Annotated in this window: 98 protein-coding genes and 1 riboswitch (1 of these 99 running past the window's edge); of the genes, 65 read left to right on the top strand and 33 right to left on the bottom strand. The window is 72.2% G+C overall.

Going from position 1 to position 115,077, the window contains the following annotated elements:
- The 5 genes from OG627_RS12590 to OG627_RS12570 form a co-directional block, all read left to right on the top strand.
- Window positions 1-1,383, top strand: partial view of a serine/threonine-protein kinase gene (locus OG627_RS12590; RefSeq protein ID WP_329064467.1) — the 3' portion only. It extends 516 nt beyond the left edge of the window; only the last 1,383 of its 1,899 coding nucleotides appear in the window; its start codon lies beyond the left edge, outside the window; it ends in the stop codon at window positions 1,381-1,383.
- Between the two features lie 244 nt (window positions 1,384-1,627).
- Entirely contained in the window at window positions 1,628-4,918 is a 3,291-nt protein-coding gene (locus OG627_RS12585) for a serine/threonine protein kinase (RefSeq protein WP_329064465.1), read from the top strand.
- 221 nt (window positions 4,919-5,139) lie between these two features.
- Window positions 5,140-7,110, top strand: coding sequence for a serine/threonine-protein kinase (locus tag OG627_RS12580; protein ID WP_329064464.1), 1,971 nt, complete (start codon window positions 5,140-5,142; stop codon window positions 7,108-7,110).
- A gap of 167 nt (window positions 7,111-7,277) precedes the next feature.
- Window positions 7,278-8,921 carry a succinic semialdehyde dehydrogenase gene (locus OG627_RS12575; RefSeq protein WP_329064462.1) on the top strand — a complete coding sequence of 548 codons (1,644 nt, stop codon included), beginning with the start codon at window positions 7,278-7,280 and terminating at the stop codon, window positions 8,919-8,921.
- Between the two features lie 86 nt (window positions 8,922-9,007).
- A complete protein-coding gene (locus tag OG627_RS12570; protein ID WP_443073463.1) occupies window positions 9,008-10,870 on the top strand; it encodes a GMC oxidoreductase in 1,863 nt (620 codons plus the stop codon).
- A gap of 127 nt (window positions 10,871-10,997) precedes the next feature.
- Here OG627_RS12570 and OG627_RS12565 read toward each other — a convergent pair whose 3' ends face one another.
- Both OG627_RS12565 and OG627_RS12560 read right to left on the bottom strand, forming a co-directional pair.
- Window positions 10,998-12,056, bottom strand: coding sequence for an LAETG motif-containing sortase-dependent surface protein (locus OG627_RS12565; RefSeq protein ID WP_329064460.1), 1,059 nt, complete (start codon window positions 12,054-12,056; stop codon window positions 10,998-11,000).
- Between the two features lie 464 nt (window positions 12,057-12,520).
- Window positions 12,521-12,838, bottom strand: a complete 318-nt coding sequence (locus OG627_RS12560) for a chorismate mutase (protein ID WP_329064458.1) — start codon at window positions 12,836-12,838, stop codon at window positions 12,521-12,523.
- A 363-nt stretch (window positions 12,839-13,201) separates the two neighbouring features.
- On the opposite strand from OG627_RS12560, the gene guaA reads away from it, so the two are divergent.
- The 3 genes from guaA (at window position 13,202) to OG627_RS12545 (ending at window position 17,019) form a co-directional block, all read left to right on the top strand.
- A complete protein-coding gene (gene guaA, locus OG627_RS12555) occupies window positions 13,202-14,785 on the top strand; it encodes a glutamine-hydrolyzing GMP synthase (protein ID WP_329064456.1) in 1,584 nt (527 codons plus the stop codon).
- A 266-nt stretch (window positions 14,786-15,051) separates the two neighbouring features.
- The gene (locus OG627_RS12550) at window positions 15,052-16,317 is read left to right on the top strand and encodes a hypothetical protein (RefSeq protein WP_329064455.1); all 1,266 of its coding nucleotides are present in this window, start codon (window positions 15,052-15,054) and stop codon (window positions 16,315-16,317) included.
- A gap of 177 nt (window positions 16,318-16,494) precedes the next feature.
- Window positions 16,495-17,019 (top strand): DoxX family protein, encoded by a 525-nt coding sequence (locus OG627_RS12545; protein WP_329064453.1) that lies wholly within the window; start codon window positions 16,495-16,497, stop codon window positions 17,017-17,019.
- Between the two features lie 156 nt (window positions 17,020-17,175).
- Here OG627_RS12545 and OG627_RS12540 read toward each other — a convergent pair whose 3' ends face one another.
- Window positions 17,176-18,591: a PspC domain-containing protein gene (locus OG627_RS12540; RefSeq protein ID WP_329064451.1), complete on the bottom strand. Its 1,416-nt coding sequence runs from the start codon at window positions 18,589-18,591 to the stop codon at window positions 17,176-17,178.
- A gap of 156 nt (window positions 18,592-18,747) precedes the next feature.
- On the opposite strand from OG627_RS12540, the gene OG627_RS12535 reads away from it, so the two are divergent.
- From OG627_RS12535 to OG627_RS12525, 3 genes are all read left to right on the top strand, one after another.
- Window positions 18,748-20,046, top strand: a complete 1,299-nt coding sequence (locus tag OG627_RS12535) for a PspC domain-containing protein (protein WP_329064449.1) — start codon at window positions 18,748-18,750, stop codon at window positions 20,044-20,046.
- Between the two features lie 196 nt (window positions 20,047-20,242).
- Window positions 20,243-20,965 carry a response regulator transcription factor gene (locus OG627_RS12530; protein ID WP_329064447.1) on the top strand — a complete coding sequence of 241 codons (723 nt, stop codon included), beginning with the start codon at window positions 20,243-20,245 and terminating at the stop codon, window positions 20,963-20,965.
- A gap of 151 nt (window positions 20,966-21,116) precedes the next feature.
- The gene (locus tag OG627_RS12525) at window positions 21,117-24,263 is read left to right on the top strand and encodes a glycoside hydrolase family 2 TIM barrel-domain containing protein (protein WP_329064445.1); all 3,147 of its coding nucleotides are present in this window, start codon (window positions 21,117-21,119) and stop codon (window positions 24,261-24,263) included.
- 23 nt (window positions 24,264-24,286) lie between these two features.
- Here OG627_RS12525 and OG627_RS12520 read toward each other — a convergent pair whose 3' ends face one another.
- On the bottom strand, window positions 24,287-24,667 hold the full coding sequence (locus OG627_RS12520) for a hypothetical protein (protein WP_329064443.1): 381 nt from the start codon (window positions 24,665-24,667) through the stop codon (window positions 24,287-24,289).
- Window positions 24,668-24,850: 183 nt separating this feature from the next.
- Window positions 24,851-25,909 carry a C40 family peptidase gene (locus OG627_RS12515; protein ID WP_329064441.1) on the bottom strand — a complete coding sequence of 353 codons (1,059 nt, stop codon included), beginning with the start codon at window positions 25,907-25,909 and terminating at the stop codon, window positions 24,851-24,853.
- Between the two features lie 233 nt (window positions 25,910-26,142).
- Here OG627_RS12515 and OG627_RS12510 point away from each other — a divergent pair, with 233 nt between their 5' ends.
- Complete coding sequence (locus tag OG627_RS12510) at window positions 26,143-26,496, top strand: hypothetical protein (protein ID WP_329064439.1); 354 nt, start codon at window positions 26,143-26,145, stop codon at window positions 26,494-26,496.
- A gap of 43 nt (window positions 26,497-26,539) precedes the next feature.
- On the opposite strand, the gene OG627_RS12505 is transcribed toward OG627_RS12510, so the two are convergent.
- A complete protein-coding gene (locus OG627_RS12505) occupies window positions 26,540-27,841 on the bottom strand; it encodes a C40 family peptidase (RefSeq protein WP_329064438.1) in 1,302 nt (433 codons plus the stop codon).
- Window positions 27,840-28,015, bottom strand: a riboswitch (cyclic di-AMP (ydaO/yuaA leader). (Overlaps the previous gene by 2 nt.)
- Window positions 28,016-28,320: 305 nt before the next feature.
- Here OG627_RS12505 and OG627_RS12500 point away from each other — a divergent pair.
- Window positions 28,321-30,858 (top strand): ATP-dependent DNA helicase, encoded by a 2,538-nt coding sequence (locus tag OG627_RS12500; RefSeq protein ID WP_329064436.1) that lies wholly within the window; start codon window positions 28,321-28,323, stop codon window positions 30,856-30,858.
- Window positions 30,859-30,994: 136 nt separating this feature from the next.
- Here OG627_RS12500 and OG627_RS12495 read toward each other — a convergent pair whose 3' ends face one another.
- Together OG627_RS12495 and OG627_RS12490 are read right to left on the bottom strand one after the other, a co-directional pair.
- The gene (locus tag OG627_RS12495) at window positions 30,995-32,791 is read right to left on the bottom strand and encodes a M23 family metallopeptidase (RefSeq protein ID WP_329064434.1); all 1,797 of its coding nucleotides are present in this window, start codon (window positions 32,789-32,791) and stop codon (window positions 30,995-30,997) included.
- A 253-nt stretch (window positions 32,792-33,044) separates the two neighbouring features.
- Window positions 33,045-33,971, bottom strand: a complete 927-nt coding sequence (locus OG627_RS12490) for an esterase/lipase family protein (RefSeq protein ID WP_329064432.1) — start codon at window positions 33,969-33,971, stop codon at window positions 33,045-33,047.
- A gap of 389 nt (window positions 33,972-34,360) precedes the next feature.
- Between OG627_RS12490 and OG627_RS12485 the strand changes: the two genes are divergently transcribed.
- Complete coding sequence (locus OG627_RS12485; RefSeq protein WP_329064430.1) at window positions 34,361-34,774, top strand: cobalamin B12-binding domain-containing protein; 414 nt, start codon at window positions 34,361-34,363, stop codon at window positions 34,772-34,774.
- 12 nt (window positions 34,775-34,786) lie between these two features.
- On the opposite strand, the gene OG627_RS12480 is transcribed toward OG627_RS12485, so the two are convergent.
- Window positions 34,787-36,496 carry a DUF5691 domain-containing protein gene (locus OG627_RS12480; RefSeq protein ID WP_329064428.1) on the bottom strand — a complete coding sequence of 570 codons (1,710 nt, stop codon included), beginning with the start codon at window positions 36,494-36,496 and terminating at the stop codon, window positions 34,787-34,789.
- A gap of 43 nt (window positions 36,497-36,539) precedes the next feature.
- Window positions 36,540-37,898 (bottom strand): SWIM zinc finger family protein, encoded by a 1,359-nt coding sequence (locus OG627_RS12475; RefSeq protein WP_329064427.1) that lies wholly within the window; start codon window positions 37,896-37,898, stop codon window positions 36,540-36,542.
- A 163-nt stretch (window positions 37,899-38,061) separates the two neighbouring features.
- Between OG627_RS12475 and OG627_RS12470 the strand changes: the two genes are divergently transcribed.
- The 5 genes from OG627_RS12470 (at window position 38,062) to sucD (ending at window position 45,220) form a co-directional block, all read left to right on the top strand.
- Window positions 38,062-39,207, top strand: coding sequence for an ATP-binding protein (locus OG627_RS12470; RefSeq protein ID WP_329064425.1), 1,146 nt, complete (start codon window positions 38,062-38,064; stop codon window positions 39,205-39,207).
- Window positions 39,204-41,687, top strand: a complete 2,484-nt coding sequence (locus OG627_RS12465) for a DUF5682 family protein (protein ID WP_329064424.1) — start codon at window positions 39,204-39,206, stop codon at window positions 41,685-41,687. Before OG627_RS12470 ends, OG627_RS12465 begins: the two co-directional genes overlap by 4 nt.
- On the top strand, window positions 41,684-42,874 hold the full coding sequence (locus OG627_RS12460) for a VWA domain-containing protein (protein WP_329064421.1): 1,191 nt from the start codon (window positions 41,684-41,686) through the stop codon (window positions 42,872-42,874). Before OG627_RS12465 ends, OG627_RS12460 begins: the two co-directional genes overlap by 4 nt.
- A 264-nt stretch (window positions 42,875-43,138) precedes the next feature.
- Window positions 43,139-44,314: an ADP-forming succinate--CoA ligase subunit beta gene (gene sucC / locus OG627_RS12455; RefSeq protein WP_329064418.1), complete on the top strand. Its 1,176-nt coding sequence runs from the start codon at window positions 43,139-43,141 to the stop codon at window positions 44,312-44,314.
- A 21-nt stretch (window positions 44,315-44,335) separates the two neighbouring features.
- Window positions 44,336-45,220, top strand: coding sequence for a succinate--CoA ligase subunit alpha (sucD, locus tag OG627_RS12450; RefSeq protein ID WP_329064416.1), 885 nt, complete (start codon window positions 44,336-44,338; stop codon window positions 45,218-45,220).
- An 85-nt stretch (window positions 45,221-45,305) separates the two neighbouring features.
- Here the strand turns inward: sucD and OG627_RS12445 are convergent, their stop codons facing one another.
- A complete protein-coding gene (locus OG627_RS12445; RefSeq protein ID WP_329064414.1) occupies window positions 45,306-46,724 on the bottom strand; it encodes a helix-turn-helix domain-containing protein in 1,419 nt (472 codons plus the stop codon).
- Window positions 46,725-46,843: 119 nt separating this feature from the next.
- On the opposite strand from OG627_RS12445, the gene OG627_RS12440 reads away from it, so the two are divergent.
- Entirely contained in the window at window positions 46,844-48,637 is a 1,794-nt protein-coding gene (locus OG627_RS12440) for a cell division protein PerM (protein ID WP_329064413.1), read from the top strand.
- Between the two features lie 33 nt (window positions 48,638-48,670).
- Here OG627_RS12440 and OG627_RS12435 read toward each other — a convergent pair whose 3' ends face one another.
- Window positions 48,671-49,660 carry a hypothetical protein gene (locus OG627_RS12435; protein ID WP_329064411.1) on the bottom strand — a complete coding sequence of 330 codons (990 nt, stop codon included), beginning with the start codon at window positions 49,658-49,660 and terminating at the stop codon, window positions 48,671-48,673.
- Between the two features lie 355 nt (window positions 49,661-50,015).
- Between OG627_RS12435 and purN the strand changes: the two genes are divergently transcribed.
- Both purN and purH read left to right on the top strand, forming a co-directional pair.
- Complete coding sequence (gene purN, locus OG627_RS12430) at window positions 50,016-50,672, top strand: phosphoribosylglycinamide formyltransferase (protein ID WP_329064409.1); 657 nt, start codon at window positions 50,016-50,018, stop codon at window positions 50,670-50,672.
- On the top strand, window positions 50,669-52,225 hold the full coding sequence (gene purH, locus OG627_RS12425) for a bifunctional phosphoribosylaminoimidazolecarboxamide formyltransferase/IMP cyclohydrolase (protein WP_329064407.1): 1,557 nt from the start codon (window positions 50,669-50,671) through the stop codon (window positions 52,223-52,225). The genes purN and purH overlap by 4 nt, the downstream gene beginning before the upstream one ends.
- A 116-nt stretch (window positions 52,226-52,341) precedes the next feature.
- On the opposite strand, the gene OG627_RS12420 is transcribed toward purH, so the two are convergent.
- Entirely contained in the window at window positions 52,342-52,962 is a 621-nt protein-coding gene (locus OG627_RS12420; protein ID WP_329064405.1) for an RDD family protein, read from the bottom strand.
- A gap of 298 nt (window positions 52,963-53,260) precedes the next feature.
- On the opposite strand from OG627_RS12420, the gene OG627_RS12415 reads away from it, so the two are divergent.
- From OG627_RS12415 to OG627_RS12365, 11 genes are all read left to right on the top strand, one after another.
- Window positions 53,261-54,127, top strand: coding sequence for a bifunctional methylenetetrahydrofolate dehydrogenase/methenyltetrahydrofolate cyclohydrolase (locus OG627_RS12415; protein ID WP_329064403.1), 867 nt, complete (start codon window positions 53,261-53,263; stop codon window positions 54,125-54,127).
- 32 nt (window positions 54,128-54,159) lie between these two features.
- Complete coding sequence (locus OG627_RS12410) at window positions 54,160-54,870, top strand: DUF3017 domain-containing protein (RefSeq protein ID WP_329064401.1); 711 nt, start codon at window positions 54,160-54,162, stop codon at window positions 54,868-54,870.
- Window positions 54,871-55,327: 457 nt separating this feature from the next.
- The gene (locus tag OG627_RS12405; RefSeq protein ID WP_329064400.1) at window positions 55,328-56,545 is read left to right on the top strand and encodes a helix-turn-helix domain-containing protein; all 1,218 of its coding nucleotides are present in this window, start codon (window positions 55,328-55,330) and stop codon (window positions 56,543-56,545) included.
- A gap of 258 nt (window positions 56,546-56,803) precedes the next feature.
- Window positions 56,804-57,793, top strand: a complete 990-nt coding sequence (locus tag OG627_RS12400) for a malate dehydrogenase (protein ID WP_329064397.1) — start codon at window positions 56,804-56,806, stop codon at window positions 57,791-57,793.
- Between the two features lie 124 nt (window positions 57,794-57,917).
- Window positions 57,918-58,166 carry a helix-turn-helix transcriptional regulator gene (locus OG627_RS12395; protein WP_329064394.1) on the top strand — a complete coding sequence of 83 codons (249 nt, stop codon included), beginning with the start codon at window positions 57,918-57,920 and terminating at the stop codon, window positions 58,164-58,166.
- Complete coding sequence (locus OG627_RS12390; protein ID WP_329064392.1) at window positions 58,163-58,705, top strand: hypothetical protein; 543 nt, start codon at window positions 58,163-58,165, stop codon at window positions 58,703-58,705. Before OG627_RS12395 ends, OG627_RS12390 begins: the two co-directional genes overlap by 4 nt.
- Before the next feature lie 148 nt (window positions 58,706-58,853).
- A complete protein-coding gene (locus tag OG627_RS12385) occupies window positions 58,854-60,356 on the top strand; it encodes an aldehyde dehydrogenase family protein (protein ID WP_329064390.1) in 1,503 nt (500 codons plus the stop codon).
- 58 nt (window positions 60,357-60,414) lie between these two features.
- Window positions 60,415-61,974: a GMC family oxidoreductase gene (locus tag OG627_RS12380; RefSeq protein ID WP_329064388.1), complete on the top strand. Its 1,560-nt coding sequence runs from the start codon at window positions 60,415-60,417 to the stop codon at window positions 61,972-61,974.
- The gene (locus tag OG627_RS12375) at window positions 61,971-63,242 is read left to right on the top strand and encodes a quaternary amine ABC transporter ATP-binding protein (protein ID WP_329064387.1); all 1,272 of its coding nucleotides are present in this window, start codon (window positions 61,971-61,973) and stop codon (window positions 63,240-63,242) included. The genes OG627_RS12380 and OG627_RS12375 overlap by 4 nt, the downstream gene beginning before the upstream one ends.
- Window positions 63,239-65,206 (top strand): ABC transporter permease subunit, encoded by a 1,968-nt coding sequence (locus tag OG627_RS12370; RefSeq protein WP_329064385.1) that lies wholly within the window; start codon window positions 63,239-63,241, stop codon window positions 65,204-65,206. Before OG627_RS12375 ends, OG627_RS12370 begins: the two co-directional genes overlap by 4 nt.
- Window position 65,207: 1 nt before the next feature.
- Complete coding sequence (locus tag OG627_RS12365; protein WP_329064383.1) at window positions 65,208-66,173, top strand: ABC transporter substrate-binding protein; 966 nt, start codon at window positions 65,208-65,210, stop codon at window positions 66,171-66,173.
- Between the two features lie 49 nt (window positions 66,174-66,222).
- Here OG627_RS12365 and OG627_RS12360 read toward each other — a convergent pair whose 3' ends face one another.
- On the bottom strand, window positions 66,223-66,711 hold the full coding sequence (locus tag OG627_RS12360; protein WP_329064381.1) for a carboxymuconolactone decarboxylase family protein: 489 nt from the start codon (window positions 66,709-66,711) through the stop codon (window positions 66,223-66,225).
- Between the two features lie 47 nt (window positions 66,712-66,758).
- Between OG627_RS12360 and pdxR the strand changes: the two genes are divergently transcribed.
- Window positions 66,759-68,195 carry a MocR-like pyridoxine biosynthesis transcription factor PdxR gene (gene pdxR, locus OG627_RS12355; protein ID WP_329064379.1) on the top strand — a complete coding sequence of 479 codons (1,437 nt, stop codon included), beginning with the start codon at window positions 66,759-66,761 and terminating at the stop codon, window positions 68,193-68,195.
- Between the two features lie 110 nt (window positions 68,196-68,305).
- A complete protein-coding gene (locus OG627_RS12350; RefSeq protein ID WP_329064377.1) occupies window positions 68,306-68,689 on the top strand; it encodes a VOC family protein in 384 nt (127 codons plus the stop codon).
- 74 nt (window positions 68,690-68,763) lie between these two features.
- Here the strand turns inward: OG627_RS12350 and OG627_RS12345 are convergent, their stop codons facing one another.
- Window positions 68,764-69,594, bottom strand: coding sequence for a hypothetical protein (locus tag OG627_RS12345; RefSeq protein WP_329072606.1), 831 nt, complete (start codon window positions 69,592-69,594; stop codon window positions 68,764-68,766).
- Window positions 69,595-69,756: 162 nt separating this feature from the next.
- Here OG627_RS12345 and trpS point away from each other — a divergent pair, with 162 nt between their 5' ends.
- Together trpS and OG627_RS12335 are read left to right on the top strand one after the other, a co-directional pair.
- Window positions 69,757-70,770 (top strand): tryptophan--tRNA ligase, encoded by a 1,014-nt coding sequence (gene trpS / locus OG627_RS12340; protein WP_329064375.1) that lies wholly within the window; start codon window positions 69,757-69,759, stop codon window positions 70,768-70,770.
- A gap of 103 nt (window positions 70,771-70,873) precedes the next feature.
- A complete protein-coding gene (locus tag OG627_RS12335; protein ID WP_329064373.1) occupies window positions 70,874-71,473 on the top strand; it encodes a 2'-5' RNA ligase family protein in 600 nt (199 codons plus the stop codon).
- Between the two features lie 68 nt (window positions 71,474-71,541).
- Here the strand turns inward: OG627_RS12335 and OG627_RS12330 are convergent, their stop codons facing one another.
- Together OG627_RS12330 and OG627_RS12325 are read right to left on the bottom strand one after the other, a co-directional pair.
- Entirely contained in the window at window positions 71,542-72,297 is a 756-nt protein-coding gene (locus OG627_RS12330; RefSeq protein ID WP_329064371.1) for a decaprenylphospho-beta-D-erythro-pentofuranosid-2-ulose 2-reductase, read from the bottom strand.
- A gap of 41 nt (window positions 72,298-72,338) precedes the next feature.
- On the bottom strand, window positions 72,339-73,850 hold the full coding sequence (locus OG627_RS12325) for an FAD-binding oxidoreductase (RefSeq protein WP_329064369.1): 1,512 nt from the start codon (window positions 73,848-73,850) through the stop codon (window positions 72,339-72,341).
- A 164-nt stretch (window positions 73,851-74,014) separates the two neighbouring features.
- On the opposite strand from OG627_RS12325, the gene OG627_RS12320 reads away from it, so the two are divergent.
- A complete protein-coding gene (locus tag OG627_RS12320) occupies window positions 74,015-74,968 on the top strand; it encodes a YihY/virulence factor BrkB family protein (protein WP_329064367.1) in 954 nt (317 codons plus the stop codon).
- Here the strand turns inward: OG627_RS12320 and OG627_RS12315 are convergent.
- Window positions 74,916-76,157, bottom strand: coding sequence for a D-alanyl-D-alanine carboxypeptidase family protein (locus OG627_RS12315; RefSeq protein ID WP_329064365.1), 1,242 nt, complete (start codon window positions 76,155-76,157; stop codon window positions 74,916-74,918). The two genes, OG627_RS12320 and OG627_RS12315, sit on opposite strands and share 53 nt — an antisense overlap.
- Before the next feature lie 85 nt (window positions 76,158-76,242).
- On the opposite strand from OG627_RS12315, the gene OG627_RS12310 reads away from it, so the two are divergent.
- Both OG627_RS12310 and OG627_RS12305 read left to right on the top strand, forming a co-directional pair.
- Window positions 76,243-76,491: an SCO4848 family membrane protein gene (locus OG627_RS12310; RefSeq protein ID WP_329064363.1), complete on the top strand. Its 249-nt coding sequence runs from the start codon at window positions 76,243-76,245 to the stop codon at window positions 76,489-76,491.
- 39 nt (window positions 76,492-76,530) lie between these two features.
- The gene (locus tag OG627_RS12305; RefSeq protein ID WP_329064361.1) at window positions 76,531-77,913 is read left to right on the top strand and encodes a metallophosphoesterase; all 1,383 of its coding nucleotides are present in this window, start codon (window positions 76,531-76,533) and stop codon (window positions 77,911-77,913) included.
- Window positions 77,914-77,959: 46 nt separating this feature from the next.
- Here OG627_RS12305 and OG627_RS12300 read toward each other — a convergent pair whose 3' ends face one another.
- From OG627_RS12300 to OG627_RS12290, 3 genes are all read right to left on the bottom strand, one after another.
- A complete protein-coding gene (locus OG627_RS12300; RefSeq protein WP_443073462.1) occupies window positions 77,960-78,715 on the bottom strand; it encodes a TetR/AcrR family transcriptional regulator in 756 nt (251 codons plus the stop codon).
- Between the two features lie 11 nt (window positions 78,716-78,726).
- Entirely contained in the window at window positions 78,727-79,113 is a 387-nt protein-coding gene (locus OG627_RS12295; protein WP_443073618.1) for a thiol-disulfide oxidoreductase DCC family protein, read from the bottom strand.
- A gap of 185 nt (window positions 79,114-79,298) precedes the next feature.
- The gene (locus tag OG627_RS12290; RefSeq protein WP_329064359.1) at window positions 79,299-79,739 is read right to left on the bottom strand and encodes a hypothetical protein; all 441 of its coding nucleotides are present in this window, start codon (window positions 79,737-79,739) and stop codon (window positions 79,299-79,301) included.
- A 499-nt stretch (window positions 79,740-80,238) separates the two neighbouring features.
- On the opposite strand from OG627_RS12290, the gene OG627_RS12285 reads away from it, so the two are divergent.
- A complete protein-coding gene (locus OG627_RS12285) occupies window positions 80,239-80,958 on the top strand; it encodes an NUDIX hydrolase (RefSeq protein ID WP_329064357.1) in 720 nt (239 codons plus the stop codon).
- Window positions 80,959-80,960: 2 nt separating this feature from the next.
- Here the strand turns inward: OG627_RS12285 and OG627_RS12280 are convergent, their stop codons facing one another.
- On the bottom strand, window positions 80,961-82,334 hold the full coding sequence (locus tag OG627_RS12280) for a hypothetical protein (RefSeq protein ID WP_329064355.1): 1,374 nt from the start codon (window positions 82,332-82,334) through the stop codon (window positions 80,961-80,963).
- A 191-nt stretch (window positions 82,335-82,525) separates the two neighbouring features.
- On the opposite strand from OG627_RS12280, the gene OG627_RS12275 reads away from it, so the two are divergent.
- The 8 genes from OG627_RS12275 to OG627_RS12240 all read left to right on the top strand — a co-directional run bounded on the left by OG627_RS12275 (window position 82,526) and on the right by OG627_RS12240 (window position 89,065).
- Window positions 82,526-83,317, top strand: coding sequence for a 2-keto-4-pentenoate hydratase (locus OG627_RS12275; RefSeq protein ID WP_329064353.1), 792 nt, complete (start codon window positions 82,526-82,528; stop codon window positions 83,315-83,317).
- A gap of 65 nt (window positions 83,318-83,382) precedes the next feature.
- Window positions 83,383-84,240, top strand: a complete 858-nt coding sequence (locus tag OG627_RS12270; protein ID WP_329064351.1) for an acetaldehyde dehydrogenase (acetylating) — start codon at window positions 83,383-83,385, stop codon at window positions 84,238-84,240.
- 14 nt (window positions 84,241-84,254) lie between these two features.
- Entirely contained in the window at window positions 84,255-85,280 is a 1,026-nt protein-coding gene (gene dmpG, locus OG627_RS12265; protein WP_329064349.1) for a 4-hydroxy-2-oxovalerate aldolase, read from the top strand.
- Entirely contained in the window at window positions 85,277-86,278 is a 1,002-nt protein-coding gene (locus tag OG627_RS12260; protein WP_329064347.1) for a beta-ketoacyl-ACP synthase III, read from the top strand. The genes dmpG and OG627_RS12260 overlap by 4 nt, the downstream gene beginning before the upstream one ends.
- A complete protein-coding gene (locus OG627_RS12255) occupies window positions 86,275-86,505 on the top strand; it encodes an acyl carrier protein (protein WP_329064343.1) in 231 nt (76 codons plus the stop codon). The genes OG627_RS12260 and OG627_RS12255 overlap by 4 nt, the downstream gene beginning before the upstream one ends.
- A gap of 8 nt (window positions 86,506-86,513) precedes the next feature.
- Window positions 86,514-87,359 (top strand): HpcH/HpaI aldolase/citrate lyase family protein, encoded by an 846-nt coding sequence (locus OG627_RS12250; RefSeq protein WP_329064341.1) that lies wholly within the window; start codon window positions 86,514-86,516, stop codon window positions 87,357-87,359.
- Complete coding sequence (locus OG627_RS12245) at window positions 87,356-87,886, top strand: MaoC family dehydratase (protein ID WP_329064339.1); 531 nt, start codon at window positions 87,356-87,358, stop codon at window positions 87,884-87,886. The genes OG627_RS12250 and OG627_RS12245 overlap by 4 nt, the downstream gene beginning before the upstream one ends.
- Before the next feature lie 9 nt (window positions 87,887-87,895).
- The gene (locus OG627_RS12240) at window positions 87,896-89,065 is read left to right on the top strand and encodes a GNAT family N-acetyltransferase (protein WP_329064337.1); all 1,170 of its coding nucleotides are present in this window, start codon (window positions 87,896-87,898) and stop codon (window positions 89,063-89,065) included.
- A gap of 276 nt (window positions 89,066-89,341) precedes the next feature.
- Here OG627_RS12240 and OG627_RS12235 read toward each other — a convergent pair whose 3' ends face one another.
- A complete protein-coding gene (locus OG627_RS12235; RefSeq protein WP_329064335.1) occupies window positions 89,342-89,776 on the bottom strand; it encodes a hypothetical protein in 435 nt (144 codons plus the stop codon).
- Between the two features lie 409 nt (window positions 89,777-90,185).
- Window positions 90,186-91,106, bottom strand: a complete 921-nt coding sequence (locus OG627_RS12230; RefSeq protein ID WP_329064333.1) for a transposase — start codon at window positions 91,104-91,106, stop codon at window positions 90,186-90,188.
- A 171-nt stretch (window positions 91,107-91,277) separates the two neighbouring features.
- On the opposite strand from OG627_RS12230, the gene OG627_RS12225 reads away from it, so the two are divergent.
- The 12 genes from OG627_RS12225 (at window position 91,278) to OG627_RS12170 (ending at window position 103,406) form a co-directional block, all read left to right on the top strand.
- The gene (locus OG627_RS12225) at window positions 91,278-92,570 is read left to right on the top strand and encodes a peptide ABC transporter substrate-binding protein (protein ID WP_329064331.1); all 1,293 of its coding nucleotides are present in this window, start codon (window positions 91,278-91,280) and stop codon (window positions 92,568-92,570) included.
- 18 nt (window positions 92,571-92,588) lie between these two features.
- The gene (locus OG627_RS12220) at window positions 92,589-92,873 is read left to right on the top strand and encodes a hypothetical protein (protein WP_329064329.1); all 285 of its coding nucleotides are present in this window, start codon (window positions 92,589-92,591) and stop codon (window positions 92,871-92,873) included.
- A 121-nt stretch (window positions 92,874-92,994) separates the two neighbouring features.
- Window positions 92,995-94,506, top strand: a complete 1,512-nt coding sequence (locus OG627_RS12215; protein WP_329064327.1) for a M14 family zinc carboxypeptidase — start codon at window positions 92,995-92,997, stop codon at window positions 94,504-94,506.
- Window positions 94,503-95,429: an ABC transporter permease gene (locus OG627_RS12210; RefSeq protein ID WP_329064325.1), complete on the top strand. Its 927-nt coding sequence runs from the start codon at window positions 94,503-94,505 to the stop codon at window positions 95,427-95,429. Before OG627_RS12215 ends, OG627_RS12210 begins: the two co-directional genes overlap by 4 nt.
- The gene (locus OG627_RS12205) at window positions 95,422-96,357 is read left to right on the top strand and encodes an ABC transporter permease (protein ID WP_329064323.1); all 936 of its coding nucleotides are present in this window, start codon (window positions 95,422-95,424) and stop codon (window positions 96,355-96,357) included. Before OG627_RS12210 ends, OG627_RS12205 begins: the two co-directional genes overlap by 8 nt.
- A 4-nt stretch (window positions 96,358-96,361) precedes the next feature.
- Window positions 96,362-97,369 carry an ABC transporter ATP-binding protein gene (locus OG627_RS12200; protein ID WP_329064320.1) on the top strand — a complete coding sequence of 336 codons (1,008 nt, stop codon included), beginning with the start codon at window positions 96,362-96,364 and terminating at the stop codon, window positions 97,367-97,369.
- The gene (locus OG627_RS12195) at window positions 97,362-98,369 is read left to right on the top strand and encodes an ABC transporter ATP-binding protein (RefSeq protein WP_329064318.1); all 1,008 of its coding nucleotides are present in this window, start codon (window positions 97,362-97,364) and stop codon (window positions 98,367-98,369) included. Before OG627_RS12200 ends, OG627_RS12195 begins: the two co-directional genes overlap by 8 nt.
- 17 nt (window positions 98,370-98,386) lie before the next feature.
- Window positions 98,387-99,025: an FMN-binding negative transcriptional regulator gene (locus OG627_RS12190; protein WP_329064316.1), complete on the top strand. Its 639-nt coding sequence runs from the start codon at window positions 98,387-98,389 to the stop codon at window positions 99,023-99,025.
- Window positions 99,022-100,524 carry an amidohydrolase gene (locus tag OG627_RS12185; protein ID WP_329064314.1) on the top strand — a complete coding sequence of 501 codons (1,503 nt, stop codon included), beginning with the start codon at window positions 99,022-99,024 and terminating at the stop codon, window positions 100,522-100,524. The genes OG627_RS12190 and OG627_RS12185 overlap by 4 nt, the downstream gene beginning before the upstream one ends.
- Before the next feature lie 230 nt (window positions 100,525-100,754).
- Window positions 100,755-101,861, top strand: coding sequence for a hypothetical protein (locus OG627_RS12180; protein ID WP_329064311.1), 1,107 nt, complete (start codon window positions 100,755-100,757; stop codon window positions 101,859-101,861).
- Between the two features lie 23 nt (window positions 101,862-101,884).
- The gene (locus OG627_RS12175) at window positions 101,885-102,772 is read left to right on the top strand and encodes a DUF3592 domain-containing protein (protein ID WP_329064309.1); all 888 of its coding nucleotides are present in this window, start codon (window positions 101,885-101,887) and stop codon (window positions 102,770-102,772) included.
- A gap of 136 nt (window positions 102,773-102,908) precedes the next feature.
- On the top strand, window positions 102,909-103,406 hold the full coding sequence (locus tag OG627_RS12170) for a peptidylprolyl isomerase (RefSeq protein ID WP_329064307.1): 498 nt from the start codon (window positions 102,909-102,911) through the stop codon (window positions 103,404-103,406).
- 103 nt (window positions 103,407-103,509) lie between these two features.
- On the opposite strand, the gene OG627_RS12165 is transcribed toward OG627_RS12170, so the two are convergent.
- Both OG627_RS12165 and OG627_RS12160 read right to left on the bottom strand, forming a co-directional pair.
- Window positions 103,510-103,719: a DUF397 domain-containing protein gene (locus tag OG627_RS12165; RefSeq protein WP_329064305.1), complete on the bottom strand. Its 210-nt coding sequence runs from the start codon at window positions 103,717-103,719 to the stop codon at window positions 103,510-103,512.
- Window positions 103,716-104,534, bottom strand: a complete 819-nt coding sequence (locus OG627_RS12160; protein WP_329064303.1) for a helix-turn-helix domain-containing protein — start codon at window positions 104,532-104,534, stop codon at window positions 103,716-103,718. Before OG627_RS12160 ends, OG627_RS12165 begins: the two co-directional genes overlap by 4 nt.
- Before the next feature lie 224 nt (window positions 104,535-104,758).
- Between OG627_RS12160 and OG627_RS12155 the strand changes: the two genes are divergently transcribed.
- Window positions 104,759-105,085 carry a hypothetical protein gene (locus OG627_RS12155; protein ID WP_329064301.1) on the top strand — a complete coding sequence of 109 codons (327 nt, stop codon included), beginning with the start codon at window positions 104,759-104,761 and terminating at the stop codon, window positions 105,083-105,085.
- A gap of 249 nt (window positions 105,086-105,334) precedes the next feature.
- Here the strand turns inward: OG627_RS12155 and OG627_RS12150 are convergent, their stop codons facing one another.
- The 7 genes from OG627_RS12150 to OG627_RS35475 all read right to left on the bottom strand — a co-directional run bounded on the left by OG627_RS12150 (window position 105,335) and on the right by OG627_RS35475 (window position 111,573).
- Complete coding sequence (locus OG627_RS12150; protein ID WP_329064299.1) at window positions 105,335-106,186, bottom strand: SDR family oxidoreductase; 852 nt, start codon at window positions 106,184-106,186, stop codon at window positions 105,335-105,337.
- Between the two features lie 144 nt (window positions 106,187-106,330).
- Window positions 106,331-106,960, bottom strand: a complete 630-nt coding sequence (locus tag OG627_RS12145) for a hypothetical protein (protein WP_329064297.1) — start codon at window positions 106,958-106,960, stop codon at window positions 106,331-106,333.
- Between the two features lie 103 nt (window positions 106,961-107,063).
- Window positions 107,064-107,852: a succinate dehydrogenase iron-sulfur subunit gene (locus OG627_RS12140; RefSeq protein WP_329064295.1), complete on the bottom strand. Its 789-nt coding sequence runs from the start codon at window positions 107,850-107,852 to the stop codon at window positions 107,064-107,066.
- On the bottom strand, window positions 107,852-109,606 hold the full coding sequence (gene sdhA / locus OG627_RS12135; protein ID WP_329064294.1) for a succinate dehydrogenase flavoprotein subunit: 1,755 nt from the start codon (window positions 109,604-109,606) through the stop codon (window positions 107,852-107,854). Before sdhA ends, OG627_RS12140 begins: the two co-directional genes overlap by 1 nt.
- 21 nt (window positions 109,607-109,627) lie before the next feature.
- On the bottom strand, window positions 109,628-110,107 hold the full coding sequence (locus OG627_RS12130) for a succinate dehydrogenase hydrophobic membrane anchor subunit (protein WP_114626871.1): 480 nt from the start codon (window positions 110,105-110,107) through the stop codon (window positions 109,628-109,630).
- A gap of 8 nt (window positions 110,108-110,115) precedes the next feature.
- A complete protein-coding gene (gene sdhC / locus OG627_RS12125; protein ID WP_329064289.1) occupies window positions 110,116-110,496 on the bottom strand; it encodes a succinate dehydrogenase, cytochrome b556 subunit in 381 nt (126 codons plus the stop codon).
- 168 nt (window positions 110,497-110,664) lie between these two features.
- The gene (locus OG627_RS35475) at window positions 110,665-111,573 is read right to left on the bottom strand and encodes a 2-oxo-4-hydroxy-4-carboxy-5-ureidoimidazoline decarboxylase (RefSeq protein ID WP_443073461.1); all 909 of its coding nucleotides are present in this window, start codon (window positions 111,571-111,573) and stop codon (window positions 110,665-110,667) included.
- A gap of 114 nt (window positions 111,574-111,687) precedes the next feature.
- Here OG627_RS35475 and OG627_RS12115 point away from each other — a divergent pair, with 114 nt between their 5' ends.
- From OG627_RS12115 to OG627_RS12105, 3 genes are all read left to right on the top strand, one after another.
- The gene (locus OG627_RS12115; protein ID WP_443073460.1) at window positions 111,688-113,340 is read left to right on the top strand and encodes a beta-N-acetylhexosaminidase; all 1,653 of its coding nucleotides are present in this window, start codon (window positions 111,688-111,690) and stop codon (window positions 113,338-113,340) included.
- Window positions 113,341-113,543: 203 nt separating this feature from the next.
- Window positions 113,544-114,098, top strand: a complete 555-nt coding sequence (locus OG627_RS12110; protein WP_329064286.1) for a hypothetical protein — start codon at window positions 113,544-113,546, stop codon at window positions 114,096-114,098.
- 182 nt (window positions 114,099-114,280) lie between these two features.
- Entirely contained in the window at window positions 114,281-114,931 is a 651-nt protein-coding gene (locus OG627_RS12105; RefSeq protein WP_329064284.1) for a hypothetical protein, read from the top strand.
- The last annotated feature ends 146 nt before the right edge of the window (window positions 114,932-115,077 follow it).

The following is a 115,077-nucleotide window of genomic DNA, read 5'->3' as shown; positions in this document are numbered from 1 at the left end:
GACGGCCGCGTCGTGCTCACGGACTTCGGCATCGCCCAGGTCGAGGGCGACCCGTCGGTCACCTCGACCGGGATGCTCGTCGGCGCCCCCTCCTACATCTCGCCCGAGCGCGCCCGCGGCCACAAGCCGGGCCCGGCCGCCGACCTCTGGTCGCTCGGCGGGCTGCTGTACGCGTCGGTGGAGGGCTCGCCCCCGTACGACAAGGGCTCCGCCATCGCCACGCTGACGGCGGTCATGACCGAGCCGCTCGACCCGCCGAAGAACGCGGGCGCGCTGGAAGAGGTCATCTACGGGCTGCTGGCCAAGGACCCCGACCAGCGGCTCGACGACGCGGGCGCGCGGGCGCTCCTCGAAGACATCATCCAGGCGCCCGACCGTGAGCCCGAGCCCGCGCTCGACGCCACCCGGGCGATTCCGATGCCGTCGCCGCCCCCCGAGCTCCGGTCGGCGCCGCGTCCCGCGCGAGGCGCCGCCGGCTACCAGCAGCCGCCCGTCCAGGCGGCCGCTCCGGCCCGGCCGGCCACGCCGCGTGCCTCGCTCACCGATGTGGTGCCCCGGCGCACGCTGGTGGTGATCGCGGTCGTCGCCGCGCTGGCCATCATCGCCACGGTGCTGATCGTCGCGCTGAACGGTGACGGGAGTTCTGACGACACGTCCGGTTCCGGCAAGGGGGACACGACGGCCTCCGCCGGGGCCGTCACCGACTCCGCGGGCAACGGCGACAAGGAGAGCCCGGCGCCGGGCAAGAGCCCTGCGGGGGACGGCAAGGGCGATGCCGCTGCCGCCGCCGGACAGGATTCCGGAAGTTCCGGTTCCGATTCGGCCGCAGGCTCCGACACGTCGGACGACACCGACGACAAGGCCGACGACGCCGGAAAAGACGACGAGGACAAGGCCGGCAAGGGCAAGACGGACAACGACGGGGTGCCCGACGGGTACACCACGGTCAGTGACACCCAGTTCCGCTTCTCCATGGCGATGCCCGAAGGGTTCCGCAAGACGGGCATAGCCGGGAGCAACTCCGGCGGCATATACAGCAAGAGCGGCGGATTCCCCCGGGTCCAGGGTGACTTCACCAGCACCCCGACCGGCGACGCCGTGCTCGCCTGGCGGCAGCAGGAGCCGAGCGTCAGCCGGAGCAGCTCCAACTACAAGCGCATCAGCCTCAAGGAAGCCGACTACAACGGCTATCCGACCGTCGCCGACTGGGAGTTCGAGCGCGACCAGAGCGGCGAGCGGATCAGGGTCCTCAACCGCGGCTTCAAGGTCGACGGCTCCCGCGGGTACTCGATCATGGTGAGCTGCAAGGCGAGCGAGTGGGACGAGTCGGAGTGCGAGACGCTGCGGGAGACCGCCTTCGCCACCTTCGAGCCGAAGGGCTGAGCGCGCGGGCGGGACGGGGCGGGGGCCCGGCGGTTACGGGCGGAGCGGTTACGGGCAGGAGTGGAGTGTTACGGATGCGAACGTTCCGCACCGGGTTGCCGCGACCCGGCGGCACGTTCGGCCGCGGCCACGTATCGTGAGTCTCGCGAACCGTACGCATCCACAATGAGCCGGTAAACGACCGGAATTGGCGGTTTCGTGGGTCTCCGGGACCGGAAGACCGCCTGTTTGTCGGGGAGGCGTCGTGGACGAATACGCGGGACGGGTGCTCGCCGACCGCTATCGCCTGCCCCTGCCGCCGTCCGACGAGTACGAACTCGCCGAGACCCGTGCGTTCGACACGTACAGCGGCCAGGAAGTCCTCGTCCGGCAGGTGCCGTTGCCGGAGGTCGTGGAGGCCGAGGTCATCGACGCCGACGGCGCCGCCGCACCCCGGCGGGCCCCCGGACGTACTCCCCGCAGACATACCGACCCGGCCGTCCGGCGCGCCATCGAGGCGGCGCAGAGCGCCGCCCAGATCCCGGACCACCCCAGGCTCGACCAGGTCTTCGACGTCTTCGCGGAGTCCGGCTCGCTGTGGATAGTGAGCGAACTCGTCGCGGCCAGGCCGCTCGCCGCGCTGCTCGCCGAGAAGCCGCTCAACCCGTTCCGCGCGGCCGAGATCGCGTCCGACGTGCTCACCGCCGTCCGCGTGGTGCACGCGCACGGCTGGACGCACCGGAACATCACCGTCCGTACGGTGCTCGTCTGCGACGACGGACGGGTCGTGCTGACCGGGCTCGCTGCGGGCGCGGCCGAGGAGGCGCTGTGCGGATACGCGCCGGTCCCTGAGCCCCCCGACGAGCCGGAACCGTACGAGCCCGGACCGCCGCCGCCCGCACTCGACGACTCCGGCGCCCACGAACAGCTCGGCACCGGCGGCCACCCCGGTCCGCCCGCCGGGACACCCGAGGCCGGGACGCCGGGCCTGGGTTACGCGCCGGGGCCCACGGCAGGCGTGCCCGGCGCACAGAACAGGGCCGCGCTGGAGACGGGCCAGGCCGCGCAGAGCCCGTACGGCGAGGGCACCTCGTCCGGCACGTCCGGCGCGATGCCCCGCCCGCACCACGGCACACCCGGCGTCCCCGCACCGTACGGAGGCCAGCCCGCGCTGCCCGGCGGCAGCGGCTCCGGTGACATCCGCGCCGCGCGCGCCGGTGCCATCGCCGCCTACCGCGCCGGAGCCCGCGCCGCCGCGCGGGCCAGTGAGGACCGGGCGTCCGACACGGGCGCTCTGCCCCCGCTGCCGGAGCCCGGCACCGGCGAAGAGCCCCGGGACCCGGCGTACGAGGCGCGGCGGGACCCGGAGCGCGACGAGACGCTGACACCGCCCCGAGGCACCTCGCAGGGGCCGTCCCAGGGTCCGTCGCAGGGCGCCTCTCCGGGGCCGTCCCAGGCCGGCGGTGATCCGGACTGGTGGGCCCAGCCGCGCGCCTTCGAGGAGACGGACGCCGACGAGGACGACGACCCGCCCGCGCCGCCCTACCGCGCCCGGCTCGCCGGCGTCTGGAACGACGGCCCGGCGCCCTGGAACGACGCCTCGGGCTCGCTGCCCGCGGGCGGCAGCCCGTACGGACCGGACTCGGCGGGCCCGTTCGGCGGCGGCACATCGGGGATCCCCGTACCCGGACGGCGTCCCGCGGGCACGGCCCGCCGGGGGAGGCCCGCGCTGCCGCCCGCCGGGCACGACTCCGCCGGGCACGACTCCACGGAAAACGGGGCCACCGGGGCCACCGGAGCCATCGAGGCGCGTGGCGGCGGCAGCCCGTACTCCGGCTCCGGCAACGGACCGTACGGCAGTGGCCACACCGGCGGCGGGCAGTCCGGCGGCGGGCAGTCCGGCGGTGGACACGGCGGCAGCGGTCAGTTCGGCAGCGGACAGGCCGGTACCGGACAGGCCGGAGGTTCGCGTGACGCGCTGCGCGCCGACTCGCAGCGGCACGCCACGCAGGTGCCCGCCGCCGCGGGCCGGGGCGCCGGGGCCGGCCGCTGGGACGAGATCGTGGCGAACGGCCCCGTTCCCGCCTACCGGGGACCCGCCACCCCCCTCGCGGCCGAGCGCGCCCGGCAGGCGCGCATCGCGGTCGTCGGCGCGGTCACCGAGCGCTGGGCGCCCGAACAGGCCGGGCCCGTCCACGAGAACTGGCAGCTGGCACCGCCCATCGGACCGGCCACCGACCTGTGGGCGCTGGGCGCGCTGCTGTACCGCGCGGTCCAGGGCCACGCCCCGTATCCGGAGGAGAGCGCGATCGAGCTGGTGCAGCTCGTCTGCGCCGAACCGCCCGCGTTCGCCGAGGAGTGCGGGCCGCTGCGCCCCGTCGTCGAGTCGCTGCTGCGTCAGGACCCGACCGAGCGACCGGACTTCGAGGAGCTGCGCGGCTGGCTGCGTTCGCTCGTACGGTCCGCTCCCGAGCCGGAGGCCGGTCTGGATGTCGTACCGGTACCGTCCGACGAGACGCGGCTGCCGATCGTGCGCCGCCGGGGCGAGCTGGTGCGCAGGCGGCGCATCTGGGGCCGTGGGCGCGACGCGGAGCACGGACGCCACCGCCACAAGAAGGGCAAGGAGCGCAAGGACGCGGGCGGCGGCAGAAGCGCCGGTGGCGGCGAGTACGTCGAGCAGTCCTACGGCCGCGCCGAGGCCGAGGAGACCTACGAGCGCCCCGAGATCTTCGAGAGCCTCGGCCGTCCTGAGCCGTCGTCCGGTTCCTACGGCCCGTCCGATCCGGCGGACCGGGACGACCGCGCCGTAGGCCGCTCCGAGCGGGGGCGCGCGCCGAACGCCCTGGGCCGTACGTTGCTGCTGCTGATACTGCTCCTCCTGGTGGCGGTCGTCGTGTACGCGGTGAAGTTCATGCCCAGGACGGATACGGGTCAGCAGGGCCAGAGCGTCGGCGAGGCGAGCCCCGGCACGTCCGCCGCGCCGCAGGAACCGGGCGTACAGCCGCCCGGGGAGGGGGCCTCCGACACCGGGCCTTCCGCGTCCGGCAGCCGGGACAACCCCAACACCTCGGCCCCCCAGACCTCCGGACCCGCCGTCGACGTCGCCAAGGGGTACGCCCTGCGCGAGGACACGGAGGGATTCCGTATCGCGGTCGACAAGACCTGGCAGCGGCGGCCCATCAACGACAGCGGGCAAGTCCGCTACGTGGGCGGAGACTTCACGCTGATAGTCGTCCCGGGCCGGGACACCGTCGCGCAGAACGGCTCCGACCCGATGGACTACCAGCGCGACAAGGAGCGTGAGATACAGCCGTTCCGTGACTCCAGTTGGGCCACCGCTTCGGGGCTGCGCCGCATCGACGTGGGGCAACAGGCCATGGCGGAGGGGCAGTACACCTGGCAGGACAGCAGCGGCCGCGACGTCTTCGTCCGGAACCTCGCGATGATCATCGCCGGCCGGTACCACGTCATCCAGGTCATCGGCCCCGAGGACGAGCGCGACAAGGTCGGCGAGATCTACGAACAGGCCACCGGGGCCTACCGCGTTACCGGCTGACGGACCGTAGTGGGATCGCGGAGCGGCCCGGACCCGGGTCCCGGATCCTGACCCTGATCCGCCCCGGTTCCCGACCCGGATCCGCCCCGAACTCCGGTTCCTTGCAACGGCGGTGACCCCGCGCCGCTCCGGTCGCGGGCATCACGGTGCGGTTTCCGTGACCGACCCGAGGTTTCGTGTCCCCGTGCCGCTCCGTAATCTGTGAGCCCAAGGAACGGGGCATGGACGTGGAGCATTCGCAGGGGACGGGTTTGGGCTCGGGGACTGGAAGCACCGGAAGTGCGGCGGGAGCGGGTGGCGCGGGCAGCGGAACCGACACCCCCGACGGGCTGTTGCTGGCCGGGCGGTACCGGCTCGGCGCGAGCATCGGCAGCGGTGGCATGGGCCGGGTGTGGCGCGCGCACGACGAGGTGCTGCACCGGGTGGTCGCCATCAAGGAGCTGACGGCGGGACGGTACGTCTCCGAGGCCGACCGGGCCGTACTCCACGAGCGGACCCGGAAAGAAGCCCGCGCCGCCGCCCGCATCACCCATCCGGCGGTCGTCACCGTCCATGACGTCCTCGACCATGACGGCCGCCCGTGGATCGTCATGCAGTACGTCGACGGCCCCTCCCTCGCCGACGCGGCGAAGGAATCCGGTCCGATGGACATCCGCGAGACGGCCAGGATCGGGCTCGCGGTCCTGGAGGCGCTGAGCGCCGCGCACGCCGCGGGAGTGCTGCACCGCGATGTGAAGCCCGGCAACGTCCTGCTCGCCCGCGATGGCCACGTCCTGCTCACCGACTTCGGTATCGCGGCCATAGAGGGCGACAGCACCATCACCAGGACCGGCGAAATCGTCGGCTCCATCGACTATCTGGCGCCCGAGCGGGTACGGGGCCACGATCCCGGCCCCGCCTCCGATCTCTGGTCGCTGGGCGTCACGCTCTACACCGCCGTCCAGGGGACCTCGCCGTTCCGCCGCGCCTCCCCGCTCTCCACGATGCAGGCCGTCGTCGCCGACGAACCGGACCACCCCGACCAGGCGGGGCCGCTCGCTCCGGTGATCGCCGCGCTGCTGCGCAAGGACCCGGACACGCGCTCCGGCGCCGGCGAGACCGAACGCCTGCTGCGCGAGGTGGCGGAGGGGCGGGCACCGGCCGGAGCGTGGTCGCACGATCCGACCGTATCCGTACGGAACGACGACCGGGGCGCTTCCGGCACCGCGCGGCTGCCCACCGAGGGGTCCACCGAGAGGTCCACGCAGCAGTCCACGCAGCAGTCCACCGAGAGGTCCACGCGGGGATCCACGCAGCGGTCCACGCAGGGCGTCGCGTTCAACGGGGCGGATCCCACGTCACCGGCGGCGTCGTCCATACCGGGGCAGTCGTCCATACCGGGGCGGGGGACGGCGAGCGGCACCGCGTCCGCGTCCGTACCCTCGCCCATACCGTCGCCGGGCTCCGACACCGGCTCCGGTTCCGGCTCCGACTTCGGCTCTGGTTCCGGTTCCGGTTCTGTGGCCGCGCCCGAGCGGGCCGGGCGCCGCCGGAGCCGGTTGCGTACGACGGCCGTGGCCATCGCCGTCGCGGCGGTCCTCGGCGGTGGAGTCGGCTTCGCCGCCCTGAAGTTCTCGGGCGACGGCGGCGACACCAACGCCGGGCATTCGACGACCGGTACCAGCGAGGGGACCGGCGCCGGGAACAGCGCCGAGCCCGGCAACGGCACCGAGGAACCCACGGACGACACGTCGGCCGACAGCGACTGGGAGCGGGTCGAGGCGCCCGAGGGCTTCACCCTCAACATCCCCCAGGGCTGGGAGCGCCAGTCAGGCGACCAGATCGACTACAGCCCCGACAACGGGGCTCATCTGCTCCGGATCAGCATCGCGTCGCCCGACTTCGAGGATCCGTACACGCACATGCAGAACATGGAGAAGCAGCTGCAACGGCTGCCGAACTACGAGCGCGTCGAGATGGCTCCCAACGCCTTCCGTGACAAGGAGCGTTCCGCGCGCTGGGAGTTCACCTGGAGCGAGAAGACGGACGGCGCGGACCGGCGGCACGCCATCGACCAGATCTACTACTCGGACGACGACAACACCGAGTACGCGATCTACATGTCAGGACCGGAGGAGGACTGGGCGAACACGCGCAAACAGTTCGACGCCATACTGCGCAGCTGGCAGCCGCCGCCGCAGGACGCGAGCTGACGGTCCATCCCGCACCCCCCGATCCAGCCACAACCCGCTGATCAGGGGTTATGTGGCCAGTGATCACTGGCGTGATGCACGCGGCCCTTCAATACCCGGCCCGCGCCTGGCGGAAAGGTGTTACCGCCGGGTATCCAAAGCCTCCGATGCGTCATACCCTCGGCCCCATGACGGACTCGAAGCCAGCCACCGCCGCCCCGGGAACCCTCGCCGCCACCGCCGCCCCGGGGACCAACCCCGTGGCCGCCTCCCCGGCCGGCGCGCGTACCGCCGCCGATGTGGTCACCCCCGAGGTGGTCGCCCGGCTCGTACGCGGTCTCGTCGGGTCCGGCCGTACCGCCAATCACTCCCCCTTCACCGGCGGGAAACTGGCCGACCTGCCCGAGTCCACCCCCGAGGACGTGGCGAGCGCCTTCGAGCGGGCGCGCGCCGCCCAGCCCGGATGGGCCGGGCTCCCCGTGCGGCAGCGGGCGGCCGTGCTGCTCCGCTTCCACGATCTCGTACTGGAGCGGCAGGCCGAGGTGCTCGACCTGATCCAGCTGGAGACCGGCAAGGCCAGGCTGCACGCCCACGAAGAGGTGCAGGCCGTCGCCGTCGTGGCCCGGCACTACGGGCTGAAGGCCCCCGCGTATCTGCGGCCGAAGCGGCACCTCGGCGCGGTGCCGGTGCTCACGAAGGCCACCGAGCTGCGCCAGCCGCGCGGAGTCGTCGGGCAGATCTCGCCGTGGAACTATCCCTTCGAACTGTCCGTCGGTGACGCGCTGCCCGGCCTCGTCGCGGGCAACGCCCTGGTGATGAAACCCGACACGGAGACCGCGCTCACCGCGCTGTGGGGGCGTGACCTGCTGATCGAGGCGGGTCTGCCGGCCGAGGTCTTCCAGGTCGTCCTGGGCGAGGGGCCGGTCGTGGGGCCCGAGATCGTCGCACACGCCGACTACGTCTCGTTCACCGGATCGACCCGCACCGGACGGGAGGTCGCGCGGGGCGCGGCGGACCGGCTCGTCGGTGTCACCCTCGAACTCGGCGGCAAGAACGCCATGCTGGTGCTGGCCGACGCCGATGTGGAGAAGGCGGCGGAGGGCGCCGTACGCGCGTGCTTCTCCTCGGCGGGACAGCTCTGCGTCTCCATCGAGCGGCTGTACGTCCACGAGTCGGTCGCCGACGCGTTCACGGAGCGGTTCGTCGCCCGTACGAAGGCCATGCGGCTCGGCAACTCCCTCGCGTACGGGGCCGAGATGGGCTCCCTCGCGGGCGAGCGCCAGCTCGAAGCGGTCACCCGTCATGTCGAGGAGGCCGTCGAGAAGGGCGCCACGGTCCTCGCGGGCGGTGTCGCCCGCCCCGACATCGGACCGCTCTTCTACGAGCCGACCATCCTCGAAGGCGTCGAGGCGCCGATGGCCGTCTGCGCGGAAGAGACCTTCGGCCCGGTCGTCTCCCTCTACCGGTTCGGCTCCGAGGACGAGGCGATCGACCTGGCCAACGCGCTGCCGTACGGACTCAACGCGAGCGTCTGGACCACGGACGCGGCGCGCGGCCACCGGGTCGCCGCCCGGCTCCGCAGCGGCACGGTCAACATCAACGAGGGATACGCGTCGGCGTACGGCAGCGTGCGGGCGCCGATGGGCGGAATGAAGGATTCAGGTCTCGGCCGACGGCACGGGTCCGAGGGCATCCTCAAATTCACCGAGGCCCAGACGGTCGCGCACCAGCGTCTCCTGCCGATGGCGCCCTCGATGGGGCTGGACGACGAGCGGTACGCGGCGCTGATGAGCCGGAGCCTGCGGGTGATGAAGATCCTCCGGCTCCGTTAGTACATCCCCCCTCAGTACGCCCGGCCAGTACGCCCGGCCAGTACGTCCGGCCAGTACGTCCCGCCAGTTCTCAACGAGGAGAGCCAGTGTCACAGGACAGCCATGCCCGGAAGGGGCGGGACCCCAACGGCCGCGACCGTGACCGCGATCCGGACCGTGCCAACGACTACGACTACGACGTGATCGTGGTCGGCTCCGGCTTCGGCGGGGCCGTATCCGCGCTGCGGCTGACGGAGAAGGGCTATCGCGTCGGCGTCCTGGAGGCGGGCCGCCGCTTCACCCGCGAGACCCTCCCCAAGAACTCCTGGGACCTCAGGAACTATCTGTGGGCCCCCGCCCTCGGTCTCTACGGCATCCAGCGCGTCCATCTGCTCGGCAACGTGATGGTGCTGGCGGGTGCCGGGGTCGGCGGCGGCTCCCTCAACTACGCCAACACGCTCTACGTTCCGCCCGCCGCGTTCTTCAACGACCCGCAGTGGGCGGGCATCACCGACTGGGAACAGGAGCTGAAGCCCTACTACGACCAGGCCGCCCGGATGCTCGGCGTACGCCTCAACCCCACCATGACCCCCTCCGACGTCCATCTGAAGGCCGCCGCCGAGGAGATGGGCGTCGGCGACACCTTCCATCCCGCCCCGGTCGGCGTCTTCTTCGGAGACGGCAAGGACGCGGACGGCGCCGCCAGGGCCCGGCCGGGTGCCCCGGCGTCCGACCCGTACTTCGGCGGCACCGGCCCCGCCCGCCGGGCCTGCACCGAATGCGGCGAGTGCATGACGGGCTGCCGGCACGGCGCGAAGAACACCCTCACCGAGAACTACCTGTACCTGGCGGAGCGGGCCGGGGCGGTCATCCACCCCATGACGTCGGTGATCGCCCTCACGGACGGCGGCGAGGACGGCCTTCGCGTCACCACCGTGCCGACGGACCAACGGCGCAAGGGCCGTACACAAGTCTTCCGCGCCCCACGGGTCGTGATCGCGGCCGGCACGTACGGCACCCAGACCCTTCTGCACACCATGCGTGACCGGGGTCTGCTGCCCCGGCTCTCGGCGCGGCTCGGGGAGCTGACCCGGACCAACTCCGAGGCGCTGGTCGGCGCGCAGACCGACGACCGGCGCTACCGCGCACGCCACGGCGCGCCGAAGGCGGACTTCACCCGGGGCGTCGCCATCACCTCCTCGATCCATCCGAACGGCACCACCCACGTCGAACCGGTGCGGTACGGCAGGGGATCCAACGCGATGGGCGCCCTGTCCATCCTCCAGGTCCCCTACGGCGAACGGCGGCTGCGGGCCTGGCTGACGAACGCCGCCCGGCATCCGCGGCTGCTGCTGCGCTCGTTCTCCAACCGCAAATGGTCGGAGCGCACGATCATCGGACTGGTCATGCAGTCGCTGGACAACTCCCTGACGACCTACCGCAAACCGGGCGGCGTCGGAAAGGGCCTGCTCACCGCCCGCCAGGGCCATGGCGCGCCCAACCCGAAGCAGATACCCGAGGCGACCCGGGCCGCCACCCTCATCGCGGCGGAGATCAACGGCTTCGCCGGCAGCAACGTCGGCGAGCTGATGGGCACGCCGCTGACCGCCCACTTCCTGGGCGGCTGCGTCATCGGCGCCTCGGCGGACGAGGGCGTCATCGACCCGTACCACCGGCTGTACGGGCATCCCGCCGTCTCGGTCGTCGACGGCTCGGCGGTCTCGGCGAACCTCGGGGTCAACCCGTCCCTGACGATCACGGCCCAGGCCGAGCGCGCCATGTCCTTCTGGCCGAACAAGGGCGAGACCGACCCCCGGCCCGAGCAGAGCGCGGACACGCCCTATATACGGCTGCCCCCGGTCGAACCGCTCGCCCCCGCGGTCCCGGCGGAGGCGTTCGGCGCGCTGCGACTGCCGTTCCTGGCGGTGCCGAAGGTACCGCCGCGCGACGCCCCGCCGAAGAGTTCATGAAGTCGAAAAGCGCATGAGCGCATGAGAGAGGCGCTGCACCCCCCTCCGAGTGCAGCGCCTCTCTGCTTCGCGCGCGTGACGCGAGCCGCGCCGGGCGGCCCTACGCGTCACGTCGTACGTGTACGGGTCACGCCGTGGCGTCACCGTCGCGGCGGCGCTTCATGGCGAACATCACTCCGGCACCGGCGAGGACGGCGATCCCGCCGACCGTGCCGATGACGGGCATCATCGAGGAGGATCCGGTCTCGGCGAGGCTGCCGGTGACGGGCAGCGGGTTGGCGCCACCCTGCGGCTTCGTGTCGCTGGGCTTGGTGGTGGAGCCGGGGGTGGGCTTGCCCGGGGTCTCGTTGCTCTGGCCGGCCGGCAGGACTTCGAACGTCCAGTCGGTGAAGGAGCTGAACTCGCAGTCGGTGTCGCTGTCCGTGTACCAGGCGATGCCGACGGCGTAGCTGTCGTCCGTCGGGGCCTTGGCGCCGATGTTCAGCCGCAGCTTGAGATCCACGTACGACTTGGCCTTCAGAGTGGTGTCACCGATGTAGACGCCGCTCATGATGTCCTGCGTGGCCTCGAGCCACTTGCCGTTCTTGTCCTGGAACTGGATCGTGGTGTACGTGCCGAGCTGGTCCTTGTCCTTCATGGACTCGGTCTCGTTGACGACGAACAGCGCCCAGTCGATCCTGCCGAGAGCCTTGTCGGACGTGTTGGTCGCCCGCAGGGTGAAGGGGTGCCAACCACTGCCGGCCACGATCTTGCCCGGCAGACCGCTGATCCCCAGCTCCAGCGCCGAATCGAAGTAGTCCTCGTCCTCGTCCTGGCACTCCTCGGGAGCGGACGGCTTGCCACTCGGCTCCGTCGGCGCGCTGCTCTGCGTGCTCGGCGCGCTGGGGCTGGGCGCCCCGTCGGTCGGGCTCGTGGCGCCCCCGGTCGGCTCGGTGGCCCCGTCGGTCGGCTCGGTGGCCTCGCCGCCGGGCTCCGTGGTCTCCTCGCCGGGCTCCGTGGTGCCGTCGGAGGGGGCCGGGTCGCTCTCCGACTCCTCGGGGGCCGGGCTCGACGCGCTGGGCGAGGGAGACTCGGTCGTCGTCGCGTTCTCCTCACCGGTCGCGAACGCGGCCGGAGCGGAGAAGAAGGCGGCGGGGGCTATGACAGCGGTCGCGGCAGCGACGGCCATAGCGCGGCGGAGCTTCATGGAGACCTCAGCGAAGTTCGGCGCACCACCGGTCATCGGCGGTGCGGAGTCGTTGGGCCCTCCCAGGTGGGGGTCACAGGTGAGGCCGTTGGTTTCGCATGCAAGACCTGCGACCTGTGGGAATGGTTGCACCCGTCTTCACAGAATCTTTAAGTGGTGTGCGTCACGTGCGCGGCCGGCGAGGAAAAGCCGGACGGCCGGCCCCGGGCGTCCCCGGAGCCGGCCGTTCGTCGTGTGACCGGGCTGCTGTCCCCTGCCTACCGGTCACGTTCGCCGGGACGAGGTCCCACGGCGCACTTGCGAAGTGCGTCGCACGTCCCGGCGGAGCCACGCTGGTTCCTCTGTGTCCGCGCGCCCGGACAGTTCAACGAAGGCGGGGTGCGGGCGGTCACGCGCCGTACGGGTGAGAGCGGGTTCCGAACGTGTCTGCGGGTGTCCGGCCCGCCGCCCGTCCGTGCGCGGTCCTAGACGCGGCCGCGGCTCAGTTCCAGCAGCGTCATCGCCAGCGCCGTGCCCGGCTTGCCGAGGGCGCCGCTGTAGTGGCCGAGGATCTCCATCTCGCGGGAGAGGTTGACGCGGCGGCCACCGGAGGCGATCCGGGCGTCCTGGATGACGGCCGAGATCGCGATCCGTTCCTGGACGAGTCCGATGATCCGGTCGTCGAGCGCGTCGATGCGGTCGCGCGCGCCGCCGATGAGCGCGGCGGCCTCTTCGGTGCGGGCGCCGGTGTCGGGGGTGGTGGCCGGGGCGGTGCTGGTCGTGTTGTTCCGCGTGACGGTCATGTCGGTGTCCTTCGGTTCGGGGGCGGGGGAGCCGCGGGCCCCGAACGCGACAGACGCCCCGGGCCTTGTCGGCCCGGGGCGCCTGGGAAGTCGCTTGTCAGCTCAAGCAGCACGACCATGGCAGCCGGACGGGCCGGTGCCATAGGTAAAGACGTAGGTCAGGTGCTCGCGCATGGGGACAGTATGGACCCGATGTCCTCGCGCCCGGCAACGCGGGTTCGGATGGTGAGACGAAAGCGCCGCCCCCGCGGCGTCGTACGAAGGTCCGTACCGGGGACCGGGCGCTGTCCCCGGGCCGTGGCGGGGCCCCGTTAGAATCGAGGCATCAGCACCCCTCTCACTTCACCGCCGGAAGGCCGCCCCGTGCCAGCAGCACCCCCCGCCGCCCCCGACGTCGTTCTCGTCGTCGACTTCGGCGCGCAGTACGCCCAGCTCATCGCCCGTCGTGTCCGCGAGGCCCGGGTCTACAGCGAGATCGTCCCGTCCACGATGCCCGTGGCCGAGATGCTGGCCAAGAACCCCAAGGCGATCATCCTCTCCGGCGGCCCGTCCTCCGTCTACGCGGAGCAGGCCCCGACCGTGGACCGCGCGCTGTTCGAGGCCGGGGTGCCCGTCTTCGGCATGTGCTACGGCTTCCAGCTGATGGCGACCGTGCTCGGCGGGACCGTCGACAACACGGGCGCGCGCGAGTACGGCCGCACCGAGCTGCGCGTCTCCCGGACCGACTCCACGCTCTTCGAGGGCACCCCGGCCGAGCAGGCCGTATGGATGTCGCACGGCGACGCCTGCTCCGCCGCGCCCGCCGGGTTCACCGTCACCGCGTCCACGGACGTCGTACCGGTCGCCGCCTTCGAGGACGACGAGAAGAAGCTGTACGGGGTCCAGCACCACCCCGAGGTGCTGCACTCCACCCACGGGCAGCAGGTCCTGGAGCACTTCCTCTACCGGGGCGCCGGCATCGAGCCGAACTGGACCACCGCGAACGTGGTGGACGAGCAGGTCGCCCTCGTCCGCGAGCAGGTCGGCACGAAGCGCGCCATCTGCGGGCTGTCCGGCGGCGTCGACTCGGCCGTGGCCGCCGCCCTCGTCCAGAAGGCCATCGGATCCCAGCTGACCTGCGTGTACGTCGACCACGGTCTGATGCGCAAGGGCGAGACCGAGCAGGTCGAGAAGGACTTCGTCGCCGCGACGGGCGTGCAGCTCAGGGTGGTCGACGCGCAGGACCGTTTCCTGGACGCGCTGGCCGGGGTCTCCGACCCCGAGCAGAAGCGGAAGATCATCGGCCGTGAGTTCATCCGGGTCTTCGAGCAGGCCCAGGCCGAGATCGTCGCCGAGGCGGGCGCGGAGGGCGAGGACGTCGCGTTCCTCGTCCAGGGCACGCTCTACCCCGACGTGGTCGAGTCCGGCGGCGGCACCGGCACGGCCAACATCAAGTCGCACCACAATGTCGGCGGGCTCCCCGACGACATCGAGTTCGAACTCGTCGAGCCGCTGCGCAAGCTGTTCAAGGACGAGGTCCGGATGGTCGGCCAGCAGCTCGGCCTGCCGGACGAGATCGTCCAGCGCCAGCCCTTCCCCGGCCCCGGCCTCGGTATCCGTATCGTCGGCGAGGTCACGCGCGAGCGCCTCGACCTGCTGCGCGAGGCCGACGCGATCGCCCGCGAGGAGCTGACAGCGGCCGGTCTCGACCGGGAGATCTGGCAGTGCCCGGTCGTCCTGCTCGCGGACGTGCGGTCCGTGGGCGTCCAGGGCGACGGACGGACGTACGGCCACCCGATCGTGCTGCGGCCGGTCTCGTCCGAGGACGCGATGACGGCCGACTGGACGCGCATGCCGTACGACGTCCTGGCGAAGATCTCCACCCGCATCACCAACGAGGTCGCGGACGTCAACCGCGTGGTCCTCGATGTGACGAGCAAGCCGCCGGGGACGATCGAGTGGGAGTAACCCGACCGGCGTCCACCGCGAGCGACGTGAGTGACGTGAGCCGAACCTGAGTGACGTGAGCCGAAAGAGCCATTTCCGGTCGGGATCGATCTGCTGGCGATCAACTGGCGTCGTTCCGCGGAGGACTGAGCCCGTCGGGTCAACACCGTAACGATGTTGTCACCCGTTACGACCGGGCAAACTTCGCGTACCCCCCTCTCCGTGCGGGACAATTCCCTTGCGTTGCAAGGAAGTTCACTCACGGGGCGGGAAGGGCGGCAATCGGCGTGGCGGTGCAGGAGGCGAGGCAGGGCGCGCACGGCGGTGGCTGTACGTGTGGGGGCTGTCCGCACGGGGCCCGGGAGGGACATCGGCGGGCGGTCGCCGCGTTCCTGCTGAAGCGGGACGAGCTGGCCGCCGGGCAGGGGTTGCCGGGGGCGGTCGCGCACTCGGTGGGGGCCTCCCGGCAGTGGGTGTCCGACGAACTCACCGAGTCCGCGCGCGCCGTGGCCGATCGCGGCCGGGAGGCGGGCGACGCCTGGCTGCATTCCGTATGGCGGCACACCCTGCTGGTCGTCTGGGGCGGCGTGCTCGTGCTCGCCCTCGCGCAGGCGATCACCGCGATAGGGGTGGGCTGGTCGGTCGCGCGTACGGCGGGACTGGGCGCCGCGCTGGTCGTCGCCGCGCTGCTGACCGTCGCCGCCCGGCTGCACCGGGCGCGTGGCGGACTCCTCGCGCCGCTGGTCGGTGAGGACAACCGGCTGTCGACCTCGCGGACCGTCGCCTCCGCCTGGGTGTCGCTCGTGGTGTTCGCGGTGCTCGTGCTCGCCCTTCAGCTCGCGGGCGCCTCCGGGCACGACCGGCGCGACGCGCTGATCGCCGGACTCGATCTGGCCCGGGGCGCGGGCATGGTGACCGTGCTGGCCGTGGTGTGCGCCATCGCCGTGGTCGTACGCCGCGTGGTGTCCGACCGGGTGCTGGCGCAGCGGCTCCAGAAGGTACGGGCCGAGCGGCCCCGGCTCGCGGATCTGCTCTGTGACGACGGCGGCCGCGGCAGCTTCACCGATGTGCAGTACGTCCTGGTCAACGGCGTCGCGGTGCTCTTCGCCGCAGTCCGGCTGGCCCGACGGCCCGAGCAACTGCCCGATCTGCCCTGGTCGCTGGCGCTTCTGGTCGTCGTCTCCGCCGCCACCTACTTCGCCGGGAAGTACGCGGAGGGCGGGCGGCCCGTCATCCTGTCCGTGGTGCGGGTCAGGGAGGCCGGCGATCTGGACGCTCCCGTCCGTACCGGCGACGACATCGAGATCCGGGGCGCCGGTTTCGTACCGCCCGGGGCCGCGACGCCGGACCGGCTGGCGCGGATGGTCGTGCGGATCGGCGCGGTCCACGTCCATGTCCCGTTGGTGCCCGTCCCCGGCGGCTTCGCCAACCCGGCGGACAACTGCCTCACCGTGCCCGTCCCGGTGGAGGTGGAGCCGGGAGCGGTCGAGGTGCAGGTCGTGACGGCGGCCGGGGTGGAGACCAACCGGGTGATCGTCGAAGTGCTGGACTGAGGGGGAGAGCGCCGCACGGGTCAGTACCGGCGCACGGGTCAGCACGGCACGAGACCGAGCTGAATACAACTGAACGAATTCGGCCGGTTGTTATTCGACTTTGACGCGGACTGGTTCACTGGGGTCCTGAAGTGTTCGCGCGCAGGTGCGGACGGACAGGGGAGAGGCGGACCAGCGATGACGTTTGGCTACCGGACGGACACCTACGGGCTGGGCGTCGGCGGCGGTGACCGGGGCGGCCTGCGCGAGAGCGCCGCACGCTACGCCCTGCTTCCGCTGCGGCTCTTCCTCGGTGTCACCTTCATCTACGCGGGCATCGACAAGCTCACCCAGAGCGGATTCTTCGCCGCCACCGGCACCGGCTCCATCGGGGAGCTGATGCGCGGCGTCCGGGACAGCTCCGCCATCCCCGCCCTGGTGGACCTGGCCCTCAAGAGCCCCTCCGGGTTCGGATACGCCATCGCCCTGGGCGAACTGGCCGTCGGCCTCGGCACCCTCTTCGGAGTCTTCGCCCGGCTCGCGGCGGTCGGCGGCGTCCTGATCTCGCTCAGCCTCTGGCTGACGGTGAGCTGGCAGAGCACCCCCTACTACTACGGCAACGACCTGCCCTATCTCATGGCCTGGCTACCGCTCGTACTCGCCGGCGCCCCGGTGTTCTCACTGGATGCCTTGCTGGCCGGGCGACGGCGTCGTATGCGGTAGTTCACCCAGGTCGCGAGCGCCGCGAGACACAGACCGTCCCAGACCACGACCAGGGCCAGATACCACGGCGCGTGCCAGACGCCCGCGGCGTCACCCAGATACGGCACGGCCGCGCCCAGGGCCGTCAGCCCCACGATCAGCCGGCCCGGCTTGAATTCATGACGCGGCACGGGCCACCTCCACCTGGCCGAAGCCCACTTCGAGGTTCAGCCTCAGCGTGCCCGCCCGTGTCTCACTCGTGTCCTTGCCCGTGCCCGTGCCCGTGCCCGCGTCCGTGCCCGTACTGGTGCTCGTGCTCGGTGGCAGCGTGAGCCGCCGTGTCTGGTTCGCGGAGACGTTCGCTTCATCGGCGCGCTCTCCCGGGAACCGCACATTCCCGAAGTCCGCCTTGGCGTTCACCCGCACGGTCACTCCTTCCGGGATGACAACTCTCAGCTGCCCCGCGGCCACCCTGGCGGAGGTGCTGACGGTCTGCCCCTCGGGCACCTTGAGCCCCCGCAGGTCCAGGGTGCCCCTGCCCGAACTCAGCTCGTAGCGGGGCTGGACGGCGGCGGCCGAGGCCGCCGTCCACTGCTGGTCGCTCCACCGCGTGGAGATGTCCTTCGGTATCACCGACGCACCGGACAGCAGCCCGGCCGTGAGCACCACGAGCAGGATCGTGCCCATGCCCGTACGCCCCAGGAAGCTGCTGACGACGAGACCGATCCCGAACACGGCGAGCGCGGCGGCGAGGCCGATCTGCACGCTCGTGCCCAGCGGGTGGTCCTCCCACGAAAGACCCGTGCCCAGCCCCGCGGCCAGCAGGGCGAGGAGGAAGAACAGCCCCGCTATCGCGCGCGGTCCCCGTGGGCGGGGCGGGCGCGGCGGGGCGACCCGGTGCCACCCCCACGGCTGCGCCTGGGTCTGCGCCCCGGTGCCGTCGGGGCCCCACAGATAGTCCGTCCCGGGCGGACCGAAACCGCCGGGGCCGCCACGGCCGTCCTTGGAGATCGGATCCCGCCACCACGAAGGGCTGCCGGGTGTCGGTGGCGCCATCGTCTCCGGCGGAGCCTCCGCCGCCGCGTGCGCCGAGGAAGGATCCGACGGCGCGCGGTCCGCCGGGGCGCCGCGCCTGCGCTGGGACCAGACGGCGGCCCCCACGACCGCGATCGACAGCAGCCCGGCGAAGCTCAGCGTCTCCCGGTTACCCAGCATCGACAGGAACAGCCCGCAGCCGATCAGCGCGAGCAGCACGGCGATCAGCGAGGCGCCGTCCACCCGCCCCGACAGCAGCCTGCGCCCCTCGTTCTCCTCCTCGCCCTCGAGCGGGATCAGCAGCCAGGCGAAACCGTAGAAGATCAGCCCGACGCCCCCCGTCACCGTGAGCACGCCGATCACGATCCGGAAGACGACCGGGTCGATGTCGCAGTGCTTGCCCAGCCCGCCGCACACCCCGGCGAACACCTTCTGCCGCTGGCTGCGCCGCAGCTGCGAGAGCGCGGGCGGCGGGGTGGCTGAAGGAGACGCGGAGCCCGAAGCGGAACCCGGCGCCGAAGGCGGCGCGGGCGGCGGTGGAGACGGCGGCTGGGTCATACGTCCATGGTGCGGGCGCGGGCGCCGCGGCTCTACCGGCACCGACCCCGGACTGTCCCTGATATTGATCCCGGGCATCCCGGGGCCGGGATCAGGGTCGCGTCAGGGGTCCGCCCCTGATGCCCCGGCCCGGTCCGCCGTGTGACCATCGTTGACATGCCAGCCGCCCCGCCACGTGCCGCCGCGTCCTCCGCCTCCCGTGCGCCCGCGCCCGAGGAGCAGCCGGTGCGCAAGCTGTACCGCAGCGCGGACGGCAGGCTGCTCGGCGGGGTGGCGCGCGGGCTCGCCGGCCATCTCGGACTGCCGGTGGTCTGGGTGCGGATGGTCTTCCTCATCCTCTTCTTCGCGCAGGGCCTCGGCGCCCTGCTCTATGCCGTCTTCTGGATCGTCGTCCCGCTCGGCATCGGCGGCACCGCCGCCGAGCCGCGCTCGCTCTTCGAGATCAGCCCGGACGGCCGGCGCCGTCTGCGCAAGCCCGACAAGGGACAGATCTTCGCGCTGATCGCGCTGGTGATCAGCGCCGGTACGTTCATCGGCAACGTCAGCCTGGGCCGCAACGAGGCCGACCGCTACATCTGGCCGACGCTCCTGATAGGCGCGGGAGTCGTCCTGGTCTGGCGCCAGGCGGACAACGCGCGCCGTGCCCGCTGGGCCGAGGCGGGCAGGAACCGCCGGGCGCTCCAGCTCGCGCGCGGTGTCGCGGGCGTCGCCCTGGTCGGTCTCGGGCTGGCCGTCTTCATGGTGGTGCGCGGCTCGGCGGCCCAGTTCGGAAACGTGCTGACCGGAGCGATCGCCGTCGTGGCCGGGGTGGCGCTGCTCGCCGGGCCCTGGCTCGTCCGGATGACGCAGGACCTCTCCGAGGAGCGGCTGATGCGCATCCGCGCGCAGGAGCGGGCCGAGGTCGCCGCCCATGTCCATGACTCCGTGCTGCACACCCTCACCCTCATCCAGCGCAACGCCGACGAGGCGGGCGAGGTCCGCCGGCTCGCCCGCGCCCAGGAGCGTGAGCTGCGTGCCTGGCTCTACCGGCCGGAGGGCACGGGCAAGGACGAGGAGGACGAGCCCAGCACTCTCGCCGAGGCCGTCAAGCGGACGGCGGCCGAGGTGGAGGACTACCACGGGGTGCCGATCGAGGTCGTGGTCGTCGGGGACTGCCCGCTCGACGAGAAGCTGGCCGCGCAGATACAGGCGGCGCGCGAGGCGATGGTCAATGCCGCCAAGTACGGGGGCGAGGGCGGCGCGGTGCAGGTCTTCGCCGAGGTGGAGGGGCGCACGGTCTTCATCTCCGTACGGGACCGGGGGCCCGGCTTCGACCCGGACGCGGTGCCCGCCGACCGGATGGGCGTCCGCGAGTCGATCATCGGCCGTATGCAGCGCAACGGCGGCACGGCCCGGCTGAGCGCGGCGCCCGGCGGCGGCACGGAAGTCGAGTTGGAGATGGAGCGGGCCGAATGACACCGAGGCGAATGACACCGGGCCGAATGACGCCGAGGCCGAATGGCATCCCGTTTGCGCAGGCCCCGGCCCTGGGTGACTTCCGGTCGAATGAGCCGGGACCGTACGGTAATAGTGCCGCGACGGGGCGGAGCCGACCGGGAGAGACACTGGTGCCGCACGGGCGGCGCAGCGACGAGGGCGAGGGGCAGTGACCATGAGCGAGGGCGTACAGGCCGAGGGCACGGGGGCGCGGGGCGCGGACCGGGCCGGGGACGGCCGGCGGGCGCGGGTCGTGCTCGTCGACGACCACCGGATGTTCCGCACCGGCGTCCAGGCCGAGATCGGCCGTACGGAGCTGACGGGCGTCGAGGTCGTGGGTGAGGCGGCCGACGTCGACCAGGCGGTCACGGTGATCAACGCGACCCGTCCCGAGGTCGTGCTGCTCGATGTCCATCTGCCGGGTGGCGGCGGTGTGGAGGTGCTGCGCCGCTGCGCGCCGCTGATGGGCGCCGTGGAGAACCCGGTGCGGTTCCTGGCGCTGTCGGTCTCCGACGCCGCCGAGGACGTCATCGGGGTCATCAGGGGCGGCGCCCGGGGCTACGTCACCAAAACGATCACCGGCACCGACCTGGTCGACTCGGTCTTCCGGGTCCAGGAGGGCGACGCGGTCTTCTCACCGAGGCTGGCCGGCTTCGTCCTGGACGCGTTCGCGTCGACGGACGCGCCGCCGGTGGACGAGGACCTGGACCGGCTCACCCAGCGGGAGCGCGAGGTGCTGCGGCTGATCGCGCGGGGCTACGCGTACAAGGAGATCGCCAAGCAGCTGTTCATCTCGGTGAAGACCGTGGAATCGCATGTCTCGGCGGTGCTGCGCAAGCTCCAGCTCTCCAACCGCCATGAACTCACCCGCTGGGCGACGGCCCGCAGGCTGGTCTGAGGCGGCCGGTCCGCGGAGGTCGGTCCGCGGAGGCCGGTCCGAGGAGGCGTGCTTGGCGTGTTCATGGTGAAAGGTGGTGCGTGCCTCTTGACCCCGGTCGGCACCGGTTGATGCCCTGTGTGGTGTCGCGCGCCTACCGAGGGAGAACGCTTTGACGGTCCCACGCAGGACACTCCTGATCGCCGGCACCGCCGCACCTCTGGCCGGCGCGCTCGCCCAGGGCACCGCGAACGCCGCGGGCACCGTACCCGCGCCGGACACCCGTACTGCCCCGGCCAGGACCATCGAACTCACCGACGGCTGGCGCTTCGCCCTCGTCAATCCCGCCGGCATCACCGATCCGACCGGCGCCTACGCCACCGCCGCGCAGCCCGGCCACGACGACTCCGGCTGGCGCGAGGTCCGGGTACCCCACGACTGGAGCATCGAACTCACCCCCACCGCCGACTCCGGCACCACCTCCGGCACCGGCTTCTTCCCCGGCGGCCTCGGCTGGTACCGGAACACCTTCACCCTGCCGCCCGCGCTCGCCGGCCGCCGGATCTCCGTCGAGTTCGACGGCGTCTACATGGACGCGTACGTCCACTGCAACGGCACACTCGTCGGCAACCACCCCTACGGCTACACCGGGTTCGCCCTCGACCTCACCGACCTGCTGCACACCGACGGCACCACCCCCAACGTCATCGCCGTCGAAGTACGCAACCGGCTGCCCAGCAGCCGCTGGTACTCGGGCAGCGGCATCCACCGCAGCGCCCGGCTGGTCGTCACCGACCCCGTACACGTGCGGCGCTGGGGCACGTACGTGACGACGCCCGGCCTCGCCGACACGATCGGCTCCGGCCGCGCCACCGTCCGCGCGCGGATCGAGATCGGGAACGAGTCCGGCGCCGCCCGGCCGGTCACCGTCGTCACCACCGTCCGCGATCCCGACGGCCGGGCCGTGGCGCGGGAGACCTCGAAGCTCGACGTACCGGCGGAATCACCGGCCACCGCGGATCTGGAGATGACCGTCGCCCGGCCCCTGCTGTGGTCCTTCGACACCCCGCGGCTGTACACCCTGGACACCGAGTTACGGTCCGGCGGCGCCACGCTCGACACGTACCGCACCACCTTCGGCTTCCGCTACGTCACCATCGGCTCCGAGACCGGACTCTCCCTCAACGGCGAACACACCAAGGTCCGCGGCGTCAACCTCCACCACGACCTGGGCGCGCTGGGCTCCGCCACCCACGAGGACGCCATCGTCCGCCAGCTCACCCTCATGAAGTCCATGGGCGTCAACGCGTACCGCTCCTCGCACAACCCGCCCTCCCCCGAGCTGATCCGGGCCTGCGAGCGGCTCGGCGTCATCATGATGGTCGAGGCGTTCGACTGCTGGCAGACCCGCAAGACCAGCTACGACTACGCCCGCTTCTTCGACGCCCACAGCGACGCCGACATCGCCGAGATGGTGCGCGCCGCCCGCAATTCGCCCGCCGTCGTCATGTGGTCCATCGGCAACGAGATCCCCGACTCCACCGGCGCCACCGGCCCGGCCACGGCCCGGCGCCTCATCGACGGCGTCCGCGCCCTCGACGACACCCGGCCCGTCGTGATCGGCTCGGACAAGTACCGCTCCCTGCCCGCCGTGGGCTCACCGGCGGACCTCATGCTCGCCGAACTCGACGGACTCGGCCTGAACTACAACACGGCCGCCTCGGTCGACGCCCTGCACGCGCGCTACCCGCACCTGTTCCTCTTCGAGTCCGAATCCTCCTCCCAGACCTCCACCCGCTCCACCTACCAGGAGCCCGAACACCTCAACACCGGCGAGAACCACACCCCCGGCAGACGCGCGACCTCCAGTTACGACAACAACCTCGCCCCCTGGACGATGAGCGGCGAGTACGGGCTGAAGAAGGACCGGGACCGCCGCTTCTTCGCCGGACAGTTCCTCTGGACCGGCATCGACTACATCGGCGAGCCCACCCCGTACGACGTGTTTCCCGTGAAGGCGTCGTTCTTCGGCGCGATGGACACGGCCGGCTTCCCCAAGGACATGTACTACCTGTTCCGGAGCCAGTGGAGCGAGCTGCCCATGGTCCACCTGCTGCCCATGGACTGGACCGGCCACCGGCGCGGCGAGAACGTCGAGGTCTGGGCCTACTCCAACGCGGACACGGTGGAGCTGTTCCTCAACGGCACGTCCCTGGGCGTGCGGAGCTTCGACATCAAGAGGACCACCGACGGCCGGACCTACCGCGAGACCACGGAGGCCACCGGCGACGACAGGACCGTCACCTCGGGCCCGTACCCCGGCAGTTACACCAGCCCCAACGGCAGCGCGGGCAAACTGCACCTCAGCTGGCGCGTCCCCTTCGCGCCGGGCGTGCTCAAGGCCGTCGCCCGGCGCGCAGGCCGTACGGTGGCGACCGACGTGCTGCGCACCGCCGGGCGGCCGTACACCGTACGGCTCACCCCGGACCGCACCCGGGTCGACGCGGACGGCCGCGCGCTCTGCTTCGTCACCGCCGAGGTCATCGACGACCACGGCGTGGTGGTGCCCGACGCCGGCCACCGCATCGCCTTCACGGCCACCGGCGGCTCGCTGGCCGGCCTGGACAACGGGCGCCAGGAGAGCGCCGAGCGCTACCAGGCATCCACCCGGACCGCCTTCCACGGCAAGGCCCTCGCCGTGGTCCGCGCCGGTACCACCGCCGGTACGCTCACGCTCACCGCCCGCGCGGACGGGCTGCGCACCGCCACGACCACGGTGCGCGCCACGGCCGTACGCGACGCGTCGACGACCCCGCCCCGGACCTTCGCACCCGACCCCGGGCCGGCAGCGCCGGGCGGTCCGACGGCCGACGCGAGCTACTCCGGGGCGCCGGACACTCTGCCCGCCGCCATGCTCGACGGCTCCCCGGACACCGGCTGGTCGAACGCCTTCGCCAAGCCGGCCACCGCGCTGCTGCCCGCCTTCAGCGGCGCCCGCCCGGCCGACTGGATATCCGTGGCCTGGCCCGGCCCCCGCACCTTCGGCTCGGTCGAGGTCTCCTTCACCGTCGGCGCGCGGCACACCCTGCCCGCCTCGATCACCGTCTCCTACTGGGACGGGGACCGGTACGCCGCCGTACGGCACCAGAGCGTCGACTGGGCCACCGCCTCCGACGAGCCGACGGTCATCACCTTCGACCGGGTCACCGGCTCCCGGATCAGGCTGGAGCTGACCAGCGCGCACCCGGGGACCGCCCAGGGCGCGCAACGCGTCACCACGATCCAGGTGCCGGACGCCAGGAGCAGTGCCACCGGGTGACACGGCAGTACGTCACCCGGACGCTACGAGCAGTGCCACCGGGTGACGTACAGCCGGCCCCCGCGGTCCTCCAGCACGCCACGGACGCACTCACCCGGCTCGGTGTCGATCACGCCGGACAGCTCCGCGTGGCCGTGCCGGGTCGTCCGCGTGCCGAACCAGCCGGGAAACGCGGTGATCCGGCTGTCCTTGCGCTGATAACCGAGCCGTACGGCGACCTCGGACCGGCCCGGGTGCCGGGTGTAACGCGTGGTGAAGGCGCCCGTGCCGCCGATCGGGCCCTCGACGCAGAGCCGGCCGCCGGAGAGGTCGCCGCAGCCCCGGGGGGTGACGCCGACGGGTGCCAGGACGAAGAGCGAGCCCACGAGGAGCCCGGTCGCGCGGACCGCGGTGGCACGTCTCACAGCTTCCCTCTTTCGCCCGCCCCCTCGGTTCCGTACCGCTCCGTACTGTTCCGCTGCTCATCGTGGATCAGCGGAGGGCACGGGGCACCCCGGCGGGACCCAAGCGGGGCGGGCCGGGGGCCCGGGTGGGCGAGCCCGGGGCCCGGGTGGCCCCCTGGACGGCGCTACTTTCGCAACACGCCCCTAGGCAGGGCGCGCGGCGCCCGCGAAGGGCATCTGGTCGATCGGCGCGAGCCGGACCGCCGAGCCGGGGCGCGGGGCGTGGATCATCTGCCCGCCGCCGACATAGATCCCGACATGGCTGACACCGGAGAAGAAGAAGACCAGGTCACCCGGGGCGAGCTGATCGCGGCCCACCCGCCGGCCCGCGTTGATCTGGGTGTACGTGGTGCGCGGCAGCGAGACCCCGGCCGAGCGCCAGGCGGCCTGGGTCAGCCCCGAGCAGTCGAAGGAACCGGGCCCGGTGGCGCCCCACACGTACGGCTTGCCGATGGCCCCGTAGGCGAAGGAGACGGCCGCCGAGGCGCGGGAGTTCGGCGCGGGCACGGCGCCCGCCCGCTGCCCCCGGCCCTGCCCCTGCTGCCCGTCGGAATCCGGAGCGTTCCGCTGGTCGTACCGGGCGCGCTGCGCGGTGGTGAGCCGGTCCAGCAGCCGCTGGGCCGAGTCCAGCTTGGCCCGGACGTCGGACTTGTGCCGGGCCAGTTCGGACTGACGGGCCCTGAGATCCGCCACCCGGCTGTCGGCCCGCGCGCGCAGCCCGGCGATCTGCCCGAGTTCCCGGCGGATCGACGCGATCATCGCGGCCTGCCGGGCGCCGGTCCGTTCGGCCAGCGCCGCGCCTTCGAGGAATTCCTCGGGCTTGGAGCTGAGACCGAGCTGTACGGCGGGATCGAGGCCGCCGGAGCGGTACTGCGCGGCGGCGATCGAACCGAGCGCGTCGCGCGAGGTGTTGAGCCCCTCCGCCCTGCGGGCGGCCTCGTCGCGCAGCAGGGTGAGCGAGGCACGGGCGTCGTCCGCCTTCACCTTCGCGCCGTTGTACCGCTCGGTGGCGCTCTCCGCCTGCTCGTACAGCCGGTCCACCTTGGCCTTGACCTGCGCGGCCGTCAGCCGGGGCTCGGCGTGCGCGGGGGAGGGGGCGACCGCGGTGGTGGCGGTCGCGGCTCCGGCGAGCGCGAGAGTGGCGGCCGTCCGGCCGGCCTGGCCGGAGAGCGGGCGCTGTTTACGTTTGCGGTGCGCAGCCACGGGGGCGTCCACGTCCTTCTGTCCGTCTGCTGTCTCTGGAGAAGGACGCTAAGGCTCCAGATCACGATCCGGCCTCGGCAGGACGGTATTGCCCGGAGCCGACCAATCCCGAGCGCTTTGCGATCGGGACGCTACGGGGGTTACGTCACTCTGCGGCCGTGCTGTGACCGGAATCGCGACTGAGGGGTGCCTTACCGAAGAGTGCTGATATGGGCGCCACTAGGCTCCGAATCATGGACGTACTGATCAATCTCTTTGTCGCCCTGCACATCATCGGCATAGCCTCGCTGCTCGGCGGCTTCCTCACCCAGATGAAGTCGATGAGCGCGGGAACGGCCCGGTTCAGCCCGGCGATGCTGCACGGCGCGCTGACGATGCTGATCACCGGGATGGCGCTGGTGGGCCTCAACCAGGCCGACGGCCACACGCTGAACAACATCAAGATCGGCGTCAAGATGGCCGTCCTGATCGTGATCCTCGGCATCGTCTATGTGAAGCGCGACGAGGAGACCGCCCCGAAGCCGCTGTTCGGCGCGGTGGGCGGGCTGACCGTGGCCAACATCCTCATCGCGACGCTCTGGACCTGACCCACGCGCGTTCCGTCGGCCAGGTCCTCGCGGGAGCGGCCGGTCAGGCCGGGCGGACGCTGCCGTGGATCGGCATGTAGTAGATCGATTCCTCGCGGACGTTCGCGCCCGGCTTGGGAGCGTGGATCATCATGCCGTCGCCGATGTAGATGCCCACGTGGCTGACGTCGTCGTAGAAAAAGACCAGATCGCCAGGGAGAAGGCCGTCGGTCGCGACGCGGGTGCCGGTGTTCGCCTGGTCCCAGGTGGTGCGCGGCAGCTCCACGCCGGCCACCTTCCACGCGGCCTGCGTCAGCCCCGAGCAGTCGTACGAGCTGGGGCCCGAGGCGCCCCAGACGTACGGCTTGCCGATCTGCGCGCGGGCGAAGGCGAGCACCTTCGCGGCCTTGGTGGCGTACGCGCTGCCCGCCGAGGAGGGCGTGCCTCCCGCGGCGCCTCCCGCGGCGCCGCCCGCGGTGCTGCCCGTAGCGCCTGCCGTACCGGCGCCGGCGTCCGTGCCCGTCGTACCCGTGCCCGTCGTACCCGCGCCCGTGGCGGCCGGGGACTCGGGCCCGGCGGCGGAGGGCTGCTCCTGCCGCTCGCGCCGTTCCTGGCGCTCCTGCCGCTCGCGCTCGGCTGCCCGCGCCGCGGCGTGGGCAGCCGCCTTGGACTTGGCCTCGGCCTCGCGCCGCGCCTCGTCCTCCTTCTTGCGCTCCAGGGCGGCCAGCCGGGCCCGCTCCTCGGAGGTCAGCCTTGTCAGCAGCGTGCGCGCCTCGGCCAGCTTCTTCTGGACGGTCTCCTTGCTGGTGCGCAGCGAGGTCTGCGAGTCGGCGAGCGACTCCAGGCTCTCGGTGGCCCGCTCGCGCTGCCGCGCCAGGTCGGCCTGCTGGGACTGGAAGTCCGCGACGGCGCCCTGCCGGCGCTCGGCCAGCCGGTCCGTCACCTCTTTCTGCTCCAGGAACGACTGCGGGCTGTCCGCGAAGATCAGGGCGGCGGTCGGCGCGACGGTGCCCTCGCGGTACTGCGTGGCGGCGTACGAACCGAGCGTGCGGCGGGCCTCGTTCAGCTTGTCGGCGCTCTTGGCGACGTTGTCGCGTACCCGGTCGACCGTGCTCTTCTGCTTCGCCGTGGCCGTCTTCGCCTTGTTGTACTGCTGCGTCGCGCTCCCGGCCTGGCGGTACAGGTCGTCGACCTTCTTCTGTACCTCTTCGACCGAGGGGTTCGGCTCGGCGGGCGCGGCGGCCGCGCCCTGCGTCGACAGCAGCGTGACCGAGGCGATGGCGGCCGTGGTGACCCCGACGGCAGGGGAGTTGGTGCCTACGCCGCTACGGGTGCGCGACTTGCGATGCGACGCCAAGGTCGGCATCTCCTTCCGTGGACCGCCTACCGGGTTAGCTGTCGGGTTCGGGCGGAACGGAAGGCTGCCCTACGGGCCTTGTGCGTACGGGGAAGCGTACGGCCCGATTCACCCCGGTGGTGCAGAGTGGGTCCCCGGTTTCGAACTTCCCTGCGGGAAGGCCGAATTCGGCGCGGGCCGCCCGCTTGGCGTGGGTCGCCTGGGGGATACGGGCTGCCTGATCGAGCACGCTAGCCAAATTGTGCTGCTGATGTGAAGGTGGATGGTCGATATGCCCGAAACATTTTCGTGACCATTTGCGGGAGTGAGGTGCGAGGCGGGCCAAGGGAGGGTATAGCGTCACGCTCGGTAATTCCTTGATCGCTTGATCGTAGGTGCGGCGGGGGTGCGGAGTCCACCGCTCGGCGGGGTCGCGCAACTCACACGGGCGCGGAGACTTCGGGAGGCGGGCGCGGACTGTCAGTGCGGCGGCCTAGACTCGGAAGGCGATGAGCAGCCTCTTTGACGACAGTTTCCTGGCGGACCTCCAGCCCTCCGGTGACGGGCACCCGCCGCCGCCCGAGGAGCCGGACGACCACGCCCCGGAGCAGGTGCCCGACGACCTCTTCGGGGGCGCGTTCGACGCGCCGCCGACACGGGACCCGTACCACCGCGACGGCGCCCCGCGCTCGGTCGTCGATCCCGCCGCGCTGCTCGACGGGCTGAACGACGAGCAGCGCGCCGCCGTCGTGCACACCGGATCGCCCCTGCTCATCGTGGCCGGGGCCGGATCCGGCAAGACGCGCGTGCTGACCCACCGGATCGCGCATCTGCTGGGGACCCGCAGCGTCCACCCCGGGCAGATACTGGCGATCACCTTCACCAACAAGGCCGCCGGTGAGATGAAGGAGCGCGTCGGGCAACTCGTCGGCCCGCGCGCCAACGCCATGTGGGTCATGACCTTCCACAGCGCCTGCGTGCGGATCCTGCGCCGGGAGTCGAAGAGGCTCGGCTTCACCTCGTCCTTCTCGATCTACGACGCGGCCGACTCCAAGCGCCTGATGGCCCTGGTCTGCCGCGATCTGGACCTCGACCCCAAGCGCTACCCGCCCAAGTCCTTCAGCGCCAAGATCTCGAACCTGAAGAACGAGCTGATCGACGAGGAGACCTTCGCCGGTCAGGCGGCCGACGGCTTCGAGAAGATGCTCGCCGAGGCGTACCGGATGTACCAGGGGCGGCTGCGCGAGGCCAACGCCCTGGACTTCGACGACATCATCATGACCACCGTCCATCTGCTCCAGGCGTTCCCCGACGTCGCCGAGCACTACCGGCTGCGCTTCCGGCATGTCCTGGTGGACGAGTACCAGGACACCAACCACGCGCAGTACACGCTCGTACGCGAGCTGGTGGGCCCCTCGGGCGAGGGACACCACCCGGCCGAGCTGTGCGTGGTCGGGGACGCCGACCAGTCGATCTACGCCTTCCGGGGCGCCACGATCCGCAACATCCTCCAGTTCGAGGAGGACTACCCCGACGCGACCACGATCCTCCTGGAGCAGAACTACCGCTCCACGCAGACGATCCTCAGCGCCGCCAACGCGGTCATCGAGCGCAACGAGAGCCGCCGCCCGAAGAACCTGTGGACGAACGCCGGAGCCGGCGCCCGGATCACCGGCTATGTCGCGGACACGGAGCACGACGAGGCGCAGTTCGTCGCGGACGAGATCGACCGGCTGACGGACTCGGGCGAGGCCAGGGCGGGCGACGTAGCGGTCTTCTACCGGACGAACGCGCAGTCGCGTGTCTTCGAGGAGATCTTCATCCGGGTCGGCCTGCCGTACAAGGTCGTCGGCGGCGTGCGCTTCTACGAGCGCAAGGAGGTCCGCGACGTCCTGGCCTACCTGCGGGTGCTGGCCAATCCGGAGGACAACGTACCGCTGCGCAGGATCCTCAACGTGCCCAAGCGCGGCATCGGGGACCGCGCGGAGGCGATGATCGACGCCCTCGCCCTCCGGGAGAAGATCACCTTCCCGCAGGCGCTGCGGCGCGTGGACGAGGCGTACGGGATGGCGGCGCGCTCCGCCAACGCCGTCAAGCGCTTCAACACGCTGATGGAGGACCTGCGCACGATCGTGGAGTCGGGAGCGGGCCCCGCGACGGTCCTGGAGGCCGTGTTCGAACGGACCGGCTATCTGGCGGAGCTTCAGGCGTCGACGGACCCGCAGGACGAGACGCGGATCGAGAACCTCCAGGAACTGGCGGCGGTGGCGCTGGAGTTCGAGCAGGAGCGCGGCCAGGCGGCGGGACGGAACGAGGGGCAGGACGACGAAGGACAGGACGGGGGAGAGGGACAGACCGAGGGCGACGGCGCCGCCGTCGTGCCCGCCGGGCCTCCCACTCTCGCCGAGTTCCTGGAGAAGGTGGCCCTCGTGGCCGACTCCGACCAGATCCCCGACGAGGACGAGGACGGCTCCGGGGTCATCACGCTGATGACGCTGCACACCGCCAAGGGCCTGGAGTTCCCGGTGGTGTTCCTGTCGGGCATGGAGGACGGCGTCTTCCCGCACATGCGTTCCCTGGGCCAGACGAAGGAGCTGGAGGAGGAGCGGCGGCTCGCGTACGTCGGCATCACGCGCGCCCGTGAACGGCTCTATCTGACGCGGTCGTCGATGCGCAGCGCCTGGGGGCAGCCCGCTTACAACCCGCCGTCGCGGTTCCTGGAGGAGATTCCGGGCGAGCATCTGGAGTGGAAGCGGACCGGCGCGCAGATCCCGGCGGGCCCGGTGTCCGGGATCACGTCCTCGCTGTCGTCCTCGGCCGCCGCGCGGTCTCGCTCCGGCGGTCCCACGGGGTTCGCCACCCGGCGTGCGACCGACAAGCCGGTGATCTCCCTGGCCATCGGGGACCGCGTCACACACGACCAGTTCGGCCTCGGCACGGTGATGGCGGTGACGGGTACGGGCGCGGACGCGCAGGTGACGGTCGACTTCGGGGACACCAAGCCCAAGCGGCTGCTGCTGCGGTACGCGCCGGTCGAGAAGCTGTAGGCGCGGGCGCGCGCGGCCGAGAACGGACCGGGGCCCGCTCCTGAGAGGGGGCCTCGGTCCGATCGTACGTATATGGGTGCGGCGGATAGCGGACGGGAACGGCGGCGGCCGTCGCTCCCGTCGGGCCGGGTTCCCGTCAGGTCGGGTCGACGCCGTGGCTGCGCAGCCACGGCAGCGGGTCGATCGCGGAGCCGCCGCCGGGCCGTACCTCGAAGTGCAGGTGCGGTCCGGTGGAGTTGCCCGAGCTTCCCGAGTAGGCGATCACGTCACCGGCCTTGACCGAGCCGGACCGGATCTTGGTGCTGCTGAGATGGCAGTACCAGGTCTCGGTGCCGTCGGGCGAGGTCACGATGGCCATGTTGCCGTAGGCGCTGTTGTACTGCGTGCGTACGGTGCCGTCCGTCGCGGCCATCACCGGCGTCCCGTACGAGACCGGGAAGTCGATTCCGGTGTGCACGGACATCCAGTTGACGCCGGCCTGGCCGTAGTAGGCGCTGAGCCCGTGCTGCGAGACGGGAAGCACGAACTTGGGGCGTTCCGCTTCCTTGCGGGCCGCCTCCGCCTCGCGCTTCTTGCGGTCCGCCTCCTGGCGGGCCTGGAGGTCGATGCGCTCCTGCGTACGGCTGGCGCGGTCGCCGAAGTCGCGGGCTCCCGCGCTGAGGGTGGCGAGCTGGGTGTCCAGCTTCTTGTTGGCCGCGGCGGCGGCCGCGGGCTTCTGACTGGCGGTGTCGGCCGCGGAGGCCGTGGTGGCCTTGTCGTCCTTGCTGTCCTCGCCGCCGCTGAGGCCGCTGACCGAGGCCGCCGCGACACCGGCGACGCCCATCACACAGGCGGACGGGACGGCGATCGTGAGGAGTGCGGAGCGCTTGGCGGGGGTGCGGCGGCGGCCTCGGCCACCGCTTCCGCTGCCGCCGGCCCGGCCCACCGGGCGGGGGGTGACGCTGACGGCGGGGACCGTCATGGTCGCCGCCATGTGCAGTGATTCGGGTTCGTGCGTGTCCTCGGCCCCGGAGTCGGAGCCGGATCCTGATCCGAAGCCGGAGTCGGGACCATGGGCGGAGTCGGCCGCTGACGCCTGTTCGGCGTCGGCTTCCGTGTCGTACGCCCGTTCAGGCTCGGGGCCCGGCGCGCCGAAGTCGGCCCCCGGGCTGTACTGCTGGGCGGGATCCGCCTCGTACGAGGAGTCCGCGCCGTACTGCTCCGGTACGACTGCCGCCACGAGGACCGTGTCCTGGTGGGACTCGTGCGTCGTCCCGGGCGTGTTCCAGGCGGCTTCGTACGCGCCGGTGTCGAACGAGGGAGCCGTCCACTGGGCGGTGGCCTCGTACTCGAAGGGGCCGTTGCCGAACCGCTCGGCGTCGAGACCCTGGCCCAGGTCCTGCGCCTGATGCGCGGTGTCGTAGCCGTACGCGGGGTTCTCGAACGACGAGTTCTCCAACGGCGTGTTGTCGAACGTGGCGTTCTGGAACCGCTGGGCGTCGAACTGTCCGCTCTCGAACTGCCCGTTGTCGAAGGGGGCGTTCTCGAACTGCCCGGCCGCGCCCGACCCGTTCGGCTGATGCGCCTCGGGTGCGGTGTTCCACGCGGTCGCGTCCCACTTGCCCGAGGTGTCGGCGCTGACGGTGGCCCACTGGCCGCTGGTGTCGTACTGAGGCGTGCCGTAGGTGTCGTACCCCACGGTCGCGTGGGCGCCGGTGCTCCACTGCGTGGAGTCGTACTGGCCGGTGTCGTACGGAGCGGAGGGGGCCGTGGAGGTTTCGTAGCCGGACGTCTCGTAAGGCTTCTCGTAACCGGAGTGGCCCGGCTGGTCGGTGTGTCCCCCCGAACCGGCCGAGCCGTCCGGAAGGTTGCCGAAGAGCGGATCCGTCGCGAAGCTGCCGTTCTGGTAACCGTCATGTGCGGCGTACCCGGCGTGGGCGTGCTGGTCGTTCACCAACTTCTCTCTCGCCTCGGCAGCAGAACCAGGGTGTCCGGGGTCCCTTCGTGATCGGATCGATCGGAAGGGTCCCGGAAGGAAAGCAGTGGCCGCGACTGTACCCGGCGGTATGCGACGGCGACAATCTTCCGTGGGTTTCGTGGTTCACGGAAACGGTCATTCGGCCGTGTTTCGGGGAACTGTGGGCGCAGCTTTGGCCTTACGTTCGATAAATGTTCGAGCAACTGCCGTCGGGGCGAGGGCTGTCGGGTCAGGCGACCGATATGGATCCGTCGGCGGATGCGGAGCCGGAGGCGGTGTGCGCGTCGGGCGTGGGGTCCGTCTCCAGGGCGTGCCGGATGCCGGCGGCGACCGCCGGATGGACCGGCAGGCCGAGATGGCCGACCCCGCTGACCTTCACGTTCTCGGCGCACAGGTCGGGATGTTCGATGCGGGCCGTCCCGACGGGGGCCATCAGCTGGTCGAGATCGCTCCAGAAACTCACGAATCGCGTACGGCAGCCGGGCGCGGGCAGCCGCAACTCCTCGATCACCGCCGATCCGGGCCGCATCTGCCGGACGACCGGATGGGCGTTCGCGAGCGGGACGACGGTCGTGCCCTCGTGGGGCGTGCCGAGGGTGACGAGGGTCCGTACCCGGAGGTCACCGCCCAGGCGCTGCACGTAATAGCGGGCGATCAGGCCGCCGAGGCTGTGCCCGACGATGTCGACCCGCTGGTGTCCTGTGCGCGCGCTGATCTCCTCGATGTGCCGGCCGAGCAGCTCGGCCGCCGTGCGGACATCGCAGGTCAGCGGCGAGTAGTTGAGGGATACGAGGTGACGCCAGCCGTGCCGGGCGAGGGAGCGGCGCAGCAGGACGAAGACCGAGCGGTTGTCGACGAAGCCGTGGAGCAGGACGACGGGAGGGCGGGCGCGGCCCTCGGTGGGCAGTGCGGAGGCTTCCGGCGGCAGGGCGGCGGCGCGGCGCTCCTGGGCGATCCCGGCCGGATAGAGGAGGGCGTGGCCGGTGAGGATCGCCAGATCGAGTGCGGTGGCGCGGAGCAGGGCGACGGGAAGCCGGGCGTGTCGCACGCGGCTCAGGAAGGGGAGGGAGACGGCTGGGAGGGGGAGGCGGGGGAGGGAGACGGAGAGAAGGGGCGGAAGTGAGGGGAGTGGGGGTTGGAACGGCAAGACCTTCATGGCCGACCTCCGGCGCGGCGCCCGGGTGACGGCTCTGTCCCCCGCGCGCCCTCAAGGGGCGCCGCCAGGTCCTGTCCGGCAGGAGGTGGCCGCACGGAGCCGGTCCACCGTGCCGCGCGGCTGGCGGCGCGGTGGAACGGCCGCCCGTGCGGCGACTTCCGCTGCGGCTCCCCTTGCGGCCCTCCTGCCCGGCCGGGTGTGCCGAGTGGTAACGGAACGCCGCAAAGCGAACATGTCCCACATGTGATTTCCCCCTCGCCGACCTTCGCGAAACGACGAGTTGCGGGATGCTGTGGATAACGTTCGTTCACTACTCCGTGCCCGGGGCCCACCCGGCGCCGGGCGTGGAGGCACGTGCCGATGACGGCATCTCGTATGTGGAGGCAGTGATGGGTGTGGCTGGTCCGATTCGTGTGGTGGTGGCCAAGCCGGGGCTCGACGGCCACGATCGAGGGGCGAAGGTGATCGCGCGGGCGCTGCGCGACGCCGGCATGGAGGTCATCTACACCGGCCTGCACCAGACTCCGGAGCAGATCGTGGACACCGCGATCCAGGAGGACGCCGACGCGATCGGCCTGTCCATCCTCTCGGGCGCCCACAACACGCTCTTCGCCAAGGTGATCGCGCTTCTGAAGGAGCGCGACGCACAGGACATCAAGGTCTTCGGCGGCGGCATCATCCCCGAGGACGACATCGTCCCGCTGAAGGAGCTGGGGGTGGCCGAGATCTTCACCCCGGGCGCCACGACCACGGCGATCGTCGCCTGGGTCAACGCCCATGTCCGCCAGCCGGCCGGTGCGTGAAGCGGCTTCCCCCTACGGCGCCCCCGATGGCGCCCCCAACGGCTCGCCCCGCCGCTCCCCGTACGGCGTCCCGGGGCCGGTCAGCTCCGCCAGCATGGCGGCGCGCAGCCGCAGCGTGGAGACCAGGCGCTGGAACGCCTCCGACCAGTACCCGCCCGCGCCGGGCGACGCGCCTTCCGGCTCGTCGGGGGTGGCCGTGAGGAGTTCCAGCCGGGCCGCTTCCGCCGGGTCGAGGCACCGCTCGGCGAGGCCCATGACCCCGCTGAAGCTCCAGGGATAGCTGCCCGCGTCCCTGGCTATGTCCAGGGCGTCCACGACCGCGCGGCCCACGGGCTCCGCCCAGGGCACCGCGCAGACGCCGAGCAGCTGGAACGCCTCCGACAGGCCGTGCGCGGAGATGAACGAGGCGATCCACGCCGACCGTTCGGCGGCGGGCAGGGTGGCCAGGAGCTGGGCCCGTTCGGCCAGGGACGAGGTGCCGGGACCGGTGCCGGGACCGCCGGCCGGGGAGGCCGAGGGCGGGCCGAGCAGCGCGGCGGACCAGCGCGCGTCCCGCTGTCTGACGGCCGCCCTGCACCACGCGGCGTGCAGCTCGTCCGCCCACTCGTCCAGGACGGGCAGCGCGACGATCTCCTCCGGCGTCCGGCCGCCGAGCCTGGCAGGCCAGGTGCCCAGCGGCGCGGCCTCCACCAACTGGCCCAGCCACCAGGAACGTTCGCCGCGGCCGGTGGGCGGGGCCGGGAGCACGCCGTCGCGCTGCATGTCCGTATCGCATTCGTGCGGTGCCTCGACCACGACGACCTGTCCGCCGCCCGTACGGTCCATGCTCACGCAGGTCGCCGCGCGGGCGGCCATCCGCTGGGCGAACGCGGAGCCGGGCAGCGCGGACAGCAACTCGGCGGCGGTGGAGCGGACATTGCGGCTGCGGTCCGACAGCGCCTGTTCCAGAAAAGGCTCGTCGGCGGCCGAGAGACCGGTCCGCAGGGAGTCGAGGAACATCAGCCGGTCCTCGGCGCGCTCGGTGCCCCAGGTCGTGGCCAGCAGCGCCCGCGCGGTCTCAGGGTCCTCGGCGCGTACGGCGGAGAGCAGCGCGATCCGCTCGGCGAACAGGCCCTCCTCCCAGAGACGCCCGACCGCCTCGGCGTCCCGTGCCCGGGGCAGCGCCGAACTGCCCGGCGCCCCGCGCAGGGCGAATTTCCACTCGGGGTTGAGCCCGGCGAGCCAGAGTCCGCGCGGTCCGGTGAACATCAGGGTCTGGGGCCGTAGATCGGTACGCGCGCGTGCGGCGTCCAGCAGCGCGGGCAGGGCGGCGGCGGGCGCGCGGTAACCCTGCTGATTGGCGGCGGCCAGCCACTGCGGGAGCAGCTCGCCGAGATCCGGCGCCGCGCCCCGGCGGCCGCCGCCGGAGGGCGCCGACCGGTCGGCGAGCAGCAGTGCGAGCCGCCTGCCGGCCGCTTCCGGCAGCGGCCGCCGGCCGTCGTGCGGCGCTGCCTCGGGCCGGTGCCCGGCGCGCGCGGGAAGCAGGCCCGCCCTGCGCCGCACGGTGTGGAGCGCGGCGGCGTCCAGCAGGGCCACGGGCGCGTCCTTGCCGCCGCCCGTGAGGTCCGTGGGCGGCGTGCGGCGGTCCGTGCCGAGCAGGGCGGAGACGACGAGCTTCTCCCAGGGAGTCGTGGCGTCGTTCGTGCTGGTGCTGGTGGCGTTTGTGCTCGTGGTGCTGGTCATCGGGTCCTCCGTGCGGGTGTCGGGTCCTCCGAAGGGGGCGTGGTCAGGTGAGCGGGACCGTCCCCGCCAGGTCCTCGGCCCAGGCCGCCAGCGGCTGGAAGCCGCGATGGCCGAACTCGCCGAAGACCGTGAGCGGGCCGCCGCCGGACAGCGCGGCGAGCTTCCACAGCCCGGAGCGGGACAGGCCGGTGGACGCCAGGGGCAGCGCGGACTCGCCGTCCGCGTCGGCCAGCTGCCAGCCGCCGCCGCCCCTCTGCACGGGCACGACCTGACGCAGTGTCACCGGCACGGAGTCCAGCCACGGGTCGGCCCGCAGCGCCGAGCCGTACGCCTCGATCGCCGCCCCGGTGGATCCGCCGGGCGGCGGCCCCTCGATCGGGCCCGGCGGGCCGAACTGCCGTCCCCAGTCGGCCCGCAGCTGCCCGGCGCCCGGATGCGGCAGGATCTCCGCCTCGATCATCAGGCCCACCGGCAGCCCCAGCTGCGGAGACCGCCCCGCAGCGCCGAAGGAGAGCACCAGCGCCGAACGCCCCGAATCCCGCCCGTACAGCCGGATCCGGCGCGTGATGAGCTTGCCGTCCGAGGAGTCGGACTGCGCCAGCACCAGCCAGTGGTCCCGGACCGGCGCGCTCCCTGCGGCCGACGGCAGCCCGACCCGGGTGCGGACCGTGGCCGCCAGGGGCTCGGGCAGCCGGTCGCGCCCCAGCCACGCCGTACTCAGCAGATGCAGGAGCGCGGACTCCTCCAGCAGCCGCACCGGCCAGCCGGGGCCCGATCCGGGTATGGCCCCCAACTCCCGCACCCGGCCCGCCAGCCCCGGGGCCTGCGCGTCCACCATCCGGGCCGCCGTCTCCTCCCACAGCCCGTATCCCGACTGCTCGGCCGCCGCCAGTCCGCCGCGCAGCAGGTCCGTCAGCCGCTGCTCCAGCTCCGTGGCCCCCGCCGTGATCCGCGCGGCCCGCCGCTCGGCCCTGCGCAGGACCGCCTCCGGGTCGGCGGGCTTGCCCGGCGCCGCCTCCGCCGGACTCCCCGTGCCCCTCTCCCCGGCGCGTTCACGGCGCTTGGCGAGCCACTCCTCGGCCCAGCCGGGCGCCGGAGCCGTCCCGTCGACGGCCTGTTCGTCCGACGCCAGGAGCAGCAGCAGGCCCAGCGCGTGCTTGCACGGAAACTTCCGGCTCGGACAACTGCACGTGTAGGCGGGCCCGGTGATGTCCACCACGGTCCGGTACGGCTTGCCGCCGCTGCCCGCGCACAGCCCCCACACCGCCCCCTCGGCGCCGCCACCGCCCGTGTCCGACCACGGTCCCGCCGTGCCCAGCTTGGTCCCCGCCTTGCGCGACGCGGCGTCAGGTGCCAGAGCCAGCACCTGTTCCGCCGTCGGGCGCACCCCCGTCTCATCCATGTCCAAGACCGTAGAACCCGCCACTGACAATCGCTCTGACCTGCGAACACCGGCGGAACAACGACGGTCGCCCCGCCTTCCCCGGCCTGCGGCGAAGACCGATTGTCAGTGGCGTGGTGCACCGTGGAACGCACATCAGGTCCATCGATCTGGAGGGGGATCCATGACCGTGCCCGAAACCACCGCGTCGCAGACCAGCGAGGCCAGCGAGGCTACCGAGGCCGCCGGAGGCGCGCTGCTGCGCCCGCACGCCGAGGACGCGTTCGCCGACGAACTGACGGCCCTGGCCGCGTCCGACGACCGGCAGCGGCCCGTCGGATGGCGGCTGTCGCCCTGGGCCGTGGCCACCTATCTGCTCGGCGGGACACTGCCCGACGGGACGGTGATCACGCCGAAGTACGTCGGGCCGCGCCGGATCGTGGAAGTCGCGGTCACCACCCTCGCCACCGACCGGGCACTGCTGCTCCTCGGCGTGCCCGGCACCGCGAAGACCTGGGTCTCCGAACACCTCGCGGCGGCCGTCAGCGGTGACTCCACCCTGCTGGTGCAGGGCACGGCGGGCACCCCCGAGGAGGCGATCCGCTACGGATGGAACTACGCGCAGCTCCTCGCCCACGGCCCCAGCCGCGACGCGCTCGTACCCAGCCCGGTGATGCGCGCCATGTCCGACGGCATGACGGCCCGGGTCGAGGAACTCACCCGTATCCCCGCCGATGTGCAGGACTCGCTCATCACGATCCTGTCGGAGAAGACCCTGCCGGTGCCCGAGCTGGGACAGGAGGTGCAGGCCGTCCGCGGGTTCAACCTGATCGCCACGGCCAACGACCGGGACCGCGGGGTCAACGACCTCTCCAGCGCGCTGCGCCGCCGGTTCAACACCGTCGTCCTGCCGCTGCCCGCGACCCCGGAGGCGGAGGTCGGCATCGTCTCCCGCCGCGTCGACCAGCTGGGCCGCTCGCTCGACCTGCCGGGCGGTCCCGAGGGCATCGACGAGATCCGCCGGGTCGTCACGGTCTTCCGCGAGCTGCGCGACGGCGTCACGACCGACGGCCGTACGAAGCTCAAGTCCCCCTCGGGGACGCTCTCCACCGCCGAGGCGATCTCCGTCGTCACCAACGGCCTGGCCCTCGCCGCCCACTTCGGGGACGGTGTGCTGCGGCCTGCCGACGTGGCGGCGGGCATCCTGGGCGCGGTCGTCCGCGACCCGGCGGCGGACCGGGTGATCTGGCAGGAGTACGTGGAGACGGTCGTGCGGGAGCGCGACGGCTGGAAGGACTTCTACCGCGCCTGCCGCGAGGTGAGCGCATGACCACCGCACACACCCCGCAGGCGCCCCCGGACGCACACCCGGAGGTGCGTCCGGAGGCACATCAGGGATCGCGGGCACCGGACGCGGCACCCGCGCCCCGCGCGGGCGGGCCGCTGCTGCTCGGGATCCGCCACCACGGCCCCGGCTCCGCCCGGGCGGTGCGCGAGGCGCTCGACGCGGGCGCGCCGAAGGTCGTGCTGATCGAGGGGCCGCCCGAGGGCGACGCGCTGCTGGCGCTCGCCGCCGACGAGGCGATGCGGCCCCCCGTCGCGCTCCTCGCGCACGCGGTGGACGATCCCGGCCGCGCCGCGTTCTGGCCGCTGGCCGCCTTCTCCCCGGAGTGGGTCGCGATCCGCTGGGCCCTGGAGCACGGCGTACCGGCGCGGTTCATCGATCTGCCGGCGGCGCACTCCCTGGCACTCGCCCAGGAGGACGAGGCGCGCGACGGGCTGCCGGCTCCCGGAGCGCCACCCGGAGCGCCGCCCGCCCCCGACGGCGCCGCGCTGCGCGTCGATCCGCTCGCCGTACTCGCCGAAGCCGCCGGTTACGACGACCCCGAGCGCTGGTGGGAGGACGTCGTCGAACACCGGACCCCCGGAGCCGAGGCCGACCCCTTCGCCCCGTTCGAGGGCGTCGCCGAGGCCATGGGCGCGCTGCGCGAGGAGTACGGCGACGGCGGACACCGGCGCGACCGCGTCCGCGAGGCCCACATGCGGCTCCAGCTGCGCGCGGCGCGCCGGGAGTTCAAGGAGCACGGCGACGAGGCGGTCGCCGTCGTCTGCGGCGCCTGGCACGTGCCCGCGCTGCGCGAGAAGACCACCGTCACCGCCGACCGCGCCCTGCTCAAGGGACTGCCCAAGCTCAAGGCCGACATCACCTGGGTGCCCTGGACCCATCGCCGGCTCGCCCGGTACAGCGGCTACGGCGCGGGCATCGACTCACCCGGCTGGTACGGGCATCTCTTCGAGGCGGCCGACCGGCCCGTGGAGCGCTGGCTCACCAAGGTCGCCGGGCTGCTCAGAGAGGAGGACCGGCCCGTCTCCTCCGCGCATGTCATCGAGGCGGTCCGGCTCGCCGAGACGCTCGCCACCGTGCGCGGCAGACCCCTGGCCGGGCTCACCGAGACCATCGACGCGGTCCGCGCCGTCATGTGCGAGGGCTCCGAGATACCGCTCGGGCTCATCAGGGACCGGCTCATCGTCGGTGACGTGCTCGGCGAGGTCCCCGACGAGGCGCCCGCCGTGCCCCTCCAGCGCGACCTCACCCGGCTCCAGCGCACCCTGCGCCTCAAGCCGCAGGCCCTGGAGCGCGAAGTGGACCTCGACCTCCGTAAGGAGACCGACGCCGCGAAGAGCGCGCTGCTGCACCGGCTGCGGCTGCTCGGCATCGGCTGGGGCGAGCCCGCCGCGGGCCGGACGAGCACCGGCACGTTCCGGGAGACCTGGCGGCTGTGCTGGGAGCCCGAGCTGTCCGTACGGGTCGCGGAAGCCGGTATCTGGGGCACCACCGTGCTCTCCGCAGCCACCGCCAACGCCGAGTCCCGCGCCCGCTCCGCCACCACGCTCGCCGAGGTCACCGAACTGGCCGAGCGCTGCCTCCCGGCCGGACTGCCCGACGCCCTGCCCGCCGTGCTGCGGGCCCTCGCCGACCGCGCCGCCCTCGACACCGACGTGGGCCGGCTGGCCGGGGCGCTGCCCGCCCTGGCCCGCTCCCTGCGCTACGGCGACGTACGGTCCACCGACACCGGGGCCCTCGGGGACGTCGCGGCCGGGCTCGTCGAGCGCATCTGCGTGGGGCTGCCGCCCGCGTGCTCCGGGCTCGACGCGGACGGCGCCGCCGAGATGCGGCGCCACCTCGACCACGTCCACACCGCCGTCGGCCTCCTGACCGACGGCAGGGCCCCGGAGCCGGCCGAGCGCTGGGAGGCCGTCCTGCGCAAGCTCGCGGAGCGCGACACCGTGCCCGGGGTGATCCGGGGGCGGGCGGCCAGGCTCCTGCTGGACGACGGACGGCTCACCCAGGAGCGGGCCGCGCTCCTCATGGGGCTCGCGCTCTCGCCCGGCACCCCGCCGCCCGACGCCGCCGCCTGGATCGAGGGCTTCGTGGGCGGCGCGTCCGGGGGCGGCATGCTCCTGGTCCACGACGAACGGCTCCTCGGCCTGATCGACGCCTGGCTGACCGGAGTGGAGCCGGGCTCCTTCACTGACGTACTGCCGCTGCTGCGCCGGACGTTCTCCGGCTACGAGCCGGGCGTACGCCGCACGCTGGGCGAACTCGTGCGGCGCGGGTCCGGCGGGAGCGGCGCCGACGCGGACGGGGGACCCGCGCCGGCGGAGGCTTCCGTACCCGGCTTCGGCCCCGGACTGGACACGGCCCGCGCCGACGCCGTCCTGCCGGTCCTGAGGCTCATCCTCGGCTCGGACGAACACCGGCACCCCACAGCCCAGGACCATGGCGAACTCGCGGAGGTGACGGCATGACCGCAGACATCGACATCGACAACGAGAGCGACACCGGCGGCGGCGAGCGGCTGCGCCGCTGGCGGATGGTGCTCGGCGGGGCGGGCGCCGACGGTACGGGGCACACGCTCTCCGGCACGGACGCGGCGATGGACTCCGCGCTCGCCGCGCTGTACGGAGCCGACCGCGGCGGCGGCCGGGACGGCCGGCGGACGGCGGGGCTCGGCGCCTCCGCGCCGTCCGTGGCGCGCTGGCTCGGCGACATCCGTACGTACTTCCCGAGCTCCGTCGTCCAGGTCATGCAGCGTGACGCGATCGACCGGCTCGGACTCGCCTCGCTGCTGCTGGAGCCGGAGATGCTGGAGGCGGTGGAGCCCGACGTCCATCTCGTCTCCACCCTGCTCTCGCTCAACAAGGCGATGCCCGAGACGACCAGGGAGACCGCCCGCGCCGTCGTGCGCAAGGTCGTCCAGGACATCGAGAAGCACCTCGCCACCCGCACCAGGGCCACCCTCACCGGCGCCCTCGACCGGTCCGCGCGGGTCAGCAGACCGCGCCACCGGGACATCGACTGGGACCGCACGATCCGGGCCAACCTCAAGAACTATCTGCCCGAGCGGCGCACGGTCGTCCCCGAGCGGCTGATCGGATACGGCAGGGCCGCGCAGTCCGTGAAGAAGGAAGTCGTCCTCTGCATCGACCAGTCGGGGTCGATGGCCGCCTCGGTCGTCTACGCCTCCGTCTTCGGCGCCGTCCTGGCGTCCATGCGGTCCCTCGCGACCCGGCTGGTCGTCTTCGACACGGCCGTGGCCGACCTGACCGACCAGCTGGACGACCCGGTCGACGTCCTGTTCGGCACGCAGCTCGGCGGCGGTACCGACATCAACCGGGCGCTCGCGTACTGCCAGTCGAAGATCACCCGGCCGGCCGACACCGTCGTCGTCCTCATCAGCGACCTCTACGAGGGAGGGATACGGGACGAGATGCTCAAGCGGGTCGCCGCGATGAAGGCGTCCGGCGTCGGGTTCGTGGCGCTGCTCGCGCTGTCGGACGAGGGCGCGCCCGCGTACGACCGTGAGCACGCGGCGGCCCTCGCCGCCCTCGGCGCACCCGCGTTCGCCTGCACCCCGGACCTCTTCCCCGAGGTGATGGCGGCGGCGATCGAGAGGCGCCCGATACCCGTCCCCGACCCGGAGCTGCCGAGGTGACAGCCGAGGTGACAAGGGGTGCGTCAGTGCGAGATGTGACAGGTATCACCGCTCTGTGACCGGTATCACCGCTCATCTGTGATCTGCGATTTACGGACCCACGGCCCACGGGGATAACCTGCGAGGCGGACATGCCGCGTACCGGACCGTGTGTACGCCTTCCTCAGTGACAGCGCAGTCACGTTGCCCTCCGCGGCACGCCCACGCAGACAACGAACCCGCGATCACCAGGCTGCGGTTTTTAAAGACAAGGGACGGACGCGCGTGGACCTGTTCGAGTATCAGGCGAGGGACCTCTTCGCCAAGCACGGTGTACCGGTGCTGGCCGGTGAAGTCATCGAGACGCCTGAAGCGGCGCGCGAGGTGACGGAGCGTCTCGGCGGCAAGGCCGTCGTCAAGGCGCAGGTCAAGGTCGGTGGCCGTGGCAAGGCCGGTGGCGTGAAGCTGGCCTCCGACGCCGCCGACGCGGTGGAGAAGGCCGGTCAGATCCTGGGCATGGACATCAAGGGCCACACGGTCCACAAGGTGATGCTCGCCCAGACCGCGGACATCGCGGAGGAGTACTACGTCTCCTTCCTGCTGGACCGCACCAACCGCACCTTCCTCGCCATGGCCTCCGTCGAGGGCGGCGTGGAGATCGAGGTCGTCGCGGAGGAGAACCCCGACGCGCTGGCCAAGATCCCGGTCGACGCCAACGAGGGCTGCACCCCCGAGAAGGCCGCCGAGATCGTCGCCGCCGCGAAGTTCCCGGCCGAGATCGCCGACCAGGTCGCGGACGTGCTCCAGAAGCTGTGGACCGTCTTCATCAAGGAGGACGCCCTCCTCGTCGAGGTCAACCCGCTGATCAAGTCCGGCGACGGCAAGATCATCGCGCTCGACGGCAAGGTCTCGCTCGACGAGAACGCCGAGTTCCGCCAGCCCGAGCACGACGCGCTGGAGGACAAGGCCGCGGCCAACCCGCTGGAGGCCGCCGCCAAGGCCAAGAACCTCAACTACGTCAAGCTCGACGGCGAGGTCGGCATCATCGGCAACGGCGCGGGTCTGGTCATGTCGACCCTCGACGTCGTCGCGTACGCCGGTGAGGCCCACGGCGGCGTGAAGCCCGCCAACTTCCTCGACATCGGCGGCGGCGCCTCGGCCGAGGTCATGGCGAACGGCCTGGAGATCATCCTCGGCGACCCGGACGTCAAGTCCGTGTTCGTCAACGTCTTCGGTGGTATCACCGCGTGCGACGAGGTCGCCAACGGCATCGTCCAGGCGCTGGAGCTGCTCAGGACCAAGGGCGAGAAGGTCGAGAAGCCGCTGGTCGTGCGTCTTGACGGCAACAACGCGGAGCTGGGTCGCAAGATCCTGTCCGACGCGAACCACCCGCTCGTGCAGCGCGTGGACACCATGGACGGCGCGGCCGACAAGGCCGCCGAGCTGGCCGCGGCCAAGTAAAAGGACAGGGACTCCAACACCATGGCTATTTTCCTGACCAAGGAAAGCAAGGTCATCGTCCAGGGGATGACCGGCGCCACCGGCATGAAGCACACCAAGCTCATGCTCGCCGACGGCACCAACATCGTCGGCGGCGTGAACCCCCGTAAGGCCGGTACGTCCGTCGACTTCGACGGCACCTCCGTACCCGTCTTCGGCTCCGTGGCCGAGGCCATCGAGAAGACCGGCGCCGACGTCTCCGTCGTCTTCGTGCCGCCGGCCTTCGCCAAGGCCGCCGTCGTCGAGGCCATCGACGCCGAGATCGGTCTCGCCGTCGTGATCACCGAGGGCATCGCGGTCCACGACTCCGCCGCCTTCTGGGCGTACGCGGGCAGCAAGGGCAACAAGACCCGCATCATCGGTCCGAACTGTCCCGGCCTGATCACCCCCGGTCAGTCCAACGCCGGCATCATCCCGGGCGACATCACCAAGCCCGGCCGCATCGGTCTCGTGTCCAAGTCCGGCACGCTGACCTACCAGATGATGTACGAGCTGCGGGACATCGGCTTCTCCTCGGCCGTCGGCATCGGTGGCGACCCGGTCATCGGTACGACGCACATCGACGCGCTCGCCGCGTTCGAGGCCGACCCCGAGACCGACCTCATCGTGATGATCGGCGAGATCGGCGGCGACGCCGAGGAGCGCGCGGCCGACTACATCGCGAAGAACGTCACCAAGCCGGTCGTCGGCTACGTCGCGGGCTTCACCGCGCCCGAGGGCAAGACCATGGGCCACGCCGGCGCCATCGTCTCCGGTTCCTCCGGCACGGCCCAGGCGAAGAAGGAGGCCCTGGAGGCCGCCGGTGTGAAGGTCGGCAAGACGCCGACCGAGACGGCCGGGCTCGCCCGCGCCATCCTCGCCGGCTGACACCTGGACCCTGCACCACGCGCGTGGGCCCGCACCCTGACAGGGGTGCGGGCCCACGCGCGTTCCGGCCGTGCCCGGACCGTTCTCAGACCGGGCGCGGTACGAGGCGGTACGGGCCCTTCATCGGTTCGGCGCGCAGCCGGTCGCGCAGCTTCAGGTCCTGCGGGCTCAGCCGCTGCGGACCCGCCGCGACCGGCACCCCGCCGACCGGCTGCCCCGCCGCGAGCCGGGGCTCGTAGTGCGTCGGGGCGGTGGCCAGCGTGAACGACGTGGCCCCCAGGATCAGCGCCGTGAAGGCGATGGCGGCCCGGGTCCAGAGCCGGATCCGCCGCTCGCTGCGCGACCTCACGGTGAGGGGCGGAGCGAGCTTCGGCGGCGTCACCGTACGCGCGAGCGCGCCGAGACGCTCGTGCAGCACATCCGGGTCGGCCAGCTCGGGCAGCCGCGCGGCGACCGCGTCGCGGGCGTGCGTCAGCCGGTTGACGGTGGCCGGGGTGCTCGCCTCGGTCTCGGCCGCGGTCTCCGGCAGGTTCAGCCCCAGTCCGTCGTAGAGCAGCAGCGTGCGGCGGTACGAGGGCGGCAGGGCCAGCAGCGCCTCGTGCAGCGCCTTCGCGCCGGGCCCCTGACCCTCGCCGGGCCCCGCCCGGTCGGGACGCCGGTGGGCGCGGCGCATCTTGTGCCAGGGCGACATGGCGTACTCGTACGCGGCGACCCGTACCCACCCCGCCGGGTCCCGGTCGACGGCGACCTCCGGCCAGCGCTGCCAGGCGAGATGGAACGCCTGCTCGACGGATTCCTTGGACAGCGCACGCCGCCCGGTGAGCAGGAACGTCTGGCGGGCGAGGGACGGCGCGGAGTGCGTGTAGAGCACGTCGAACGCCTGGTCGGGTGTGGTCGGTACGGGCAGGGGCGTGGCGGGCGTGTCGGGCGTGGCCTCGGGCTCGGCCTCGGCCTCGGGCTCGGGCCGGGTCCCGCTCCCGTGGGCGGCCGCGCGGCCGGCATCCGGCTGGGGCGCGGCGGCCGCCCCTGTTTCCGTCTCCGTTTCGGTTCCGGTATCGGGCGTGGCGGAGACAAGGACCGGGGCCGGGACCGGGGGACCGGCCTCGGTATCGGTACGCGTCTCCGGGCCATCCGGCGGCGGGCTCCCGGCCTGGGAGCCGTGGGTGCTGTGCAGACGCGCCGCCGAGCGCGCCTGGGCCGCCTTCACCGCCTCCCGTTCGGCCTTCCTCGCCTGCGCCGCCCTCTCCCGCAGCTCCGCCTCGATCCCGGCGAGCAGCTTCGCGTACGTCTCCCCCTTGCGCCCCCGGGGAGTCGTACGGCCGGTCTCCCAGGACCGGATCGTGGACCGGGTGACACCCACCGCCGTCGCGACCTGCTTCTCGGTCATCGACTTCGCCTCACGCAGTCTGCGGCGCTCCGTGGGGGAGGGCAGCGAGGCGTCGGGAGCGCCGGGGATGGCGGTGGCGGCCGGTTCGGCGGCTTTCCGCGTGGTGTTCTGCGTCATGTGGGACTCCCCGCAGCACTGCTGTCCTCGGCATAAAAGCACATAAACGTATATTGAGCGACACGGCGAGTAATCGCCTGTTACGTGGATAAAGCGCGTGTCGTGGGCAGCATGGCGGCGTGACCCAATTGACCGATCGCGGCACGGCGTTGTCCTCGGCCTCGGCCGTGGAGCGCGGCCGGGCCGCCGCGCTGACCACCTCTTTTCTCCGTGGAGTCCTCGCCGCGGGCCTCGGACTCGGGGCCCTCGCCGTGCTCGTGATGGCGATGTGGATCATCTCGCCGTACCCGGACAGCGGAGCCGGCCCCGGCCTGCGGGTCGCCGCCGCGCTGTGGCTGCTGGCGCACGGAGTCGAGCTGGTGCGCCCCGACACCCTCTCCGGGGCCCCCGCGCCGCTCGGCGTCATGCCCCTGCTGCTCACCGTCCTGCCGGTCTGGCTGGTGTACCGGGCGGCGCGGGACACGCTCGAACCCGACGAGGGGCGTCCGCAGCTCACCGCGATCGGCGCCGTGTGCACGGTGTCCGGCGGATACCTGCTGGTAGGCGGGGCGGCCGTGCTCTGGGCGGCGGGCGGGCCGCTCATCGCGCCCCCGGCGCGCGCCGCTCTCGCGCTGCCCGCGGTGACGCTGCTCTCGGCTGCGGCCGGGGCCTGGCGTGCGGGCGACGGCCGGGCGCGCGGTCCGCTGCCGCTGTGGCTGCCGGGGGCGGTACGGGCGGCACTGGTCCGTACGGTGTGGGCGCCCGAGGCGCGGCGGCGGACGGCGGCGGCGGTGCGGGCCGGGGCCGCGGCCGCCCTGCTGCTGCTGGGCGGCGGCGCGCTGCTGGTCGGGGCCTCCCTGTGCTGGCACGCTGACCCGGCCCACGCGTCGTTCGCGCGGCTCGCGGGGGACTGGTCGGGGCGGTTCGCCCTGTTGCTGCTGGGGCTCGCCCTGGTGCCGAACGCGGCGGTCTGGGGCGCGGCGTACGGGCTGGGGCCGGGATTCGCGCTCGGTACGGCCGCGACCGCCACCCCGCTCGGGGTCGTCGGCAGCCCCGCGCTGCCGTCCTTCCCGCTGCTCGCGGCGGTGCCGTCCGGCACCGGGACGGCTCTGAACTGGGCGGCGGGCGCGGTGCCGGCCGTCGCCGGGCTGGCGGTCGGCTGGTTCACGGTCCGTGCCGCGGCGCCGCCGTACTCCGTACGGGAGGAGGCGTGGGGCGTCCGGGCCACCGCGTCGACGGCGGCCCTCGGGGGTGTGGTCTGCGCCGTCCTGACGGCGCTGCTGGCCGCGCTGGCGGGCGGCCCGCTCGGCACGGGCGAGCTGGCGGTCTTCGGCCCGGTGTGGTGGCTGACGGGCGCCGCCGCCCTGGTGTGGACGGTGCCCCTGGGGGTGCCGACGGCGCTGCTGGTGCGGGCCTGGCGGCTGCGGGAGCGGCGGTCGGGACGGTTGCGGGCGGCGCGGCGGGAGAATCCGGAGACGGTGGGCGGCGCCGTCGTCGGCGGGCACACTGCCGGGGCTGCCGAGGACGGCGCCGTGGCGGCCGGGGGCCGGCTGCGGGCGCCCTGGCGACGGCGCGCACGCACCGAAGCGGCATCGGCCGCCGGTGGTGCCGGTGCCGGTGCGGGTGCTGGTGCGGCGGGTGGGGTGGGTGTGCTGGACGATCCGGACGCCGAGCCGTACGACTTCCTGCCGGCCGACGCCTGGCACGAGCGCGGGGCCCGCGAGGCGCGCTGGGCGTCGTTCAAGGAGGCGTCGGGCGGCCTGATGGCCGACTTCCCGGCGGCGGCCCCGGCCACCCCGGCCCCGGATCCCGCACCGGCCCCGACCTCGGTCCCGGAGACGACTCCGCCGGAACCGTCCTCCGGCAAGGAGGGCGATTCCGGCGGGAGCGAGAGGCCGAGCGGCGGAGCCGGTGGTGGTGCTGGTGACGCGTGACCGGTCGCCTCTGGCGGCCGTGAACGAAAGCCGCTACTCCTTCACGCCGAACACCGGCTCCAGCGAACGCGGCAGCAGCTCGTTGCACGAGAGCTGGCCCGTCTTCGTCAGGGCGTCGTTCACGCAGGAGTAGTAGTCGCGGTAGACCAGCTGCACGGTGAAGGTCGTCGCCACGAACACCAGAGCGATACCGGCCGCCACCAGACCGCTGATCGCGGCCGTCGTCTGCGGCCGGGTGGACGTCTGGGACGCGCCCTGGTCCGTGCTGTCCGGTCCGGACCACGGGTCGGTCCGCGCCCCTGACCGCGGGGTCTTCTCCATCCGTACCGGAGCCGGGGAGGATCCGTCGGTGACCGCCTTCTCCCCCTCTTCCCGTGTCTTCTTCGACTTGTCACGGAGCGAGCTGGCGCCCCAGTACACGGCCAGGGAGCCGAGGAGCAGCGCGATCTCCGGGAAGTCGAAGAGCACGAAGAACAGGGCCCACATACCGGCGAGCAGCGCGTAACGGGCCCGGCGCTGGGACACGTCCGTCGGGTCCCAGCGCAGCCCGCCGCGACCGCCCTCGGGGCCGTCCTTGCCGCCCCCCTGGCCGTTCTGCCCGTTCTGTCCGTTCTGGTTCCCGGGGCGGCTGCCGAAGCCGCCCGAGGAGCGGCCGGGCTGGCGGCTGCTCCACTGGCTGCCCCAGCCACCCCGACCGGAGCCGGAGCCGGAGCCGGAACCCGAGCCCGAGTCCGAGCCGGAGTCGCCGTCGGGCGAGTCCCCGTTCGCGGGGTGGCGCGGCTGCCAGGGCTGGTCGGGCGTGCCCTCGGGCGGCGGTGCGAACGGATTGTCGTCGGAGGACCCCGTCGGACCCGGGCCCCCCGTGGAACCGGAGGATCCCGTGGCACCCGGGGAATCGGAGGACCCCGGAGTGCCCGAGGTGCCCGTTGCTCCGGTGGAAGAGGACTGGCGTTCCCGTGGCAGCAGCACCGGCCCAAAGGGCGGCGGGAGGTGGAGCGCCGTGCGGCGGCGTCGGTCCGGCATCTGGTGAACGTCTTCCCCTCAGACCCTGCGCGCGGGGGTCTTCTCTCGTCATGGTCCGTCCGGGAGACAGACCCTGTCCCCAGACGCTACCTCCCGGCCCAGGACTTGTCGTCAAGGGGCGTCGGGCCATGATCGTCGCCCGGTGGACGACGGCAGGGCCCGGCCCCCGTCCCGTGGGGGGCAGCTCGAAGTGCCGGTATCGTTGCTGACGGTCGGCTCCTTCGTAGAGTTCCCCGTATCCGGGAACGTGACTCGTTCGTACGACCGTACAAAGTCGTACGGTCACGCCAAGTCGCCGTCCACACAACGCCGCACGCCCCGAGAGGCCGTGCTCGCTCCAAGAAAGGCGCCCGCCTTGGCCTCCCCGCCCTCCCCGTCCTCCTCGGTCGGCCCGCCCGCCCGGCAGGCCCGCCTGGTGGTCCTCGTCTCCGGTTCCGGTACGAACCTCCAGGCCCTGCTGGACGCCATCGGCGACGACCCCGCGGCCTTCGGGGCGCGGATCGTCGCGGTCGGCGCGGACCGCGGCGCGATCGCCGGTCTGGAGCGCGCCGAGCGCGCCGGGCTGCCGACGTTCGTCCGGCGCGTGAAGGACTACGGAACGCGGGACGAGTGGGACGCGGCGCTCGCCGAGGCGGTCGCGGCGTACGAGCCGGACCTCGTGGTCTCGGCCGGCTTCATGAAGATCGTGGGGAAAGAGTTCCTCGCGCGCTTCGGCGGGCGGACCGTCAACACCCACCCCGCCCTGCTCCCCAGCTTTCCCGGTGCCCACGGCGTGCGCGAGGCGCTCGCCTACGGAGCGAAGGTCACCGGCTGCACCGTCCACTTCGTCGACGACGGCGTCGACACCGGCCCGATCATCGCGCAGGGCGTGGTCGAGGTGCGGGACGAGGACGATGAAGACGCTCTCCACGAGCGCATCAAGGAAGTCGAGCGACGCCTGCTCGTCGAGGTCGTGGGGCGTCTGGCCCGGCACGGCTACCGCATTGAGGGACGAAAGGTAACGATCCAGTGACCGCCGAAGGTACGAAGCGGCCCATCCGTAGGGCCCTGGTCAGCGTCTACGACAAGACAGGTCTGGAAGAGCTGGCGCGCGGGCTGCACGAGGCGGGCGTCACCCTGGTCTCGACCGGCTCCACCGCCGCCAGGATCGCCGCCGCCGGCGTGCCGGTCACCAAGGTCGAGGAGCTGACCGGCTTCCCCGAGTGCCTGGACGGCCGGGTCAAGACGCTGCACCCGCGCGTCCACGCCGGCATCCTCGCCGACCTGCGGCTCGACGCGCACCGCGCGCAGCTCGCCGAGCTGGACATCGAGCCGTTCGACCTCGTCGTCGTGAACCTCTACCCGTTCCGCGAGACGGTCGCCTCCGGCGCCTCGCCCGACGAGTGCGTCGAGCAGATCGACATCGGCGGCCCCTCGATGGTCCGCGCAGCCGCCAAGAACCACCCCTCGGTCGCGGTCGTCACCAGCCCCGAGCGGTACGCGGACGTCCTCGGCGCCGTCCGGGCCGGCGGGTTCGACCTCACCACCCGCAAGCGCCTCGCGGCGGAGGCCTTCCAGCACACCGCCGCGTACGACGTGGCCGTCGCCTCCTGGTTCGCCGACGACTACGCCGAGGGCGAAGGCTTCCCGGACTTCCTGGGCGCCACGTACACCCGTAAGAACGTGCTCCGTTACGGCGAGAACCCGCACCAGCCCGCCGCGCTCTACACCAGCGCCGAGGGCGGGCTCGCCGAGGCCGAGCAGCTGCACGGCAAGGAGATGTCGTACAACAACTACACCGACACGGACGCCGCGCACCGTGCCGCCTACGACCACGCCGAGCCGTGCGTCGCGATCATCAAGCACGCCAACCCGTGCGGGATCGCCATCGGTGACGATGTCGCCGAGGCGCACCGCAAGGCGCACGAGTGCGACCCGCTGTCCGCGTTCGGCGGCGTGATCGCCGTCAACCGTCCGGTGTCCGTCGCCATGGCCGAGCAGGTCGCGGAGATCTTCACCGAGGTCATCATCGCGCCCGGCTACGAGGACGGCGCCGTCGAGGTGCTGGCCCGCAAGAAGAACATCCGCGTGCTGCGCTGCCCCGACGCCCCTTCGGCGCGCGTCGAGGTCAAGCCGATCGACGGCGGCGCGCTGCTCCAGGTCACCGACCGGCTCCAGGCCGACGGCGACGACCCGGCCAACTGGACGCTCGCCACCGGCGAACCGCTCTCGGAAGCCGAGCTGCGCGAGCTGGCCTTCGCCTGGAAGGCGTCCCGCGCGGTCAAGTCCAACGCGATCCTGCTCGCCAAGGGCGGTGCCTCGGTGGGCGTCGGCATGGGGCAGGTCAACCGCGTCGACTCCGCGAAGCTCGCGGTCGAGCGCGCGGGCGAGGAGCGGGCGCGCGGCGCGTACGCGGCCTCCGACGCGTTCTTCCCGTTCCCCGACGGCCTGGAGATCCTGCTGGCCGCGGGCGTCAAGGCCGTGGTGCAGCCGGGCGGTTCGGTCCGTGACGAGCTGGTCGTCGAGGCGGCGCGCGCCGCGGGCGCCACGATGTACTTCACGGGGACGCGCCACTTCTTCCACTGAGCGGCCCCACCGACGGCGAAGGCCGCGTTCCCGTCCGGGAACGCGGCCTTCGGGTTTCGGCCCCGCTGAGGAGCCGTCACATCCGCCTCGTCGAGGAGCCGTTGAGCAGGCTTCGCTCACTGGGACCTGATGACCACCGTCGAGCAGACCTTGTCCGCGAACGTCTGCTTCTTCTGGTCCCACAGCGGCCACAGCCAGCCGAGGTAGCAGGCGATGTTGTCCAGGAAGTGGGCGAGCGTGCGGACGAACGCCATGCCGCCGCCGATCGGCTGGCCGTCGCTCTCGCGCAGCAGCTTGATGCCCACGACCTTCTTGCCGACCGTCTGACCGGTCGAACCCTCCTGGATCAGCTGCCAGATGAAGACGCCGAGCATGCCCAGGAGGCCGATGATGACGAAGAGCGTGCCCGCGGAGTCACCGAGGCCGCCACCGATGACGACCAGGATGTACGGGACCATCATGATCAGCCCGTCGATGAGCTTGCCGCCCACCCGCAGTCCCCAGTGCGCGAGTTCCGGCATGCCGCCGCCGTATCCGGGCTGGCCCTGCGGGTACGCGCCGTACGGCTGACCCGGCTGCTGCTGGGGGTATCCGTACCCCTGCGGCGGTACGCCCTGAGGGGCCTGCTGGGGGTAGCCGTAACCCGGCTGCTGGCCCTGGGGCGGGCCGTATCCGGGCTGCTGCTGACCCGGCTGGCCCTGCTGGCCGTAAGGGTTGTTCGGGTCGCCGAAGCTCATGGGGAATTCCTCCGTTGGGTGGTGCGGGGACGACACGGCCCGCGTGGAGGAACTTCTCAGAACTGAGCGGACTGCCCCCCGTTACGCCGACCGCGCTGCGCGGTAATCGTGGTATTAACCTCTCATTTTTGTCCAGTCGCTTTCCGTGGCTGTTGTGCAAGCGCAACCTCCTCCCGCCGCCGGTCGGCCCGCTCCGCGCCGCGACCCCGCGTGACCAGCGGTGACAGGAAGGACCGTACGAGCGCCGCGGGGCGACCGGATTGGAACAGCGGAGGGGTCATCCGCGAGGATGGGGGGCATGAGCGCCCAGATTCTCGATGGCAAGGCCACCGCAGCCGCGATCAAGTCCGATCTGACCGTCCGCGTGGCGGCCCTCAAGGAGCGCGGGATCACACCCGGTCTCGGAACCCTGCTCGTCGGGGACGACCCGGGCAGCCGCTGGTACGTGAACGGCAAGCACCGCGACTGCGCCCAGGTGGGCATCGCCTCGATCCAGCGTGAACTGCCCGACACGGCCTCCCAGGAGGAGATCGAGGCGGTCGTGGCGGAGCTGAACGCCAACCCCGAGTGCACCGGGTACATCGTCCAGCTCCCGCTGCCCAAGGGCATCGACACCAACCGCGTACTGGAGCTGATGGACCCGCTCAAGGACGCCGACGGGCTGCACCCGATGAGCCTGGGCCGCCTGGTGCTCAACGAGGAGGGGCCGCTGCCGTGCACCCCGTACGGCATCATCCAGCTGCTGCGCCACCACGGCGTCGAGATCAACGGCGCGCATGTGGTGGTCGTGGGCCGGGGCATCACCGTCGGCCGGTCGATCCCGCTGCTGCTGACCCGCAAGTCGGAGAACGCGACGGTCACCCAGTGCCACACCGGCACCCGTGACCTGCCGGCGCTCCTCAAGCAGGCCGACATCATCGTGGCGGCGGCCGGGGTGCCGCACATCATCAATCCCGAGGACGTCAAGGAGGGCGCTGCGGTCCTCGACGTCGGTGTCAGCCGGGACGGGAACGGCAAGATCGTCGGCGATGTCCACCCGGGCGTCGCTGACGTGGCCGCCTGGATCTCGCCCAACCCGGGCGGCGTCGGCCCGATGACCCGCGCCCAGCTGCTGGTCAATGTCGTCGAGGCGGCCGAACGCGCCGCCGTCACGGACGCGGGCTGAGCGCGAGCCGAACCGGAAAGGGGCACCACCTCATGGGTGCTGGTACGAGCGCCGCTGGTACGGGCGCGGACGGCGCGGCGCGGGCGCGGTCGAGGCAGAGCGAAGGGAAGCCGGAGACGGTGGATACGCCGGTCGCCCCGGCCACGGAGCCGGCACCGGCCGCAGAGTCGGCCGCGGAGTCGGGCCGGGAGCCGGAGCCGGAGTCGAAGCAGACGTCGGCAGCGGAGCCTGAGTCGGCCGGTGCCGGGGACGCCGCTCCTTCCGGGCCCGAGGATTCCGCGGACTCGGCGGCCACGACGGCTGCGGCGGACTCCGCGACGGCCGGGAGCGACGCCCCTGAGCCACCCGAGCCCGGCAGCCGGTTCTCACTCACCCAGGACACGGCGCGTCCCGAGGGCGGCGGCCGTGCCGCTCCGCGCGACGCGCCCGCGCCGGCCCGCCAGTGGCCGCTGCTCAGCGTGCTCGGGACGATCGGTCTGGGGCTGCTGATCGTCGGACTGCACCCCTTCGCCGAGGCGTTCCGGATCGGCACGATACTGATCGGCATCGCCCTGATCGGCGGCGCGGCCCTCCGGCGCGTGATGCCGTCCGTGGGCATGCTCGCGGTCCGTTCGCGCTTCACCGACATGCTGACGTACGGCCTGCTGGGCGTGGCGATCGTCATGCTCTCGCTGATGACCCAGCCCCGGCCGTGGCTGGAGATCCCGTTCCTGGAGGACATCGTCCACTCGACCGTGCCTTAGAGCCTGTCGGTTGACCTCTGACCTCTGACCGCGCATCCGCGGACGGCGCCCGTCCCTCCCCTCCGAGGAAGGACGGGCGCCGTCCGTTCGTGGCGGTGAGATCAGCGTCACGGACCGTTCGTGGTGATTCGGGCCCGGTATGTGGCCCGCGGTACGGAACTCACCATTCCGCCATGGTGTGATCATCGGGTGACGGATGCGAGACTGAGGCGGGAAATCGGGCCGGGGCGTGCGACGGCGCGTCGTGACGGCTCTGATTGCTCCCATGCGCTGCCGCTGGGGGAACTGGCATCCTGACTCGGTACATCCCTGTGGGTAGTCCGCGACGCGGCTCGTCCGCTACACGGCTGCCGGGGGAGCGCCGTGGGGTCGTGGCCGGGGAGGCCGCGACGGGCGTGGGGATGAAAGGCGCGGGGCGGTACATCGGGCACGTGCGGGGGGACAAGGGGGAGGCGGAATGCCTCGTTGGAAGGCGCTTCCGGAAGAGCTGGATCCGGAAGTCAGTGAGTTCACCAGCCAGTTGCGCGCGCTGGTCGACCGCAGCGGTCTGAGCATCGCCGCGGTGGCGGACAGAACCGGTTACAGCAAGACGTCGTGGGAGCGTTATCTCAACGGCCGGATGCTCGCGCCCAAGGGCGCGATCGTCGCCCTGGCCGACGTCACCGGCACGCATCAGGGGCATCTGACCACGATGTGGGAGCTGGCGGAGCGGGCCTGGAGCCGCTCGGAGATGCGCCACGACATGACGATGGAAGCGATACGCATCTCCCAGGCCAGGATGGCGCTGGGCGAGTTCAGCCCGGGGGCGGCGGGCAGCACCGGCGCCGCGGGCGGTCCCGGTACGGCGGCCGCCCCCGGCAAGACGGGCAAGGGGGGCCCCGGTACGGCGGCCGGGTCCGGAGCCCGGGTGCCGGGCGCGACCGTCGACTTCGGCGCCGGACCGGCGGCCCGGCGCGGCGCGGCGGGCGTCCCGCAGCAGCGCGGACCCGGCACGCGCGCCGGTCTCGGTGGCGCCGGCGGTCCCGGTGGTCAGGGAGGTCCCAGCGGTCCGGGAGGGTACTCGGCGCCGGGTTACGGCCCCACCGCCGCGCCCGGCCAGGGCCAGGGACAGGGACAGGGACCGGGCCAAGGACCGGGCCAGGGGTCCGCGGGGAAGCCGAAGAGCGGACGGGGCCGGATGATGGTCTTCGCCGCGGGAGTCGTCGGCGCGCTGCTGGTCATAGGGGCCGCGCTGCTGCTGACCGACATCGGCGGTGACGGCAGGAGCGGCAAGGCCGTGGCGCAGTCCCCGTCCGCCTCACCGTCCCCCAGCAAGTCCGCCCTGCCGGCCGGGGTGAAGTGCGGCGGCGACGACTGCACGGGCAAGGACCCGGAAGAGATGGGCTGCGGCGGCGAGTTCGCCGAGACCGTCTCCAACGCCACGGTCGGTACGAGCCTGATCGAGGTCCGCTACAGCAAGACCTGCGGCGCGGCCTGGGCCAGGATCACGCAGGCCGCCGTCGGTGACGAGGTGCGGATCAGCTCCCTGCGGGCCACGGGCGAGGAGCAGGCCGCTTCGGTGGAGGTGAACACGACCGCGTACACCACCATGGCCGCCGTTCCCGACGCCGAGAGCGCCAAGGCGTGCGCGACGCTCGCGGCGACCGGCGTGAAGGGCTGCACCACGGGGGAGTGACCGCCCCCCCGCCCGCCACGCGGCGCGGTGCGTACGGGGCGGCCCGGGCCCGTACGCACCGGGCGCGTGAGCCCGTACGCACCGGGGCGCGTGAGCCGCGCCACAAGGGGGTGTGGGTGAGCGTCGCGCCGGGTCCGATAGCCTGGCGGCCGGATATCTCTTCACATCAAGATTCGTCTCGGCGATGGGGATGGGGGAGATGTCCCGCACCAAGGGGCAGGGACCCCCGCCACCGCCAGCTGTCTTACGGAGATCGCCATGACCCGCACTCCCGTGAATGTCACCGTCACCGGCGCGGCCGGCCAGATCGGCTACGCGCTCCTCTTCCGCATCGCCTCCGGGCATCTGCTCGGCGCGGATGTGCCGGTCAAGCTGCGGCTGCTCGAGATCCCGCAGGGCCTCAAGGCCGCCGAGGGCACCGCGATGGAGCTGGACGACTGCGCGTTCCCGCTGCTCAGCGGCATCGAGATCACGGACGACCCGAACGTCGCCTTCGACGGCGCGAACGTCGCCCTGCTGGTCGGCGCCCGTCCCCGTACGAAGGGCATGGAGCGCGGTGACCTGCTCGCCGCCAACGGCGGCATCTTCAAGCCGCAGGGCAAGGCCATCAACGACCACGCCGCGGACGACATCAAGGTCCTCGTCGTCGGCAACCCGGCCAACACCAACGCGCTGATCGCCCGTTCCGCCGCCCCCGACGTACCGGCCGAGCGCTTCACCGCCATGACCCGCCTCGACCACAACCGCGCGATCTCGCAGCTCGCCGCGAAGACCGGTGCGGCCGTCTCGGACATCAAGCGCCTGACGATCTGGGGCAACCACTCCGCCACCCAGTACCCGGACATCTTCCACGCGGAGATCGCCGGCAAGAACGCCGCCGAGACCGTCAACGACGAGGTGTGGCTGGCCGACACCTTCATCCCGACCGTCGCCAAGCGCGGCGCGGCGATCATCGAGGCCCGTGGCGCGTCCTCGGCCGCCTCCGCCGCCAACGCGGCCATCGACCACGTCCACACCTGGGTCAACGGCACCGCCGCGGGCGACTGGACCTCGATGGGTATCCCGTCGGACGGTTCGTACGGTGTGCCGGAGGGCCTGATCTCCTCCTTCCCCGTCACCACCAAGGACGGCGTGTACGAGATCGTCCAGGGCCTGGAGATCAACGACTTCTCCCGCACCCGCATCGACGCCTCCGTCCAGGAGCTGTCGGAGGAGCGCGACGCGGTGCGCGAGCTGGGTCTGATCTGACCGGACGCGCCTGTCGCACCACGAAGGCCCCGTGCCGCCGGAACTCCACCGGCCGTACGGGGCTTTTCCGTTGCCGACCTCCACTCTGTTGCCAACCTCTTCGTGAATGTAGTACTTCTTATACATGAGCGAGCAGGTGCACAACAGGCTGGCGGTCGTCAGAGCTGAGCGGAAAGTGTCCCGCCAGCAGCTGGCCGAGGCCGTGGGGGTCCACTACCAGACCATCGGCTACATCGAGCGCGGGCAGTACAACCCGAGCCTCGATCTGGCGCTGCGGGTCGCGGAGTTCTTCGGTCTGCCCGTGGAGGCGCTGTTCTCCCTGAAGCCCTTCAGCCCGCTCACCGACGAGGTCTACGGGAGGAAACAGTCATGAACGCGCGAGAGACACCGGCGCCCACGGCGTACGACCGGCGGATGCTGGCGCTGATGAACAGGCCGGAGGCGCGGCGGTTCCACGCGACGGCCGGGCGCAGGCGCGCGGTGGTCGGGGCGCATCTCGTGCTCAGCGCGCTCGGGCTGGCCGCGCCGTTCGTCGCCGAGTCCACCGGCCGGACCTGGCCCCTCTTCGTGCTGATCGGGCTGCTCCTGCCGTGGTGCCTGGCGACCGGCGTGCTCAACAGCGCCACGCGCGGACTGCTGGAGCTGCGCGGCCGGGTCCTCGACGAGCGGCAGCTCGCCGAACGGGACCGGGTGCTGGCGCGCGCCCACCGGGTCACCACACTGGTGCTGCTCGCCGCCGCCCTCGGTGCCGTCGCGGCCGGCGGGCTCGGCGACGGGGCGCTCGGGAACGTACGGGCGGGGACGCTGCTCGTTCCCGTCCTGGCCGGGGCGCTCCTCGTGCACTGGCTCATGCCGCTGTGGGCGGCCGGTCTGCTGGTCAGGGACGAGCCGGCCGACGAGGGCGGGGCATAGGCCGCAGGCCCCGCGTTCCCCGTGCCCGCGTGACCCTGAGCACTTTCGGTCACCCGGTACGCATGCTTTCCCCCCTGCGGGGCAGGCGCCGGAACCGCCAGTTCTCGCTGGTGGAGGAACGTTCCGGTTAGGGAAGGCAATACGCGACGTGTCGGCACAACAGACGATTCATGTGGACGGAAAGTGGCGTGAAGCCGCCTCCGGCGCCACACGCGACATCCTCGACCCCGCCGACGCGACGGTGCTCGCCGTCGTGTCCGAGGGAGGGGCCGAGGACGCCGACGCGGCGATCGCCGCGGCCCGTACGGCCTTCGACGAGGGCCCGTGGCCCCGTACCCCCGTGGCCGAGCGGGCCGCGCTGCTGCGGCGCACCGCCGAGCTGCTGGTCCGCAACCGCGAGAAGATAGCCCTGCTGGAGAGCCGGGACTCGGGCAAGACCCTGGAGGAGGGCCGGGTCGACGTCGACTGCGTCGCCGACGCCTTCCGCTACTTCGCCGACCTGGTGATGAACGAGAGCGGCGGCCGGGTCGTCGACGCGGGCTCCGACACCGTCCACAGCGTGGTCGTGCACGAGCCCGTCGGGGTCTGCGCGCTGATCACGCCGTGGAACTACCCGCTGCTCCAGGCCAGCTGGAAGATCGCCCCCGCGCTCGCGGCGGGCAACACCTTCGTGATCAAGCCGAGCGAGATCACCCCGCTCTCCACGGTCGACCTCATCGACCTCCTGGCCGAGGCCGGTCTGCCGCCCGGCGTCGCCAACCTCGTGACCGGCGCCGGCGACCCGGTCGGCGCCCGGATGTCCGCGCACCCCGATGTCGACCTGGTCTCCTTCACCGGCGGGCTCAGCAGCGGTACGAAGGTGATGCGGGCCGCCGCGCCCGGCGTGAAGAAGGTCGCCCTCGAACTCGGCGGCAAGAACCCGAACGTCGTCTTCGCCGACGCCTGCGCCACCGAGGAAGGCTTCGACACCGCCGTCGACCAGGCCCTGAACGCCGCCTTCATCCACAGCGGCCAGGTCTGCTCCGCCGGTTCGCGCCTCATCATCGAGGAGTCGGTGCGCGAGCGCTTCGTCGCCGAACTCGCCCGCCGCGCCGACCGTATCCGGCTGGGCCGGGGCACCGAGAAGGGCGTGGAGTGCGGCCCGCTCGTCTCCGCCGCGCAGCTCGCCAAGACCGAGGAGTACGTGGCCTCCGCGCTCGCCGAGGGCGCCGTGCCGCGCGCCGGCGGCGGCCGTCCCGACCCGTCGGACGTACGGCCCGAGGGCGGCTACTTCTTCCGGCCGACCGTGCTGGACCAGTGCCACCGCGAGATGCGCGTCGTACGGGAAGAGGTCTTCGGTCCCGTCCTGACCGTCGAGACGTTCCGTACGGAGGACGAGGCCGTCACCCTCGCCAACGACACCGAGTACGGGCTCGCCGGCGGCGTGTGGACCGCCGACCCGGGCCGCGCGCGGCGGGTCGCCGGGCGGCTGCGCCACGGCACCGTGTGGATCAACGACTTCCACCCCTACCTCCCGCAGGCGGAGTGGGGCGGCTTCGGCAAGTCCGGCATCGGACGCGAGCTGGGACCGGCCGGGCTCGCCGAGTACCGCGAGGCCAAGCACGTCTACCAGAACCTGGAGCCGCGCCCGGTGCGCTGGTTCGCGGGCTGACCCGCGGCGGCACGGAACGTACCCCCCCACTCCCGCACAGCAGAGGAGCAGAACGCGCATGGCATCCACGGCCGACTACGGCGCCGCGTACGACTACGTCGTCATCGGGGGCGGCACCGCCGGATCGGTGATCGCCTCCCGGCTCACCGAGAATCCGGACATCAGCGTCGCCGTCATCGAGGGCGGGCCCTCCGACGTCGACCGTCCGGACGTGCTGACCCTGCGCCGCTGGATGGGGCTGCTCGGCGGTGAGCTGGACTACGACTACCCGACCACCGAGCAGCCGCGCGGCAACTCGCACATCCGGCACAGCCGGGCCCGGGTGCTCGGCGGCTGCTCCTCGCACAACACGCTCATCGCGTTCAAGCCGCTGCCGTCCGACTGGGACGAGTGGGCCGCCGCCGGGGCCGAGGGCTGGGACGCCGCCGCGATGGATCCGTACTTCGGGCGGCTGCGCAACAACGTCGTGCCGGTCGACGAGCGGGACCGCAACGCCATCGCCCGCGACTTCGTCGAAGCGGCGCGGGACGTGCTGGGCGTCCCGCGCGTCGAGGGCTTCAACCGGAAGCCCTTCCACGAGGGCGCGGGCTTCTTCGACCTCGCGTACCACCCGGAGAACAACAAGCGCTCCTCCGCCTCCGTCGCCTATCTCCACCCCTTCCTCGACCGCCCCAACCTCCATCTGCTGCTGGAGACCTGGGCCTACCGGCTGGAGCTGGACGGCACCCGCGCCACCGGCGTACGGGTACGGACGGCGGACGGCGAGGAGCGGCTGATCGAGGCCCGCCACGAGGTCCTCGTCTGCGCCGGAGCCGTCGACACGCCCCGGCTGCTGCTGCACTCCGGCATCGGCCCCCGCGCCGACCTGGAGAAGCTCGGCATACCGGTCGTCCACGATCTGCCCGGCGTCGGCGAGAACCTGCTCGACCACCCCGAGTCGGTGATCGTCTGGGAGACCGACGGACCCATACCGGAGAACTCCGCGATGGACTCCGACGCGGGTCTGTTCGTCCGGCGCGATCCGGCCGCAGAGGGACCCGACCTGATGTTCCACTTCTACCAGATCCCCTTCACCGACAACCCGGAGCGACTGGGGTACGAGCGCCCCGAGCACGGCGTGTCCATGACCCCGAACATCCCCAAGCCGCGCAGCCGCGGCCGGCTCTACCTCACGAGCGCCGACCCCGAGGTCAAACCGGCCCTGGACTTCCGTTACTTCACCGACGAGGACGACTACGACGGCCGCACCCTCGTGGACGGCATCCGGATCGCCCGCCGGGTCGCCGCGGCCGAGCCGCTGGCGCACTGGCTGAAGCGGGAGGTCGCCCCCGGGCCGGAGATCACCTCCGACGAGGAGCTGAGCGAGTACGCCCGTAAGTGCGCGCACACCGTCTACCATCCGGCGGGCACCTGCCGGATGGGCGCGGCCACCGACGAACAGGCCGTCGTGGACCCGGAGCTGCGGATCCGTGGGCTCGAAGGCGTCCGGATCGCCGACGCCTCCGTCTTCCCGACGATGCCCGCGGTCAACCCCATGATCGGCGTCCTGATGGTCGGGGAGAAGTGCGCGGAACTGCTCACGGGAGCCACCACCGACGAGGAAGGGCTGAACCGATGAGCGAGACCACCAGCGGTACGGGCACGACGGACACGGCGGGCACGGGCAGGAGCGCCGTCGTCGCCGACCAGGACCTCACCCCGCCCGGCACCGAGTCCGAGGTCTCGGAGCGGCCGCCGGTCTTCGCCGTACGCGACCTGTGGAAGGTCTTCGGCCCCAAGGCCGAACGCGTCCCCGCCGACCCCGAACTCGCCGCGCTCACCCCCGCCGAGCTGCGTGAACGCACCGGCTGCACCGCTGCCGTACGGGACGTCTCCTTCGACGTCCGCAAGGGCGAGGTCTTCGTCGTCATGGGCCTGTCGGGCTCCGGCAAGTCCACGCTCGTGCGCTGTCTGACCCGGCTCATCGAGCCGACCTCCGGCTCGCTCGCCATCGACGGCGAGGACGTCCTGGCGATGGACCGGACCCGGCTGCGCGAACTGCGCCGCCACCGCGCCGCCATGGTCTTCCAGCACTTCGGCCTGCTGCCGCACCGCTCCGTGCTCGACAACGTCGCTTACGGCCTGGAGATCCAGGGGATGGGCCGCGCCGAACGCCGCGAGAAGGCCGCCGAGGTCGTCGTCAAGGTCGGCCTCGAAGGGCTGGAGGACCGCAAACCCGGGCAGCTCTCCGGCGGCCAGCAGCAGCGCGTCGGCCTGGCCCGCGCGCTCGCGGTGGATCCCCAGGTCCTGCTGTTCGACGAGCCGTTCAGCGCCCTCGACCCGCTGATCCGGCGCGAGATGCAGGAGGAGGTCATCCGGCTGCACCGCGAGGAGCAGCGCACGATGGTCTTCATCACCCACGACCTCAACGAGGCGCTGCGCCTCGGCGACCGCATCGCGCTGATGCGCGACGGCCGGATTGTCCAGCTCGGCACGCCCGAGGAGATCGTCGGCCGGCCGGCCGACGCGTACGTACGCGACTTCGTCCGTGACGTGCCGCGCGAGCAGGTGATCACGGTGGGCGCCGCGATGCGCGCCCCCGAGCCGGGCGACAACGACTCCGGGCCCGCGCTGGGGCCGTCCGCGACCGTATCCGAGGCGATCGAGGCCGTCGCGCGCTCGGGCGACCCGGCGGCGCGCGTGATGGACCGGGGCAGGCTGCTCGGGGTCGTGGACCGGGAGGGGCTGCTCGGCGTGGTCGCGGGGACGACCGAGCCGCTCGGGACGGACGCCGGGACCGGGTCCGGGGCGGGGACCGATGTGGCGCCCGAGTCCGATGCCGCGCCCGATGCCGCGCCCGATGCCGCACCCGATGCCGCTTCCGGAGAGGCGGCCGCGCTGCGATGACCACCGCCTCCCCCGCCGCCGGATCCCTCGGGCGCGGCGGCCCGTCCGCCCTGCTCAGGAACCGTACGGTCATCGGCAAGCTGCTGCCGTTCGCCGTCTTCGCCGCCGTCCTCGTCCCGCTCGCCCTCACCCGCTGGTCCGGCTCGACCGCCTGGCCCGACGCCCTCACCGTCGACCTCTCCGGCCCGCTCGGCGGCGCCAGCGACTGGATCATCGACAACCGCGACCACCACCCCCTCTTCCTCTACTTCTTCGGCCACATCAGCAACGCCGTCGTGCTCTCCGTGCGCGGCGTGTACCTGCTGCTGCTCGCCGTCGGCTGGGCGGGCGTCACGGCGGCGGCCGGGCTGATCGCCTGGCGGGTCGCCGGCGTACGGCTGGCGCTCGCGACGGCCGTCGCCTTCGCCCTGTGCGGCGGGCTCGGCATGTGGGTGCCGACCATGCAGACGCTCGCGCTGATGGTGGTCGCCGTGACCGCCTCCGTGGTGCTCGGCGCGCTGCTCGGGCTCGCGGCCGGGCTCTCCGACCGGCTCTACCGGATGACGCGCCCGCTGCTCGACACCATGCAGGTGCTGCCCGCCTTCGCCTATCTGCTCCCCGTGGTGCTGATCTTCGGCATCGGCGTCCCGGCGGCGGTCCTGGCGACCGTCGTGTACGCGGCTCCGCCCATGGCCCGCCTCACCGCGCTCGGCCTGCGCGAGGCCGACAGCGGTGTGATGGAGGCCGTCTCCTCGCTCGGCGCGACCGCGCGGCAACGGCTGCTGACGGCCCGGCTGCCGCTCGCCCGCAAGCGGCTGCTGCTCGGCCTCAACCAGACGATCATGATGGCGCTCTCCATGGCCGTCATCGCGTCCGTGATCGGCGCCGGCGGCCTCGGCGACCGCGTCTACCAGGCGCTGGCCTCGGTCGACGTCGGCGCGGCGCTGGCGGCCGGGCTGCCGATCGTGCTGCTCGCCGTGGTGCTGGACCGTACGACCAACGCGGCCGGCTCCGGCCTCGACCGCACGGACCAGCCCCGCTTCCGTACGGGATGGCGCGGCTGGTCCCTCGTCGCGCTGGGCGTCGCGCTCGTCGCCGTCGCCGGACGCCTCGCGGACCGGCTGGAGTGGCCGTCCGGCGGGACCGTGGCCATCGCCGAACCGGTGAACCGCGTCGTCGACTGGATGACCGACCACCTCTACTCCGGAGTCCCCGTCGTCGGCGGCACCGCCGACTGGGCCGGGCACTTCACCACCTGGGTCCTCGACCCGCTGCGCGGCGGCCTCCAGGCGCTGCCCTGGTGGACCCTCCTGCTGGTCGTCGCCGCGCTCGCGCTGCTCATCGGCACCTGGCAGACCGCGCTGACCGCCGTGCTCGCGATGGCGGCGATCGGCGTCCTCGGCGTGTGGAAGCCCTCGCTCGACACGCTGTCCCAGGTGCTGGCCGCCGTGGCCGTCACCCTGGTCATCGGCTTCGCGGCCGGGATCGCCGCCGCCCGCAGCTCCCGGGTCGAGGCGCTGCTCAGGCCGGTGCTGGACGTGTTCCAGACGCTCCCGCAGTTCGTCTATCTGATCCCCGTCGTCGCCCTGTTCGGCGTGGGCCGCGCCCCGGCGGTCGCCGCCGCCGTGGTGTACGCGCTGCCCGCCGTCGTCCGCATCACCACACAGGGGCTGCGGCAGGTCGACCCGGCCGCGCTGGAGTCGGCCCGCTCGCTCGGCGCGACCGGCGGCCAGCAGCTGCGTCAGGTCCAACTGCCCCTCGCGGCGCCCGCGCTGCGGCTGGCGCTGAACCAGGGCGTCGTCCTCGTACTCGCCGTCGTCATCATCGGCGGTCTGGTCGGCGGGGGAGCGCTCGGTTACGACGTGGTCTTCGGTCTGGCCCAGGGCGACCTGGCGACCGGTCTGGTCGCGGGCGCCGCGATCGTCTGCCTGGGGCTGATGCTCGACCGGGTGACGCAGCCGACGAAACGACGGAAGGGCGCCTGACATGCGTACCCACAGGAAGATCGCCGCCCTCGCCTCGGCGGGCGCGCTCCTCGCCCTCACCGGCTGCGGCGCGGCCGACATGACCAAGCAGGCGTCCCCGTACGCCAACGCGGGCGGCTCGAAGACCGTCACCCTCTCCGTACAGTCCTGGGTCGGCGCCCAGGCCAATGTGGCGGTGGCGACGTACCTGCTCGAACACGAACTCGGCTACCACGTCGACACGGTCCAGATCGACGAGGTCCCCGCCTGGGACGCCCTCAGCCAGGGCCGGGTCGACGCCATCCTGGAGGACTGGGGCCACCCCGACCAGGAGGAGCGGTACGTCACCGACAAGAAGACGATCACGCCAGGCGGCGACCTCGGGGTCACCGGCCACATCGGCTGGTTCGTCCCGACGTACTTCGCGAAGCAGCACCCCGACGTCACCGACTGGCGCAACCTCAACAAGTACGCGGACCAGCTCCGCACCCCGGAGAGCGGCGGCAAGGGCCAGCTGCTCGACGGCTCGCCGTCGTACGTGACGAACGACAAGGCGCTGGTGAAGAACCTGAAGCTGGACTACCAGGTGGTCTTCTCGGGGTCCGAGGCGGCGCAGATCACCCAGATCAAGCAGTTCGCCAAGGAGAAGAAGCCCTTCCTGAGCTACTGGTACAAGCCGCAGTGGCTCTTCCAGAAGGTCCCCATGACGGAGGTCAAGCTCCCCGCCTACAAGGAGGGCTGCGACGCGGACGCGAAGAAGGTCGCCTGCGCCTACCCGCACACCCCGCTCCAGAAGTTCCTGAACGCCGACTTCGCCCGCGAGGACGGCGGCGCGGCGGCGCTGCTGAAGAACTTCGCCTGGACGACGGAGCAGCAGGACGAGGTCGCCATGATGATCGCCGACCAGAAGATGTCCCCGGAGGCGGCGGCGAAGAAGTGGGTCGAGGCGAACGGGCCGACGTGGCGGAAGTGGCTGCCGGAGAAGTAGGCGCCGGGGGTGGGTGGGGCGGGGCACCACTGCCCCGCTCCGCGCGCCGTCAGTGCGTGAACTGCCCCGGCGTGTAGGCGCCCGGGACCATCCGCGTCGTCACCGCGAAGCGGTTCCACGCGTTGATCACCGTGATCGCGGCGATCAGCCGGGCCAGCTCCGTCTCGTCGAAGACCTTCGCGGCCCGCTCGTACACCTCGTCCGGCACGAAACCGTCGGTCAGTACGGTGACCGCCTCGGTCAGTTCGATCGCCGCGATCTCCCTCGGCGTGTAGAAGTGCCGGGACTCCTCCCAGGCGCTGAGCTGCACGACGCGCTGCACCGTCTCGCCGGCCGCGAGGGCGTCCTTCGTGTGCATGTCGAGGCAGTACGCGCAGTGGTTGAGCTGCGAGGCGCGGATCTTGACCAGTTCGAGCAGTACCGGATCGAGGCCCTCCCGGGCCGCCCGGTCGAGCTGGACCATCGCCTTGTAGACCTCGGGGGAGGACTTCGCCCACTCCAGACGGGGGGTGTGCGGGGCTGCGTATTCGTTCGTCATACGTTCGAAGGTACGCGCCCAATGGCACAGGGGTATGGTCCATTTCCATGACAGATTCCTGGGCCAATACGCGTGTCGGCGAGGTGGACCTGCACCTCGATCCGGGCGGCTCGGGCCTGCGCGCCGGGCTCATGGACGCGCTGCGCGAGGCCGTGCGGGGCGGGCGGCTCGCGCCCGGGACCCGGCTGCCGTCCTCCCGTACCCTCGCCGCCGATCTGGGCATCGCCCGCAACACCGTGGCGACCGCCTACGCCGAACTCGTCGCCGAGGGCTGGCTCACCGCCCGCCAGGGGTCGGGGACGCGGGTCGCGGCGCGGGCCGCGCCCCGGCGGGCCGCGGCCGTGAGCGCCACGGCGCCCGACCCGCGCGGGCGGCCCTCGTACAGCCTGCTGCCCGGCACCCCGGACCTCGCCTCGTTCCCCCGCCAGGAGTGGAGCAGGGCCGCCCGCCGCGCGCTGACCGCCGCGCCGAACGACGCCTTCGGGTACGGGTACGGCGAGGCGCGCGGCCGGATCGAACTGCGTACCGCCCTCGCCGGCTACCTGGCCCGGGCGCGCGGGGTGCACGCGTCGCCCGAGCGGATCGTGGTCTGCGCGGGCTTCGTCCACGGCCTGGCCCTGCTGGGGAAGGTGCTCAGGGCACGCAGGGTGCGGGAGGTGGCCGTCGACGCGTACGGGCTCCCCGCGCACCGCGCGCTGCTCGCCGAGGCCGGACTGCGCACGCCCGCGCTCGCGCTGGACGCGCGCGGCACCCGTACGGACGAACTGGCGGGGCCGGGCGGTACGGGGCGATCCGGCGGCGCGGGAGCCGTACTGCTCACCCCCGCGCACCAGTTCCCCCTCGGCGGCGCCCTGCACCCCGAACGCCGGGCGGCGGCCGTCGACTGGGCGCGCGCCACGGACGGGCTGGTCCTGGAGGACGACTACGACGGGGAGTTCCGTTTCGACCGGCAGCCCGTGGGCGCTCTCCAGGGACTCGACCCCGAGCGCGTGGTGTACCTGGGCACGGCGAGCAAGTCCCTGGCGCCCGGCCTGCGGCTCGCGTGGATGGTGCTGCCGGAGCGGCTGGTGGCGGAGGTGGCGGCGGCGAAGGGCGAGGTGGACCGGGTGCCGGGCACGCCGGACCAGCTGACGCTGGCGGAGTTCATCGCCTCGGGCGCGTACGACCGGCAGGTCCGCGCCATGCGCGGGCGCTACCGGCGCCGCCGCGACCAACTGGCCGCCGCCCTCGCGGACGCGGCCCCCGGGATCCGCGTCACCGGCATCGCGGCCGGACTGCACGCGGTCGTCCAGCTCCCGCCCGGCACGGAGCGTCCGACGCTCGCCGCGGCCCGGGACCAGGGGCTGGCGCTGGAGGGCCTGTCCTGCTTCCGGCACCCGTCGGCGCCGCCCGGCCCCGACGCGCTGGTGGTGGGGTACGGGACGCCGTCCGACAGCGCGTGGGCGGGCGCGCTGGAGGCGCTGCGCCGGGTGCTGCCCGCGTGACAGCGGGAGCGCGTCCGTTCTAGGCTGTCTTGTACGGCATCGCGTGTCGGTCACCGTTCGGGTGAGGCATGGAGGTGCCCGTGAGACTGCCCTACGGAGGCAATCCACCCATGTCCGTTCAGCTGAACCACACCATCGTCCACTCCCGGGACAAGCACGAATCCGCGGCCTTCCTCGCGCACATCATGGATCTCGAAGTCGGCCGGGAGATGGGGCCGTTCGTCCCCGTCGTGGTGAGCAACGGCGTCACCCTCGACTACGCGACCATCCCGGCCGAGTCGATCACCATGCAGCACTACGCCTTCCTGGTCACCGAGGCGGAGTTCGACGGGATCTTCGGGCGGATCCAGGAGGCCGGGCTCGACTACTGGGCCGATCCGCACCAGAAGCACCCCGGCGAGATCAACCACCATGACGGCGGGCGCGGGGTCTACTTCCTCGACCCGTCCGGTCACGCGCTGGAAGCGATCACCAGGCCGTACGGCGGAAGCTGAGGGCCCCCCGGCCGCGGCCTGTAGCGGGCGGAGCCCGTCAGAGGCCGCCAGGGCGCCCCGTAACGGCGTATCCGTCACGGGGCGTCCGCTGCCGCCTCCGCCACCGGCGGTTCGCCGAACCTGGCCAGCGTCAGCGCCCCCGCCACCGCGACCGCGAACCCCGCCACCGCCAGCCACTCCAGCCCGCCGCGGGTGCGGTCGCCCAGCCACACCACGCCCACCAGCGCCGGGCCGATCGTCTCGCCGAGGACCATCCCCGCCGTGGCCGTCGTCACCGAACCGCGCTGGAGCGCCGAGGTCAGCAGCAGGAACGCCGCCCCGCCGCCCAGCAGCAGCGCGTACAGCGCCGGATTGGCGGGGTCGGCCGAGTCGATGAGCCGCACCGAGACCTCCACCACCCCGAACCCGAACCCCGCGCCCAGCCCCAGGACCAGCGCGCGCGGCCGGTCCGGCAGCCGCCCCGCGACCGCGCCGACCAGCAGCACGGCGGCCGCGACCGCCAGCATCGCCCAGCCCAGCGCGGCCGGCCCCGTACCGCCGCCCTCCGTCCCCGAGGCCAGCCCCAGCATCGCGAGGCCGCCGCAGACCACCGCGACCGCGCCCCACTCGACCGGGCTGAGCCGTACGCGCAGCACGCGCGCCGCCACCACCGCCGTCACGGCGAGACTGGCCGCCAGCGCCGCGCCCACCGCGTAGATCGGCAGCACGCGCAGCGCCACGATCTGGAGGGCGAACCCCGCCCCGTCCAGCCCGAGCCCCACCACGTACCGCCACTGCCGCACCGCCCGCATCAGCAGCGCCGGATCCACCCCCGACCCGGTACCGGGCTCGGCGGCGCGGGCGGCCACCGCCTGGAGGACGGAGGCGGTGCCGTAGCACACGGCGGAACCCAGCGCGCAGATCATCCCAATGAACACAAAGAGGGACTCTAGGCGCCGTACGGTGCGTCCGGGACCAGATCGGCGGTACAGGACAGGATCAGGGGTACAGGGCCAGGTCAGCGGCGCGGTGAGGCTCCCGGCAGTTGCGTCGCAGAGCTGTCGGTCGCACCTGAGACAATGGTGGACATGGCATCCGACAGTCCTCGCGCCCTCTCCGGGATCCAGCCCACCGCCGGCTCGTTCCACCTCGGGAACTACCTCGGTGCGGTGCGCCAGTACGTGGCGCTGCAAGACACCCACGACGCCTTCTACATGGTCGTCGACCTGCACGCGATCACCGTTCCGCAGGATCCGGCCGAGCTGCGCGCCAATACGCGGCTCGCGGTCGCCCAGCTGCTCGCCGCCGGGCTCGACCCGCAGCGCTGCACGCTCTTCGTCCAGAGCCATGTGCCCGAGCACGCGCAGCTCGGCTGGGTGATGAACTGCATCACGGGGTTCGGCGAGGCGTCCCGGATGACCCAGTTCAAGGACAAGTCGGCCAAGCAGGGCGCCGACCGCGCCACGGTCGGTCTCTTCACGTACCCGATCCTCCAGGTCGCCGACATCCTGCTCTACCAGGCCAACGAGGTGCCGGTGGGCGAGGACCAGCGCCAGCACATCGAGCTGACCCGCGATCTCGCGGAGCGCTTCAACGGCCGCTTCGGGCAGACGTTCACGGTGCCGTCGCCGCACATCGTCAAGGAGGTCGGGAAGATCTACGACCTCCAGGACCCGACGATCAAGATGAGCAAGTCGGCCTCCACCCCCAAGGGCCTGATCAATCTCCTGGACGAGCCGAAGGCCACCGCGAAGAAGATCAAGAGCGCGGTCACGGACACCGGTTCGGAGATCCGCTTCGACGCCGCCGAGAAGCCGGGCGTGTCCAATCTGCTCACCATCCACTCCACGCTGTCGGGCGTCTCCGTCGCGGATCTGGAGCGGAGGTACGAGGGCAAGGGCTACGGTGCGCTGAAGACGGATCTGGCGGAGGTGATGGTGGACTTCGTCACTCCGTTCAGGGCCCGCACCCAGGCGTATCTGGACGACCCCGAGACGCTGGACGCGATCCTGGCCGAAGGCGCGGAAAAGGCCCGCGCGGTCGCCGCCGAGACGCTCGCCCAGACCTACGACCGGATCGGCTTCCTGCCCGCCAAGCACTGAGCCGCCAAGCACTGAGGCCACCAAGCACGGGGCCCGCCAAGTATGGGGCCGGGCGGCGCGACCGTCCGCACCACCACCCGACACACCGACTGAGGAGCACGATGTGGGGACCGTAACGCTCGGCGTTTCGATCGCGGTCCCGGAGCCGTACGGCAGCCTGATCCAGGAGCGGCGTGCGGGCTTCGGCGATCCCGCCGCCCACGGCATCCCCACCCATGTCACGCTGCTGCCGCCCACGGAGGTCGACGCGTCGGCGCTGCCCGCGATCGAGGCGCATCTCGCCGCGGTCGCGTCGGCCGGCCGGCCCTTCCCGATGCGTCTTTCCGGCACCGGTACGTTCCGCCCGCTCTCGCCGGTGGTCTTCATCCAGGTCGTGGAGGGCGCGTCGGCCTGCATGTGGCTCCAGCGGCGGGTCAGGGACTCGTCGGGGCCGCTCGTCCGCGAGCTCCAGTTTCCGTACCACCCGCATGTGACGGTCGCGCACGGCATCGCGGAGGAGGCGATGGACCGGGCGTACGAGGAGCTGTCCGAGTACGGGGCGGCCTGGAGCTGTGCCTCCTTCGCGCTCTACCAGCAGGGCGAGGACGGGGTGTGGCGCAAGCTGCACGAGTACGCGTTCGGCGGCGGCACGGAGACCTCGACGGTGCCCTCCCAGGGCACCCCGGCCGACCAGGACCGGCCCGCCCTGCGCCCCTGCCCCTGAGAGCACCGGCTCCCGGATGCGGAGCGCAGAGCGGGCGGCCCCGCCCGGACCGGCGGCTGCCGGAACGCTCAGACCGGCAGCCGCCGGAAGAGCGGGCGCGGCAGATGGCGCACCCCCGCCATCATCACCCGTAGCGTCCCCGGCACCCACACCGTCTCCGAGCGCCGCCGCAGCCCCAGCTCGATCGCCGTCGCCACCGCCTCCGGTGTCGTGACCGGCGGCGTCTCCGGGCGGCCCGCCGTCCGCCGCGTCCGGACGAAGCCCGGCCGCACCACCATGACGTGCACCCCCGTGGAGTGCATGGCGTCCCCCAGGCCCTGGGCGAACGCGTCGAGGCCCGCCTTGCTCGACCCGTAGATGAAGTCGGCGCGGCGGGCCCGTTCACCGGCCGCCGCCGTCAGCACCACCAGCGAGCCGTGCCCCTGCGTCTGAAGCGCGCCCGCGCACATCAGCCCCGCCGAGACCGCCCCGGTGTAGTTGGTCTGCGCGACCCGGACCGCCGCGAGCGGGTCCGCTTCGTCGTGCGCCTGGTCGCCGAGGATCCCGAAGGCGATCAGCACCATGTCGATGTCGCCCTCGGCGAAGACCTTCCCCAGCGCCTCCTCGTGCGAGCCGGGGTCCAGCGCGTCGAAGGCGACGGTACGGACCTCGGCGCCCAGCCTCCGCAGCCGGCCGGCCGCGGTCTCCAGGGCGGGGGAGGGGCGGCCCGCCAGCCAGACCGTACGGGTACGGCGGGCGATGAGCCGGCGCGCGGTGGCGAGCCCGATCTCCGACGTACCGCCGAGGACGAGCAGGGACTGCGGGGTGCCGAAGGCGTCCTTCATCGTTCAGTGCTCCTTGGGGGTTGAGCGTGGTCGTGCGTTCGTTACAGAGACAGCCGTCGGGACAGGTCCGAGGTGAAGACCGCCCGCGGATCCAGCTCGGCCCGCAGCGCCCGGAACTCCGCCAGCCGCGGATACATCGCGGCCAGCGCCTCCGGCCGCAGCCGGGAATCCTGCGCCAGACAGACCCGGCCGCCCGCCGCGGCGACCTCCTCGTCCAGCTCGTCGAGGAACGGCGCGAGCCCCGACCGGCCCGCGACCGGCAGCTCCATCGCGAGCGTCCAGCCGGGCGTGGGGAACGACAGCCAGCCGGGGCCGCCGGCGCCGAAGCGGGTGAGTTCGGCGGGGAAGACCGGGCAGCCCCGGTGCGCGACGCGCTCCACGATCCGGCGCAGCGCCTCCTCCTGTCCGTACCCGACGGCGAACTGGTAGCGGACGAAGCCGTCGCGCCCGTAGATCCCGGACCGCCGTACGGTGCCGCCCGGCGCCCGGCCGAACGCCGGGAGGTGCCGCAGCTCACCGGTCCGCGCGCGGGGGGCCGTGCGGTACCAGACCTCGTTGAAGAGGGCCGCCGCCGCCCGCCCCACCGGCCCGGCCGGCGGTACGGGGGCGGGCGCGTCGGCCGGGGACCAGGGCGGCCGGTGGGTGAGCGGCCTGCGCCGGGCGCGCGCCGGGAGGGCGCTCAGCGGCGCGTGCTCCCCGCGCAGGAGCACGGAGCGCCCCAGGGCCGTCCCGCGCGCCATCAGATCGATCCAGGCGACGGTGTACGGGGCGGCGTGCTCGGCCCCGGCGGCCGGGGCCCCTGCCGCGGCGGCTGAGGCCCCTGCTGAGGCGCCCGTCCCCGTTCCTGTTCCCGCGCCCGTTCCCGCCCCCGCGCCTGCGGCGCCCGGCTCCGTGAGCCGCCCCAGCAGGTCGTCGAGATCCGCCGCCCGCTCCGTGTCCACCCGCATCAGCGAGGTCCCGACGCGCCGCAGCCGTAAGGTCGCCGACAGGATCACCCCCGTCAGCCCCAGGCCGCCCGCCGTCGCGTCGAAGAGCCGGGTGCCGGGCAGGGCCGTACGCCGCTCGCCGTCCGCCGTGAGCAGCTCCAGCGACGACACATGGCGCGTGAAGGACCCCGCCGCCGGGTGGTTGCCGCCGTGGACGTCCGCCGCGATCGCCCCGCCGACCGTCGTCCGCGCGCTCCCGGGCGCCACCGGCGGATACCAGCCCAGCGGCAGCAGCACCTCCATCAGCCGGCGCAGACTCACCCCCGCCTCGCACACGACCACGCCCGCGTTCGCGTCGAGCGCGCGGATCCGGTCGAGCCCGGTCATGTCGAGGACCGAACCGCCCGCGTTCTGCGCCGCGTCGCCGCAGCTGCGGCCCAGCCCGCGCGCGATGGCACCGCGCGCCCCGCTGCCGCGTACCGCCGCGCACACCTCGTCGGGCGAGCGCGGGCCGAACCGCAGGGCGGTCGTCGGGGCGGTGCCGCCCCGGCCGGTCAGGGAGACGACGGAATCGTCGTCGTAGTAGTCGTGCGCGTGAGAGCCGTGCTCGGCGGTGTCGACAGACATGGAGGTGACCGTATCGCCCTCATAGCGCATTCTTTGTCGCGTTTGTTGGGCTACCCGGATGAACTCGTATGAACGGGTGATGGAGCGGCCCGCACCGGGCGACGCGAGCGGGGATTCGCGGCACCTTCCACGCATGTCCGCCGATCCGTGGGTAGATCTTCGCCATGGACTGGCTGAAAAAACTCCCCGTCATCGGTCCGTTCGTGGCCAGGCTGATGCGGACCCACGCCTGGCGCTCGTACGAGACGCTCGACCGGGTCCACTGGTCACGGCTCGCCGCCGCCATCACCTTCATCAGCTTTCTCGCGCTCTTCCCGCTGATCACCGTCGGCGCCGCGATCGGCGCCGCGCTGCTCAGCAAGGGGCAGCTCGACCGGATCCAGGACAGCGTCGAGAAGCAGGTCCCCGGCATCGCCGACCAGCTCGACATCAACGCCCTGGTCGCCAACGCCGGCACGATCGGACTGGTGGCGGGCGCGCTGCTCCTCTTCACGGGCATCGGCTGGGTCGGCTCGATGCGCGAGTGCCTGCGGGCCGTGTGGGAGCTGGACGACGGCGAACAGGGCAACCCGATCGTGCTCAAGGGCAAGGACGGGCTGGTGCTGCTCGGCCTCGGCGCCGTCGGGCTCGCCTCGGTGGGCGCGTCGGGCCTGGGCTCCACGGCCGTCGGCTGGACCGCCGCCCGCCTCGGCATCCCCGAGGGCGGCGCGGGCGGCGTGCTGCTCCAGATCGCCGCCCTCGCCGTCGCGGTACTCGCCGACTTCCTGCTTCTGCTGTACGTCCTGACGCTGCTGCCCCGCGTACATCCGCCGCGCCGCCGGCTCGTGGTCGCCGCGCTCCTCGGCGCGGTCGGCTTCGAGCTGCTCAAGCTGCTGCTGGGCGGCTATATGAAGGGCGTGGCGGCCAAGAGCATGTACGGCGCGTTCGGGGTGCCGGTGGCGCTGCTGCTGTGGATCAACTTCACCGCGAAGCTGGTGCTGTTCTGCTCCGCCTGGACGGCGACGCGCGGCCGTACCGAGGCGGAGCGGGCGGGCGAAGAGGAGCGGGCGGGCGAGGCGGCGAAGGTCACGGACGCGGACGGCGACGGACCAGATCGGGCAGCGGCCAGCGCCGGTTGACCAGGAACACGCCCCCCGCCAGCGCGATCAGCACCCCGCCGGCGACGGCCAGCGCGATCCCCACCCCGTCCGAGCCGCCGCTGCTCGCGGCGGTGACCGTTTCGCCGGGGGCGGCGGCAGGCGACTCCCCGTTCACCGGCGTGGGGCTCGCCTCCGTCTCCGTGACGGCGGACTTCGGAGGCACCAGCTCACCGACCGGCGTCACCTTCCCGGCCGCGGCGAAGCCCCAGTCCAGCAGCCGCGCCGCCTCCTGGTAGACCGCGTGCGGCTCGGTGGAGGACGGGTTCATGACGGTGACCAGCAGCTTCCTGCCGTTCCGCTCGGCGACCCCGGTGAACGTCGTACCGGCGTGGGTGGTGCTGCCGTTCTTCACCCCGGCGATCCCCGGGTACTGCGCGACACCGTTGGCGCCGGTCAGCAGCCGGTTGGTGTTCTGGATCTCGAAGGTCTCGCGCTTCTTCCCCTTCTTCTCCCCGGGGAACTGGGCCGTCGCGGTCGCGCAGTACTCCCGGAAGTCCTTCTTCTGGAGGCCCGAGCGGGCGAAGAGGGTGAGGTCGTACGCGCTGGAGACCTGGCCCTTCTCGTCGTACCCGTCCGGCGAGACGACGTGCGTGTCCAGCGCCTGGAGCTCCTCGGCGTGCTTCTGCATGTCCTTGACGGTCTTGGGGATCCCGCCGTTCATCTCCGAGAGCACATGCACGGCGTCGTTGCCGGACTTCAGGAACACCCCCAGCCACAGGTCGTGCACGCTGTAGGTCAGGTTCTCCTTCACGCCGACCAGGCTGCTGCCCGCGCCCATGCCCTCCAGATCGGCCGGCGCCACCTTGTGCTTCTCGTCCTTGGGCATCCTGGGCAGCAGGGTGTCAGCGAAGAGCATCTTCAGGGTCGAGGCCGGTGCCAGCCGCCAGTGCGCGTTGTGCGAGGCCAGCACATCGCCGTGCTCGGCGTCCGCGACGATCCAGGACCGGCCGGTCAGCTTCTTGGGCAGCACCGGCGCGCCATTGCCCAACTGCACCTGGGTGCCCGCGACTCCGAGCTTCGCCCCGCCGACCGTGGACATCGAGGCGGGCGGCTGCGGCAGTTTCTTGTCGGGACCGTCGACCTTTCCGTCCGCCGACGCGGGTACGGCGGTCAGGGCGGGCAGGAGCGCGGCGGCGACCGTCACAGCGGTCTTTCTCAGAGCGGACACGACCGAGAACGTACATGGCCCCGACAACGGCCGTTCCGCGGGACCCCGCCGCTGCCCCTCCGAGGGCCCCGGCGATACTGAAGCCATGAAGCTCAGCCGCCCCGTGTCCTGGTTCCTGCTCGCGTTCGGGGTCTGGAGCTGGTTCATCTGGGTCACCTTCGTCAAGAACCTTTGGCAGGACGGCAGCGGACTCGCCTTCGACGACGCCGGTGCTCCGACGGCGTACTTCTGGGTGCATCTGACCCTCGCCATCGTGTCCTTTCTTCTGGGGACGGCCATTGGCGTCATCGGGTTCCGGGGCGTACGCGCGCTCCGGCGCGCCCCACAGGGATAACGCGAACAACAGGGACAAAAGGGACTAGGGGGCTCGTTCGTGGTGGTCGTCGTCGTTCTGGTGGCGCTCGTCGCCGTCGCGCTGGTCGCGGCGGCTCATTGGTACGTATGGCTGCGCCTGGTACGCGATACGACGGCCCCGGGGGGCCTCGCCCGCCGGGCGGGCACGGTCGCCGCGGTGGTCCTGCCGCTGCTGGCCGTGGGCGCTGCCGTCTCAGGGCGCGCGGGCGCGCCCTTCTGGTTGCAGCGGGCGCTGGCCTGGCCGGGGTTCCTCTGGCTGGCGGTGCTGCTGTATCTGCTGCTGGCACTGGTGGTGGGCGAGGCGGTACGGCCTCTACTGAGGAGACTGCCAGCGCGCCGCCGGGACGGCGAGGCGGCGCGGTCCAAGGGAGGGGTGCCCGCGGAACCGACGCCCGAGACGGCGCCCGTGCCGGAGCCCGAGCCCGCCTCCGTACCCCGGGCGCCGGAGCGCGCCACGCCGCCCCCGGCCGCTGACTCTGCCCCGGCAGCTGCCTCTGCCGCCGAGCCGGTACCGGCGTCCGCGCTCGCGTCGCCTGCCGTGTCGCCTGCCGGGGCGTCCGCCGCGCCGTCCGCCGCACCGTCCCGCAGGCTGTTCGTCTCCCGTGTCGTCGGTGGCGCCGCTGCCGCCGCCGCCCTCGCGACCGTGGGCAACGGCATGTACGGCGTGATGCGCGGCCCCCGCGTGAAGCGGCTCACCGTCCCGCTCGCCAAGCTGCCGCGCGCCGCCCACGGCTTCCGTATCGCCGTCGTCAGCGACATCCACCTCGGCCCGATCCTGGGCCGCGCCCACTCCCGGCGCATCGTCGACACCATCAACGCCACCCGGCCCGACCTGATCGCGGTCGTCGGCGACATGGTCGACGGCAGCGTCGAGAACCTGGGCCCGGCGGCCGAGCCGCTCGCGGACCTGGAGGCGCGGCACGGCGCGTTCTTCGTCACCGGCAACCACGAGTACTTCTCGGGCGCCGCGGAATGGGTCGACCACGTACGCGAACTGGGCATGCGGCCCCTGGAGAACGAGCGCGTCGAGATCGCCGGCTTCGATCTGGCGGGCGTCAACGACGTCGCGGGCGAGAGCGAGGGCTCGGGGCCCGACTTCGGCAAGGCCCTCGGCGACCGCGACCGGGCCAGGGCGTCCGTACTCCTCGCCCATCAGCCCGTGGTCATCCACGACGCGGTGCGCCACGGCGTCGACCTCCAGCTCTCCGGCCACACCCACGGCGGGCAGCTGTGGCCCGGCAACTACCTTGCCGAGCTGGCCAACCCCACCGTCGCCGGTCTGGAACGGTACGAGGACACCCAGCTCTACGTGTCGCGCGGCGCGGGCGCCTGGGGCCCGCCCGTACGGGTCGGCGCGCCCTCCGACATCACGGTCGTGGAGCTGGCCTCCCGGCAGGCGTGAGCGCGCCGCCCGGCACGGTGGCGTCCGCCGGGCACGGTATGCCCGCTCAGGACTTCCCGGCCCGGGAGGCGGCCGTCCGCGCCATGCCCGGCAGGAAGTCCGCGAACAGCTCGTGCACCTCGCGTACGAGCGGACGCAGCACCCGGAAGCGGGAGAGCGCCACGGTGCGGGCGGTCAGCCGGGCGCCGCGCCGCGCCAGCAGGCGGGAGCGCTCCGAGCCTTCCGAGCGGTCGTACACCCAGAACAGCACGAGCCCCATCTGGGCCAGCCACATCACCTCGGGGAGGGTGGCCGCCAGCTCCGCCGGAACCTTCGTCCTGGAGCCGGCCAGCACCTCACGGTGGACGGAGACGGCCGCCTCGCGGGTGTGCTCGGATTCGGGGGAGAAGGGGCTGAGCGGGCTGTCGGGGTCCGCCGCGTTCTTGAAGAACTGGGCGGCGAACTCGCGGTACGGCTCAGCGATGTCGAGCCATGCCGTCAGCACACCGGCCAGCCGCGCCTCCAGCCGGACCTCCCGGTCCAGCACGGGCCGGATCGCCGCGCGGTGCTCGGTGGCGATCCGGTCGTAGAAGCCCTGGACGAGATGTTCCTTGGACGAGAAGTAGTAGTACGCGTTCCCGACGGAGACCCCGGCCTCCTTGGCGATGGCCCGCATCGTCGTCTTGTCGTAACCGCGCTCGGCGAACAGCCGCAGCGCGGTTTCGAGGATGAGGGTGCGGGTCTGCTCGCTCTTGGGCGCGGAGGCCGGGGCGGGCGCCGGGGCGGGGGGCTTCGTGTCCTTCTCGTCCTTCTCGTCCTTCACAGTGCCCGAGCCTAATCCGAGGGCGCGGGCGCTTCGCACGCCCCGTCGCAGGAGGCCGCCGTCCGCGCCCGGTACTTGGCGGCGGCCAGGATGCTGACCCGGGCGAAGGGGGTACCGGCCGGGGTGGCCAGCCAGTTGGCCCTGGGCCGGTGCTCGGCCAGCGCCCAGAGGCAGACGATCAGGGCGGCGGTGGAGCGGTAGACCTGGCCCCGGTCCCCGATGACGGTGATCTCCTTGAGCGTCGACGCGTGGTCGAGGCCCGGAAACCGCCGCCGGGCCTCCGCCGAAGCGGCCGGGACCATGTCGAGCGGTACGAGCTGGGGCTGCCGGATCAGCCAGGCCCGCAGGTGCACGCAGAGCGGGCAGTCCGCGTCGTACAGCACCGTCAGCCGCCGCACGGGGATCCGGTAGGCCGGTACGCGCGGGGCCGCGACGCGGGGGGCCTGGGTGCGCGTGGCCGGGGGCCGTTGGGCCCGCGCCCGCCGCGCGGAGGGCGGCTGTACGGGCGTCCGCAGGGCGGGCAGCCGCTCGACGGGCAGCCGCTCGACGGGCGGCTGCCGTACGGGTCGTGTGGTCACCGCGCTCACACACCCGCGGCCGGCGCGGTCCACGGACCGGGACCCTGTGCCGGGCCGCCGGTCCACTCCTGCGGGGCCACCGGCGGGGTCTGGTCGCGCTCCATGATCCCGCGCCGCCGGATCTTGTTGAGCACGTACACATTGCCCAGGTGCATGACGCCGAGCACGAGCAGCACCACGCCGAGCTTGACCGAGAGCGCCTCGAAGAGTCCGCGCGCGTCCGTCACGGCGTCGGCCGCCTTCAGATACAGCGCGACGAAGCCGAGGTTGACCAGATAGAAGCCGACCACCAGGAGGTGGTTGACGGCCTCCGCGAGCTTCTCGTCCCCCTTGAGTACGTCGGCGAGGAAGATACGTCCGTTCCCGCTGAGCGTCCGGGCCACCCACACGGTGAGCGCCACGCTGATCAGCAGGTAGATCACATACGCGACAACAGTGAGGTCCATCCCCCACCCTCCCTTTGAACGTGTTCAAAAAGCTGATGTCCTGGACTGTAGACCTGTTTTTGAACATGTTCAAGCGGCGTGGGAGGGCCCCGCCCGGGGCTGTCGTCCCGCCTGCTCCGGCGACAACCGGCGCTGAGGGTGATCTCCGCCGACAGCGGTTGGCGGTAGCGATGGTCCGGGTTCGCGCGCCGCAGATACGACGGCCGGCCGGTTGTGAGAGTCGTTGTCCCTGGGCAAGCGCCAAGGCCGGGTACCGGTAAAAACGCGTGGGCGGACCCGCTCATGCCCGCCGACCGGCGTGGCCCGACCCCGCTGTTCTGGTCACTCTCGACATGGGCGCCCGTCCGAACCTGGCTGCGGCCACCGTGCCAGGCCCCTCGCCGGCTGACACAGGCGACCAGCAGCCAGCCGGGCGCCCATAGATGACGTATCCGGCCGAGTTGGCGGTCAAGCCTGGACCGGGTTCTACGATGAGCCGGTGACCGGAACGCTGCCTCCCGTGGGCATTGACCTTTTCGACGTCGAACGGCTCCTGCTGACCGAAGCCGCGGAACCACCGCTGCTGCCCCAGGACGCCGAGGCCCGGGACCGGGTGTGGGACAGGGCGGTCCGGGCCAACCCCGCCCTGTTCGACGGGCCCGTGGTGGCGTGCGGGGGACTGGAGCGGACCGACCCGCGCGTCCTGCGCCTTTCCTGGGTGCGGGTGACCTACCGGCACTACGCATTGCGTCGCGTTCCCGGCGCCACGGCGCTGCCCTCGTTGTTCGTGAACGTCGCTCAGCCGACCGACGACGGCCGTGTGCTGGCAGCGAGGATGTCGCCCTCCACGGCCGCCCCGGGTCGCTGGCAGCTGCCGGGTGGATCTGTGGAACCGCCACAGGACGGGGCGTTGCTGGACGAGTCGGCACTGGCCGGCCAAGCCGCGCGTGAACTCGCCGAGGAGTTGGGGATCAGCGCGGCGGCCGAGGTTCTGAAGCTGTGGGTAGTCACCCGCGGCGAGAACGGCAGTGTCGGTCTGACCTACCTTGCCCCGGCTCTTCCCGAAGCGGTAGTGCGCGCGGACTTCACCGCCGCTGCGGCGGCCGAGCGCATCCAGGGCCGTGAATCCGAACTCGACGACATCGCCCTGGTGCGCACACCGGACGAACTCGCCGGTCTGGCCGGTCCGCACGCGGATTACCTCAAGCCGATCGTCAGCCGCTTCTCCGGGGGCTGCTGAGGTCAGGCACCGGCCAGGAAGTCGCGTCCCCGTTCATCGAGTTCGGCCACGCGCCGCAGGCCACGGGCTCTGAAGCGTGCGAGGTCACCGCGCATGCGGGAGACCGCCTTCCGGGTGCGGACGGAGCGGACACCGTCCATGTGGTCGATGGCCCGGTGCCAGGTGGCGCACGCCTGCTCGATGCTGCCGCGCTTGAGGTGCATCTCCGCGCCCGCGACCAGGTCCAGGGCGACGATCCGCGCGTAGGTGCTTGCGGGGCGGGCCGTGGCGGCCAGCGCGTACTGCTCGGCGGCGGCCCGGTGGTCTCCCACGGTCTCGTGGACCTTGGCGGTACGGGAGTAAACCGACGCGGCCGGTGGGCCCCAGGCCAGCGCCCAGAACGGCACCTCGTCGCCGGGGGCGCCGGTCAGCAGGGTACGTGCATGTTCGGCCTCGGAGAGGGCCGCGCGGCGCTTGCCGCTCTTGGCCAGGGTGTGGGCGTGAACGACGCGGAAGAGCGCTTCGGTCTGGGCGTCCACACGTCCCTTGGCCCGGTTCAGTCCGGTCTCGGCCAGGCCCAGGCAGTGCTCGGGGCGATGGAGCTTGAGGCCCTGCATGGCCATCGTGCGCATCACGAATCCGTCGTGCCCGCACAGGCCGGACTCGGCGGCCAGGGCGTAGGACTGGAGGTAGTAGCGCTGGGCGAGCCCCTGCTGACCGGCGTCGTAGCTCTTCCAGCCCAGCAGGTGGACCCCTCGGCCGGCGGCGGACAGCATCTGCTGGCGGACTTCGTCGGTGCGGAACCGGGCCCGGCACAGCGGGGCGACGTCGTCGCGGAGGTAGGTGACCAGGGCGCTGCGGCCATGTTGTCCGCCGTGGCGTTCGTCCATCTCGGAGAACGCGTGGATCATGTCGCGGACGGCGGCGACTTCGGCCATGCCGACGGTGTAGCCGGTGCGGGCGGCCGCGGTGCGGGCGGCGATGTCCTGGACGTGGCTGAGGGGTAACGCGGCGGAGGCCGCGGAGTAGGCGGAGGCCGTCAGGAAGTGGCGGCGGTCCAACTCGTACCTCCACATCGGCAGCAGAGCGTCCAGCGGGTCGCCCCCCAGGGACAGTCCGATGGTCTCATTCTCGGCTTCTGCCGGGGAGGGTCGGCCGAGGTCGGCGGTGGTCAGGAGGCGGCCCAGGCGTCGGGAGAGCGCGACCGCGAGGTAGCGGGGTGTGTCGCCGCGGGGCACGGATCCACCGAGCCAGTGCTCGACGTTGGACTTGTTGGTGCGTAAGTCCGTGCCGCACTCGGCGGCGACCGCGCGGACCGCCTTGGCCAGCGCCTCGTAGGTGAGGCCGGATTCGGCGACAAGGGTGCTGAGCTGGGCGTTCGGCGTGCGCGTGGTCATGAGTACCTGCCCCGTATATACGCGATATACCGCTTGGCCTGTCCATCACCGTACCGCTGCGATGAGCCCGCCGGTTGACTGTTCATCAGGCCCGGACCCGGCGGTCGGCATTTCAGCGCCACGCTGGATCTGCTTCCGTGCCCACGTCTGCGAACCGTAGGCGATGCCCCATGCCCCGAGGAGGAATCGTCATGGACGAGCCGGATGACCGCTGGATCGCCGCTACGGCGTCGGCTCTGCTGGCGGCGGAGTCCGAGCGGGTGCCGATCGACGTGCTGACCGTCCGGAGGCCGGGTCTGTCTTTGGAGACCGCCTACCGGGTGCAGGGGGCGGGGGTTGCCCGGCGGATCTCGGGTGGCGCCCGCGTCGTCGGCCTCAAGGCCGGGGTGACCTCTCGGGCCATGCAGGAACAGATGGGCGTCGACGAGTCGGACTCGGGGGTCCTGCTGGACGACATGGTGCTGCCCACCGGCAGCACCATGGCCCGGTCCGTGCTGATGCAGCCGCGGGTGGAGGCGGAGATCGCTTTCCGGCTCGGCCATGACCTGGCGGGCGAGAACGTGAGTGTGGACGAGGCACGGGCGGCGGTGGAGAAGGTGTTCCTCGCCCTGGAGGTGATCGACACCCGGTTCACCGGCTGGCGCATCACGGTCGCGGACAGCATCGCCGACAACGCGTCCTGCGCCCGGGTGGTCACCGGGCCCATGGTGCCGCTCGGCGCGGACATGGACCTGGCTGCCGAACCGCTGGTCGTCAGCGTCAACGGCACCGCGGTGGCCACCGGAGAGGGTCGCGCCGTCCTCGGCGACCCGCTCCGCGCCCTGACCTGGCTCGCCGGACGGCTGCACCGCACCGGCGACGGACTGCGCGCCGGGCAGCTGGTTCTGGCCGGGGCCGTGCACGCCAGCCTCCCGCTGGAGGCCCGGAGCACGGTGCGCGCCCGCTCGCCGCATCTCCCGCCGGTCGAGCTGCGCGTGCGCTGACCCGCAGCACTCTGCCGACCTCGCACTCATGCACCACCCCTTCCCCTCGAATGAAGGAGCGGCCGATGGCTGCTGATGAACAGCGTCTCCGTGTCGCGGTACTCGGCGCGGGCCTGATCGGCGTCGACCTCACCGACAAGATCCACCAGTCGCAGAAGCTGGAACTGGCCCTGGTGGCAGGGCGCGACCGGGACAGCCTGGGGCTGCGACGGGCGGCCGAGATGGGCCACCCGACCACGGCCGGCGGGATCCGCGCCGTGCTGGATGCCGGGCCCTTCGACGTGGTCTTCGACGCCACCAACGCCGACAGCCACGCCGACCACTGGGCGGCACTGCGTCCGACCGGCACCACCCTGATCGACCTGACCCCCACGGGGCATGGCACCGTCATTGTTCCGGGGGCCAACAGCCACCGGTCGGCGGCCCACCGGCACGTGAACCTCGTCAGCTGTGGCGGGCAGGCGGCCATTCCAATCCTGTACGCGATCTCCGAGCACTGCACCCCCACCTACATCGAGGTGGTCTCCACCGGGGCGAGTGCGAGCGCCGGCCGGGCCACCCGCCTGAACCTCGACCAGTACATCGCCACCACCTCCGCCGCGATCCGGACCTTCACCGGCACCCGGGACGTGAAAGTGATGGTCAACCTCAGCCCCGCCCGCCCCGCCCCGCCGTTCCGGGTGGCCATGACTGTCCTCGCAGGCAGCTTCCGCGCCGCACCGGTCCGCACGAGCATCGCGGCCGCCGCCCAGGCCGTGCGCGCCTACACACCCGGGTTCAAGGTGACCTCACTCGCCGTGGACCCGGGCCGGATCTCGGTCGCGGTGGAGGTGACCGCCAGCGGCGGCCGCCTGCCCCCTCACGCCGGAAGCGTCGACATCATCAACGCCGCCGCCGTCCTGCTCGCCGAGCAGTCCCGATGAAGGGAACCCCATCCGTGAACACACACCCGCACGAGCGGCCCCGGATCCTCCTGCACGACCCGACTCTGCGCGACGGCCACCACGCCGTCGGCCACCAGCTCGACGCCGACCAGCTCCGCGCCTACGCCACCGCCGCGAACGCCGCCGCCGTGCCGGTGGTCGAGGTCGGCCACGGCAACGGCCTGGGCGCCTCCAGCCTCCAGATCGGCCGCTCCAAGCTCGACGACGCCACGATGCTCACCACCGTCCGCGAAGCCCTCACCTCGTCGCGGATGGGCGTCTTCATGGCCCCCGGCTGGGGTACATCCGACGACCTGGAGGCCGCCGTCCACCACGGCGCCGACATCGTACGGATCGCCGCGCACTGCACCGAGGCCGATGTCACCGAACGTCACCTTGGTGTCGTCCGCGACCTCGGAGCCGAAGCCCAGGGCGTCCTGCTCATGAGCCACATGACCGGACCCGGCGACCTCGCCGAACAGTGCGCCCTGATGGTGAAGTTCGGCGCTCAGGCCGTCGGCATCATGGACTCGGCCGGGTACTACCTCCCTTCCGACGTCACCGAGCGCGTGCACGCCATCGCCGACGCCGTCGGTGTGCCGGTCATCTTCCACGGCCACAACAACCTGGGCCTGGCCGTAGCGAACAGCCTTGCCGCCGTGGACGCCGGGGCGACCGTCATCGACGCGACCGCCCGCGGGTTCGGCGCCGGGGCCGGCAACACCCAGCTCGAAGTCCTCGTGGCCGTCCTGGAGCGCCACGGCGCCGAGACCGGGATCGGCCTGCGCGAGGTCCTGGCCGCCGCCGACATCGCCGCCGACCGCCTGATGGAGGCCCCGCCGACCATCGACTCGATCGCCGTGGCCAGCGGACTCGCCGGGGTATTCTCCGGCTTCAGGCGGCCCGTCCTTCAGACCGCACACGCCGAAGGCGTCGACCCCATCGACCTGTTCCTCGCCCTCGGCGAGCGGCAGGTCGTCGCCGGGCAGGAAGACCTCATCGGCGATGTCGCCCGGCAGCTCAAGGCGGCCGCCCGATGACCGCCGCATCCGTCGCTGCCGGGAGAGCGGCTGTGATCTGCGCAGTCGGCGCGGCACTGCCTCCGCACACCGTCTCGAACGCCGACCTGACCGCACGTCTGAATACAACCGACGAGTGGATCCGCTCGCGGACCGGCATCACCCAACGGCACGTCGCCGGGGCGGACCTGTCCACGACCGACCTCGCTGTTCGGGCCGGCGCCCAGGCCCTCGCCGACACGGAACCGGTCACCGTGGAGGCACTGGTGGTCGCCACAACCACCCCGGACCGCTGCTGTCCGGCCACCGCCCCCGCCGTTGCCACCCGGCTCGGCCTGACCGGCATCCCCGCCTACGACCTCGCAGCCGGCTGCACCGGATTCCTCTACGCCCTCGCCACCGCGGCCGGACTGATCGCCGCCGGCGCCGTAGGGACCGTCCTGGTCATCGGCGCCGACCGCCTCGCCACCCTTCCCGACCCCGAGGACCGCACAACCGTCCCCCTGTTCGGCGACGGCGCCGGAGCCGTAGTGCTGCGCCACGGCAGCGCGGACGAGGCCGGGGCGCTCGGGCCGGTGGTCCTGGGCAGCGACGGCACCGGCGCCGACCTGATCCGGGCCTCCCGCACCGGCGCCCTGCACATGGACGGAGGCGAGGTCTTCCGGCATGCGGTCGACCGCATGTCCACCGCGTCCCGCCAGGCCACCGCCGCCGCCGGATGGGAACTCGGCGACATCGACCGTCTGGTCCCGCACCAGGCCAACAGCCGCATCACCGCCTTTGTCGCACGCACGCTCGGCGTCCCAGACGACCGACAACTCAGCAATATCGCCGAGACCGGCAACACCGGCGCCGCATCCATCCCCCTGCTCCTGGCCCGCTCCGCCGCCGACGGCCGTCTCAAGCCCGGCCACCGCACCCTGCTCACCGCGTTCGGTGCCGGACTGACCTGGGGTGCCACCACCCTCACCTGGCCCGGCCTCTCCCCGCAGCCACCCACCCAAAGGAGCCGGACATGACCGGTGACCTCGCCCGCATCCTGACCGACGACCTCAAGCTGCCCGCCGACCGGCTCACCGACGACGCCAGCCTCGACCACGCCGGATTCGACTCCCTCGCCGTCGTCGAACTGTCCGTCCTGCTCACCGACCGCTACGGCATCGACATCAGCGACAGCGACATCAAGAACGCCGCCACCCTCGGCCGGCTCGACCGCCTCATCACCACCAAGCGCAACGGAAGGTGAACCACCCCATGACCAGCCAGAGCCACCGTCCCGGACGGGCCTGGATCATCACCCCCGGCCGGTACGAAGACCGCTTCGCCACCGCGCGGAAGTCCGGTGCCGCAGTCGCCGTCGTCGACATCGAGGACTCCGTCGCCCTCCCCGACAAGCAGACCGCCCGCACCACCTCCGAAGCGTTCTTCGCCCACCCCGACCCGACGTGCACCCTCGGCATCCGGATGAACGGCCTCACGACGATCGACGGCATCAAAGACCTCGCCGCCCTCGCCGCCTACACCGCCCGGCCCGACCTCATCGTGGTCCCCAAGGTGGAATCCCCCCGCGACATCGAACTCGTCGCCGCCGTACTCGACACCGACGGCTACACCCCCGACATCTGGGCGCTGATCGAAAGCCCCCGGGCCTTCGACACTCTCCCCGCGATCATGCGAGTTCCCCGGCTCGGCGGCGTCCTCTTCGGCTCCGCCGACTACGCCGCCTCCGTCCGCTGCGGCCTGGACTGGGACACCCTCCACTACGCCCGCTCGGCCCTCATCAACGCCGCCACCGCCGCGAACATCCCCGCTATCGACGCCCCCACCTGGGAACTCGACGACCTCGGCATCCTGCGCCGTGACGCCGAACGGGCCAAGGAAATCGGCTTCTACGGCAAAGGCTGCGTCCACCCCCGCCACGTACAGGTGATCAACGAGGTCTTCACCCCGACCACCGAGGAGATCGCACAGGCCCGCGCCGTCGTCGCGGCCGCCGACGCCAGCGGCGGAACGGTGACCACCGTGGACGGGCAGATGCGCGGCACCCCGTTCTTCAACCGGGCCCGCGCGCTTGTCGACGAGAGGGACCGTACGTCATGAGCGCCGGCCTGCCCCACGGCTACCGGCAGATCGGCGAGGAGCGGCTCCGCGAGAGCGTCGGCCTCTCCTACCCCGAACTCGCCCCCGGACTGATCATCGAACACCGGCCCGGCCGGACCGTCACCGAACTCGACAACCTCCTCGGCGCGGCCCTGAGCGGCAACGTCGCCCCCATCCACACCGACGCCCACTACAGCAGTCAGACCCAGTGGGGCCGCGTCCTGGTCTGCTCCGGCGTCACCCTCAACCTCGTGGCCGGCATGACCGTCCGCAGCATCAGCGGCCTGACCACCGCGAACCTCGCCGTCGACCACGTGCGCTTCACCACGCCCGTCCACCTCGGCGACACCCTGTACGCCGAGACGAAGATCCTCACCCGCCGGGCCTCCGAGAGGCGTCCCGGCACCGGGGTCATCACCTGCCACACCACCGCACACAACCAGAACCGCACCAGCGTCCTGGCCTTCACCCGCACCTTCCTCGTGCCTCTGGACGCTGATGCCGCCCGCGACGCCACCCACTACTGAGGGCGGACCATGAACCAGCAGCTGACCTTCGCCCCGGCCGACGACGGCCTGTGGGAGCAGTACGACCAGCTCGCCACCCGCTCCTACGGCCACCCGGTCGGGGACATCACCCACCTGCGCGAGCACGCCGACCTCCAGGTCGCCGTCCGCGGCGGCCGGGTCGTCGCCGGCGGACTGGGCCTCCTCGTCGATCAGTTCTTCGGCGGCGCCTCCGTCCCCAGCGCCTGCCTCGGCGACGGCTGCGTCGCCCCCGAGGAGCGCGGCGAGCACCTGGCCGCCGACATGGCCACCGAACGACTGCGCCCCCTGATCGAACACGGAGCGGTGATCTCCACGATCGTGACTTCCTCCACCGGCTATGCCCGCCGCCTCGGATGGGAAGCCCCCACCGGCGTCCTCGCCTGGGCGGTGGCCACCGACGCCCTCAAACACTCCTTCGCCAATGAGGACTTCGAGGCCGAGCACGGACTGACCGACGAAGCCGAAACCCTCCAACGCGACCTCGCCCGACAGTGGAACGGCCCCATCCACCGACCCAACTGGTGGACCCAGTGGAAGCACGACAAGAGCAACCTCACCACCTACCGCTTCACCAGGCCCGGCCACCCCGTCACCGGCCTGCTCAGCCTCACCACCAAACGGCACGAGCGCCACGGTATGAGCCTGGTCGTCCATGACTTCTGGGCCGCCGGCCAGCCCACCGCCGCCGCCATGCTCGCCTTCCTCGGCCATCACAACACCCGCGCCCGCACCATCGAGTTCCGGCGCGGAGCCCTCCCGCCCTACCCCACCCTCCTCCACGGACTCCGCCACCACCGCACAACCGCCGAAGCCTGGCACCCCTGGATGCTCCGCGTCCTCAACACCTCCGAGGCCATCCGGCTCCGCGGGTGGCCCACCGACCTCACCACCGCCGTCCCGATCGAGATCGAGAACGAGACCGGCGACTGGGCCCGGTGGATGCTTCAGGTCAGTGATGGAGCGGCCGAGATCGTCTCCACCCGCGTCGAGGGACAGGTGGCCTTCACACGGCGCCAGCTCGCGGTCTGGTACGCCGGTGGTTACCGGTCCACCACCTCGGCCCGTATGGCCGGAGTCCACGCCACTTCGGAGAAGGCGCTCACGACCCTCGTCCGCAGCACGGCACAGTTCGAGCCCTGGCTGCCGGACCACTTCTGACAGCGGCGGGAGCTTCCCCCTTCCACCTGGCCGAGTGTCGGCAAAAGATCGTCTGTTGCCCAGGGTCAGTTCTCGCAGAACCCTGTCAGGCGAGAACCTGGCCGAGGAGGTCTCGGGGAGGCCGCCGAGGGCCTGGTGGAGGACTTCGGCCCTGGACCGGATCAGGCCCTCGCGGTAGGGGCTCCGCGGGCGGTCGAATCCCCGCCGCCATATCGGCCGCGGCCGAGGGGTCGCCGTCGAGACGCGAACAGGCGCCGTCGAGGTGGCCCGGGCGTTCTACCTCTCCGCCCGTGCCGTGGGCACAGGCCCGCCGGTATCCCTGGTCGCTCCCGGCGCGAGGCAGAGCCCCCGGACCTGAGCAAGGGCCAGCGGTACGACGGCGGCGGCCGTGATGATCAGTGCGCCTGCCGCCAGGGTGGTGCGGAGCCCGAACAGGTGGGAGGCGGGACCGGCGAGGAGATAGCCGAAGGGCACGGGCAGGATCTGTCCGAGTGTCGAGTAGGACAGGGTCCGGCCCAGCCGGTCCGCCGGAATCCTCTCCTGCACCAGCGAAGCCCACACGGTCATGCTGACCGCCAGCCCCGTGCCCGCCACCCCCGTGGCGACCACGAGCACGGGCAGCGGCACGGCCGTGGCCATTGCCGCCAGCGGCACCGCCATCGAGCCGGTGCCCGCACAGACGACGACTGCGACCTGGCGTGGCTTCCACATCAGGGCGAGCGCCGCCCCCGATCCGGAGGACCGCGAAGGCCAGACCGATGGGCGCCACCGTTGAGCCGGTCCAGGAGAGCAGACGGGCGGTGAAGTGCAGGCGGTACGGCCTGATGGACAGTGGTGCGCCCGCCTCCCGGACCCGGGCCGCCCAGCTGATACGTGGGACGGGTCCCGCTGGATTCCGATCGTGCGGCCGCGCCTTACGCAAGATCCAACTTCGCCCGGAGAACACGAAATCCCGGCAGCGGGACGCCACCGGAAAGGTTGTCCCGACTCTGGAGCAACCCGAAGATCGTGTATCGCGGACGCACCAGCAGGCAGTTGGCGGAGCCGCCACGCCGATGCCCGAACCGGAACCACCGCGACCGCCAACCGCTGTCGCGCTGGTCCACCTCCCGCCGGGTCGTCAGCCCGACGCGCGGGCCGTCGCCGCCTCGGTGATCAGGGCGCACCAGGCGGCGTCCCGCGCGTCGCAGCGGCCGCTCGCGTGCTCCCGCTCGACGGCCTGGTGCCAGCGCCGCCAGACGTCCTCCTTGGTCCACCCGGTGAAGCGCCGGTGCGCGGTGGCGGGGGACACCCCGAAGTGGGCGGGCAGTTGCTGCCAGCCGCAGCCGGAGGTGAGGACGTACGCGACGGCCGTGAAGGCCTGCCGCTCCTTCTCCGAAGGAGACGGGGGCAGGACGGGTTCGGCGGCGGCCCAGAGCGCGTCGGGGACCAGGTGCCCGGCCAGCGCCGGGCTCAGCGACTGGGCGGAGAAGCCGTGCGTCCCGTCACCGTCGGCCGCCGCCTGGGCCGGGATCTCGCTCCCGGCCGGCGCCGGGCGCCGTCCGTGCTGTTCCTGGTACTCCCGCCACCCCGTCAGCAGCTTGTGATGACCGCCCTGGATGTAGTTCATGTAGTCGCGCATGTTGCGCAGCCGGCGGCGGGGCGCCTCCTCCTCGGGGCCCAGCAGGGTGAGGGCCTGCTCGGCGAGCCACTTCTCCCGGTCGAGGAAGCGGCGCTCGCCCGCCAGGAAGCTGCCCCACACGTCGTCGTCGACCCGGAAGTAGTGGCTGCGCTCGCCGGGCACCGCGTGCCGCTTGAGGAACCCCGCGTCCGTCAGCCGCCGCGTCGCCAGCGAGATCGAGCCGGGACTGACCCGCAGGGCGCGGGCGAGCGCGCCGGATGAGACGTACGGGATGTCCGTGATGAGGAGGTAGGCGATGATCCGGCCGTCCATCCGGCCGCTGCCCGCCGTCTCCCACAGCAGGCCCATCTCCTCGACGAAAGTCTCCCGGTCCCAGCCCTCCGGGGTGCGAGCGGTGGTGCCGGAAGTGTCGGCCGACATGCAAGTCCTCCGTGTTAAAGATTCATCTCATGCTAAATGTTTCAGAACTTTGCGTTGACACGGATTCTCACCTGGGGCGAGTATCCCCGGTACACGCACCCGGTACGCAACCGATCCGCACCGTCGTCACGCACCGGCCCACGGCGTGCCCTGCTCTCCCATGGAGTTGTCTTGCCCAGATCATCCATGTCGAAGGCCGTACCGGCGAGCGTATCCCTCGCCCTGCTGCTCACCGCCTGCGCGGGCGGCGGCGAGGGCGGTGCCACAGCGGCGAAGAGCGCCGGATTCTCCGTCGCCGTCGCCGAGCCGGACCATCTCACGCCCGGCCGCAGCACCACCGCCAACGACGAGTCCCGCGTCCTGTTCGCCCCGCTGGTGAAGGTCGACGCCAAGGGCGACCTCAGCTACGTCCAGGCGAAGTCCGTCACCAGCCCCGACGCCCGCCACTGGACCATCGAGCTGCGCTCCGGCTGGACCTTCCACAACGGCGAGCCCGTCACCGCGAAGAGTTACGCCGACGGCTGGAACCGCGCCGCGTACGGGCCCAACGCCTGGGCCACCAACGGCCAGCTCGCCAACATCGAGGGGTACGCGGACCTCAACCCGGCCAAGGGCAAGCCGAAGACGAAGGAACTCTCCGGGCTGAAGGTCGTCGGCGACACCACCCTGAAGGTCACCCTCACCGCCCCCGACAGCCAGTTCCCGCTGCAACTCACCCCCAACCAGCTCGGCTTCTACCCGCTCCCGGAGGCCGCCGCCGGCGACCCCGAGGCGTACGACCGCAAGCCCATCGGCAACGGCCCGTTCAAGATGGACACGGCCTGGCAGGCCGACAAGGGCACCACCGTCACGCGCTACTCCGCGTACAAGGGCACCGCGCCCGCCTCGTCGGCCATCACCTTCAAGAGCTACAGCGACCTCCAGACCGCGTACACCGACGCCCAGGCCGGCAACACCGACGTCATCAGCGTCCCCCTGAGCAAGTACGGCAGCGCGAAGGCCGACTTCGGCGACCGGCTGTACACGTACGAGGCGCCCTCGCTGGAGTTCCTGACCCTCCCGCTCTACGACAAGCGCTTCCAGGACATCCGGCTGCGCAAGGCGCTCTCGCTGTCGATCGACCGCGAGGCCGTCAACAAGACCATGTACGCCGGTCTCTACACCCCGGCCACCTCCCTCACCCCGCCCTCCGAGGTCGGCGCGGAGACCGGACTGTGCGACGCCTGCGCGTTCGACCCGGCCGAGGCTAAGAAGCTGCTCAAGGAGGCGGGCGGCTGGTCGGGCGAGATGCTGATCACCTACCCGGGCGGGCTCGGCCTCGACGAGCTGTACAAGGCGGTCGCCAACCAGATCCGGCAGAACCTCGGTATCAGCGGCGTCGAGGCGCGGCCGACCGCCGACTGGCCGGAGTTCAGCGACAAGGTCTTCGGCCGGAAACTCACCGGGCCGTACCACGCCCACTAGGGCGCCCTCTACCCCAGCATGCAGAACACCCTGCGCGGCATCTTCACCAAGGCCGGCGGCTGTTACACGTGCAGCAACTACAGCGACCCCGACGTGGACGACCTGCTGCGGCGCGCGGACGGCGCGAAGACGCCCGCCGCGGCCGAGGGCCTCTACAACGACGCCCAGAAGCGCGTCATCGAGGACTTCCCCGTCATTCCGCTCTTCTACGGGACGTACGTCAGCGCCAGCACCGACCGGGTCTCCGGCGTCACCCTCGGCCCCGCCGACATCGACCTGACCCGGATCTCCGTCACCGGCTGATCTCCGTCACCGGCTGATCCGCGGCACAGGCCCCGTACCACCCACCGCCCTCCACCCCGTTCACCGACTCGTCCCGGCCATCCCGCACGGCCCCATCCCCCGCAACGGAGACCCGCACCACATGGCGACAGCGACCCCGACCCCGACCCCGACCCCGACCCCGGCCCCGGCCCCGAACTCCGCCGTCCCCGACAGCTGGGTACGGCGCACCACGACCGTCCCCCCGACCTCCGTGTACCCGGCCGTGGACGACCTGCTGGCGTCCTTCCGCGCGCTGGCCGCCCGCCACCCCGCGCTGGTCACCGAGGCGCGGATCGGCACCTCCACCCTCGGCGAACCCCTGTACTGCTTCACCGTGCGCGACACCCCGGCCGACGGTGCGGGCGGGGGCGACCCCACCGGCACGGACAGCCCCGACTACGTCGTCGTCGGCGGGGTCCACCCCAACGAGCCCGTCGGCGCAGTGACCGCCCTCCACCTCGCCACCACCCTCTGCGAGGACGACGCCCTGCGCACCCACTTCGGCGGCGCCTGGCACATCGTGCCCTGCGTCGACCCGGACGGCGCCCGGCTCAACGAGGGCTGGTACGCCCACCCCACCGACAAGCGGCTCTACGGACGCCACTTCTACCGTCCGGCGGGCCGGGAACAGGTCGAGTGGACCTTCCCGTTCGCCTACAAGGACGCCTACTTCGACCGCGTCCTGCCCGAGACCCTCGCGCTGATGCGGCTGATCGACGCCACCCGGCCGCGCTTCCTCACCACCCTGCACAACAGCGAGGCGGGCGGCGTCTACTACTACATCAACCGCCCGGCCCCCGAGCTGTACGACCTGCTCGCCGCCATCCCCGCCTCCGTCTCCATCCCGCTCTCCACCGGCGAACCCGAGGCCCCCCACACCCCCCGCTACGCCCCGGCCGTCTTCGGCGCCATCGACATGCGGGACGCCTACGACTACCTCGAAAGCCTCGGCGCCGACCCGGCGAACGAGATCGGCGGCGCCTCCAGCGCCGCCTACGCCGAGAGGTACGGCACCTTCTACTTCGTCACCGAGGTCCCGCACTGGTCCCACCCCGAGGCCGACGACGACACCCTCACCACCGAGGGATACGCCGACCTCGTCCGCCGCCGCGCCGAAGGACTGCGCGAGACCGGCGAGTTCCTCGACGCCGTCCTCGACGCCGCCGCCCCGCATCTCGCCGTACCCACCCCGTTCCTGCGGGCCGTGAAGGACTTCGTCCCCTCCCTCACCAAGGTCGCCGTCCTGGAGACGACACGCGCCGAGGGCCTGGAGAACCGGCCCGCCACCGTCGCCGAGCGGTACGGCTGCCGGGCGTCCGTGCACAGCTTCCGTATCCGCTTCGGCGGCATGCTGCTGCGCGCCCTCGACGCCGAACTCGCCGCCGGCACCGCCACCCCGCAGGTCCGCGCGGCCCACCGCGAACTGCTGGCCGCCTACACCGCGTGGCAGGACGAGGCGGAGCCGGCGACCGGCGACCCCATCCCGATCCCGACCCTCGCCGGGATGCAGTACGCCGCCCTGCTCGCGGCGGCCGACCACGCCCGTACCCGTACCGGCGCGCGGGACGCCGTGCCCACCCGCGGTCCCGGATCCGCCGAGGAACCCCGGTGACCCCGTACCTGATACGGCGCCTCGCTGAGGCCCTGGTCGTCTTCTTCGGCGTCACCTTCCTCATCTACGCCATGGTGTACGCCCTGCCCGGCGACCCCGTGGCCGCGCTCGCGGGCGACCGGCCGCTCGCCCCGAGCGTGGTCAGGACGATCCGCGAGCAGTACCACCTCGACGAGCCGCTGCTCGCCCAGTACGGCCACTACCTGGGCGGACTGGTCAGGGGCGACCTCGGCACGGACTTCGGCGGGCGGTCGGTCGGCGGTCAGCTGGCCGACCGCTGGCCGGTCACCGTCCGGCTCGCGCTGACCGCCTGGGCGATCGAGGCCGTCGCCGGCATCGGCCTCGGCGTCCTCGCCGCGCTGCGCAGGAACACCTGGACGGACCGCGCGGTGCTCGCCTTCACCATCGGCGCCGTGTCCGTCCCCGTCTTCGTCCTCGGCTACACCGTCCAGGTCGTCTTCGGCGTCCGGCTCCAGTGGTTCCCGGTGGCCGGTGACGCGGCGGGCTGGCCGTCGAGCTATGTGCTGCCCGCCCTGGTCGTCGCCGCCTTCGGGGTCGCCTCGATCTCCCGGCTGGTGCGCGCCGACGTCATCGAGAACCTCCGGGCCGACTACGTACGCACCGCCGTGGCCAAGGGGCTGAGCCGGCGCAGGACGGTCGTGGTGCGCGTGCTGCGCAACTCGCTCGTCCCCGCCGTCACCTGCCTCGCCATCGACCTCGGATACCTGCTCGGCGGCACCGTGATCGTGGAGGGCGTCTTCAACCTCCCCGGCATCGGGCAGTTGCTCTTCCAGGCCATCCGCAGCCACGCGGGGCCGACGGTGGTGGGCGTCTCCACCGCGCTGATCCTGGTCTTCCTCGTCGCGAGCGTGCTCGTCGACCTGCTCAACAGCCTTCTCGACCCGAGGACCCGCCGTGACTGAGACAAGGACCGAAGAAGCGGCGGGCACGGCCGCCGGCGGCGCCACGGGCCCGGCGGGCGCCGCCGCGCCCCCTCCCGCCGGCGCGCCCGGCACCGTCTGGCGCGAGCTGCGCCGCCGCCCCATGTTCCTGGTCACCGGCTGCTGCGTCCTGCTGCTGCTCGTCCTCGCCGTCGCGCCCGGACTCTTCGCCGGCTGGTTCGGCCACGGCGACCCGCGCGTCTGCGACCTCAACAGCAGCGCCCAGGGACCCGCGCCCGGCCACCCCTTCGGCTTCGACACCCAGGGCTGCGACCTGTACGCGAACGTCCTGCACGGCGCCGGGGCCTCGCTCGGCGTCGGGCTGCTCGCCACCGGCTGCGGACTTCTCGTCGCGCTGGTGCTCGGCACGCTCGCCGGAATGGCGGGACGGGTCGTGGACAGCGTCATCGCCAGGATCACCGACATCTTCCTCGGCTTCCCGTTCCTGCTCGGCGCCGTCGTCGTCCTCAACACGGTCTCCACCAGGGACGTGCCCACCGTCGCCGCCGTCCTCGCCCTCTTCGGCTGGCCGGCCATGACCCGGGTCGTCCGGGCGTCGGTACGCTCCGCCCGCGAGGCCGACTACGTCGTCATGGCCCGCAGCCTCGGCGGCAGCGAATGGCACATCGTCCGGCGGCACGTGCTGCCCAACATCCTCACGCCCGTCCTCGTCCTCGCCTCCATCACCGTCGGCGGCGTCGTCGTCGCCGAGGCCGCGCTGACCTTCCTCGGCGTGGGGCTGCAATCCCCGTCCATCTCCTGGGGCCTGCAACTGGCCGGCGCGCAGAACACCTTCCAGACCCACCCCCATCTGCTGATCTTCCCAGGGCTGTTCCTGTCCTTCACCGTCTTCTCCCTGATCGCCTTCGGAGACACGGTGCGCGACGCCCTCGACCCGAGGACCCGGTGATCCGGTGACCGACCACCCGACCGAACCGCCCGCCCGCCGCCCCCTGCTGACGGTCGAGGACCTCACCGTCGACCTGCTGCCGCGCGGCGCCGCCCAACGCGTCGTGGACGGCGTCTCCTTCACGCTCCACGAGGAGGAGACCCTCGCCCTCATCGGCGAGTCGGGATCCGGCAAGAGCATCACCGCCATGGCGGTGATGGGCCTGCTCCCGGCCACCACCGCCCGGGTCGGCGGCCGGGTCCTGCACCGGGACACCGAGCTGCTCACCCTCGGGCCCGAGGCGCTGCGCGCACTGCGCGGCAAGCACCTCGCCATGGTCTTCCAGGACGCCCTGTCCGCCCTCAACCCCAGCCTCACCGTGGGCTACCAGATCGCCGAGACGCTCAGGGCCCACGAGGACATCGGCCGCCGCGAGGCCCGCGCCCGGGCCCTCGACCTGATGGCCCGGGTCCGCATCCCCGACCCGGCGCGCCGCTACCGCGACCACCCGCACCGGTTCTCCGGCGGGATGCGGCAGCGCGTCATGATCGCCATGGCCGTGGCCCTGCGGCCCAGCGTGCTCATCGCCGACGAACCCACCACCGCCCTCGACGTCACCGTGCAGGCGCAGATCATGGAACTCCTCGCGGAACTGCGCGAGGAGACCCGCTCCGCCCTCCTGCTGATCACCCACGACCTCGGCCTCGCCGCGGGCACCGCCGACCGCGTCGCGATCATGTACGCCGGCCGGATCGTCGAGCAGGCACCCGTCGAGGAGCTGTACGAACACCCCTCGCACCCCTACACCCGGGGCCTGCTCGACGCCGTACCCCGGCTCGACGCGGGAACCGACGCGCTCACCCCCATCCCCGGCACCCCGCCGGCGGCGGGACACCTGCCCGACGGCTGCGCCTTCCACCCGCGCTGTCCCGGCGCCCGGCCGCGCTGCCGGGGCGAACGGCCGCTCCTGCTGGCGGCGCCGCCCGGCCGGTCCCTCGCCTGCCACTACCCGCTGGAGACCGCGCATGCCTGAGACACCGGCTCCGGCCGCCGAGGCCCCGCTCCTGGCGGCCGAAGGGCTCGTCAAGCACTACCCGGGCGCCCCCGGCCGCCACCGCGCCACCGTCAAGGCCGTCGACGGAGTGGACCTCACGCTCAGGCGCCACACCACCCTCGGGCTGGTCGGGGAGTCCGGCTGCGGCAAGTCGACCCTCGTACGGCTGCTGATGGCCCTCGACCGGCCGACCGCCGGGACCGTACGGGTGGAGGGCCGCGAACTGCTGCGGCTGCCGCGCGGCGAGCGCCGCCACCGCAGACGCGACATCCAGATGATCATGCAGGACCCGTACGCGTCCCTCGACCCCCGGATGACGGCCGAGGAGATCGTCCGCGAACCCCTGGAGATCCACCGCGACCTCGTGCCCAAGCGCGACCGCCCGGCCCGCGCCCGCGAACTGCTGGAGATGGTCGGCCTCGACCCGTCCCACGCGCACCGCCACCCCCACCAGTTCTCCGGCGGCCAGCGCCAGCGCATCGGCATCGCCCGCGCGCTCGTGCTGCGCCCCCGCATCCTGGTCTGCGACGAACCCGTCTCCGCCCTGGACGTCTCCGTACAGGCCCAGGTCATCAACCTCCTCAAGGACCTCCAGAAGGAGTTCGGGCTCAGCTATCTCTTCATCGCCCACGACCTGGCCGTCGTCCGGCACGTCGCCGACGAGATCGCCGTCATGTACCTGGGCCGGATCGTCGAGCACGGCGAGCGCGACGCCGTCTACAGCCGCCCGTCCCACCCGTACACCCGCGCCCTGCTGTCCGCCGTGCCCGACCCCGACCCGCGCCACCGGGGCCGGAGCGGCCGGATCGTCCTCGAAGGCGACCCGCCGAGCCCCAGCGACCCGCCGCCGGGCTGCCCCTTCCACACCCGCTGCTGGAAGAGCGCGGAGATCTGTACGCAGACCCGGCCGGCGCTGACCGCGCCCGTGCCGGGAGGGCCGCTCGCGGCCTGCCACTTCCCCGAGTCCGCCGCCGACTGAGCCTCCCGGAGCCCGCGTTGCTGCGACAGGAAATTTTCGAGATCACGGACCCGGAGCGGATCCGCGACCTCATCAGGACCCACTCCTGGGCGACCCTGATCAGCCACGTCCCCGACCGGGGCATGGTCGTCTCGCACCTGCCGGTCCTGGTGGAGGCCGGCGGGCGCGACGGCGGCTCCGGCGACACTCTCGTGCTGGCCGGTCATCTCGCCCGCACCGACGCCGACGAGCACCAGCTCGGCGCACACGACGTCGTGGTGGTCTTCCAGGGGCCGCACGGATACATCTCCCCGGTCTGGTACGAGGAGACCCCGCACGTCCCGACCTGGAACTTCGTGGTCGCCCATGTCCACGGCCGCCCCGAGACCCTCGGCCCCGAGCGCACGTACGAGGTGCTCACCGACACCGTCGACCACTTCGAGGACCGCTTCCCCGAACCCTGGCGCCTGGAGCGGGTCGACGCCTACGCCCACCGCATCGCCGCCGCCGTCACCGGCTTCACCCTCACCGCGGCCCGGGTGACGGCCAAGGCCAAGCTCAGCCAGGACGAGCGCGAGGAGGTCGTCCACCGCGTCGCCGACGCCCTCACCACCGACCAGCCCCACGCCCACCCCGAACTCGCCCGCGCCATGCGGGACTCCAGGAGGCAGCAGTGACCACTCCCCAGCACGCCCCGGCGCTCACCCTGCGCCGCGTACACCTGGGCGCGGGCGGGCCGCTGAGCGACGTACGGATCGACAACGGCCTCGTCACCGAGGTCCACCCCGGCGGCGAAGCCCCCCGCCGGCCGGGCGAGCGCGACACCGACCTGGACGGACGCGTCCTGCTGCCGGGCCTGTGGGACGCCCATGTGCACATCGCCCAGTGGGCCGCAGCGCGGCAGCGCCTCGACCTGGCCGGTACGGCGTCGGCCCGGCAGGCGGCGGAGACGGTGCGCGCGCGCCTGGCCGCGGGCCCGGCGCCCGCCGGGCCACTGCTCGGCTACGGATTCCGGGACGGCCTGTGGCCCGACGCGCCGCACAAGGACCTGCTCGACGCGTACGTCCCCGACCACCCGACCGTCCTCATCAGCGCCGATCTGCACTGCTGCTGGATCAACTCGGCCGGACTCGCGCTCCTCGGCCTGGGCGACCACCCGACCGGGCTGCTGCGCGAGCACGCGTGCATGGAGGCCATCGCCCAGCTCCCCGTCGTACCGGAGGAGACCATGGACCGCTGGATCGGGGAGGCGTGCGCCGCCGCCGCCGAGCGCGGCATCACCGGCTTCCTGGACTTCGAGTACGCGGACAACATCGCCGACTGGACCCGCCGGATGAGCGCGGGCCGCGTCCCGGTCCGGGTGGCGGCCTCCGTCTGGACCCCGCACCTGGAGGCGGCGATCGCCCGGGGGCTGCGCACCGGCGACGCCATCGGCGTACCGGGCGGCGGGCTGCTGGAGATGGGGCCGCTGAAGCTGCTCACCGACGGCTCGCTCAACACCCGTACCGCGCTGTGCCACGACCCGTACCCGGGCATGGACGCCGGGCACGCCGAGGCGCGCGGCCTGGCCCGGTACACCCACGACGAACTCGTGACCGTCATGCGCCGGGCCGCCGCGCACGGGATCGACTGCGCCGTCCACGCGATCGGCGACCGCGCCAACGAGATGGCCCTCGATGCCTTCGAGGCGGTCCGCTGCCGGGGCCGTATCGAACACGCGCAGCTCGTCACTCCCGAGGACGAGCCGCGCTTCGCCGCGCTCGGCGTCACCGCGAGCATCCAGCCCAGCCACGCGGTGGACGACCGCGACGTCGCCGACCGGCACTGGGCCGGGCGTACCCACCGGGCCTTCCCGTACGGCGCCCTGCGCGCGGCGGGCGCCACCCTGGAACTCGGCTCCGACGCCCCCGTGGCCCCGCTCGATCCCTGGACCGGCATCGCCGACGCGGTCGCCCGCACTGACGACGACCGCCCCGCCTGGCACCCGGAACACCGCCTTCCGCTCGACTACGTCCTGGGCGCGGCCGCACGGGGACGCCACGCGGTACGGGTCGGTGACCCCGCCGACCTGGCCGTCGTGGACACCGACCCCCTCACGGCGGACGCGGACACGCTGCGGCACATGCCGGTGCACGGGACGCTGCTGGCGGGGGAGTGGACGTACCTCTCGTCCTGATCAGGGCTGGCGCACCGCCGGGTGAGGGTCGGACGGAGCGCCGGCCGAGCGCTCCCTTCCGACCCTCACCAATGTGCTGAGCGCGGCGCACCGGCCGGGCCGTGACCAATCTCAGCGCCTGCCACGGTTCGGGTGCCGAGGCCGTACCGCGCACCATGATTCAGAGACAGGACACCGGGGGCCTTCCACAGGTCTGTCGGCCGGTACCCATGATGTGCACAATCGGCCGTATGACGATCGCCACGGGCGCGCCGCCCACGCACAAGGGGCCTGCCGGCCTCGCTCTGGGGTTCCTGACGGGCGGGGTGATCGGGGCGTCGCTGACCGCCTTCATCGGTGGCTGTGCCGTCGGGAGGGCGCCGCTGATCGTCACGGGGCTGGTTCTGCCCGCGGTCTACGGGGCTGTCTTCTTCCTCGCCACGCTGCCGCGCCGTATCCGGGAGGCGGCTGTCGTGCCGCGCACGGCGCTCGCGGTGATCGAGAGTCTGGAGGCCGTCGGCGGTGAGACCAGCGACGTGCCGGTGCGGTTCGATCTGTCGGTCGCGCCGGACGACGCGCCCGCGTTCCGTGTCGAGATACAGCAGGGCGTCAACCTTGTCGAGCTGCCCGACTACCGGCCGCGCGGGGTCGTGGTGGTGGAGTATCCGCCGGACCGGCCGTGGAAGACGCGGATCGTGAAGCGGCCGACGCCGCGGTGGGAGGAGCGGGCGGCCGTGGCCCAGGTGGACTCGGCGCCCGGTCCGGCCATGAAGAGCGAATCCCCGGGGGGCTGTTTCAGCGCCCTCCTCACTCTTCTCGGGCTGCTGCTCGGCGCGGCCGCCGTCCTCCTGCTGTTCCGCGCCGACCTGTTCGACTCCCACGAGGGTGACAGCGGCGCTCCCGAGCCGTCCGTGTCCTCCTCGTCGTTCACGACCACGGTGACGTCGGCGACGGGCACGGTCACCCTGGGGCCCGGCCAGTCGATGCTCGACGAGGGCGAACTGCGCAAGGCCGTCGAGTCGTTGACGCAGGGGCCGGACAGGCGCCGGGCGCTCACCGTCGTCGTGCGGGACCGCCTGCTGACGGTCGTCTTCTCTCCCAGCGGCTCTCCCAGCGGTTCTCCCAGCGGCGTGCAGAGCACCGGGTTCAACCCGAGGTCCCTGCCCTACGACCGGGTCCCCGGTCTGGTCGAGGAGGCCAGGACCACCCTTGGCGTCGGGTCCCCGCGGAGCTGGCAGCTCACCGTCGACGGCGTCTCCGGCTCGCTCACGCTCAGGGTCGTGGTCGCCGGCGACGGGGGCACGGGAACGCTGGAGGCGGACGGGCAGGGCAAAGTGCTGCGACGCAGTGGCAGCTGACCGGGTCGGCAGGAGGAGGGGGCATGGGGTGGGACGGGTTCCTGGTGCTGTGGTGCGCGGTGTGGGGTGTGGCGGCGCTGGTCGGGTACGGCATGTCGCTGGCCGGAGTGACCAGGGCGCAGCGGACGGTCCGGCTCACCGGGCGGATCCAGCGGGTGCGGGAGCCCCGGCACGGCGGGTCCCGGAAGGGCGGCATATCGGTGGTCGTCTCCTACCGCGACCCGGCCTCCGGGCAGGAGGTCACCGTGACGAACGACGGTGAGCGGGGCGACACGGTCATCACCTGCGCGTGGGAGGGCCGGGAGATCGGGGTCTGCTACCCGCGAGGCAGACCGCACGCCTACTGGTTCTCCGACACACCGGAGGAGCCCGGTCGCGGGCTGGGACGGCCGAGTTTCGCGGTCTTCCTGGTCTATGCCGGGCTGGTGGTCCTCGCGGCGGTCGGCTGGGGGTGGCCGTGGGCGCTGATCGGCTTCGGCGGGCCGTGGGCGGTCTCCGGCGCCGTTCAGCTGCCCGGGGCGGTACGCGCCAAGAACCGCCGCATCGAGCGACTGGCCGCGATGGAGACCGTGCGGGGGCGGGTCGTCGCGGTCCTGAAGGACGTCAGCGTCGACGACGACGGCCACACCTCGACCGTCATCACCCCGGTCGTGTCGTTCACCACCGGTGAGGGCACGGCCGTCACGGCCTACTGCACGTCGAACCTGCCGGACCCCGCCGGCGCGTACGGCCGTGACGTCGCCGTTCACCGCACGCCCGCCGATCCGGCCGGGTTCACGCTGGACCGTGCGGCCGAGCATCGCTCGGAGGAGCGGCAGGTGACGTTCCACGTCCTGGCGGTCGTCGTGCTCGTGGCAACGACCGTGGCGGGCGCGGTGATGGTCCGAGGCCCGGGAGCGCTTCTCTGGTGAGGCCCACGAGCCTGTGTTCGGGCACCCTCGACGCCTCCTCTTCCGGCATCGACGGCACTCCATGGACGACACCGCGCGACGGGCGTGGGTGAGGGGGCGTACGCGGACCGGCGGGCGCAAGTGTCAGGATGGAGACATGACGATTAAGGTCTACTTCGACATCACCATTGACGACGCGCCCGCCGGGCGGATCAACTTCAACCTGTTCGACGACGTCGTTCCCAAGACGGCCGAGAACTTCCGCGCGCTTGCCACCGGCGAGAAGGGCTTCGGCTACGCCGGTTCGTCCTTCCACCGGGTCATCCCGGACTTCATGCTCCAGGGCGGCGACTTCACCCGGGGCAACGGCACGGGCGGCAAGAGCATCTACGGCGAGAAGTTCGAGGACGAGAACTTCCAGCTCAAGCACACCAAGCCCGGCCAGCTCTCGATGGCCAACGCGGGCCGGAACACCAACGGCTCGCAGTTCTTCATCACCACCATCGCGACGACCTGGCTCGACGGCAAGCACGTCGTGTTCGGCGAGGTCGCGGACGAGGAGAGCCTGGCCCTCGTCAAGAAGATCGAGGGGTACGGCTCGGGCTCCGGCGCGACCAGCGCCAAGATCACCATCGCCGCCTCCGGCCAGCTCTGACCGTACCGGCACACACGCACGACCCCACTGCGCGCGCGGCCCGGCGAACCTTCGCCGGGCCGCGCGCGCGGGGGACGGCGAGCCGATCGGGCGGCCGGGCTGATCAGGAGGCTATGAACTCGCCGCGCTGGACGGCCCGGATGAACGACGAGAAGGCCCACTGCGGGAAGACGAGCGCCGGTCCGCCCGGGTTCTTGGAGTCACGGACCGGAACCGAGCGCGCGAACGCGTCGCTCACCTCTATGCAGTTGGCGCCGTTGGTGCTGTAACTGCTGCTCCGCCACGCGCCGGAGAGCTTGTTCGTGCCGATCATCGTTCCAGTCCTTCCAGATGCCCGCTGATCAGGCCGGCGGATTCCTCGGGTGAGAGCGCCACCGCCCGCAGCAGATCGAAGGAGTAGGTGGCGGTGGCGATCTCATGCGTGTCCAGGGCGGTTCGGCCCTGGGAGAAGCCGTCGACATAGAGCACATCGGCCCCCTCCTCGAAACTGAGCACGGTGAAGGGGCCGGCGAGCCCGGCATGGGCGGGGACCGTGCGGGGGACGACCTGGATCACACAGCGTGGATCCCGCCCCTGCTGGAGCAGGCGCGCGAGCTGGTGACGCATGACGGCGGCGCCGCCGATGGGCCGGAGCAACACGTTCTCGTCCATGACGAACCATGTACGGGGAGGTGACTCCCTTTCGAATACTTCCTGTCGCGTCATACGTGCCGCAATGAGACCGTCGAGGTTTTCCGGCCGTACGGCGTTCAGCATGGCGCGTGCGTACTCCTCCGTCTGTAAGAGCCCGGGAACGATCTGACTTTCGAATACCCGCATCGCCGTCGCCTCGCGTTCGAGTTCGACGAACGGAAGAAACCACGACGGATACGCGTACGTGATGACGAGCGGGTACAGGCGCTCGAAATGCCCGTCGGTGGTGAAGGCCAGGTCCAGGTCGCGGGCCAGGTCCTCGGACGGTACGCGCTTGGCCGCCTCCACCTTGCTGATCATGGACTGCGTGGTGTGGGCGCGGGTCGCCGCCTCGTCCTGGGAGACCCCGGAGACCGTGCGGATACGCCTCAGCTCGCTGCCGAAGAAGGCGAGCAGCGAGGAGGTGGGGTCCGGCGCGCTGGTCTCTGCCGTCATCTGCGTGTTCCTCCGTCATGACCAACGCCATGTCATGGCCCGATGCCTGGTGCACGTGCTCGCGGACACCGAGACTTGAACACGGAAAGCGAGTACGAGATAACGGAAGGTACATCCCTCATGCGTGACCGAACCACCGATACGGGGACGGATGCCCCGGACGGGTCGCCCGCCCCCGCCGAGTTGCCGGGCCGGGCGCGGCGCGGGGCCGGGGAGCCGGCCGTATGACGGGAGGAAGCGAGGCGCGCTGGTGGCTGTCGCTCCTGACCGGGACGTTCGGCTCGGACGGCACGCTGATCATGCCGCGCGAGGAACCGGCCCCGGAGATGCGGGACTTCATGCGCGCGTGGGGCCCGGACCCGGCGCCCGGGTGGGACGCGCAGTGGGCGTCCCAGTGGGACGAGGACGGGACCTCCTGGCGGGCGGCCGAACCGGCGCCGACGCTGTCGCGCGCGTGGCCGCCGTGCCAGTGCGGCAGCCCCAAGTGCCGCCCGGACGACGATATTCCGGACGTATCGGGGCCGGACGGCAGGAGGGAGAAGGAGAGTTGAGCCGCCGGGAGGTCCCCGGCCCGAACGGACTTCGGGCAGGACGAGAGGCCCTAGGGCCTCTCGTTTGGATCATGCCGGGCTCGCGAGCCCTGGCACCGCGCCTCGCCGGTTGTCGTCAGTCATCCCCAAGGTCTCGGCTTCGCTCGACCAGGGGAGACCCCATCCGCTCCGCGTGGGCTCCCTCCTCCGCCTTGCGATCCACGGCACCAGACCCCGCTCCCTCATCCGGCCTGATCCAAACGAAAGACCCTAGACGGCCGGGCGCGGGCCCGCCACCGCCTCGGCGTGGTGGACGAAGTGCGGCAGCCAGTCGTCGAAGCCGACCTTGCCGACCATGTCGATGGCCATCGCGGCCTCCTCGCCGACCGGCGCGTGCAGCGGGGTGGCGGGGTCGGTGGCGGCGGCGATGACCGCGTCGGCCACCAGGCTCGCGTCGGCTGCCGACTCGGCGGTGCGCTCCATGAACAGGCGCAGCCAGGTCTCGTCAGCGCCGTACGGATTGTCCGCCGCGACCTCGCGCGCGAACGCGTTGGTGTGCACGTCCGTGGCGAAGCTGCCCGGTTCGAGGCAGACGACCCGCACGCCGAACCGCGCGACCTCACCCGCGAGCGCCTCGCTGATCGCCCCCAGCCCGGACTTGCCCGCCGCGTAGAAGCCGCCGTACGGCACCGACCAGGTGCGGCCCGCCAGGGAGCTGACGTTGACGACGACTCCGGAGCCGCGCTCCCGCATCGCCGGCAGGACGGCCCGCAGAGTGCGCAGCGGTCCCCAGAAGTTGGTCTCCAGCACGGCCCGCGCCTCGTCCAGCGGCGTGGCCTCCACCGCGCCGACATGGTTGACCCCGGCGTTGTTGACCAGGACGTCGACGGCCCCGTGCCGGCTCTCCACCACGCGCACCGCCTCCGTCACCGAGGCGTCGTCGGTGACGTCCAGGGCCACCACGTCGAGTGCGAGCCCCTCGGCGTCGGCGCGCTCGCGCAGCCGCGCCGCCTTCGCCGGGTTCCGCATCGAGGCGTACGTGACATCGCCCCGCCTCGCGAAGGCCAGGGCCGTCTCCAGGCCGATACCGCTGCTGCACCCGGTGATGAGTACCGTCGCCACGCTGGGGCTCCCTGTTCGTCGATCGGACCGGCCGCGGGGGCAGGGGTGAGGCCGGAGATCAGGCTAGGGCGACGTGACCCGCGCCCAGCACCCCTAACTCCCCCTACCGGCCCGGCCCGACACCGCGGACGGCCCCGCGCGTCCTCACATGCTGCTGAGCGAACGCCCGTAGTTGACCTGGCCCATGACCATCTGGAAGGCGTTCGGATGGTTGGCCGGGACCATCGTCGCGTGGTGCCTGCCGCCGCCCGTGACCGTGATCTGGATGAAGCCGGTCGTCTTCTTCTCCTTCATCAGGAGGAAGAGCAGACCGACCAGGCACAGCAGCGCGAAGACGATCGCCAGCACGATGGCGACCGGCGGGATGCGCTCCTCCGTGCGGGACATGTCCGTGGCGTTCCACACCGCGCCGCGCAGCGGGATCGTCCCCGAAGGAGTGATGATCTGGTCGCCCACGACCGTGATGTCACCGATCGACAGCACCGGCGTCCCGCCGCCCGCGCCCATCGGCACGGGCAACTGCTCCGCGTACGCGGGCCCCTGCTGCGGGTAGCCGTATCCGGGCGGGGCGGCCGGGTAACCGTAGGCCGGTGTGCCACTGCCGGCGGGCGTCCCGTCGGCGAGCGTCGGCGTCGGGAAGTCGTACTCGGGAGAGCCGGTCGGCGTCCCGGCCGGTGTCCCCGACGGCCCGTGCGGAGTCGGTCCCTCCGGAGCCGTCCCTCCCGGCGGCCCCCAGTTGTACCCACCGTCCGCGTGCGGATTCGGCTCGCTCATCTCTCCCCGCTCTCCTGATGCTGTCGGCACTTCGATCCTGACACAGCGGAGGCCCGTTTCCGTACCTACGGAAACGGGCCTCCGGCCGTGCTGGGCCGTACGGTCAGAAACGGCGCGTGATCAGCGCGCGCTTGACTTCCTGGATGGCCTTCGTGACCTCGATACCGCGCGGGCAGGCGTCCGTGCAGTTGAACGTGGTGCGGCAACGCCACACGCCGTCCTTGTCGTTGAGGATCTCCAGGCGCTGCTCCCCGGCCTCGTCGCGCGAGTCGAAGATGAAGCGGTGCGCGTTCACGATCGCGGCGGGACCGAAGTACTGGCCGTCGTTCCAGAACACCGGGCAGGACGACGTGCACGCGGCGCACAGGATGCACTTGGTGGTGTCGTCGAAGCGCTCGCGGTCCTCGGCGGACTGGAGCCGCTCACGGGTCGGCTCGTTCCCGCTGGTGACCAGGAAGGGCATCACGTCGCGGTACGCCTGGAAGAACGGGTCCATGTCGACGATCAGGTCCTTGAGGACCGTCAGCCCCTTGATGGGCTCGACCGTGACGGGCTTGGTGACCGTCCCGTTCTTGTCGACCGCGATCAGGTCCTTGATCAGCGTCTTGCACGCCAGCCGGTTACGGCCGTTGATCCGCATCGCGTCCGAGCCGCAGATGCCGTGCGCGCAGGAGCGCCGGAAGGTGAGCGTGCCGTCGAGATCCCACTTGATCTTGTGGAGGGCGTCGAGGACACGCTCCTTGGGATCGATGTCGATCTGGAAGTCCTGCCACTGGACCTCGTCGGAGACCTCCGGGTTGAACCGGCGGATCCGGAAGGTGACAGCGATGAGGTGGGAGGAGGTGGAGTCCGCCTCCAGCGCCTCCAGCTTGTCCATGGTCGGGGTAGCCATCAGTACTTACGCTCCATCGGCTGGTAGCGGGTCTGGACGACCGGCTTGTAGTCGAGCCGGATCGACTCGGCACCGTCGTCGCCCACCTCGCGGTACGCCATGGTGTGGCGCATGAAGTTGACGTCGTCGCGGTTCGGGAAGTCCTCGCGGTAGTGACCGCCGCGCGACTCCTTGCGGGCGAGCGCGGACACGGCCATGACCTCGGCCAGGTCGAGCAGGTTGCCCAGCTCGATGGCCTCCAGCAGATCCGTGTTGAAGCGCCGGCCCTTGTCCTGGACGGACACGTTCAGATAGCGCTCGCGCAGCTCGCCGATCTTCTCGACGGCCGTCTTGATCGTCTGCTCGGTACGGAACACCATCACGTTGGCGTCCATGCACTCCTGGAGCTCCAGGCGCAGCTCGGCGACCCGCTCCTTGCCCGTGGAGTTGCGCAGCCGCTCCACCTGGGTCTCGACCAGTTCGGCCGGGTTCTCGGGCAGCTCGACGTAGTCGTTGGCCGCGGAGTACTCGGCGGCGGCGATGCCGGACCTGCGCCCGAAGACGTTGATGTCCAGCAGCGAGTTGGTGCCGAGCCGGTTGGCGCCGTGCACCGAGACGCACGCCACCTCGCCGGCCGCGTACAGGCCAGGGACGACCGTGGTGTTGTCCGAGAGGACCTCACCGGTCACGTTGGTGGGGATGCCGCCCATGGCGTAGTGCGCGGTCGGCTGGATCGGGATCGGGTCCGTGTACGGCTCGATGCCCAGGTACGTCCGCGCGAACTCGGTGATGTCGGGCAGCTTGGCGTCCAGCTGCTCCGGCGGCAGGTGCGTGAGGTCGAGGTAGACGTGGTCGCCCTCGGGACCGCAGCCGCGGCCCTCGCGGATCTCCGTGTAGATGGAGCGCGAGACGACGTCGCGGGAGGCGAGGTCCTTCATGACGGGCGCGTACTTCTCCATGAAGCGCTCGCCGTCCTTGTTGCGGAGGATGCCGCCCTCACCGCGGGCGCCCTCCGTCAGCAGGATGCCCATGCGCCAGATGCCCGTCGGGTGGAACTGGAAGAACTCCATGTCCTCCAGCGGCAGCCCGCGCCGGTAGCACGCGGCCTGGCCGTCACCGGTCAGCGTGTGCGCGTTCGAGGTCACCTTGAAGAACTTGCCGGTGCCGCCGGACGCGTAGATGACCGCCTTCGCCTGGAAGACGTGGATCTCGCCGGTGGCCAGCTCGTAGGCGACCACACCGGCGGACTTCTTGACCCCGTCGACCTCGGTCAGGAGCTGGTCCAGGACGTAGAACTCGTTGAAGAACTCCACGCCCTCCTTGACGCAGTTCTGGTACAGCGTCTGGAGGATCATGTGGCCGGTGCGGTCCGCCGCGTAGCAGGACCTGCGGACCGGCGCCTCGCCGTGGTTGCGCGAGTGGCCGCCGAAGCGGCGCTGGTCGATGGTGCCGTCCGGGGTGCGGTTGAACGGCAGGCCCATCTTCTCCAGGTCGAGGACCGCGTCGATGGCCTCCTTCGCCAGGATCTCGGCGGCGTCCTGGTCGACCAGGTAGTCGCCGCCCTTGATCGTGTCGAAGGTGTGCCACTCCCAGTTGTCCTCCTCCACGTTGGCGAGCGCGGCGGCCATGCCGCCCTGCGCGGCGCCCGTGTGTGAGCGGGTGGGGTACAGCTTCGTCAGCACGGCGGTACGGCTGCGCTTGGTCGACTCGATGGCCGCGCGCATACCGGCGCCACCGGCGCCGACGATGACGGTGTCGTACTTATGGATCTTCATGAAGTCTCGTCAGCCCCGGCTTTAGCGGATGTTCGGGTCGAAGGTGAAGATCACCAGCGAGCCGAGAAGGATGGTGAACACCGTGGCGGTGTACAGCAGGCCCTTGAGCCACAGGCGCGTGTTGGTGCGCTCCGCGTAGTCGTTGATGATCGTGCGCAGGCCATTGCCGCCGTGCAGCATCGCCAGCCACAGCATCGCGAGGTCCCAGACCTGCCAGAACGGGGACGCCCAGCGGCCGGCCACGAAGGCGAAGCCGATCTTGGACACGCCGCCGTCGAGCACGAGCTGGATCAGCAGGTGGCCCAGGACCAGGACGACCAGCACGATTCCGGACAGCCGCATGAAGAGCCACGCGGCCATCTCGAAGTTGCCCCTGGTCGTCTTCGGGGTCTTGGCGGTGCGCTTGCGCGGCGGCTCGATGACCGGAGCCGGGAAGTCGGCGTCGTACAGGCTCTCGCCCTCGACGGGACTGATCGCGGAAGACGTGGTGTCAGTGGACATGCGGTCTCTCAGCTCCCGAAGACTTCGCGTACGGCGTGGCCGAGCACGGGGTAGAGGGCGCCCACCATCAGGATGATCCAGATGCCCACGGCGGACCAGAGCATCTGCTTCTGGTAGCGGGGGCCCTTGGACCAGAAGTCCACGGCGATGACCCGGAGGCCGTTGAGCGCGTGGAAGAGGATGGCGGCCACGAGGCCGTACTCGAGCAGCGCGACGACCGGTGTCTTGTAGGTCGCCACGACATCGTCGTACGCCTCGGGTGAGACACGGACGAGAGCGGTGTCGAGCACGTGTACGAACAGGAAGAAAAAGATGAGCACGCCGGTGACTCGATGAGCCACCCACGACCACATTCCTTCCCGGCCGCGGTACAGCGTTCCAGCCGGCACGGAAAAACCCTCCGGGAGCGGGGATCGGGGCCGGCCGCCATCTTCTACTCAATCAAGCACAGTGGTGTCGGTCGCGCCCGGCCGGGTACGGTCCACCGGCCCCGGCCATCGTAGCGACGAGTTGTCGGTTCGTTCGCGCGGGGTACCCAGGTGTGATCAAACAGGCAATCAAACGGCCACGGACGGGCTATCCGGACACCCCGGGAACCCCGCTCCCGGGCCGGGCTGCCGTCCCACCAGCCGGGGCGGGTCCTCGGTCAGCCGGGTGAGCCGGCTCCGGGCGAGTCGGCGCAGCTCGTCGGCGGAGACCGACCGCTCGTGGTCGGGATCGTGACCGAGCCGGGTCCTGATGGCGGCCAGGACGTGACCGAGGGACTCCTCGGGCCGCCGGCCGTCCAGGCCGATCACGAAGGCGTGGCCGAAGCGGCTCTCGTACGCGGCGTGCGCGGCGCGCAGCGCGGTGGTGGCTGCGGGCGGCGCGCCGGGCGGCGGCGCGGAGGGCGTCTCGGCGGCGAGGGCCTCCGCGAGATCGCTGAACGAGAGGTCGTAGCCCGCCTCGTCGGACGCCGCGAGCAGCGAGTCCAGATCGGGGTACGGGCGGTGCGCGGCGATCCGCCGGGCCCAGCGGCCGCTGCCGAGGCAGCCGAGCAGCGCGGTCTCGACGACGGCCGGCGGGGCGGCGTTGAAGCGCTGGAGGCCGTGCGGCGGGCCGGCGGTGGGTGCGCGGGACAGTGGTGGCTCCTCGAACGCGGGGTGGCAGAGGTAGAGGGAGGGACGGGGTGGGGACGGGGGCGGGCGTATGGGCAGACGTGCGTACGGGCGTGAAGGTTGCGTGGAGAGCCCGTACGGGTGAGAAAAAAGGTGTGGTGAGAAAGAGCCCGGGTGGCTGGAGGGCTCGGCCGGCGGGCTCCCGCCGCGGGGCGGTTGAGTGCCTGGCTGAGCACCCGGTTGAGCGCCTGGTGCGGATGTGCCGTAAAGGCTATCGACGGTCGGAAGGCAATGCCTGTTCTTCCGCCGTTCTTCACCCGGACGGGAGAGTTTCGGCGCGCGGGACGGCCGTCGGCGTGGGACCTTCACCGTAGTCGCGTCACGCTTTCGCCGTACGTTATGTACGTACCGGCGGACGGGCCGGCGGCGGACGTACCGGTGGAGCGGCGGGGAGCAGGCCGGTACGTACCTGCCGGTACGTCCATGTCGTGCGGTTTCCGCACATGGGAGGTTTACGTGAAGAGGTCATCTCCGGGGGCCCGGATAGCCGGCGCGGTCGTCGCGCTGGCCACCGCCACGACGGCCGCGGGCTGCGGCTCGGGGGGCGACAACGACGGATCCTCGGACGGCGCGCGGGGGAGGACCACGGGCGCGGCCTCGGCGGCGAGCGCCTCGCCCACCCCGTCACCCAGCCGGACGTATCCGCTCTCCACCACGCCGCGCTCCATACCCTCCGTACGCACCCACGAGCCCGCGCGGGGGCCCGGCTGGAAGCCCGGCGCGAACAGCGGGGTCGTCATCGCCCGGGGCAGCGAGGACCTCGCGGACGAGGGGAAGCTGCTCTCGCGGGAGCTGAAGATCGCCTACCGGGGCACCGCCGCCGCCCGCGCGGGCGATGTCGAGCTGGCCCTCAAGAGCGGTTCGGGCACCGCCGAGTCGTACACCCTGACCGCGAGCGACGGCCGGGTCCGGATCACCGGCCCCGACCAGGCCGGCGTCTTCTACGGGACGCGCACGCTCAAGCAGTCCGTACGGGCCGACGGCACGATGCCGGAGGGCGTCGTACGGGACAGCCCGGCCCGCCAGCAGCGCGGGCTCAACCTGGACATCGCGCGCAAGTACTACACCCCGGCCTGGATCGAGGCCCGGATGCGCGAGATGGCCGACCTCAAGATGAACATGCTGGGGCTGCACTTCTCCGACGACCAGGGCTTCCGCATCGAGTCCACCAGCCATCCCGAGATCGTCTCCGCGCAGCATCTGTCCAAGGCCGACGTCCGCGGGATCCTGGCGCTCGCCGACCAGCTGCACATCACCGTCGTCCCGGAGATCGACTCGCCCGGACACCTCGGCGCCGTGCTCAAGGCCCACCCCGACCTCCAGCTGCGCAATGCGAGCGGCGTGGCCACCCAGGGCGCGATCGACATCTCGAAGCCCGCCTCCGCGAAGCTCGTGGACGAGCTGGACCGCGAGTTCGCGGCGCTCTTCCCCGGCCCGTACTGGAACCTCGGCGCGGACGAGTACCAGGCGCTGGTCGTACGCGATCCGCAGGCGTCGTACCCGCAGCTCGCGCGGGCCGCGGTGAGCAAGTACGGCTCCGGCGCGCGGGTCCAGGACCTCACGACCGGCTGGACGAACGACCGGGCGGCCGCGCTGAAGTCGTTCGACAAGAAGTTCAAGGTCTGGAACGACGGGCTGTTCAGGGGCGGTGTCGTCAAGGCCGACCCGGCCTTCGAGGTGCAGTACTGGACCGGCAAGGAGCTGGGCGCGCGACCGCCCGAGGAGTATCTCGACGAGGGCCGCAAGGTGCTGAACTTCAACGACGAGTACCTCTACTACGTGCTCGGGCAGCCCAACACCTTCGTCTACCCGACCGGTCAGCGGATCTACGAGCAGTGGACCCCGCTGGTGGTGCGCGGCACGAAGCCGGTGCCCACGACGCACCAGCGGCAGATCCAGGGCGGCATGTTCGCCATCTGGGGCGACTTCCCGAACGCGCAGACCCAGGACCAGGTGGCGGCCGGGATCAGGCTGCCGCTGGCGGCGACGGCGGAGAAGACCTGGAACCCGGCGAAGCCGAAGCTGAGCTGGAACGAGTTCAAGGCGCTCGACGCGAAGACGGCCGGGACTGGCTGATGACCGGCTGAGGAGCGCGTACGGAGGCATCGCTGTACGCGCTGTACGGAGGCACCGCGGCCCAAGGGGACGCGGTGCCTCCCCTTGGGGGTGAAGCGTGATGGCCTTGTGGCGGGTCCGTGCGGCCTCGTTCGGCCGATCCTGTCCCGGGTGAGGGTGGAGCCCCACGTGACACGGGGTTACGGGGGGCGGGGTGAAATCGGGTGAACGGGGGAGTGGCCGGCATGGGCTTCTGGGGCTATCTCGTCGTCGGCCGCAGCGAGCAGCCGCTCGCGGAACTGCCGGCGCTCGCCGCACTGCGCGACCGGCTGACCTTCCACGAGCAGCGGCCGGGCGGCTGGCAGGTGTGGCGGCACCCCGGCGAACCCGACATCGGTGACATGGGCGCGCTGGCCCGCGCCGTGGGATCGCCGGTCCTCTCCGGGTTCGTCATGGGCGGCGAGTGCGTGGCGGTGGAGGGCGCGGCGCCGCGCGGCGGCTCCTGGTACGCCTGTCTGGGGCGCGAGCCGATGGCCCGGCACCTCGCCGTGAGCGGCATGGTCCTGGAAGAACTGTTCCTCCCGGTGGAGGACGCGGCGCGGCGGGCCGTCGAGTGGGCCGTCGAGGCGGGCGGCACGGTCGATCCGAAGCCGCTGCTCGACGTGCTGCACGCGCCGCGGCCGGAGTCGGGCGCCGAGGAGCTGTTCTCCCGGCTCCTCGACGGACTGGGGATCCCCGGCTTCCCGGCGGCTGCGGAGCGGCCGTCCGGCACGGAGTGACGCCGCGGGGTGCCGGGTGCGAGGGGGAGCACGGCGGCTCCGCCGCGTTCAACTGTCGTCTATGCCTGGTCTGTCCACGGTCTACGCGCGATGCGCGCGTGACGTTTTCCGGTCCTTTGGCGCAGTAGTGGTCAGTACCGGTCCGTACTGACCGGTACTGATCCGCGACAGGAGACGTGTGCATGAGCCTGGTGAAGCTGATCGACCAAGCCGATGAGCGAGGTCTCGCCGCGAGCGGGCTGGCCTGCCTCGAACGCTGTCTGCCGCTGCCGGTCGAGAACGCCGACGTCTTCCGGCCGCTGTGGGTGGGCATCGGCAGCGGCGGCCAGGAGTGGCCCGGCCGGCTCGCCGCCGCCCGGCTCGCCCTCGACCAGGTCGTGGCCGCCCGGAAGCCCCCCGGCGCCGACACGGACCCGACCGCCCCCGACGTCACCGCCGCGCTCGTCACGACCCTGCTCGGCTCCGCCCCCGGGCAGTGGGCGGCGGAGCCGCTGCGCACCTGGGCCGACACCTGCTCCGTCGTCGCGCTGGAGGTCCACCAGAAGCTCGACGCGGTCGGCGACACGAGCGGCGACGCCGCGGCCGCCGAGCGGCTGACCCGCTGCCGCGAGGACGCGGCAGCCGTACCGGACGCGGTGGAGGGCGCCGAGACCGGCGACGCCGTCGGCGTCGGTCCGCTGCTCGCCGGTGAACTGCGTCGCCAGATCCGCATCCTGGAGATCCTCGCCGAGACGGACGGCCCCGCCGGGCTGCGCCTGGCCATGGACCTGTCCACGGAGGGCCGACGGGTACTGCGCGCGGTGGTCGCGCGCCGCGCCAGAGCCCGCGGCTGAGACCCGCGCGGCCGGGCCCCGGCGGCGGACCCCGGCGTCGGACCCCAGCTTCGGGCCTCGGCGCCGAGTGCCCCGCGGCGCGGGTGCGGGCGCGGGCCACGGAGTCCGAAGGTGACGTGCCGTCACTCCGGCGCTCCCGCCCGCGC

The organism is Streptomyces sp. NBC_01429 (assembly GCF_036231945.1).
Lineage (GTDB): Bacteria > Actinomycetota > Actinomycetes > Streptomycetales > Streptomycetaceae > Streptomyces.
The sequence above is the reverse complement of the archived record's forward strand: the minus strand, read 5'-3'. Positions and strand labels throughout refer to the sequence as shown.

Excerpts from the sequence above, each read along its gene's own strand:
- OG627_RS12400 (WP_329064397.1), top strand. The coding sequence starts at position 56,804 with ATGACCCGCACTCCCGTGAATGTCACCGTCACCGGCGCGGCCGGCCAG.
- OG627_RS12160 (WP_329064303.1), bottom strand. The coding sequence starts at position 104,534 with ATGACGGCAGAGACCAGCGCGCCGGACCCCACCTCCTCGCTGCTCGCC.
- OG627_RS12565 (WP_329064460.1), bottom strand. The coding sequence starts at position 12,056 with ATGAAGCTCCGCCGCGCTATGGCCGTCGCTGCCGCGACCGCTGTCATA.
- OG627_RS12350 (WP_329064377.1), top strand. The coding sequence starts at position 68,306 with ATGTCCGTTCAGCTGAACCACACCATCGTCCACTCCCGGGACAAGCAC.
- OG627_RS12545 (WP_329064453.1), top strand. The coding sequence starts at position 16,495 with ATGACGTTTGGCTACCGGACGGACACCTACGGGCTGGGCGTCGGCGGC.
- OG627_RS12475 (WP_329064427.1), bottom strand. The coding sequence starts at position 37,898 with ATGGATGAGACGGGGGTGCGCCCGACGGCGGAACAGGTGCTGGCTCTG.
- OG627_RS12230 (WP_329064333.1), bottom strand. The coding sequence starts at position 91,106 with ATGTCGGCCGACACTTCCGGCACCACCGCTCGCACCCCGGAGGGCTGG.
- OG627_RS12290 (WP_329064359.1), bottom strand. The coding sequence starts at position 79,739 with ATGGACCTCACTGTTGTCGCGTATGTGATCTACCTGCTGATCAGCGTG.
- OG627_RS12435 (WP_329064411.1), bottom strand. The coding sequence starts at position 49,660 with ATGCCGGACCGACGCCGCCGCACGGCGCTCCACCTCCCGCCGCCCTTT.
- OG627_RS12410 (WP_329064401.1), top strand. The coding sequence starts at position 54,160 with ATGGGTGCTGGTACGAGCGCCGCTGGTACGGGCGCGGACGGCGCGGCG.
- sucD (WP_329064416.1), top strand. The coding sequence starts at position 44,336 with ATGGCTATTTTCCTGACCAAGGAAAGCAAGGTCATCGTCCAGGGGATG.
- OG627_RS12245 (WP_329064339.1), top strand. The coding sequence starts at position 87,356 with ATGAGCGCCGGCCTGCCCCACGGCTACCGGCAGATCGGCGAGGAGCGG.
- OG627_RS12460 (WP_329064421.1), top strand. The coding sequence starts at position 41,684 with ATGACCGCAGACATCGACATCGACAACGAGAGCGACACCGGCGGCGGC.
- OG627_RS12535 (WP_329064449.1), top strand. The coding sequence starts at position 18,748 with ATGCCAGCCGCCCCGCCACGTGCCGCCGCGTCCTCCGCCTCCCGTGCG.
- OG627_RS12130 (WP_114626871.1), bottom strand. The coding sequence starts at position 110,107 with ATGTCCACTGACACCACGTCTTCCGCGATCAGTCCCGTCGAGGGCGAG.
- OG627_RS12375 (WP_329064387.1), top strand. The coding sequence starts at position 61,971 with ATGAGCGAGACCACCAGCGGTACGGGCACGACGGACACGGCGGGCACG.
- OG627_RS12320 (WP_329064367.1), top strand. The coding sequence starts at position 74,015 with ATGGACTGGCTGAAAAAACTCCCCGTCATCGGTCCGTTCGTGGCCAGG.
- OG627_RS12510 (WP_329064439.1), top strand. The coding sequence starts at position 26,143 with ATGGACGTACTGATCAATCTCTTTGTCGCCCTGCACATCATCGGCATA.
- OG627_RS12330 (WP_329064371.1), bottom strand. The coding sequence starts at position 72,297 with ATGAAGGACGCCTTCGGCACCCCGCAGTCCCTGCTCGTCCTCGGCGGT.
- OG627_RS12380 (WP_329064388.1), top strand. The coding sequence starts at position 60,415 with ATGGCATCCACGGCCGACTACGGCGCCGCGTACGACTACGTCGTCATC.
- OG627_RS12445 (WP_329064414.1), bottom strand. The coding sequence starts at position 46,724 with ATGACGCAGAACACCACGCGGAAAGCCGCCGAACCGGCCGCCACCGCC.
- OG627_RS12270 (WP_329064351.1), top strand. The coding sequence starts at position 83,383 with ATGGCTGCTGATGAACAGCGTCTCCGTGTCGCGGTACTCGGCGCGGGC.
- OG627_RS12215 (WP_329064327.1), top strand. The coding sequence starts at position 92,995 with ATGGCGACAGCGACCCCGACCCCGACCCCGACCCCGACCCCGGCCCCG.
- OG627_RS12540 (WP_329064451.1), bottom strand. The coding sequence starts at position 18,591 with ATGACCCAGCCGCCGTCTCCACCGCCGCCCGCGCCGCCTTCGGCGCCG.
- OG627_RS12255 (WP_329064343.1), top strand. The coding sequence starts at position 86,275 with ATGACCGGTGACCTCGCCCGCATCCTGACCGACGACCTCAAGCTGCCC.
- OG627_RS12490 (WP_329064432.1), bottom strand. The coding sequence starts at position 33,971 with ATGAAGGTCTTGCCGTTCCAACCCCCACTCCCCTCACTTCCGCCCCTT.
- OG627_RS12365 (WP_329064383.1), top strand. The coding sequence starts at position 65,208 with ATGCGTACCCACAGGAAGATCGCCGCCCTCGCCTCGGCGGGCGCGCTC.
- OG627_RS12580 (WP_329064464.1), top strand. The coding sequence starts at position 5,140 with ATGGACGTGGAGCATTCGCAGGGGACGGGTTTGGGCTCGGGGACTGGA.
- OG627_RS12115 (WP_443073460.1), top strand. The coding sequence starts at position 111,688 with ATGTCGTGCGGTTTCCGCACATGGGAGGTTTACGTGAAGAGGTCATCT.
- OG627_RS12155 (WP_329064301.1), top strand. The coding sequence starts at position 104,759 with ATGACGGGAGGAAGCGAGGCGCGCTGGTGGCTGTCGCTCCTGACCGGG.
- OG627_RS12275 (WP_329064353.1), top strand. The coding sequence starts at position 82,526 with ATGGACGAGCCGGATGACCGCTGGATCGCCGCTACGGCGTCGGCTCTG.
- OG627_RS12420 (WP_329064405.1), bottom strand. The coding sequence starts at position 52,962 with ATGAGCTTCGGCGACCCGAACAACCCTTACGGCCAGCAGGGCCAGCCG.
- OG627_RS12505 (WP_329064438.1), bottom strand. The coding sequence starts at position 27,841 with ATGCCGACCTTGGCGTCGCATCGCAAGTCGCGCACCCGTAGCGGCGTA.
- OG627_RS12240 (WP_329064337.1), top strand. The coding sequence starts at position 87,896 with ATGAACCAGCAGCTGACCTTCGCCCCGGCCGACGACGGCCTGTGGGAG.
- OG627_RS12235 (WP_329064335.1), bottom strand. The coding sequence starts at position 89,776 with ATGTGGAAGCCACGCCAGGTCGCAGTCGTCGTCTGTGCGGGCACCGGC.
- OG627_RS12220 (WP_329064329.1), top strand. The coding sequence starts at position 92,589 with ATGCAGAACACCCTGCGCGGCATCTTCACCAAGGCCGGCGGCTGTTAC.
- OG627_RS12260 (WP_329064347.1), top strand. The coding sequence starts at position 85,277 with ATGACCGCCGCATCCGTCGCTGCCGGGAGAGCGGCTGTGATCTGCGCA.
- OG627_RS12575 (WP_329064462.1), top strand. The coding sequence starts at position 7,278 with ATGACGGACTCGAAGCCAGCCACCGCCGCCCCGGGAACCCTCGCCGCC.
- OG627_RS12485 (WP_329064430.1), top strand. The coding sequence starts at position 34,361 with ATGGGTGTGGCTGGTCCGATTCGTGTGGTGGTGGCCAAGCCGGGGCTC.
- OG627_RS12170 (WP_329064307.1), top strand. The coding sequence starts at position 102,909 with ATGACGATTAAGGTCTACTTCGACATCACCATTGACGACGCGCCCGCC.
- OG627_RS12480 (WP_329064428.1), bottom strand. The coding sequence starts at position 36,496 with ATGACCAGCACCACGAGCACAAACGCCACCAGCACCAGCACGAACGAC.
- OG627_RS12390 (WP_329064392.1), top strand. The coding sequence starts at position 58,163 with ATGAACGCGCGAGAGACACCGGCGCCCACGGCGTACGACCGGCGGATG.
- OG627_RS12325 (WP_329064369.1), bottom strand. The coding sequence starts at position 73,850 with ATGTCTGTCGACACCGCCGAGCACGGCTCTCACGCGCACGACTACTAC.
- OG627_RS12530 (WP_329064447.1), top strand. The coding sequence starts at position 20,243 with ATGAGCGAGGGCGTACAGGCCGAGGGCACGGGGGCGCGGGGCGCGGAC.
- sdhA (WP_329064294.1), bottom strand. The coding sequence starts at position 109,606 with ATGAAGATCCATAAGTACGACACCGTCATCGTCGGCGCCGGTGGCGCC.
- OG627_RS12145 (WP_329064297.1), bottom strand. The coding sequence starts at position 106,960 with ATGAGCGAGCCGAATCCGCACGCGGACGGTGGGTACAACTGGGGGCCG.
- OG627_RS12360 (WP_329064381.1), bottom strand. The coding sequence starts at position 66,711 with ATGACGAACGAATACGCAGCCCCGCACACCCCCCGTCTGGAGTGGGCG.
- OG627_RS12250 (WP_329064341.1), top strand. The coding sequence starts at position 86,514 with ATGACCAGCCAGAGCCACCGTCCCGGACGGGCCTGGATCATCACCCCC.
- OG627_RS12195 (WP_329064318.1), top strand. The coding sequence starts at position 97,362 with ATGCCTGAGACACCGGCTCCGGCCGCCGAGGCCCCGCTCCTGGCGGCC.
- OG627_RS12180 (WP_329064311.1), top strand. The coding sequence starts at position 100,755 with ATGACGATCGCCACGGGCGCGCCGCCCACGCACAAGGGGCCTGCCGGC.
- OG627_RS12370 (WP_329064385.1), top strand. The coding sequence starts at position 63,239 with ATGACCACCGCCTCCCCCGCCGCCGGATCCCTCGGGCGCGGCGGCCCG.
- OG627_RS12415 (WP_329064403.1), top strand. The coding sequence starts at position 53,261 with ATGAGCGCCCAGATTCTCGATGGCAAGGCCACCGCAGCCGCGATCAAG.
- OG627_RS12395 (WP_329064394.1), top strand. The coding sequence starts at position 57,918 with ATGAGCGAGCAGGTGCACAACAGGCTGGCGGTCGTCAGAGCTGAGCGG.
- OG627_RS12280 (WP_329064355.1), bottom strand. The coding sequence starts at position 82,334 with ATGACCACGCGCACGCCGAACGCCCAGCTCAGCACCCTTGTCGCCGAA.
- OG627_RS12105 (WP_329064284.1), top strand. The coding sequence starts at position 114,281 with ATGAGCCTGGTGAAGCTGATCGACCAAGCCGATGAGCGAGGTCTCGCC.
- OG627_RS12500 (WP_329064436.1), top strand. The coding sequence starts at position 28,321 with ATGAGCAGCCTCTTTGACGACAGTTTCCTGGCGGACCTCCAGCCCTCC.
- OG627_RS12175 (WP_329064309.1), top strand. The coding sequence starts at position 101,885 with ATGGGGTGGGACGGGTTCCTGGTGCTGTGGTGCGCGGTGTGGGGTGTG.
- OG627_RS12470 (WP_329064425.1), top strand. The coding sequence starts at position 38,062 with ATGACCGTGCCCGAAACCACCGCGTCGCAGACCAGCGAGGCCAGCGAG.
- OG627_RS12310 (WP_329064363.1), top strand. The coding sequence starts at position 76,243 with ATGAAGCTCAGCCGCCCCGTGTCCTGGTTCCTGCTCGCGTTCGGGGTC.
- OG627_RS12560 (WP_329064458.1), bottom strand. The coding sequence starts at position 12,838 with ATGACCGTCACGCGGAACAACACGACCAGCACCGCCCCGGCCACCACC.
- trpS (WP_329064375.1), top strand. The coding sequence starts at position 69,757 with ATGGCATCCGACAGTCCTCGCGCCCTCTCCGGGATCCAGCCCACCGCC.
- OG627_RS12345 (WP_329072606.1), bottom strand. The coding sequence starts at position 69,594 with ATGATCTGCGCGCTGGGTTCCGCCGTGTGCTACGGCACCGCCTCCGTC.
- OG627_RS12140 (WP_329064295.1), bottom strand. The coding sequence starts at position 107,852 with ATGGCTACCCCGACCATGGACAAGCTGGAGGCGCTGGAGGCGGACTCC.
- OG627_RS12465 (WP_329064424.1), top strand. The coding sequence starts at position 39,204 with ATGACCACCGCACACACCCCGCAGGCGCCCCCGGACGCACACCCGGAG.
- OG627_RS12165 (WP_329064305.1), bottom strand. The coding sequence starts at position 103,719 with ATGATCGGCACGAACAAGCTCTCCGGCGCGTGGCGGAGCAGCAGTTAC.
- OG627_RS12405 (WP_329064400.1), top strand. The coding sequence starts at position 55,328 with ATGCCTCGTTGGAAGGCGCTTCCGGAAGAGCTGGATCCGGAAGTCAGT.
- pdxR (WP_329064379.1), top strand. The coding sequence starts at position 66,759 with ATGACAGATTCCTGGGCCAATACGCGTGTCGGCGAGGTGGACCTGCAC.